This window comes from Microbacterium sp. P5_E9 (genome assembly GCF_054049175.1).
Window position 1 is genome coordinate 55163 of the sequence record NZ_JBFUMV010000007.1, and the last position, 102620, is coordinate 157782.

The 102620-nt window shown below is 70.0% G+C and carries 81 protein-coding genes and 1 pseudogene (1 of these 82 cut by a window edge); 35 read left to right on the forward strand and 47 right to left on the reverse strand.

Going from position 1 to position 102620, the window contains the following annotated elements; translation table 11 throughout:
* Window positions 1-545 carry the 3' portion of a TetR/AcrR family transcriptional regulator gene (locus tag ACXJ3V_RS11200; protein ID WP_457100385.1) on the forward strand. Its footprint begins 25 nt before the window's first position, so 545 of the gene's 570 nt are visible here — the last part of the coding sequence; the start codon falls outside the window, past its left edge; the stop codon is at window positions 543-545.
* A gap of 21 nt (window positions 546-566) precedes the next feature.
* Window positions 567-917: a DUF7882 family protein gene (locus ACXJ3V_RS11205; RefSeq protein ID WP_457100386.1), complete on the forward strand. Its 351-nt coding sequence runs from the start codon at window positions 567-569 to the stop codon at window positions 915-917.
* Window positions 918-1121: 204 nt separating this feature from the next.
* Here ACXJ3V_RS11205 and ACXJ3V_RS11210 read toward each other — a convergent pair.
* The 7 genes and pseudogenes from ACXJ3V_RS11210 to ACXJ3V_RS11240 all read right to left on the reverse strand — a co-directional run.
* Window positions 1122-1442: pseudogene (locus ACXJ3V_RS11210) on the reverse strand (DUF7882 family protein); the annotation flags it as partial.
* A gap of 89 nt (window positions 1443-1531) precedes the next feature.
* On the reverse strand, window positions 1532-2167 hold the full coding sequence (locus tag ACXJ3V_RS11215) for an NADPH-dependent F420 reductase (protein WP_457100387.1): 636 nt from the start codon (window positions 2165-2167) through the stop codon (window positions 1532-1534).
* 55 nt (window positions 2168-2222) lie between these two features.
* On the reverse strand, window positions 2223-3635 hold the full coding sequence (locus ACXJ3V_RS11220; RefSeq protein WP_457100388.1) for an aspartate aminotransferase family protein: 1413 nt from the start codon (window positions 3633-3635) through the stop codon (window positions 2223-2225).
* A gap of 63 nt (window positions 3636-3698) precedes the next feature.
* Entirely contained in the window at window positions 3699-5996 is a 2298-nt protein-coding gene (locus tag ACXJ3V_RS11225) for a beta-xylosidase/alpha-l-arabinosidase (protein WP_457100389.1), read from the reverse strand.
* Entirely contained in the window at window positions 5993-6859 is an 867-nt protein-coding gene (locus ACXJ3V_RS11230; RefSeq protein WP_457100390.1) for a carbohydrate ABC transporter permease, read from the reverse strand. Before ACXJ3V_RS11230 ends, ACXJ3V_RS11225 begins: the two co-directional genes overlap by 4 nt.
* Window positions 6856-7881, reverse strand: coding sequence for a carbohydrate ABC transporter permease (locus ACXJ3V_RS11235; protein WP_457100391.1), 1026 nt, complete (start codon window positions 7879-7881; stop codon window positions 6856-6858). The genes ACXJ3V_RS11230 and ACXJ3V_RS11235 overlap by 4 nt, the downstream gene beginning before the upstream one ends.
* Before the next feature lie 12 nt (window positions 7882-7893).
* On the reverse strand, window positions 7894-9183 hold the full coding sequence (locus ACXJ3V_RS11240) for an ABC transporter substrate-binding protein (protein ID WP_457100392.1): 1290 nt from the start codon (window positions 9181-9183) through the stop codon (window positions 7894-7896).
* 175 nt (window positions 9184-9358) lie between these two features.
* Between ACXJ3V_RS11240 and ACXJ3V_RS11245 the strand changes: the two genes are divergently transcribed.
* Window positions 9359-10354, forward strand: coding sequence for a LacI family DNA-binding transcriptional regulator (locus ACXJ3V_RS11245; RefSeq protein WP_457100393.1), 996 nt, complete (start codon window positions 9359-9361; stop codon window positions 10352-10354).
* An 18-nt stretch (window positions 10355-10372) separates the two neighbouring features.
* Here the strand turns inward: ACXJ3V_RS11245 and ACXJ3V_RS11250 are convergent, their stop codons facing one another.
* Window positions 10373-11536 (reverse strand): ROK family protein, encoded by a 1164-nt coding sequence (locus ACXJ3V_RS11250; RefSeq protein ID WP_457100394.1) that lies wholly within the window; start codon window positions 11534-11536, stop codon window positions 10373-10375.
* Between the two features lie 192 nt (window positions 11537-11728).
* Between ACXJ3V_RS11250 and xylA the strand changes: the two genes are divergently transcribed.
* The 7 genes from xylA (at window position 11729) to ACXJ3V_RS11285 (ending at window position 18832) form a co-directional block, all read left to right on the forward strand.
* Entirely contained in the window at window positions 11729-12916 is a 1188-nt protein-coding gene (gene xylA / locus ACXJ3V_RS11255; RefSeq protein ID WP_457100395.1) for a xylose isomerase, read from the forward strand.
* Between the two features lie 214 nt (window positions 12917-13130).
* Window positions 13131-14459, forward strand: coding sequence for a xylulokinase (gene xylB, locus ACXJ3V_RS11260; protein WP_457100396.1), 1329 nt, complete (start codon window positions 13131-13133; stop codon window positions 14457-14459).
* Window positions 14460-14517: 58 nt separating this feature from the next.
* Window positions 14518-15198, forward strand: a complete 681-nt coding sequence (locus tag ACXJ3V_RS11265; protein ID WP_457100397.1) for a GTP pyrophosphokinase — start codon at window positions 14518-14520, stop codon at window positions 15196-15198.
* A 168-nt stretch (window positions 15199-15366) separates the two neighbouring features.
* A complete protein-coding gene (locus ACXJ3V_RS11270) occupies window positions 15367-16218 on the forward strand; it encodes a transposase (RefSeq protein ID WP_457100398.1) in 852 nt (283 codons plus the stop codon).
* 43 nt (window positions 16219-16261) lie between these two features.
* Entirely contained in the window at window positions 16262-17464 is a 1203-nt protein-coding gene (locus ACXJ3V_RS11275; RefSeq protein WP_457100399.1) for a cation:proton antiporter, read from the forward strand.
* A complete protein-coding gene (locus ACXJ3V_RS11280; protein WP_457100400.1) occupies window positions 17461-17970 on the forward strand; it encodes a glutaminase in 510 nt (169 codons plus the stop codon). Before ACXJ3V_RS11275 ends, ACXJ3V_RS11280 begins: the two co-directional genes overlap by 4 nt.
* Window positions 17971-18025: 55 nt before the next feature.
* A complete protein-coding gene (locus ACXJ3V_RS11285) occupies window positions 18026-18832 on the forward strand; it encodes a TspO/MBR family protein (protein ID WP_457100401.1) in 807 nt (268 codons plus the stop codon).
* A 3-nt stretch (window positions 18833-18835) separates the two neighbouring features.
* Here ACXJ3V_RS11285 and ACXJ3V_RS11290 read toward each other — a convergent pair whose 3' ends face one another.
* Window positions 18836-19579, reverse strand: coding sequence for a glutamine amidotransferase-related protein (locus tag ACXJ3V_RS11290; protein WP_457100402.1), 744 nt, complete (start codon window positions 19577-19579; stop codon window positions 18836-18838).
* A 159-nt stretch (window positions 19580-19738) separates the two neighbouring features.
* Here ACXJ3V_RS11290 and ACXJ3V_RS11295 point away from each other — a divergent pair, with 159 nt between their 5' ends.
* The 4 genes from ACXJ3V_RS11295 (at window position 19739) to ACXJ3V_RS11310 (ending at window position 25298) form a co-directional block, all read left to right on the forward strand.
* Window positions 19739-20356, forward strand: coding sequence for an RNA polymerase sigma factor (locus ACXJ3V_RS11295; RefSeq protein ID WP_457100403.1), 618 nt, complete (start codon window positions 19739-19741; stop codon window positions 20354-20356).
* A complete protein-coding gene (locus ACXJ3V_RS11300) occupies window positions 20346-20816 on the forward strand; it encodes a hypothetical protein (RefSeq protein ID WP_457100404.1) in 471 nt (156 codons plus the stop codon). The genes ACXJ3V_RS11295 and ACXJ3V_RS11300 overlap by 11 nt, the downstream gene beginning before the upstream one ends.
* 63 nt (window positions 20817-20879) lie before the next feature.
* Window positions 20880-22724: a S8 family peptidase gene (locus ACXJ3V_RS11305; protein ID WP_457100405.1), complete on the forward strand. Its 1845-nt coding sequence runs from the start codon at window positions 20880-20882 to the stop codon at window positions 22722-22724.
* Window positions 22725-22805: 81 nt separating this feature from the next.
* On the forward strand, window positions 22806-25298 hold the full coding sequence (locus tag ACXJ3V_RS11310) for a CHAT domain-containing protein (protein ID WP_457100406.1): 2493 nt from the start codon (window positions 22806-22808) through the stop codon (window positions 25296-25298).
* A gap of 201 nt (window positions 25299-25499) precedes the next feature.
* Here the strand turns inward: ACXJ3V_RS11310 and ACXJ3V_RS11315 are convergent, their stop codons facing one another.
* On the reverse strand, window positions 25500-26273 hold the full coding sequence (locus ACXJ3V_RS11315; RefSeq protein WP_457100407.1) for a LysR family substrate-binding domain-containing protein: 774 nt from the start codon (window positions 26271-26273) through the stop codon (window positions 25500-25502).
* Between the two features lie 36 nt (window positions 26274-26309).
* Between ACXJ3V_RS11315 and ACXJ3V_RS11320 the strand changes: the two genes are divergently transcribed.
* Both ACXJ3V_RS11320 and ACXJ3V_RS11325 read left to right on the forward strand, forming a co-directional pair.
* On the forward strand, window positions 26310-26708 hold the full coding sequence (locus tag ACXJ3V_RS11320; protein WP_457100408.1) for a DUF1304 domain-containing protein: 399 nt from the start codon (window positions 26310-26312) through the stop codon (window positions 26706-26708).
* Between the two features lie 87 nt (window positions 26709-26795).
* A complete protein-coding gene (locus ACXJ3V_RS11325; protein WP_457100409.1) occupies window positions 26796-27224 on the forward strand; it encodes an SRPBCC domain-containing protein in 429 nt (142 codons plus the stop codon).
* A gap of 8 nt (window positions 27225-27232) precedes the next feature.
* On the opposite strand, the gene ACXJ3V_RS11330 is transcribed toward ACXJ3V_RS11325, so the two are convergent.
* From ACXJ3V_RS11330 to ACXJ3V_RS11340, 3 genes are all read right to left on the reverse strand, one after another.
* Window positions 27233-27640 (reverse strand): transferase, encoded by a 408-nt coding sequence (locus ACXJ3V_RS11330; protein WP_457100410.1) that lies wholly within the window; start codon window positions 27638-27640, stop codon window positions 27233-27235.
* A 152-nt stretch (window positions 27641-27792) separates the two neighbouring features.
* On the reverse strand, window positions 27793-29169 hold the full coding sequence (locus tag ACXJ3V_RS11335; RefSeq protein ID WP_457100411.1) for an aminotransferase class III-fold pyridoxal phosphate-dependent enzyme: 1377 nt from the start codon (window positions 29167-29169) through the stop codon (window positions 27793-27795).
* Between the two features lie 12 nt (window positions 29170-29181).
* Window positions 29182-30669, reverse strand: coding sequence for a CoA-acylating methylmalonate-semialdehyde dehydrogenase (locus ACXJ3V_RS11340; protein ID WP_457100412.1), 1488 nt, complete (start codon window positions 30667-30669; stop codon window positions 29182-29184).
* A gap of 90 nt (window positions 30670-30759) precedes the next feature.
* On the opposite strand from ACXJ3V_RS11340, the gene ACXJ3V_RS11345 reads away from it, so the two are divergent.
* Window positions 30760-32424 carry a PucR family transcriptional regulator ligand-binding domain-containing protein gene (locus ACXJ3V_RS11345; protein ID WP_457100413.1) on the forward strand — a complete coding sequence of 555 codons (1665 nt, stop codon included), beginning with the start codon at window positions 30760-30762 and terminating at the stop codon, window positions 32422-32424.
* Window positions 32425-32481: 57 nt separating this feature from the next.
* Here ACXJ3V_RS11345 and ACXJ3V_RS11350 read toward each other — a convergent pair whose 3' ends face one another.
* From ACXJ3V_RS11350 to ACXJ3V_RS11400, 11 genes are all read right to left on the reverse strand, one after another.
* Window positions 32482-32832 carry a cupin domain-containing protein gene (locus ACXJ3V_RS11350; protein ID WP_457100414.1) on the reverse strand — a complete coding sequence of 117 codons (351 nt, stop codon included), beginning with the start codon at window positions 32830-32832 and terminating at the stop codon, window positions 32482-32484.
* Window positions 32829-34256, reverse strand: coding sequence for an NAD(P)/FAD-dependent oxidoreductase (locus tag ACXJ3V_RS11355; protein WP_457100415.1), 1428 nt, complete (start codon window positions 34254-34256; stop codon window positions 32829-32831). Before ACXJ3V_RS11355 ends, ACXJ3V_RS11350 begins: the two co-directional genes overlap by 4 nt.
* 24 nt (window positions 34257-34280) lie before the next feature.
* Window positions 34281-35936 carry an amidohydrolase gene (locus ACXJ3V_RS11360; protein WP_457100416.1) on the reverse strand — a complete coding sequence of 552 codons (1656 nt, stop codon included), beginning with the start codon at window positions 35934-35936 and terminating at the stop codon, window positions 34281-34283.
* Between the two features lie 70 nt (window positions 35937-36006).
* Window positions 36007-36933, reverse strand: coding sequence for an ABC transporter permease (locus ACXJ3V_RS11365; RefSeq protein WP_457100417.1), 927 nt, complete (start codon window positions 36931-36933; stop codon window positions 36007-36009).
* Window positions 36930-37820 carry an ABC transporter permease gene (locus ACXJ3V_RS11370; RefSeq protein ID WP_457100418.1) on the reverse strand — a complete coding sequence of 297 codons (891 nt, stop codon included), beginning with the start codon at window positions 37818-37820 and terminating at the stop codon, window positions 36930-36932. Before ACXJ3V_RS11370 ends, ACXJ3V_RS11365 begins: the two co-directional genes overlap by 4 nt.
* Window positions 37813-38991 (reverse strand): polyamine ABC transporter substrate-binding protein, encoded by a 1179-nt coding sequence (locus ACXJ3V_RS11375; protein ID WP_457100419.1) that lies wholly within the window; start codon window positions 38989-38991, stop codon window positions 37813-37815. Before ACXJ3V_RS11375 ends, ACXJ3V_RS11370 begins: the two co-directional genes overlap by 8 nt.
* A 57-nt stretch (window positions 38992-39048) precedes the next feature.
* The gene (locus ACXJ3V_RS11380; protein WP_457100420.1) at window positions 39049-40233 is read right to left on the reverse strand and encodes an ABC transporter ATP-binding protein; all 1185 of its coding nucleotides are present in this window, start codon (window positions 40231-40233) and stop codon (window positions 39049-39051) included.
* A gap of 232 nt (window positions 40234-40465) precedes the next feature.
* Window positions 40466-41269 carry a DNA-formamidopyrimidine glycosylase family protein gene (locus tag ACXJ3V_RS11385; protein ID WP_457100421.1) on the reverse strand — a complete coding sequence of 268 codons (804 nt, stop codon included), beginning with the start codon at window positions 41267-41269 and terminating at the stop codon, window positions 40466-40468.
* A complete protein-coding gene (locus tag ACXJ3V_RS11390) occupies window positions 41262-46082 on the reverse strand; it encodes an ATP-dependent helicase (RefSeq protein ID WP_457100422.1) in 4821 nt (1606 codons plus the stop codon). Before ACXJ3V_RS11390 ends, ACXJ3V_RS11385 begins: the two co-directional genes overlap by 8 nt.
* Before the next feature lie 52 nt (window positions 46083-46134).
* Entirely contained in the window at window positions 46135-46320 is a 186-nt protein-coding gene (locus ACXJ3V_RS11395; protein WP_457100423.1) for a PspC domain-containing protein, read from the reverse strand.
* A 44-nt stretch (window positions 46321-46364) separates the two neighbouring features.
* Window positions 46365-48038 (reverse strand): ABC-F family ATP-binding cassette domain-containing protein, encoded by a 1674-nt coding sequence (locus tag ACXJ3V_RS11400; protein WP_457100424.1) that lies wholly within the window; start codon window positions 48036-48038, stop codon window positions 46365-46367.
* Window positions 48039-48247: 209 nt separating this feature from the next.
* Between ACXJ3V_RS11400 and ACXJ3V_RS11405 the strand changes: the two genes are divergently transcribed.
* Complete coding sequence (locus ACXJ3V_RS11405) at window positions 48248-49351, forward strand: heparan-alpha-glucosaminide N-acetyltransferase domain-containing protein (RefSeq protein ID WP_457100425.1); 1104 nt, start codon at window positions 48248-48250, stop codon at window positions 49349-49351.
* Here the strand turns inward: ACXJ3V_RS11405 and ACXJ3V_RS11410 are convergent.
* On the reverse strand, window positions 49343-49996 hold the full coding sequence (locus ACXJ3V_RS11410) for an alpha/beta hydrolase (protein WP_457100426.1): 654 nt from the start codon (window positions 49994-49996) through the stop codon (window positions 49343-49345). The two genes, ACXJ3V_RS11405 and ACXJ3V_RS11410, sit on opposite strands and share 9 nt — an antisense overlap.
* Window positions 49997-50099: 103 nt before the next feature.
* On the opposite strand from ACXJ3V_RS11410, the gene ACXJ3V_RS11415 reads away from it, so the two are divergent.
* Together ACXJ3V_RS11415 and ACXJ3V_RS11420 are read left to right on the forward strand one after the other, a co-directional pair.
* A complete protein-coding gene (locus ACXJ3V_RS11415; protein ID WP_457100427.1) occupies window positions 50100-50759 on the forward strand; it encodes an NUDIX hydrolase family protein in 660 nt (219 codons plus the stop codon).
* Between the two features lie 61 nt (window positions 50760-50820).
* The gene (locus ACXJ3V_RS11420; RefSeq protein WP_457100428.1) at window positions 50821-52749 is read left to right on the forward strand and encodes a M3 family metallopeptidase; all 1929 of its coding nucleotides are present in this window, start codon (window positions 50821-50823) and stop codon (window positions 52747-52749) included.
* Between the two features lie 15 nt (window positions 52750-52764).
* Here the strand turns inward: ACXJ3V_RS11420 and ACXJ3V_RS11425 are convergent, their stop codons facing one another.
* The gene (locus tag ACXJ3V_RS11425) at window positions 52765-53832 is read right to left on the reverse strand and encodes a threonine aldolase family protein (protein ID WP_457100429.1); all 1068 of its coding nucleotides are present in this window, start codon (window positions 53830-53832) and stop codon (window positions 52765-52767) included.
* A gap of 97 nt (window positions 53833-53929) precedes the next feature.
* Here ACXJ3V_RS11425 and ACXJ3V_RS11430 point away from each other — a divergent pair, with 97 nt between their 5' ends.
* Window positions 53930-54433: an SRPBCC family protein gene (locus ACXJ3V_RS11430; RefSeq protein WP_457100430.1), complete on the forward strand. Its 504-nt coding sequence runs from the start codon at window positions 53930-53932 to the stop codon at window positions 54431-54433.
* A gap of 7 nt (window positions 54434-54440) precedes the next feature.
* On the opposite strand, the gene ACXJ3V_RS11435 is transcribed toward ACXJ3V_RS11430, so the two are convergent.
* Entirely contained in the window at window positions 54441-55115 is a 675-nt protein-coding gene (locus ACXJ3V_RS11435; protein WP_457100431.1) for an SDR family NAD(P)-dependent oxidoreductase, read from the reverse strand.
* Between the two features lie 119 nt (window positions 55116-55234).
* Between ACXJ3V_RS11435 and ACXJ3V_RS11440 the strand changes: the two genes are divergently transcribed.
* Window positions 55235-56602: an MFS transporter gene (locus ACXJ3V_RS11440; RefSeq protein WP_457100465.1), complete on the forward strand. Its 1368-nt coding sequence runs from the start codon at window positions 55235-55237 to the stop codon at window positions 56600-56602.
* Here ACXJ3V_RS11440 and ACXJ3V_RS11445 read toward each other — a convergent pair.
* Window positions 56592-58733 (reverse strand): S8 family serine peptidase, encoded by a 2142-nt coding sequence (locus ACXJ3V_RS11445; RefSeq protein WP_457100432.1) that lies wholly within the window; start codon window positions 58731-58733, stop codon window positions 56592-56594. The two genes, ACXJ3V_RS11440 and ACXJ3V_RS11445, sit on opposite strands and share 11 nt — an antisense overlap.
* Before the next feature lie 202 nt (window positions 58734-58935).
* Window positions 58936-60390, reverse strand: coding sequence for a DUF6421 family protein (locus ACXJ3V_RS11450; protein ID WP_457100433.1), 1455 nt, complete (start codon window positions 60388-60390; stop codon window positions 58936-58938).
* A 127-nt stretch (window positions 60391-60517) separates the two neighbouring features.
* On the opposite strand from ACXJ3V_RS11450, the gene ACXJ3V_RS11455 reads away from it, so the two are divergent.
* The gene (locus tag ACXJ3V_RS11455) at window positions 60518-61510 is read left to right on the forward strand and encodes a diacylglycerol/lipid kinase family protein (RefSeq protein WP_457100434.1); all 993 of its coding nucleotides are present in this window, start codon (window positions 60518-60520) and stop codon (window positions 61508-61510) included.
* A 77-nt stretch (window positions 61511-61587) separates the two neighbouring features.
* On the opposite strand, the gene ACXJ3V_RS11460 is transcribed toward ACXJ3V_RS11455, so the two are convergent.
* The 9 genes from ACXJ3V_RS11460 to ACXJ3V_RS11500 form a co-directional block, all read right to left on the reverse strand.
* Complete coding sequence (locus tag ACXJ3V_RS11460; RefSeq protein WP_457100435.1) at window positions 61588-63120, reverse strand: CoA-acylating methylmalonate-semialdehyde dehydrogenase; 1533 nt, start codon at window positions 63118-63120, stop codon at window positions 61588-61590.
* Window positions 63121-63218: 98 nt separating this feature from the next.
* Entirely contained in the window at window positions 63219-64526 is a 1308-nt protein-coding gene (locus ACXJ3V_RS11465) for an aminotransferase class III-fold pyridoxal phosphate-dependent enzyme (RefSeq protein WP_457100436.1), read from the reverse strand.
* A 95-nt stretch (window positions 64527-64621) separates the two neighbouring features.
* A complete protein-coding gene (locus ACXJ3V_RS11470) occupies window positions 64622-65776 on the reverse strand; it encodes an ABC transporter substrate-binding protein (protein ID WP_457100437.1) in 1155 nt (384 codons plus the stop codon).
* An 85-nt stretch (window positions 65777-65861) separates the two neighbouring features.
* The gene (locus ACXJ3V_RS11475) at window positions 65862-66623 is read right to left on the reverse strand and encodes an ABC transporter permease (RefSeq protein WP_457100438.1); all 762 of its coding nucleotides are present in this window, start codon (window positions 66621-66623) and stop codon (window positions 65862-65864) included.
* Window positions 66620-67459, reverse strand: a complete 840-nt coding sequence (locus tag ACXJ3V_RS11480; protein WP_457100439.1) for an ABC transporter ATP-binding protein — start codon at window positions 67457-67459, stop codon at window positions 66620-66622. The genes ACXJ3V_RS11475 and ACXJ3V_RS11480 overlap by 4 nt, the downstream gene beginning before the upstream one ends.
* Entirely contained in the window at window positions 67456-68328 is an 873-nt protein-coding gene (locus ACXJ3V_RS11485) for an ABC transporter permease (protein WP_457100440.1), read from the reverse strand. Before ACXJ3V_RS11485 ends, ACXJ3V_RS11480 begins: the two co-directional genes overlap by 4 nt.
* Complete coding sequence (locus ACXJ3V_RS11490) at window positions 68325-69359, reverse strand: TIGR03842 family LLM class F420-dependent oxidoreductase (protein ID WP_457100441.1); 1035 nt, start codon at window positions 69357-69359, stop codon at window positions 68325-68327. Before ACXJ3V_RS11490 ends, ACXJ3V_RS11485 begins: the two co-directional genes overlap by 4 nt.
* An 8-nt stretch (window positions 69360-69367) precedes the next feature.
* Window positions 69368-70804, reverse strand: coding sequence for a dihydropyrimidinase (hydA, locus tag ACXJ3V_RS11495; RefSeq protein ID WP_457100442.1), 1437 nt, complete (start codon window positions 70802-70804; stop codon window positions 69368-69370).
* Window positions 70805-70851: 47 nt separating this feature from the next.
* Window positions 70852-71700, reverse strand: a complete 849-nt coding sequence (locus tag ACXJ3V_RS11500; protein ID WP_457100466.1) for a nitrilase-related carbon-nitrogen hydrolase — start codon at window positions 71698-71700, stop codon at window positions 70852-70854.
* Between the two features lie 269 nt (window positions 71701-71969).
* Here ACXJ3V_RS11500 and ACXJ3V_RS11505 point away from each other — a divergent pair, with 269 nt between their 5' ends.
* Together ACXJ3V_RS11505 and ACXJ3V_RS11510 are read left to right on the forward strand one after the other, a co-directional pair.
* Window positions 71970-73166, forward strand: coding sequence for a sensor histidine kinase (locus tag ACXJ3V_RS11505; protein ID WP_457100443.1), 1197 nt, complete (start codon window positions 71970-71972; stop codon window positions 73164-73166).
* Complete coding sequence (locus ACXJ3V_RS11510) at window positions 73163-73816, forward strand: response regulator (protein ID WP_457100444.1); 654 nt, start codon at window positions 73163-73165, stop codon at window positions 73814-73816. Before ACXJ3V_RS11505 ends, ACXJ3V_RS11510 begins: the two co-directional genes overlap by 4 nt.
* Window positions 73817-73958: 142 nt before the next feature.
* Here the strand turns inward: ACXJ3V_RS11510 and ACXJ3V_RS11515 are convergent, their stop codons facing one another.
* Window positions 73959-74648 (reverse strand): hemerythrin domain-containing protein, encoded by a 690-nt coding sequence (locus tag ACXJ3V_RS11515; protein WP_457100445.1) that lies wholly within the window; start codon window positions 74646-74648, stop codon window positions 73959-73961.
* Window positions 74649-74796: 148 nt separating this feature from the next.
* Between ACXJ3V_RS11515 and ACXJ3V_RS11520 the strand changes: the two genes are divergently transcribed.
* Together ACXJ3V_RS11520 and ACXJ3V_RS11525 are read left to right on the forward strand one after the other, a co-directional pair.
* The gene (locus tag ACXJ3V_RS11520) at window positions 74797-75582 is read left to right on the forward strand and encodes an ABC transporter ATP-binding protein (RefSeq protein ID WP_457100446.1); all 786 of its coding nucleotides are present in this window, start codon (window positions 74797-74799) and stop codon (window positions 75580-75582) included.
* The gene (locus ACXJ3V_RS11525) at window positions 75579-77051 is read left to right on the forward strand and encodes an FtsX-like permease family protein (protein WP_457100447.1); all 1473 of its coding nucleotides are present in this window, start codon (window positions 75579-75581) and stop codon (window positions 77049-77051) included. The genes ACXJ3V_RS11520 and ACXJ3V_RS11525 overlap by 4 nt, the downstream gene beginning before the upstream one ends.
* A gap of 44 nt (window positions 77052-77095) precedes the next feature.
* On the opposite strand, the gene ACXJ3V_RS11530 is transcribed toward ACXJ3V_RS11525, so the two are convergent.
* Window positions 77096-77650: a hypothetical protein gene (locus tag ACXJ3V_RS11530; protein ID WP_457100448.1), complete on the reverse strand. Its 555-nt coding sequence runs from the start codon at window positions 77648-77650 to the stop codon at window positions 77096-77098.
* Window positions 77651-77704: 54 nt separating this feature from the next.
* On the opposite strand from ACXJ3V_RS11530, the gene ACXJ3V_RS11535 reads away from it, so the two are divergent.
* Both ACXJ3V_RS11535 and ACXJ3V_RS11540 read left to right on the forward strand, forming a co-directional pair.
* Window positions 77705-78340: a 2-phosphosulfolactate phosphatase gene (locus tag ACXJ3V_RS11535; RefSeq protein WP_457100449.1), complete on the forward strand. Its 636-nt coding sequence runs from the start codon at window positions 77705-77707 to the stop codon at window positions 78338-78340.
* Between the two features lie 123 nt (window positions 78341-78463).
* On the forward strand, window positions 78464-80215 hold the full coding sequence (locus tag ACXJ3V_RS11540; RefSeq protein ID WP_457100450.1) for a DUF6345 domain-containing protein: 1752 nt from the start codon (window positions 78464-78466) through the stop codon (window positions 80213-80215).
* A 51-nt stretch (window positions 80216-80266) separates the two neighbouring features.
* On the opposite strand, the gene ACXJ3V_RS11545 is transcribed toward ACXJ3V_RS11540, so the two are convergent.
* From ACXJ3V_RS11545 to ACXJ3V_RS11555, 3 genes are all read right to left on the reverse strand, one after another.
* A complete protein-coding gene (locus ACXJ3V_RS11545; RefSeq protein ID WP_457100451.1) occupies window positions 80267-80755 on the reverse strand; it encodes a SprT-like domain-containing protein in 489 nt (162 codons plus the stop codon).
* A 30-nt stretch (window positions 80756-80785) separates the two neighbouring features.
* Window positions 80786-81313: a hypothetical protein gene (locus ACXJ3V_RS11550; protein WP_457100452.1), complete on the reverse strand. Its 528-nt coding sequence runs from the start codon at window positions 81311-81313 to the stop codon at window positions 80786-80788.
* 129 nt (window positions 81314-81442) lie between these two features.
* Window positions 81443-82309: a spermidine synthase gene (locus ACXJ3V_RS11555; protein ID WP_457100453.1), complete on the reverse strand. Its 867-nt coding sequence runs from the start codon at window positions 82307-82309 to the stop codon at window positions 81443-81445.
* 54 nt (window positions 82310-82363) lie between these two features.
* Here ACXJ3V_RS11555 and ACXJ3V_RS11560 point away from each other — a divergent pair, with 54 nt between their 5' ends.
* The gene (locus ACXJ3V_RS11560; protein WP_457100454.1) at window positions 82364-83119 is read left to right on the forward strand and encodes a 5-oxoprolinase subunit PxpA; all 756 of its coding nucleotides are present in this window, start codon (window positions 82364-82366) and stop codon (window positions 83117-83119) included.
* A complete protein-coding gene (locus tag ACXJ3V_RS11565; protein WP_457100455.1) occupies window positions 83113-84840 on the forward strand; it encodes a 5-oxoprolinase subunit B/C family protein in 1728 nt (575 codons plus the stop codon). The genes ACXJ3V_RS11560 and ACXJ3V_RS11565 overlap by 7 nt, the downstream gene beginning before the upstream one ends.
* Window positions 84841-84848: 8 nt before the next feature.
* Here the strand turns inward: ACXJ3V_RS11565 and ACXJ3V_RS11570 are convergent, their stop codons facing one another.
* Genes ACXJ3V_RS11570 through ACXJ3V_RS11580 form a run of 3 tightly spaced genes read right to left on the reverse strand, consistent with a single transcriptional unit; the run spans window position 84849 to window position 92742 of the window.
* Window positions 84849-87431 carry an ATP-binding protein gene (locus tag ACXJ3V_RS11570; RefSeq protein ID WP_457100456.1) on the reverse strand — a complete coding sequence of 861 codons (2583 nt, stop codon included), beginning with the start codon at window positions 87429-87431 and terminating at the stop codon, window positions 84849-84851.
* A 7-nt stretch (window positions 87432-87438) separates the two neighbouring features.
* On the reverse strand, window positions 87439-90063 hold the full coding sequence (locus ACXJ3V_RS11575) for a DUF4062 domain-containing protein (protein WP_457100457.1): 2625 nt from the start codon (window positions 90061-90063) through the stop codon (window positions 87439-87441).
* Window positions 90064-90120: 57 nt separating this feature from the next.
* Window positions 90121-92742 carry a DUF4062 domain-containing protein gene (locus tag ACXJ3V_RS11580; protein ID WP_457100458.1) on the reverse strand — a complete coding sequence of 874 codons (2622 nt, stop codon included), beginning with the start codon at window positions 92740-92742 and terminating at the stop codon, window positions 90121-90123.
* Between the two features lie 180 nt (window positions 92743-92922).
* On the opposite strand from ACXJ3V_RS11580, the gene ACXJ3V_RS11585 reads away from it, so the two are divergent.
* The 4 genes from ACXJ3V_RS11585 to ACXJ3V_RS11600 all read left to right on the forward strand — a co-directional run bounded on the left by ACXJ3V_RS11585 (window position 92923) and on the right by ACXJ3V_RS11600 (window position 101732).
* Entirely contained in the window at window positions 92923-93255 is a 333-nt protein-coding gene (locus ACXJ3V_RS11585) for a hypothetical protein (RefSeq protein WP_457100459.1), read from the forward strand.
* A gap of 331 nt (window positions 93256-93586) precedes the next feature.
* Entirely contained in the window at window positions 93587-97081 is a 3495-nt protein-coding gene (gene rpoB, locus ACXJ3V_RS11590; RefSeq protein ID WP_457100460.1) for a DNA-directed RNA polymerase subunit beta, read from the forward strand.
* 47 nt (window positions 97082-97128) lie between these two features.
* Window positions 97129-101001, forward strand: a complete 3873-nt coding sequence (gene rpoC / locus ACXJ3V_RS11595) for a DNA-directed RNA polymerase subunit beta' (protein ID WP_457100461.1) — start codon at window positions 97129-97131, stop codon at window positions 100999-101001.
* A 116-nt stretch (window positions 101002-101117) separates the two neighbouring features.
* Window positions 101118-101732, forward strand: a complete 615-nt coding sequence (locus ACXJ3V_RS11600; RefSeq protein ID WP_457100462.1) for a hypothetical protein — start codon at window positions 101118-101120, stop codon at window positions 101730-101732.
* 16 nt (window positions 101733-101748) lie between these two features.
* Here ACXJ3V_RS11600 and ACXJ3V_RS11605 read toward each other — a convergent pair whose 3' ends face one another.
* Entirely contained in the window at window positions 101749-102345 is a 597-nt protein-coding gene (locus ACXJ3V_RS11605; RefSeq protein ID WP_457100463.1) for a hypothetical protein, read from the reverse strand.
* Window positions 102346-102620 lie beyond the last annotated feature (275 nt).

The window sequence follows — 102620 nt, forward strand, 5'->3', positions numbered from 1 at the left end:
CGAAGACCAACCGCGGCCCGGCCGCCGGCCCCGGAAACCGTCGGGCGCTCATCGCCGCCGCGCGTGCCGTCTACGCCGAATCGGGGCTGGGCGCGCCGTTCAGCGCGATCGCCAAGCGCGCCGGCGTCGGACAGGGCAGCCTCTACCGGCACTTCCCCGACCGCACCGCACTCGCGGTCGCCGTGTTCGAAGACAACGTGATCGACCTCGAGGAGTTCACTGCTCCCGAGGGCCGCACGGTCGACGACCTGCTCGGCCGCGTCGTCGAGCAGGCGGTCGCCTCCACCGCCCTCATCGAGCTGGTCACCGCCGACTTGCAGGACCCGCGGGTCGTGCCGCTCGGCGAGCGATTCAACGGCCTCGTGTCGCGGCTCGTCGTCCGCGAACGCGCGGCAGGACGCATCGGAAGCCACGTCGAACCGGAAGACGTGGCGATGGCGACGGGGATGCTGRCGACCGAGCTCGCCCGGACCCCTCCTGCCCTTCGCGCCGAGGCCGCCGTCCGCGCCCGAGCGCTTTTCCACAACGCCTTCGCACCACGCTGACGGCGGACGTATGCTCCTCATATGGGGAGATTCATCTACGACACGGCAGCGAACTCGGTGGACATCGACGACCGCACGCTCGCCCATCTGCGCATCGTCGTCATGAACAAGCTCCGCCGCTCGGAGTCGTTCATGTTCGATGTCGAGATCGGCGACGGCAGCGGGCGCCGGAGCTTCTGGATGAACCCCTCCGTGCCCATCCAGTTCCACTTCTTCGGCAGCCGTCAGCCGCGCATCAACCGCCTATGGGTGGAAGAGCTCATGCAGGCCGCGAGCGGGCCGAACGGCCTCAGCATCGTTCCTGAGCCCGCCGAGGAATCGCCCCTGTCCGAAGAGCCTGCGGCGGCCGGAGAAGCGATCTCCGCCGCCTGACCGACGCGGGTCGAGCCGTCAGTCGTCCTGGACCGGCGGGGCGTCGAGCGCTGCTCCGGCGACGCTCTCCATGTCGGCCGCGTCGGTTCCGGCGGTGAGGTCGGTGCCGCTCACGGTCAGCCGGTCGATCTCGAGGTGGGCGACCTCGACGTTGGCGAGGGACACGGAATCTCCCAGCGAGACGCCGTCGGCGTCGGAACCCTCGATCGTGGGAACCGGACCGGTGTCGAAGTGCTCGGCGACGAGCATGATCCCGCCGGAGGAGTTGGCCGAGTTCGCGAGATCTTCGAGCCAGGACCGGCTCAGCTCCGGCGGTTCCGGTTCGTCGAAGACGAACCGGAGCGCGATCGAGGGGTGCATCCAGACGGTGCTCCGCCCGCGTGGCTGATCGTCGGGGTGGCGCCACGACACGGTGAAGCTCTCGTCCCGCCGCAGCTTGGTCGCGATCACGACTTTCAGGTGCGCGAGAGCGCGGTCTTCGATATGGATCGGCGTGCCCGAATCCCCGTAATACATGGTGCCCACGCGCCCACCCTAACCCTCGATCGAACGGATCCGATCACCGCGCTCCGCACCGGACACCCGAGTGGCCCGGCGCGGAGCGCGATCGTTCGTCAGCGGGTGGCGCGAGCCAGGTTCGCGACGAGCTCTTCCTTGTTCTGGCGGACGACGTACGCGGGCTGATCGCGCTCCACGCGCCAGCTCTCCGCCAGCGGTCCGACGTCGACGGTGTCGAAGCCGAAGGCGTTGTAGAGGTCGGTGACCCAGGCAGAGGCATCCGCGTGATCGCTCGAGGTGGCGAGCGCGCGACGGTCCTTGGAGCCCGCCGGCGCTCCGTCGGTCAGGATCTGGCTGGACTGGATGTGGTTGAACGCCTTGGCGACCCGCGACGTCGGCAGGTGCTCCTGAAGCAGCCCGGCGGTCGTCGCCCGCTTCTCGTCGAGGGCGGCGATGTGCCCATCGCGCTCCCAGTAGTAGTTGTTGGTGTCGAGCACGATCTTGCCGGCGAGCGGCTCGACCGGCACCTCCTGGTACGCCTTGAGCGGCACCGTCACGATGACGATGTCACCGGATGCCGCGGCATCCGTCGTCGTCCCCGCCGTTGCCTTCGGCCCGAGCTCGGCGACGAACTCGGCCAGGGTCTCCGGCCCGCGTGAATTGCTGATCACGACCTCGTACCCGTGGTCGACGAGACCCCGCGCGAGGGTCGATCCGATGTGTCCTGCTCCGATGATTCCGACTCGTGTCATGCCGAAGGTAAAGCCCACCCGGCACCCGGGCATTCCCCCTGTTACGGCAGATTGCTCAGAGGCGGGCCCAGGCCTCGGTCAGCACGCCGCGGAGGATCTGCTCGATCTCGGTGAACTCGGCCGGCCCGATCGTGAGGGGCGGGGCGAGCTGGATGACGGGATCCCCGCGGTCGTCGGCGCGGCAGTAGAGCCCCGCTTCGAACAGGGCCTTGGAGAGGAACCCGCGCAGGAGCCGCTCGGCCTCGTCGTCGTCGAAGGTGGCCTTCGTGGCCTTGTCCTTGACCAGCTCGATGCCGAAGAAGTACCCGTCGCCTCGTACGTCACCGACGATCGGGAGGTCGGTGAGCTGCTCGAGCGTCGAGCGGAACACGGGTGAGTTCTCGCGGACCCGCTCGTTCAGGCCCTCCTCCTCGAAGATGTCGAGATTGGCGAGCGCGACGGCCGCGGAGACCGGATGCCCCGCGAACGTGTAGCCGTGCGGGAAGCTCGCCTGCCCGCGTGAGAAGGGCTCGTGGATGCGGTCGCTGATGATGGTCGCGCCGATGGGGGAGTAGCCGCTCGTCATCGCCTTGGCGCACGTGATCATGTCGGGCACGTACCCGTAGGCATCGCACGCGAACCACTCGCCGATCCGCCCGAAGGCGCAGATCACCTCGTCGCTGACCAGCAGCACGTCGTAGCGATCGCAGATCTCGCGCACGCGGGCGAAGTATCCGGGCGGCGGAGGGAAGCACCCGCCCGCGTTCTGGACGGGCTCGAGGAACACCGCGGCGATGGTGTCCGGGCCCTCGAACTGGATGGCCTGCTCGATGCGGTCGGCCGCCCACACGCCGAACTCCTCGAGCTCGTCGCCCTTGCCGCTCCACACGAAGCCCGATTCGGCGGCGCGGTAGTGGTTGGTGTTGGGCACCCGGAATCCACCGGGGGTGACCGGCTCGAACATCTCCTTCATCGCGGGGATGCCGGTGATCGCGAGCGCGCCCTGCGGGGTGCCGTGGTAGGCGACCGCGCGCGAGATCACCTTGTGCTTGCCCGGCTTGCCGACGAGCTTCCAGTACTGCTTGGCGAGCTTGAACGCGGTCTCGACGGCCTCACCGCCACCCGTGGAGAAGAACACCCGGTTGAGGTCGCCCGGGGCGTAGTGCGCCAGCCGCTCGGCGAGCTCGATCGCGGCCGGATGCGCGTACGACCAGATCGGGAAGAAGGCGAGCTCCTCCGCCTGCCGGGCCGCGACCTCGGCGAGGCGCCGGCGCCCGTGACCCGCGTTCACCACGAACAGCCCGGAGAGACCGTCGAAGTACCGCTTGCCCGAGGCATCCCAGATGTGATGCCCCTCGCCCCGCACGATGATCGGCACGCCGTCACCCTCGGTCATCACCGACTGGCGGGCGAAGTGCATCCACAGGTGATCGCGGGCCTTCGCCTGCAGGGCGACCTGATCGTAGGCGGTTCCGGTGGCGATGGACATGGCAGACCTCCCGTGACGGATGCCTCGACCATATCGGCGTCGTCGACCGGCGCACCATCCTCGCTAGGCGCGCACCGCCGCGACGTCGACCGAGACGGTGCGGCTGTCGGCCGTGGTCACCTCGTGGATCGGCCCGCTGAGCAGCATTGTTGCGCGGGTCTCCTGCGAGTCGCACGAGGCGCCGACCCAGAGTTCGACGTCACCGGGCTCGACGATGCGCACCCCTCGGCGATCGGTGAACGCGAGACGCGCCGACGGCACCTCGAAGCGGACGACGGTTCGCTCGCCGGCCTCGAGGGTGACCCGCGCGTAGCCCACCAGCTGAGCGACGGGACGGGTGACGCTCGCATACACGTCCTTCGCATACAGCTGCACGACGTCGACCCCTGCGCGCCCGCCGGTGTTGGCGACGTCGACAGTGACGCTGAAGGCCGCGCTGGTCGCGGACTCGGGCGGTGCGGTCAGCCGGGTGTGCTCGAAGCTCGTGTACGTCAGACCGTGCCCGAACGGCAGGGCCGGAGTGCTGTCGGCGCTCGTGATCTCTGAGGGGCCCCCCAGAATCGGGTGCAGGTAGGTATATGGCTGGGCTCCCGCCGAGCGGGGCAGCGAGACGGGAAGCCGACCGGACGGGGCCGCGCGGCCGGTGAGGATCTCGGCGATCGCCGTGCCGCCCTCTTCGCCGGGGAAGAAGGCCTGCACCACAGCGGCCGGAGCGGCGGGACCGTCGATCGCCCACCCGATCGCGTAGGGGCGCCCGGACAGCACGACCATGACCGTCGGCACGCCGGTGCCCACGACCTCTTCCACGAGCCGGCGCTGCAGACCCGGCAGCTCCAGATCCTCGACGTCGTTGCCTTCGCCCACGGTGCCGCGTCCGAAAAGTCCCGCGCGATCCCCTACGACGACCACGGCGACTTCGGCGGCGCGTGCCGCGGCGACGGCCGCCGCGATGCCGGTCGCGTCGTCGCCGGTCACGTCGCAGCCGGTTGCGACCTCGATCAGGGCATCCGACAGCTCCGAGCGCAGTGCCGTCGCAAGGCTCGGGATCTCCAGGCCCAGGGGGACCTCGGGGTGATGCGCCAGCACATGGTTGACGAAGGAGTAGCAGCCCATCAGGGCCTCTGGCGCGTCGGCGTTCGGACCGATCACCGCGACGCGTGCCCGCGCACCGAGTTCGAGCGGAAGGGTCCCGTCGTTCGAGAGCAGCACGACCGACTCGGCCGCGAGGCGACGTGCGACCTCGCGATGAGCGGGCGTGTCCAGGTCGATCTCGGCGGGCGCCTCTTCGAACGTCTCGTCGAGCAGGCCCAGCTCCTCCTTCTCGGCGAGCACGCGCAGCACCGCACGATCGACGAGAGCTTCGTGCACCCGGCCGTCGCGCACGGCGGCCGCCAGCGGCGCGGTGAAGGCGTCGCCCGTCGGCAGCTCCACATCGATGCCGGCCTCGAGCGCGAGGGCGGCCGCGTGGCCGAGATCCTCGGCGACAGCGTGCATCGAATGCAGGAACGCCACGGAGAAGTAGTCGGAGACGACGACGCCGTCGAAGCCCCAGCGCTCCCGCAGAAGGCCGGTCAGCAGTTCCGCCGATGCAGCGACCGGCACACCGTCGATCGCCGCGTACGAGTTCATGACCGAGCGTGCACCCCCGTCGCGGATGGCCATCTCGAACGGCGGGAGCAGCACGTCCGCGAGCTCGCGTCGGCCGACGTGCACCGGCGCATGATTGCGTCCGGCTTGCGAAGCCGAGTAGCCGACGAAGTGCTTGAGAGTGGCATGGACCCCGGCATCCTGCAGCCCCCGCACATAAGCGGTGCCGATCGTGCCGACGACGTAGGGGTCCTCGGCGATGCACTCGTCGACTCGCCCCCAGCGTGGGTCGCGGATGACGTCGAGCACGGGCGCGAGCCCCTGATGGATGCCGAGCTGTCGCATCGAGTCCCCGATGAGCCGGCCCATCTCCTCCACGAGAGCGGGGTCGAAGGAAGCCCCCCACGCGAGCGGAGTCGGGAAGGTCGCGGCCTTCCACGCGGCGAGGCCGGTGAGGCACTCCTCGTGGACGATCGCCGGGATGCCGAGCCGAGTCTGCTCCCGCAGGCGCCGCTGCTCGTTCCACAGCCACGTGGCGCGCTCCACCGGATCGACGGGTCGGGTGCCGTACACCCGGGTCAGATGCCCGATGCCATGCGTCGTGGCATCCTCGTACTTCGTCGAGGTCACCATCTCGCCCGCCATCGGGGCGACGAGCTCATCGCCCTGGTCGACCCAGTAGCCGACGAGCTGGCCCAGCTTCTCCTCCAGGGTCATCTGGGCATGCAGGCCCTGAACCCGCTCCGATACCGCCGGGAGCCGAAGTTCACTCATCCCTTCACCGCTCCCGTGAGACCGCCGACGATGYGCCGCTCGAAGAGGCTGAAGAAGGCGAGCGCGGGGATCATCGACAGTGACGTGAAGGCGAGCACCTTCGCGGTGTCCACGGAATACTGCGACGAGAAGGCCTGTACGCCGAGCGGCAGCGTGAAGTTCGCGTTGTCGTTGAGGAGGAACAGCGGCAGCAGATAGCTGTTCCAGCTGCCTATGAAGGCGAGGATGCCGACCGTGATGACTCCGGGGACCGCGAGCGGAAGCACCATGCGCCAGAAGAAGCCGAGGCGGCTGCATCCGTCGATGAACGCGGCCTCCTGGATCTCGTCGGGGATGGCCCGCAGGAACGGCACCAGGATGATGATCGTCGTCGGCAGCCCGAAGGCGATCTGGGGCAGGATGACGCCGGCGAGCGAATTGATGAGCCCGAGGTCGCGCACGACGATGTACAGCGGTGTGATGGCGACCGTGATCGGGAACATGAGCCCGGCGGCGAACAGCGCGTACAGCACCCCTCGGCCCCGGAACCGGTATCGCGCCAGCACGTAGCTGGCCATGAGACCCAGCAGGATCACCCCCACGGTGGTCGCGACCGCGACGATGGTGGAGTTCATCACCAGAATCCAGAACGTCGGCTCGGTGAGCACATCGATGTAGTTGGAGAACACCCACGGATCGGGCATCCCCGCAGGGTTGGTCGTGATCTGCGAATTCGTGCGGAATCCACCGATGATGATGTAGAGGACGGGGCCGAGCATGAGCGCGACCACGATGAACGCGACGAAGTAGACGACGGGTGTCGCCGCCCGCATCCGGTGAGGTCGGGGTGGGGGCAGCTCAATGGTCGCCAGGGCGGCGGTCATCGGGTGGTCCTTTCGGTGAGCGCGCCCGCGGTGTCGCGGCGCAGGACGAAGCGCTGATAGATCAAGGCGACGACGAGCGAGATGAGGAAGATCACGACGGCGACGGCGTTGCCGTAGCCGAAGTTGCCGGCGTTGCGACCGTTGGAGACCATGTAGGTCGCCATCGTCGACGTGCCGGCGACGGGGGCGATGTACTGCCCCCAGATGATGTACACCAGGTCGAACAGCTGCAGGGCGCCGATGATCGACAGGAACGCCCAGATGCGCAGAGTCGGGCCGAGAAGCGGGATCGTGATGCGCCATTGGATCTGCCAGTAGCTGGCGCCGTCGATGGCGGCCGCCTCATGCAGCTCCTCGGGGATGCCTTGGAGGCCCGCGAGGAAGAGGATGACGGCGAAGCCCACGTACTTCCACGTGAGGATCGCGATGAGCGTCCAGATCGCGATGCTCGGATCCGAGAGCCACTCTCGCGTGAGACCTGACAGCCCCAGATTCTCGAGCAGCCCGTTGAGTGCGCCGTTGGTCGCCAGCATGAGGCTGAAGCCGGTGCCGACCACCACCTCCGCGATCACGTACGGCACGAAGATGAGCACTCGGATCAGCGACTGCCCGCGCATCTTGCGGTTGAGCAGCAGGGCGAGCAGGAGGGCGACTGGTCCCTGGATCAGCAGCGACATTAGGACGATGAACGCGTTGTGACCGAGCGCTTCCTGGAAGTCGGGGTCGGTGAGGATCGTGACGTAGTTCTTCAGTCCGATGAAGTCCGTCGCCGGTCCATAGCCGTGCCAGTTGAAGAAGCCGTAGTACGCCGCCAAGATCACGGGGATGATGACGAAGCCGACGAAGAAGATCACCGCGGGCCCGGCCAGCAGTGCGATCTCCCAACGGCCCGACCGTCCGATTCCTCGGCGCCGGCGGCGCGGCGGCGCCGAGGGCGGCGGTGTGTCGCCGCCGCCCCCGGTCCGCTGCGCGAGATCCGTTTCCGGGCGATCGTCCGTCTTCGGTGTCTCGCTGATATTCATTGCGGAGTGTTCCTAGCCCTTCGCGCCGGCCTGGTTGGCGGCGTCGATCATCTGCTGCGGTGAACTCTGTCCGGCGAGCATCTCGACGACCGCCACGTTGAGCGCGTTTCCGACGTTCTGGCCGAGCACGGTGTCGAGCCACTGCGAGACGAACGGAGCCTTGTTGTAGGCCTCGAGGATCTGCACCAGGTAGGGCTCGGTGACACCCGCCTGCGCCACGGTGTTGACGGGCGGCGAGTTGTAGGCCTCGTAGTAGGCCGTCTGCTGGGCGTCCGAACCGATGAAGCTCAGGAAGTCGGCGCACTCCTTCGGCGCCTGCGCCGAGCAGGAGTAGCCGTCGACGCCACCCATGATGGAGCCGGGCTCACCCTTGCCGCCCGAGACCTCCGGGAACGGGTACCAGGCGAGATCCGCAAGCGGCTTCTCGTCCGGCGTGAGCGAAGCGATCACACCCGGATCCCACGCGCCCATCAGCTCGCCACCCGCCTGGTGGTTCGCGACCAGGCCCGCGGAGCTGCCCGCGCCCTGCTGGGCCGCGGTCGTCAGGAAGCCGTCGTTGAACGGGTCGGTCTTGGCGAAGTCGTCGAGGTCTTCGGCGGCCTTCAGCCAGCACGGGTCGCTGAAGTCCTTCGAGTCACCCGTCTCCTCCATCGTCGCGGGCGCGCACTCGCGCAGTGCGAACCAGTAGAACCAGTGCGCCGCCGGCCAGGCGTCCTTCGCGCCGAGCGCGAGCGGCGCGACGCCGGTCGCCTTCAGCTTGTCGTTCGCCGCGACCAGCTCGTCGATCGTCGTCGGGTTCTCAGTGACCCCGGCGGCGTCGTAGAGGTCCTGGCTGTAGAAGATGCCGCCGGGAAGCACCGACAGGGGCATCGCCCACACCTTGTCCTGGTAGGTCTCCGCCTTGAAGGAGCCCGCCGAGATGTTCTCCTTCGCCTCGCCGGTGATCTTGCCGGTGAGATCCATCAGCTGGCCGGCCTGCACCATGGCGGCCATCTTGCCCCCGCCGCGCTGGAGGAAGATGTCCGGCGGGTCGCCCGCATTGAGCGAGGTCTGCAGCTTGCCGTCCATGTCCTCGTTCTGGATCGACTGCATTTTGATCGTGACGTTCGGGTTGTCCTTCTCGAACGCGGCGATCGCGTCCTTCCAGTACTGCTGGCCGGGCCCCGTGGTGGAGTTCTGCCACAGCGTCATCTCGACGTTCCCGTCGCCGCTGTCTCCGGAGCCGCCGGCACTGCAGCCAGCGAGCGCCAGCGCGCCCACGACGAGTGCGGCGGACCCGGCGAGGATCCTGTTGCGCTTCATGTGATTCCCGTTCTCTTCTTTGAGGTGCACCCCCATCCTCCGGGGTGCCGTGGTCGGCGCGGTTCGGGACCGCGCATGCTCGGCGTGCGAACCGAGCGGGGAAAGTCTGTGCGCGCAACAAATATCTGTCAAACGTTTTCGAAAACGTTTTTCAACCCGTTATGCTTTCGAGATCATGGACCGACGTCCCACCATCACCGATGTCGCCGCCGCGGCCGGCGTCTCCGTGGCGACCGTCTCGAAGGCTGTGAACGGGCGGTACGGGGTCGCCCCTGAGACGATCGACCGGGTGCTGGCGGTCGTGGCAGAGCTCGGCTACGAGTCCAGCCTCATCGCGAGCAGCATGCGCTCACGCACCACGGGGGTGATCGGCGTGCTCGTGGCGGACTTCGAGCCGTTCAGCGCCGAGATCCTGAAGGGCGTGGGGCAGGCGCTGAGCGACTCACGCTATGACCTGCTCGCGTACTCGGGCTCTCATGGAGCGGCCGAGGGCTGGGAGCGACGCTCGCTGTCGCGGCTGAGCGGAACCCTCATCGACGGTGCGATCATCGTGACTCCGACGGTGGTCAACGTCGGCACCGAGGTCCCGGTCGTCGCGATCGACCCGCACACGGGCCCTGCCGATGTGCCGACCGTCGAGTGCGACAGCTTCGGCGGGGCGCTCCAGGCGACGCGCCACCTCATCGAACTCGGCCACTCCCGCATCGGCTTCATCGCAGGGCGAACCGACCTGCGCTCCTCGATCGCTCGCGACGCCGGTTACCGAAGGGCGTTGGCGGATGCCGGACTCTCCGTCGACCCGGCACTCGTCGGGTCCGGCAGCTACCGCCAGGACGCGGTGCGGATCGCCGCCCTCGAGATGCTCCGTCGCGCGGATCGCCCGACGGCAGTGTTCGCCGCGAACGACATCTCCGCACTCGAGATCGTGAAGGTCGCTGCCGAGCTCGGGCTCGCTGTCCCGCAGGATCTGTCGATCATCGGATTCGACGACGTGCCCGAAGCCTCCGCCGCCAACCCGCCGCTGTCGACGGTCCGTCAGCCCATGCAGCGGCTCGGCGCCGAGGCCGCTCGGATGCTGCTCGCGCTCATGCGGGGTGAGGCGCCGGCGGCAACGCACCTCAAACTGCCGACTCGACTCGTGCCGCGCGCCACGACAGCGCCGCCCGCGTGATCTCGGGGGCTCCGGCGCTCAGTGCAGCGTGACGCCGGCCGGGTCCCGCAGGAGTTCCGCGAGGGCGGCCTCCGCGGCGCCGATCAGCAGGCGATCTTCCCCGAGTGCCGCGGGGACGATCTCGACGTCTTCGCCGTTGGCCGGCATCGTCTGCGCCACGACGGCCTGCTTGAGGTCGTCGAGATCGTGGGCGGCCAGCATCCCGAGGAATCCGCCGAGGATCACGACGGACGGGTTGAGCACATTGACGGCATTGGCGAGTGCGGTCGCGAGGATGCGGCGCTGTCGCGCTATCTCGTCGAGGACTTCGGTCGCACTCGTGGTGCGCAGCAGCTCCGCCAGGGTGGGCTCGTCGGCATTCGGGCGGCCCAGCGCTGCCAGCAGGCGCGCGCGACTGACTTCGTCCTCCAGTACGCCATCGGACGCTCGCCGATCCGCGGCCGACGCGATGCGCGGCCGGTTCTGGCCGAACTCGCCCGAGTAGCCAGACGCGCCCGCGATCGGCATCCCCTGCACGACGAGGCCGCCGCCGATGCCGCTCGCGCCGCCGTTCAGGTACACGACGTCGTCCACACCGCGCGCGGCGCCGAAGAGGTGCTCAGCGACAACGCCCATCGTCGCGTCATTGCCCACCACCGTGGGCAGTCCTGTTGCCTCTTCGATGAGCTCGCGCAGCGCGACGTCGGTCCACCTCAGGTGCGGGGCATCGCGGACGAGCCCGTCCGACGCGCGCACCAGCCCCGGCACGGCGACGCCGATTCCGGCGATGGCCGCATCGGCGAGGTCTTCGGCACGCCACGCGCGGATTCGCTCGGCGATGAGGTGCGCGGTCTGCTCGGGACCGATGAGGCCGGCCATCTCGATGCGCTCCCGGCGGCGCACCGTGCGGTCGAGCCCGACGGCGCCCAGCGTAAGGGCGTCGACCTCGGGGTTGACCGCGATGGCCATGACCCGAGGGTGCCCACTCACAAGCGGGGAAGGGCGGCCGACGCGCCGGCTGGGGTCCGGTGCGCGCTCCTCGACGACGCCGAGCGCGACGAGATCGCCGACGAGGTCAGCGATCGTGGAGCGATTCAGACCCGTTTCTGCGGTGAGGGTCGCACGGGAGACCGGTCCCTCGAGGTGCGCAAGGCGCAGCAGTCGCGCGAGATTCGCTTGGCGGCTGCCGACCGTCTCGTTCATGAGATGACGGCAGAGCTGACTTCTGTGGGCGGCCGGGAGACGGAGCGGGACACGCAAGCAGTATACGTTGCGATCGACAACAATCCGGGAGGCGGCGCGGCTCTGACGCGACCCGAGCCAGTGGACGAGGCATCCGGAATGGTATAGGTTGTGTCCAACAACAATTATCTCGACCATCCGCAAAGGAGCGTCATGCCCACCCCCACGCCCGCCGACAAGTTCTCATTCGGCCTCTGGACCGTCGGCTACAACGGCACCGACCCGTTCGGCGGCCCGACCCGCAAGCCCCTCGACGTGGTGCACGCCGTCGAGAAGCTCGCCGAGGTGGGCGCCTACGGCCTCACCTTCCACGACGACGATCTGTTCGCCTTCGGCTCGACCGAGGCAGAGCGCCAGTCGCAGATCGACCGCCTCAAGGGCGCGCTCGCCGCGACCGGCCTCATCATCCCGATGGTGACCACCAACCTCTTCTCGGCTCCGGTCTTCAAGGACGGCGGCTTCACCTCGAACGACCGCGACGTCCGCCGCTTCGCCCTCCGCAAGGTCATCCGCCAGCTCGACCTCGGCGCTGAGCTCGGCGCCAAGACCTTCGTCATGTGGGGCGGCCGCGAAGGCGCAGAGTACGACTCGGCCAAGGACATCCGCCAGGCGCTCGAGCGCTACCGCGAGGCCGTCAACCTCCTCGGCGACTACGTCACCGACAAGGGCTACGACATCCGCTTCGCCATCGAGCCCAAGCCGAACGAGCCCCGCGGCGACATCCTGCTGCCGACGCTCGGCCACGCGCTCGCCTTCATCGACTCGCTCGAGCGTCCCGAGCTCGTCGGCCTCAACCCCGAGGTCGGACACGAGCAGATGGCGGGCCTCAACTTCGCGGCCGGCATCGCCCAGGCGCTGTACCACGGCAAGCTCTTCCACATCGACCTCAACGGTCAGCGCGGCATCAAGTACGACCAGGACCTCGTGTTCGGTCACGGCGACCTGCACAACGCGTTCGCGCTCGTCGACCTGCTCGAGAACGGCGGCCCCGGCGGCGTTCCGGCCTACGAGGGTCCCCGTCACTTCGACTACAAGCCGAGTCGCACCGAGGACGAGAAGGGCGTCTGGGACTCCGCTGCCGCGAACATCCAGACCTACCTGCTGCTCAAGGAGCGCGCCGCGGCCTTCCGCGCCGACCCCGAGGTGCAGGAGGCGCTCGCCGCCTCGAAGGTCCCCGAGCTGTCGGTTCCGACCCTCAACCCGGGCGAGTCCTACGACGACCTGATCGCCGACCGCGCCTCGTACGAGGACTTCGACACCGACGCGTACCTCGGCGGCAAGGGCTTCGGCTTCGTCCGCCTGCAGCAGCTGGCCACCGAGCACCTGCTCGGCGCTCGCTGAGCATCCCGCTCCCACCCAGCCCGTCACGTGCCGGCGCCGCCCACCCGAAGGGCGGCGCCGCACGCTGATGGGCTCCTCTGACCGGTGACCCGGTCCCACAACCCGCGAATCCACCGATTCCACCCGAGACCACGCAGTTCGCGCGCTCGGACTGAGTGGATTCGCACCAAATCGGTGGATTCGCGAGAGTGCGAACCTCAAGGAAGGCAGCGACATGCCACTCGTGATCGGTGTCGACTCGTCGACGCAGTCGTGCAAGGTCGTCGTGACGGATGCCGCGACCGGCGCGGTCGTGCGCTCCGGCCGTGCGTCGCACCCGGACGGCACCGAGGTCGATCCGGCCGCCTGGTGGAGCGCCCTGCAGGTCGCGCTGCGCGACTCGGCGCAGGGACTCGCCATCGATGCGGGCGCACTCGACGACGTCGAGGCCTGGGCGATCGGCGGGCAGCAGCACGGCATGGTCGTGCTCGACGCGGAGGGTCGCGTCATCCGTCCCGCGCTGCTGTGGAACGACACCCGCTCGGCCGGAGCGGCCGCCGACCTGATCGCCGAGTTCGGCGCCGACGAGCTGGCTCGCCGCACCGGCCTCGTGCCGGTGGCGTCGTTCACGATCACGAAGCTGCGCTGGCTGCGCGACCACGAGCCCGAGAACGCCGCCCGCGTGGCGGCGGTCGCCCTCCCGCACGACTGGCTCACCTGGCGCCTTCGGGGCTTCGGCCCGTCGGACGAGTCGCCGCTCGGGCCGGTGCTCGACGAGCTCGTGACGGATCGATCGGATGCCTCGGGCACCGGCTACTGGAACCCCGAGACCAACGGCTACGACCGCGACCTCCTGGTCACGGCGCTCGGCCATGACGCGCTCCTCCCGCGCGTGCTCGGCGCCGACGAGTGGGTCGCCGACCCCGACGGACGCCGGGTCGGACCTGGTGCAGGCGACAACGCGGGCGCCGCCCTGGGGCTGGACGCGCAGCCAGGCGACGTCGTCGTGTCGATCGGCACGTCCGGCACGGTGTTCGCCGTGTCCGAGCAGCGCACCATCGACCCGACCGGCACGGTCGCGGGCTTCGCMGATGCGAGCGGGCACTTCCTGCCGCTMGTGGCGACCATGAACGCGGCGCGCGTCCTCGACGCGATCGCCCGGCTGCTGGGCGTCGACTTCGACGAGCTCAGCCGCCTGGCCCTCACCGCCGAGCCGGGCGCCGGCGGACTCACCCTCGTGCCCTACTTCGAGGGCGAGCGCACCCCGAACCTCCCCGACGCGACGGCCGAGCTCACCGGCATGACGCTCACCTCGACGACCCGCGAGAACCTCGCGCGCGCCGCGGTGGAGGGCATGCTCGGCGGCCTCGCCGCCGGGCTTCAGGCCGTGCGCGACCTCGGTGTTCCGCTCGAGCGGGCCCTGCTGATCGGCGGCAGCGCCCAGTCCGAGGCGGTCCGCGTGATCGCGCCGCTCGTGCTCGGGGTCCCCGTGGTCGTGCCCGAGCCCGGCGAGTACGTCGCGCTCGGCGCCGCGCGCCAGGCCGCCCGCATCCTGCAGGCCTGACCCCGGCACAGGCCGGGCTCACAGGTGCCGCAGAGGCGGCATCCGTAGCGTGGAATCCATGGCGAGCACCGTGGACGACACGCCCATCAGCATCTCCCCCTCCCAGTTGCGCGCGCTCAGCGATCAGATGCAGCGGTTCCTGCTCGAGTACCGCTTCGGCATGCAGGAGGTCGAGACCAAGGTCGGGATCCTGCGCGACGAGCTGCAGCACATGCACGACTACAACCCGATCGAGCACGTCTCGAGCCGGGTGAAGTCGCCGGACAGCATCGTCGGCAAAGTCGCGCGCAAGGGCATCGACCCGGACTTCGACACCATCCGCGAGCGCATCACCGACATTGCGGGCGTGCGGGTGACCTGCAGCTTCGTGACCGACGTCTACCGGCTCTTCGACCTGCTCACCGCCCAGGACGACGTGACGGTCCGCCGGGTCAAGGACTACATCGCCCAGCCCAAGCCCAACGGCTACCAGAGCCTGCATGCCGTGGTCGAGGTGCCGGTCTTCCTCTCGACCGGCCGCGTCATCGTGCCGGTCGAAGTGCAGTTCCGCACCATCGCGATGGACTTCTGGGCGAGCCTCGAGCACAAGATCTACTACAAGTACGACAACCAGGTGCCCGACCGTCTTGTGGCGGAGCTGAAGGATGCCGCGGACTCCGCCGCCGCCCTCGACCACCGCATGGAGCGGCTCCACCGCGAGCTGCACGGCCCTCGCACGTCCCGCGCGCAGCGGGCCTGAGGCCCCCGCCGAATAGAGTGTCGAGCCGATACGTTCCGCGCGAGCCGACACGTAATCGCCGTATCGGCTCGCGGTCAACGTATCGGCTCGTGGACTCGACAGCCCCCGCCGCACACACCGAACCCGCCGGACACGCCGGATCGCGACATCCGGGGCGAGAATGGGCCCGTGCCCTCTGCCGACGCCGCGACCGAGAAGTTCGATGCGATCGCGGTCGAGCTCTATGCGCTCCCGCCCGAGCAGTTCACCGCGCAGCGCAATGCCCGGGCCGCCGCTGAGCGTGACCTCACCGCGCGGCTGAAGGCGCTCCGCAAGCCGACGGTCGCCGCGTGGGCGGTGAACCTCCTCGCCCGCGAGGGCCAGCTCGGCGATGCGCTGGAGCTCGCCGCCGCCCTTCGCGAAGCGCAGGACGACCTCGACGCCGCCGAGCTCTCTCGGCTCAGCCGCCAGCGGCGCGCACTCGTCTCGGCCCTCGCGAGTCAGGCGGTCGACCTCGCGAAGGACCGCGGTGTGGCGGTGAGCGCGGCCGCGCGCGACGACGTGCAGAAGACCGTCAATGYGGCTGTGATGGATGCCGCGGCCGCCGCCGCCGTCATGACCGCGCGACTCACCCGGCCCCTCGAGGCATCCGGGTTCGATCCCGTCGACGTGTCGGACGCCGTCGGCGGGAGCCTGCCGGGCGTTCCCGACGCGGCGCCGCCGAACCGCGACGAGCTGGCCGAGCGGCGCGCCCGCAAGGCCGCCGAGCGGGCGGCGCGCGAGGCCGAGCGCGCCGCCGGGGAGGCGACGCGCGAGCTCGGTGCGATCGAGGCGAAGCTCGCCAAGGCGCGCGAACGCTCCGACCTGCTGACCGAGCGCATCGATGGGCTGCGCGCCGACCTGCAGCGGCTCGAGGCGGAGGCCAAGAAGTCGGGGCACGAGACCGACCGGCTCGCCGAGGAGCGCGCGGAGGCGGCATCCCGTGCCCGTGCGGCTGTGAAGCAGGCAGAGGCGGCACGTTCCGCGCTCGAACCCGGCTGAACCGGCGCGGACGGGAGGTCGGGCGCGTCGCTAGGGTGAGTGCGTGGATGCGCTCGAGCCGACGCTGCTGATCGTTCCGCTGCTGGCTCTGCTCGCCCCGCTGCTCGCGCGGGGCCTCGGGCGCTGGGTGCGGGTTCCCATCGTCGTTTTCGAACTCCTGCTCGGCATCGTCTTCGGGCCGAGCGTCCTCGGGTGGGCAGTCCCACACGCGTTCATCGTGACCCTGTCGCAGCTTGGCCTCGCGATGCTGTTCTTCGTCGCGGGCTCGGAGGTCGAGTTCACCGTGTTCCGCGGCCGGATGGGCCGCAACGCCGTGATCGGCTGGCTGCTCAGCCTCCTGATCGGCATCGGGGTCGGCTGGCTGATCGCCCCCGGCGAGGCGGCGGTCATCATCGGCATCGCGCTCAGTTCCACGGCGCTCGGGACGATCCTCCCGATCCTGCGCGATGCCGGCGAGCTGCGCACCCCGTTCGGCCGCGCGATGGGCGCAGTCGGCGCCGTGGGCGAGTTCGGCCCGCTCATCGCGATCTCGATCTTCCTCGGCAGCCGGGCCCCCGACATCTCCGCGCTCGTGCTCGCGGTGTTCGCGCTGGTCGCGGGACTCGCCATCTGGCTCGCCTTCAAACTGCCGCGCGGCGCGATGCACCGCTTCGTCAACTCGAGCCTGCACACCTCGGGGCAGTTCGCGATCCGCGTAGTGCTGTTCATCCTCGCCGGCCTGCTCACCCTCAGCATCGTGCTCGACCTCGACATCCTGCTCGGCGCCTTCACCGCCGGCATCGTCTGGCGCCTCATCATGCGCGACGCAGCAGAGTCGGATCGCGCGGCGGTCGAGAGCAAGGTCGAGGCTGTCGCCTTCGGGTTCCTCGTGCCGATCTTCTTCATCTACACCGGGCTGACGTTCGACCTCGATGCCCTCCTCGCCCAGCCGACCCTGTTCCTTGTGCTTCCCGTGGCACTTGTCGCACTGCTGCTCGTGCGCGGCCTTCCGTCCATGCTGGCGGCCCCAACGGGATCGACCGGGCGGGATCGGGTATCCATCGTTCTGCTGGGCGCCACCGCGCTGCCCATCATCGTCGCCGTGACGGCCATCGGGGTCGACGAGAAGATCATCTCGTCGGCGAATGCGGCGCTGCTCGTCGGCGCGGGCATGCTCTCGGTGCTCCTCTTCCCGCTTGTCGCCATGGCGGTTCGCGGTGAGCGCAGCACGTCGGCGGCCCTCCCGCTCGAGGACGATCTGGCGTGACGAGCCCGAGTTCATCCGAAGCGCCGTTCCAGACCTTGTTCGCCGATGCCCGCGCCGCGCTGGCCGCTGCGCCGCAGGAGCCGCTGGGGGAGCTGCGCACCCCGCGCCGCGTGCTCGGCATGTCGCGGGCGCCCCGGATCGTCCGCGTCGGCGGTGCGTGGCACCTGGGCGTCCTGCTCATCGGCGTCGATGCCGTGTACGCGACCGGCGACATCGTGCGCGCCCGCGCCGAGGCCCCACGGGGTTTCACCGCCGAGTCGCAGCGCACGCGAGCCGAGCTCGCCGCCGCAGCGCGGCGCGGCGGATTCGCCGAGGGCGAGGCGGTGCACGTCGGATGGCGGATGCTGCACCCCGACGCCAACGCCGAGGGCGAGGCATCCGGTCCCCTGGCGTTGCGCGACGGCATCCCGAGCGTGCGGTGGAGCGCCGCCGGCGGCTGGATGCCGCTCCGACGCTACCTCGACGAGCGCATCGCGCTGCTGCTCGAGCCGCCATCGGGGGCGTGACGGGCGGGATGTCAACCCCTGGCTGATCGGGGCCAGGCTTCCATAGCGTGAAGTGATGGAACCCACCGCGAAGGATCTCGTCCGTCAGATCGTCGTGATCTCGGCCACCGTCTACATGCTGATCGCCGCGGCCGTCGGAACCGGAGCGCTGGGTGGAACCTCCGTGCAGGACCTGCAGGGCGGCGCACTCGCGGCCGATGGCTCGTACCTCGCGCCGGCCTCACCCGCATTCTCGATCTGGAGCCTGATCTACCTCCTGCTGGTCGCCTATGCGGTCTGGCAGGCGCTGCCGTCGCAGCGCAGCCGTCCCCGCCAGCGCGCGGTCGGGTGGTGGATCGCCGCCACGGCAGTGCTCAACGGGACCTGGCTCGTCCTGGCCCAATTCGCGAACCTCATCCTGACCGTCGTCGGCATCGTGGTGCTCCTCATCGCGCTGTGTGCGACCTTTGTGCAGACTTTCCGCTTTCCCGCCGAGGGCTTCGCCGACAGCATCCTCATCGACGGCGCGACGGGGCTCCACCTCGGCTGGGTGTCGCTGGCGACCGTCGCCAACATCTCTGCCTGGCTGACGACGCTGGGTCCATCGTGGTGGGCGGAGACCGCCGACGTCTGGGGCATCACGACGCTCGTGCTGGTCGGAGTGATCGGTGTGACGATCGCGTCGGCGAGCGAATGGCGGGTCACGCCCGGCCTGGCGATGGGATGGGGCCTTGCCTGGATCGCGGTCGGGCGCCTGCACGGTGAGCCGCCGAGCCAGCCGATCGGGATCACCGCTGCCGTGGTGGCGATCGTCGTGATCGCGGTGCCGGTGATCGGGACCCTGGCGGCTCGCGCAATCGACATGCGCAACGCCGAGGCGTGAGCCTCAGGCGGTCGACCCGAACGCCCGCGCGAACGCCCGCAGCAGTCGCACCGGTTCGGTGACGGATGCCGCGAGCACGTGGCCGGCGATCAGGTCGTACTCGCTCGCCGCGAAGTAGCCGTCGTCGCGATAGACGGCCATGCGCCGGGTGAAGGCGTGGGTCGTCGGCTCCGGGTGGAACTGGGTGGCGTAGAGCCGGTCGCCGACGCGGTAGGCCTGGACGGGGCATCCGTCGTTCGTCGCGAGCAGCACGCCGTCGGGGGGGACGACAGCCGACCCCTCCTTGTGTGCGGTGAGGGCGGTGAACCGGCTGGCGAGGCCGCCGAGGAGGGGGTCTGCCCGGCCCTGCGGCGTGAGTTCGACCGGAGCGGGGCCGGTGTCTTCGGGGAAGGCGCGGCTCACCTGGCCGCCCAGGAAACGGGTGACCACGCCGATGCCGTAGCAGGTGAACAGGGCCGCGGTCTGGCGCGCGACCGCACGCTCGGCGATGCGCTCGAGGTCGCGCTCCAAACGGCGCTGCACGACGGTCTTGGTGGACTCGGGGTCGGTGACGTTGAACGGACTCCCGCCGACGAAGAAGCCGCTGTAGCGGTCGAACACGTCGTCGGGGAGCGGCTCGCGCACGAGGTCGTGCTGCGCCAGTCGCGACTCGTCGAGGTGGGCGGCCGCGCGGAATGACTCGTACTCCGCCGCCGCGGCCCCCTGCTGTGGTCGCACGCACACGTACAGCAGCGGCGGGCTCGTCATGGCGCGATTCTAAAGCGGCGCGGCGGGCCGGCGCGAGGCGGCCGTCATCCGCCGTGACCCGAATCAGGGCCGCCGCCGAATCCCCCGGAAGAAAAGTTCGTGCGGCATGTATCAGAAGCGCTCTACCGCTCTCTGCTCAGTGTGGACACAATGGGCGTTATGACGCATGGGGGCGCCGAGACATCCGTCGACGCGGCGGAGCCGACGCGATGGCAGCACGCCGCTGACCTCTTCCTGCGCTGGCGCGACGGTGACAGCCGGGCGATGGACGAATTGGTCCGCCTCATGTCCCCCCTCCTCTGGCACGTGGTGCGGGCCTATGGGCTCGATCACGCGCTGACGCAGGACGTGGTGCAGACCACCTGGCTGACCCTCGTGCGCCGGCACGAGACCATCCTCGACCCCCAGGCTGTGTCGGGGTGGCTCACGATGTGCGCCCGCCGCGAGGCGTGGCGCGTCGGAAAGCAGCACCGCCTCGACGAGGCGAAAGAGGCCGAGTCGCTCGAGCCCCATCTCCCCCTTCACGAATCCGCCGAGCAGACCGCGGCGACCGACGACGACTCCCGTCGCCTGTGGGTCGCCGTCGGAGTGCTCAACGAGCGATGCCAGCGCCTGCTGCGGATCGTCGCGTTCGAGGATCGGCCCGATTACGCGCGGATCGCTGAGGATCTCGCGATGCCGGTCGGGTCCATCGGACCGACGCGCCAGCGCTGTCTCGCCAAGCTCCGCGCCTTGCTCGAGGGCGACGGATGGGAAGGTGACGACGATGGACACTGAGGACTTCGCCGCGGATGCGGCGCTCTTCGCGCGACTTCGGGAGGTATGGGACGAGATGGATCCCGTGCCGGCCGACTTCGTCGATCGTATGGTCGCCGCGGTCGCCGTCGAGGATCTGTCCCGCGAGTACGCGCTCCTGACGCTCGTCGAGGAGTCCGCCCTCGCCGCCGTGCGCGGGGAGAGCGACACCGCCACGATCCAGTTCAGCCACGGCGAGACGAACGTGCTCGTGCACGTCACCGTCACCGAAGACGGCGCACGCCGCGTCGACGGCTGGGTGGATGCCGTGACCCTCGCCATCCGCCTCGTCCAGGGCGACCGCGATTGGTCAGCAGAGGCGGGGGAGCACGGACGCTTCGCGTTCGACTCGGTGCCCGCCGGGCTCACGCAGCTGCGCCTCGTCGTGCGCGGCGCCGATGGCGAGCTGCACGACTTCCAGACCCCGCAATTCGAACTCTGATTGTGATCGGATGCCGCGACCCTCAGGCCGCGTCATTCCTCCTGTGAACGAAAGGCACGACAGATGGCAGGCAAGACGTGGCGCGACCGGGAAGCAGCGGATGAGCCTCGGGGCGTTTTCCTCGATCCGAGGCGTGAGCCCGTCCCAGGGTTGCGCGCGTTCGACACGGTCTATGCACCGGGACACCTGCTCATCTCCGGACAGACGCTCGACGCCGAAAGCCTGCTGAGGTCTGCCGGCGACGAGCTCGGGTGGGACGTCGAGATCGACACCATCCGCGACGGCTCGGACTCCGGCGATCTGCTGAGCTGGGCACGCATCATCCAGGCGCCCAAGCCGGATCGCGACGACGAGCCCGTACCACCGGTCGACGCCTGGCGCCTGCTGCAGCACGCACGACGCAAGGCGCTGCTGACGGCAGAGGTCGGTCCGGTCGCGGACATCCCGCTCCCCGCGCCGGGCACCGCGGAGGCGAGGGGCTTCAACAAGGACGACGAGGAGAAGAAGCGCGGCTCGGAGGTCTCTCAAGCGCGGCGGAGGATCGCACGCGGCGCCGCCCGCTCCGTCGATCGCAGCTGGCTGAAGGCGGCCGCCGACGCCGATTCCGACAGCGAGGACGATCCCTATGCCTCCCTTGATGGAGATGTCCCAGAACTCCGGGGCGTCGGGCTCGATCACGTCCTCCTGGTCGATCCCATCGGGCTCAACCCGCACACTCAGACGAACCCCCACACTCAGACGAACCCGCACACTCAGACGAATCCCTCGGGCGTTGTCGGCTACGCGTATCCCGGCGGCGGCGGACTGGAGCTTGTGTCGTATATCGGTGCCGAACCCGCCCGGAAGCCCGACCCGCTCCCAGTCGGAGCCCGGCGGCCGGTCGTGGCCATCGTCGACACCGGCTGCGGAGTTCTCGAAGGCTGGCTGCCCGCAGGCACGGAAGCAGCGGGCGACGTCGTGCGTCGTCGGCCACCGTCGCCTACTCGTGCAGGCACGGTCATCGGCATCGAGGACGAGAGCACGAATCCCGAGGTGTACGGCGACCAGGCAGGTCCGCTGGACGGCTATCTGGACAACGCCTCGGGTCACGGCACTTTCGTGGCCGGCATCGTCCGTCAGCTGTGCCCCGACGCCAACCTCATCTCGATCCGCATTGCCGACAGCAATGGCACCGTGCTCGAGAGCGAACTGATCGATTCCGTTGAAGAGCTCGCCGCGTGGGTGGAGAGCGGCACCGACGATGACCCCCACCACATCGACGTGCTGAATGTCTCGATGGGCTACTACCACGAGACTCCTGAGGACGGTCGATTCAGTCTCCGACTGTATGACGCGCTCCTCAGGCTCCGTAGACGGCAATGCGTGGTGGTGTGCTCGGCCGGAAACGACTCCACCGATCGTCCGACGTTCCCCGCGGCCCTCTGGGCGGGTGGGGAGCCGAGCCTGAATCTCACGGAGACGGAGACTCTGGCCCGGCACCTGGCGATCGGAGCACTCAACCCTCAGCGCACATCGGTCGCGCTCTACAGCAACATCGGTCCCTGGGTGTCGGCGTTCGCGCCGGGCACCTCCATTCTGAGCACGTTCCCCAAGCTCCAGGGGGGCGTTCAGGCGGGTTCCAAGGACGACATCTATCCCCACCGGCGGCAGGGCCTTGATCCTGACGACTACTCGAGTGGCTTCGCGATCTGGAGCGGCACCTCGTTCGCGGCACCTTACGTGGCCGGCGCGATCGCGGCTCAACTCGCACCCGTGCTGATGTCGGCACCGGCGCCTGTCGCGGCGCCACCCTCGCCCGAAGCCGCCCTCGCCGCGGCGGCCGTCGTCAAAGAGAACGCGGTGAAGGCGGCCATGGACGCGCTCGCGACTCTCGATCAGTCGAGGATGGACCAGCCGCCGCAGCCGTGATCGGTCTCCGCGCGGCTGGCGCGGCGACCGGGTCCGGTGGGAGAGATGGCGCACGCCGGCCGACGAGGCCATCATGACAGGGTGACGCTCGAGGCCGGGGACCTGTACGAGCGCGGTCGTGTGCAGGCCAATCGAGGCCGGTACCCCGACGCGCGCCGGACGCTGTCCGCCGCGGCCGAGAAGGCCGCTGCTGCAGGGGACGGCGAGCTCGAAGCGCGCATCGCGGGAACGACAGCGTATGTGCTCGCGCGGCTCGGCGACGTCGATGGCGGTGAGCGGCTTTGCCTCGATGCTCTCGCACGCGGCGGGCTGTCGCGTGACGCCGTCGCCCAGCTGCAGGGTCAGCTGGGCTCGCTGGCGCTCGAGCGAGGCATGCTCGACGACGCCGCGACCTGGCTCACGCGCAGTATCAGAGGGCTGAGCCACGATCCCGTGCGGCAGGCGAACATGCGGTTGAACCGCAGTGTGGTCGACATGCAACGTGGCCGGCTGGACGAAGTCATGGACGACCTCGCAGCGGCGGAAGCCGCCTACCGGGAGGCGGGCCTTACCTCGCAGGCGAATCTCGCGGTGCACAATCGCGGGTACGCCCTCATGCTCGAGGGTGACCTCGTCGCAGCGCTGCAGACGATGCAGTCGGTGCGCGAGCCGTTGGACGGCGAGTCCGAGCTGTGGGCGGCGATCAATGAGCTCGACCGCGCCGAAGTGCTGCGCGAGGCGGGGCTCGTCACCGAGGCCGAGCGCAGCCTCGCGAGCGTCTCGGTCGCACTGGGCCGGCATCGCGCCCCGCGCGAGCGTGCCACGGCCGACTACCACCTGGCGAGGTCGCTGCTCAACCACGACCCGGAACACGCGGCGCTTGTCGCGGCCGCCTCCCGGCGAAGGTTCCAGCGCATCGGAAGCCAGGGGTGGGCCGTCCGCGCGGAAGCGATCCGGCTGCGCGCACGGCTGGCCGTCGGACGAATCGACCGCGCAGGGGAGCCCGTCCGGGTGCCCCGCACACTTCCTTCCGCACGTCAGGTCGAGGACGTCGTCGAAGAGCTTCGCGCGGGAGGGTTCCTTCTCGAAGCTGACGCGCTCCGGGTGACCGACATGCTTGCGCGCATCCGACGGAACTCGATCAGGACGGTTCCGCGGCTGCAGGTGGGAGCACGGACCCCGCTCGAGGTGGCGCTGCTGATCTACGAGGTGCGCGCGGCCGACGCAGCCAGGCATGCCCGAGAAGCCGAGGTGCGGGCACAGGCGGCACGAGGTCTGGATCTGCTGGTGCGCACGCAGCTCGCCACCGGCAGCCTCGACCTGCAGGCCTCGGGGGCGATGCGCGGTGTGAGCCTCACCGTGTCCGGCCTCTCGTCCGCCGTGCGGTCGCGGCGCCACGACGTGGTGTTCGACTGGTCGGAGCGAGCACGACTCGTGAACCAGCAGATCCTGCCCGTCCGGCCGCCGCCGGATCCGGCACTTGCCGCCGACCTCTCCGAGCTGCGTGTGCTGCGCTCCGCCGAGCCGGACGGCGACTGGCTCGCCAGTCCTCGGGCGCTGCTGCTTCGCGATCGCGCGCGGGACCGGCAATGGTCGGGAACGGGTGCGGGGGAATTGCGCCGTCGCGCGAGTCTCGAAGAGGTGCGAGGCGAGCTCACCCACGGCGAAGCGTTCGTCTCCTACGTGTTCGACGGGCGCGGTCTGGCGGCGCTCGCCGTCTCACCGGATCGAGTGCAGTTGGCGGACCTCGATTGGCCGGCGGTCCGCGCCGCTCTCAACGGCATTCGCGCGGACCTCGAGGTGTCGGCCACCCTGACCTCCGGCCCGATGGCGAAGGCCGTGCGGGCGAGTCGAGACGACCGCCTCGCCGTGCTGTCCACCCTTCTCGTTGCTCCCCTGGCCGCGTCGCTCGACGATGCCGCGCGGATCGTCCTCACGGCCCCCGGCGTGCTCTCCGGGCTCCCGTGGACGATGCTGCCCGCCCTGCGTGCGCGCCCGCTGACGGTGGCGTCGTCGGCGTCGGGGTGGATGCACGAGCGTCGGCGCGGCGCCCGGGCGCCGAAGACGGCGGGCTTCGCGGTCGGTCCCCGTGTGGCGCGAGGCGAAGAGGAGGTGAGCGCAGCGGCATCCGGCTGGACCGACGCGAGAGCTTTCCACGGCGAGGCCGCATCGGTGGATGCCGTCACCCGCATGGCATCGCAGGTCGACGTGCTGCATATCGCCGCCCACGGACGCCACGCCGCCGACAATCCCCTGTTCTCGGGTCTCGAGCTCGCCGACGGCGCGCTCTTCGGCTACGACATCGATCTCATGGAGTCGGTGCCCGAGACCGTGGTGCTCTCATCGTGCGAGGTCGGGCGATCGTCAGTGCGCTGGGGAGAGGAGGCGGTGGGCATGGCGCGAGTCTGGCTCCACGGCGGTGCGCGCTGCGTGATCGCCGCGTCCGTCGTCGTGGCGGATGACGCCGCCTGCGAACTGCTCGGCGCCATGCACGGTGGCCTGGCTGCCGGCGAGGCGCCCGCGATCGCGCTCGCTCATGCCGCCGCGCAGACCGGAGTGGTCTCGCCGTTCCAGGCCCACGGCATCGGATTCTGAAGATCGATGTATCAGAACGGCCCGGGCGTGCTCCTGTTGTTCGGTGAAGACTCGCATCCGCCCGGATCGGGGGACTGACGGGCACTTTTGGGGGCCGGAGGCAACGCAAGGGCGTGTTCGGGACACGCAGCCTCCTGAGTCGGACCCACGGGGGGTGTCGCAGGGCCTCAGGCCGGCGGCATCCCCCGCTCTCGATCCTGCTCAGCGCGAGGAGTTCGGGGTGCGTCCGCGCACGATGCCGACGAAGGCCTGCACCGCCGGCGTCGTCCGATCGGCAGGCCAGGCCAGCGCCACGGTCGACACCGGCCCGTCGCACAGCGGCCGGAAGTCGACATCTTTGCGATGATGCAGGCGCGCCAGCGACATCGGCACGATCACGACGCCGATTCCCGCAGCGACCGTCGCGATGGCCAATTCGGTGTCTTCCGGCGGGGCGAAGGACGGTGCGATCGCGTCGGGCACCGCCAAATGCAGCACATCGTCACGCGGCACGACGACGATCTCGCCCGCCAGGTCTGCGTAGTCGAGCTCGTCCGCGGCCATCAGATGGGAGTCGGCGGCAGCCACGACGACGGGCCGCTCGTCGTAGAGCGGGATGACGTGCAGCCCCTCCGCGTCGATCGGCAGGCGCACGAGTGCGGCGTCGAGCCCACCGTCTCGCAGGGCCGCGTCCTGCTCGGCGACCGAGATCGGGTGCAGGCTCAGCTCGACCCCCGGCATCCGCTCCTGCCACGCATCGATCCACTTGCCGGGCGTCGCACCGGGGATCACGCCGAGCGCCAACGGGCCCACGACGACGGGCGTGTCGGATGCCGGTGCTTCGGCGGGCTTGCGGGCGGCGGGTTTGGCGGGCTTGCCCCCGGAACCCGGCTTGCCCGGCTTGCCGGGTCGCTTGGCTGATCCCTTGGACGCGGCCGGGCGTCCCGGGCGGAGGGGTCGCCCGCGCGCGCCGCGGGAACCGCCCGATTTCGCCATTCCGCCAGCGTAGCCGCGGAGCGATATCGTTCGGACATGATCACGATCCTCGCAACCGTCTTCGGAGGCCTCGCGGCCGTGCTGCACGTCTACATCTTCGTGATGGAGAGCGTGCAGTGGAGCCAGCCTCGAGTCTGGAAGCGGTTCGGTGTGCCCGACCAGGCGGCGGCCGACACGATCAAGCCGATGGCCTACAACCAGGGCTTCTACAACCTGTTCCTCGCCATCGGGGCGATCATCGGCGTCGTGCTGTTCCTGGTGGGCGACCCGGGAACGGTCGCGGCTGTCGCGGGACGGACGCTCGCGCTGTTCACCCTGGGGTCGATGGTCGCCGCGGCGCTCGTGCTGCTCACGACCGGCCGCAGCTATCTGCGGGCCGCGCTCATCCAGGGAACGCTGCCGCTGATCGGTTTCGCGCTGTTCCTCTTCGCCTGACGCGAGGGCCCTCCGTTCGCCCGGAACAGCGTCAGGGCGCGTGTCAAGCGGGTGGGCCATGGCGCGGACCCGACCTATCGTGCTGGCATGACAGATCACATCTCGCGCGCGCGAACCGACATCGACGCCCCGCCCGACCGCGTGTGGCAGCTTCTGACGCAGCGCGGACCTGACCCCGACATCATGTTCGGAGCCGAGGTGATCAGCGATTTCACGGTGGGATCGCCGATCGTCTGGAAGGGCGAGTGGGAGGGCAAGACGTTCGAGGACAAGGGCGAGATCATCGCGATCGACGCGCCCTCACGACTCGCGGTGACGCACTACAGTCCACTCTTGGGCGAGCCGGACAGCCCGGAGAACTACCATCGCCTGGTGTTCGATCTCGAGCCGATAACCTCCGGCACGCGCGTCACGCTCGTTCAGGACGGCAACGCGAGCGAAGAGGCCGCGGAGCACTCCACCGCGAACTGGCAGACGATGCTCGACGGGCTGAAGAGGGCCGCCGAACGCGCCTGAAGACCGGGTCAGGCGGCGAGCCGCAGACCTCGCCGGTCGGTGGCTACGAGTTCTCCGTCGCCGACGATCTCGTCGTCGCGGATCAGCGAACCCACCGCGACGCGGGCACCTCGGCCGACCGAGGCGCGGACGCCGATCTTGGCGCTCGCGCCGATCGCGGCACCAGGTCCGATGTGGGCGTGCGGAGCGATCTCGACTTCCGGGCCGATCACGGCATCCGACTCGACCCACACTCCGCGGCCGACGTGGGCACCCGCCGCGATCTGAACCCCGGGCTCGACGTATGCACCCGCTTCGACGACGGCACTCGGGTGAACCCGGGCTCCATTCGCGATGAGACCCCGCCCGTTGACGTGCTTGCGGTAGCGCAGCGTCTCGCCACGTTCGTTCTCGATGTCGACGTAGTTCTTACCCACGGTCCCCTCCTGCGGCACCATACCGGGCCGAGTACATGAATAACGCCGCTCCCAGGTGATTCATTCCCTGCGGTCAGGCCTCGCCCTGTACTGGTTGTTCGGAGGTGACACGAATTCGGATTCCCCGAGGTTCACTTCGGGGATCCGGGTCCTCAGCGGGTGTACCCGTCGGCAAGGGTGAGCGCGCGGTCGATTACTTCCAGGCCGCGCACGAGCTCGTCTTCCCCGATCACGAGCGGGGGCGCGACGTGCAGGCGGTTGAAGTGCGTGAACGGCCAGACGCCTTCGCGCTTGCACGCGGCGGCGACCGCGGCGATGGGCGCGGCATCCGCTCCACTCGCGTTGAACGGCACGAGCGGCTCGCGCGTCTCGCGGTCGCGCACCAGCTCGATCGCCCAGAACAGTCCCATGCCGCGCACATCGCCGACGGACGGATGCCGCGTCGCCATGTCGCGCAGGCGAGGCCCGACCACCCGGGCGCCGAGGTCGCGCACACGCTCGAGGATGCCGTCGCGCTCGAAGACCTCGAAGGTCGCGACGCCCGCGGCGCAGGCCAGCGGGTGGCCCGAGTAGGTGAGGCCGCCCGGGAAGGGCACGGTGTCGAAGTGCGCCGCGATTCGGTCTGAGATGACGACGCCGCCGAGCGGCACGTAGCCCGAGTTCACGCCCTTCGCGAAGGTGATGAGATCCGGCACCACGTCGAAGGCCTGGAACGCGAACCACTCGCCGACCCGACCGAAGCCGACCATGACCTCGTCGGCGATGTAGACGATGCCGAACCGATCGCACAGCTCCCGCACCCCGGCGAGGTACCCAGGCGGCGGAATGAGCACGCCGTTCGTCCCGACGATCGTCTCGATCACGATGGCGGCGATCGTCGTCGCGCCCTCGAGGATGATCGTCTGCTCGAGGTGCTCGAGCGCACGCTGGGACTCCTCCTCCGCCGAGATGGAGTGGAAGGACGAGCGGTACGGATACGGGCCGAAGAACTTCGCGACCGAGCCGTCCGCAGGCTCGTTCGGCCAGCGGCGCGGGTCGCCGGTGAGGGCGATCGCGGTGGAGGTGTTGCCGTGATAGCTCCGGTACATCGACAGCACCTTGCGGCGGCCTGTCACTATGCGGGCCATGCGCACGGCGTTCTCGTTCGCGTCAGCGCCGCCGTTCGTGAAGAAGACCTTCTCCATCCCCGCAGGCGACACCTCGGCGATCCGGCGGGCCAGCTCGCCTCGGACGTCGTTCGCCATCGACGGCTGGATCGTCGCGAGGCGCCCTGCCTGACGCTGGATGGCTTCGACGAGATCCGGATGCTGGTGCCCCAGGTTGAGGTTGACCAGCTGCGAGCTGAAGTCGAGGTAGGCGTTGCCCGCGTAGTCCCAGAACGTCGAGCTCTGCCCCGCGGCGATCGGGAGGGGGTCGATGACCGCCTGCGCGCTCCACGAGTGGAAGACGTGCCCGCGGTCGTCGGCGCGCACGCGCGCGTCGGCCTCGAGGTCGAGGGCGTCGTACGGGGCGATAAGGGTGTCAGACATGGATTCTCCGGATCAGTGGTTGCTCGGGAAGCCGAGGTCGACGTGCGAGGGCGACTGGTCGGGCCAGCGGGTCGTGACGACCTTCGAGCGCGTGTAGAAGTGCACCGACTCGGGGCCGTAGATGTGCGAGTCGCCGAACAGCGAGTTCTTCCAACCACCGAACGAATACGCCCCGATCGGCACGGGAATCGGCACGTTCACACCGACCATTCCGACCTCGATGTCGAATTCGAAGCGGCGGGCGGTGCCTCCGTCGCGCGTGAAGATCGCGGTGCCGTTCGCATACTCGTTGGCGTTGATGAGGGCGACCGCATCGGCGTAGGAGCCGACCCGGACGACCGAGAGCACCGGACCGAAGATCTCGTCGTCGTAGACCTTCATGCCCGGCTGGACGTGATCGATGAGCGAGACGCCGATGAAGAAGCCGTCGGAGTCGAAGTCCACGGCCGTGCCGTCGACGACGACGGTCGCGCCCTCCGCCGCGGCGCCGCTGACGTACGAAGCGACCTTGTCCCGGTGCTCCCGCGTGATGAGTGGTCCCATCTCGGACGCCGGATCCGTCCCCGGTCCGATCCGCAGTGCCGCCACCCGCGCGGACACCTTCTCGATGAGCGCATCCGCGACCTGGTCGCCGACCGCGACGAGCACCGAGATCGCCATGCAGCGCTCGCCTGCCGAGCCGTAGGCGGCGGACACGGCGGCGTCCGCGGCGGCCTCGAGATCGGCATCCGCCATCACGACCATGTGGTTCTTCGCACCGCCCAGCGCCTGCACCCGCTTGCCGCGTGCGGTGGCGCGCTCGTAGATCGACCGGGCGACCGGGGTCGAGCCGACGAAGCTCACCGCACGCACGTCGGGGGAGTCGATCAGGGCGTCCACGGCCTCCTTGTCGCCGTGCACGACGTTGAGCACGCCTGCGGGGAGCCCGGCCTCTTCGAACAGCTTCGCGAGGAAGACCGAGGCGCTCGGGTCCTTCTCGCTGGGCTTGAGCACGACGGTGTTGCCGCAGGCGATGGCGGATGCCGTCATCCACAGCGGCACCATGATCGGGAAGTTGAAGGGGGTGATCGCGGCCACGACGCCGACCGGCTGCTTCACGGAGTGCACGTCCACGCCGCGCGAGACCTGCTCGGATCGCTCGCCCTTGAGCAGGTGTACGAGTCCGGCGGCGAACTCGACGTTCTCGATGCCTCGGCTGATCTCGCCCTTGGCGTCGGAGAGCACCTTGCCGTGCTCGCTCGTGATGATGGCCGCGAGCTCGTCCTGCCGTTCGACGAGCAGCTGCCGCAGGTGGAAGAACACGTCGGCGCGCTTGACGAGCCCCGTTTCGCGCCACGCAGGAAGGGCAGCGGATGCCGCGGCGATCGCCGCATCGACCTCACGGGTGGAGGCGAACGCGACAGTGCGCTGGACGGAGCCCGTGGCGGGGTCGAAGACGGATCCGGTGCGCGTGGCACCACCCGATTCGCGACCGTCGACGAGATGGCGGATGAGGGTCATGGGGGCTCCTGTGGGGCTTCCGGACAGATCGACCGGGCATCGAATAGGCTGGCGAAGTCCCAGCATGTCAGAGCGGAGGAGGCATACACGGTGGTCAATCGTCGCGAAGATCGAGGGAACCATACGGATCGTCCGGAGCGCGGATCGGCCGCCGAGACGCTCCCCACGGTGCGAGAGGTGATCGCGCTGGATGCCGTGGCGCAGGGCGTTCCGGAGGTGCTGGTCGGAGGCGATGCGCTCGAAGCGCGCGTGCGGTGGCTGCACGTGTCCGACAGCGCCGGCGTCGCTCGACTGCTGGACGGCGGCGAACTGCTGCTGTCCACCGGATCATCGTGGCCGGCGGAACCGGCCGACCTGCGCCGCTTCATCGGCGAGCTCGCGGACTCCGGGCTCTCCGGCCTGGTCCTGGAGCTGGGCGCCCACTACCGCTACGTGCCGGCGGTCGTCGCCGAGGCGGCGGCCGAGCGAAGGCTCGCGCTGGTCGTGCTGCATCGCGAGGTCAAGTTCGTCGCCCTCACCGAGGCCGTCCACAGCCGGATCATCGCCGGGCAGACGGACGCGCTGCGCGCACGCGACGAGGTGCGGGAACGGTTCACCGCGCTCGTGCTCCGCGGATCGCCCGCCGACTTCATCGTCCACCAGCTCGCGCAGACGCTGGGTGCGCCGGTCCTCCTCGAGAACCTGGCGCACGAGGTGGTCGCGGCCGAGGTTCCACTGGCGCTCGAGGAGGAGCTGTTCCTCGATTGGGAGCTCCGCTCGAGATCCGCGCACCGCCGCGCCGAGCAGCGTCGCGCGCGCTCTGGAGCGCCAGGCGCCGATGAATGGCTCGTCGTGCCGGTCGAGGCGCGCGGCATCCGCTGGGGAAACCTCATCGCGCTGCCTGGCCCCGACCATGCCGCGGGACGGACCGCGGTGCTGGAGCAGGGGGCGATCGCGCTGGCGGTGGGGCGGCTCGCCGACGGCGACGCGGACGAGTGGGGCCGGATCGGACGACTGAGGCTGCTCGATGGGCTGCTCGCGGGACGCTTCGCCGGGGTCGGTGGTGCGGCCGCTCGACTGGAGGCCGCAGGTCTGCCGCTGTCCGGCGCGCAGCTGTACGGGGTCGTGGTGGGGGGCGCGCCGGTGTCGGCCGATGCCATTGCGGCCGCCGCCCGGGCGCTGCGGGGACGAGCGCTCACCGGGTCGGCGCCTGACGGCGTCACCGCACCCGCGACCGCGACCCTGCTGTCACTCCCGGCCGATGTGCGGTTCGACGACGCCGCCGCGCTCGGCTTCGCCAACGGGCTGATCGGGCGGGGTGGCGATGCCGACGGACTGGTGATGTCGGTGGGTCGCGCGGCCGAAGGCCTCGACGCGGCACTGCTGTCACTGCACGAAGCCGTCGACCTCGCCCGTGGGCGTGGGCGCCGAAGCGGTCGCGGTCCGCAGCTGCGGCGAGCCGAGAACCGCCCCCTCGTGCAGCTCGTGACCGCACTGCGGGATGATCACCGTGTGCTCGAGCATGGCGAGCGGATGCTCGCGCCGCTCATCGTCCATGACCTCGCCCGCGGCGGCGACCTGCTCGATGTGCTCGGGGCGATGCTCGCGCATCCCGCCAACCGGACGGCCGCGGCATCCGCTTCCCACCTCTCGCGCTCGGTGTTCTACCAGCGCATCGCACAGCTCGAGGAGCTGCTCGGTCTCGATCTCGACGACGGCGAGACGCAGACCGCCCTGCACCTCGCCCTCCTGGTGCGGAGGGCGGCGGGGCGCTGAGGCCGGGGCGTTTCGTCTCGCTTCGCGAGGGATAGCAGCGACCGAGACGAAACGCGCTCAGCCGGCGAGGTAGACCTTGCGCAGGGTCTCCCGCACCGTCCAGACAGTGCGCATGCCGGCGGCAAGACGCACCATCGATCCCGGCCCAAGCTCGATCGCCGGCAGTGCCGGCTGCTCGAACGCCACGGTCGCGGACCCCGCAAGCACCACGAACACCTCGTCGGCCTCGACATCGCGCATCGCGCCTGGGGCCATCTCCCACACGCCGACCTCCGCGCCGCCGATCTCATCGAGCCCGATGAAGCCTGTGCTCGGGGCGCCGGCCACCACCTGGTCGGCCGGCACCGGCTCGTGCGGCAGGGCGAGGGTGGCGGCATCCGTCACCGCTCCAGGAGTGAGCCGGCTCACGAGTCGAACCCCAAGCCGAGCGCGTCGAGCGTCTTCAGCAGGAGGTTGCGGCGACCCTCGCTGTGATCGGCGCGGTCGAGTGACCAGCGCGTCGCGTTGATGCCGATCGCGGCGGCGGGCTCGGGCGGGAAGGGCAGTGGGCGCCTGCGCACCATCTCGAGGTTCGTGCGCTCGTTCGAGACCCCGTCCAGCAGGTCGAGCATCACCTCGCCCGCGAAGCGCGTCGACCCGACGCCGAGCCCGGTGAATCCGGCGGCGAAGGCGACGCGCCCTTCCCGGGCGGTGCCGAAGAACGCGGTGAACTGCGTCGACGTGTCGATCGCGCCCGACCACTTGTGCGTGAAGCGCAGTCCGTCGAGCTGCGGGAACGTCGTGAAGAAGTGGCTCGCGAGCAGCTGCCAGGCCTCCGGACGGTTCTCGTACTCGGGCCGCACCTTGCGGCCATAGTGGTACACCGCGTCGTAGCCGCCGAACAGAATCCGGTTGTCCTTCGTGATCCGGTAGTAGTGGAACTGGTTCGCCAGGTCGCCGATGCCCTGGCGGCCCTGCCATCCGATCGACGCGAGCTGGTCGTCTGACAGCGGTTCGGTCATCAGCACGTAGTCGTAGACCGGCACGGTCATGAGGCGGTTGCGCTTCAGCAGCGACGGGAAGACGTTCGTCCCGAGGACAGCGCGGGCGGCGTCGACGTGTCCGTCCGCGGTCCGCACGACGACGCGTTGCCCGTTCGTATCGAGAGCGCGCACCCGCGACCGCTCCAGGATCTCCACCCCTCGCTCCTCGCACGCGCGCGCGAGCTCGGCAGCGAGTCGCGCAGGGTGGATCATCCCGCAGTTGCGCTTCTCCCACACCCCGGCGAGATAGGTGGGCGAGTGGACGGATGCCTGCACCTCCGCTTCGTCGAGGTACACGGCATCCGGATCACCGGCTGCTGCCTCGCGCAGCCAATCGATCTGGTGCGGCTCCGTCGCGGGGGCGAGTTGCCCGGTGCGCTCGAAGTGGAAGTCCATGCCGTAGCGGGCTTCGGATGCCTCGATCTCATCGAGGTTGGCCATTCCCAGTCTGTGCAGCAGCGGCATCTCGTCGGGCCAGCGCGACATCCCGTTCTCGTGGCCGTGGGTCAGGCTCGACTCGCAGAACCCGCCGTTGCGACCCGAGGCCGCCCACCCGACGCGATTCGCCTCGAGCAGCACGATCTTCGCGCCCGGCATCCGCTCACTCGCGAGCAATGCGGTCCACAGCCCCGTGTACCCGCCGCCGACGATGATCAGGTCTGCGGTGCGTGCACCGCGCAGTGCAGGACGGTTCGGGCGCAGCGCGCTTGGCAGGTCGTCGACCCAGAAGACGCTGTGCCGCGTCTCGGCGAGGCTGTGCGCGACGACGGATGCTGCCGGCGGCTGTCTTTCGAAGACGGTCGTTCCCACGGGGATCACTTCCTATCGGTGAGGTCAGGCGTCCGCGGCGGCGTACACGCGGTCGCCCTCGACGAAGGTCTGGAGCACCCGGGTGGCGCCGATCTCGTCCGGCTGCCCGGCGAAGGGATCGCGGTCGAGCACGACGAGGTCGGCGTACTTGCCGACCTCGATGGTCCCGGTGCCGCCGTCGAGGTGGTTCACCCACGCCGACCCCGCGGTGTACGCGGTGAGCGAGGTCGCCAGGTCGATCGCCTGCTCGGGGAGGAAGGCGTCGTATTCGCCCTCCTCATAGCCGGGAGGGGCCTTCCGGTTGACGGCGACGTGGATCGCCGCGAGCGGGTTCGGCGTGGAGACCGACCAGTCGCTGCCGGCCGCGAGCACCGCGCCGGAGCGGAGGAGATCCCCGAACGGATACTGCCAGGCGCTGCGCGGGTCGCCCAGGAACGGGAGTGTGAGCTCCACCATCTGCGGCTCGAGTGCGGCCCACAGCGACTGCATGTTCGCGGCCACGCCGAGGTCGCGGAACCGCGCGATGTCTTCGGGGTGCACGACCTGGATGTGCGCGATGTGGTGCCGGTTGTCGCCGCGGCCGTTGCGGCTGATCGCCTGCTCGACGGCGTCGAGGCACTCTCGCACGGCACGATCGCCGATCGCGTGGAAGTGCACCTGGAACCCTTCGGCATCCAGCAGCGGCACGGCCTGGTTGAGGATCTCGGGTGGCACGAACGAGATGCCGGAGTTGTCGGTGACGTGCCCGTGCCCGTCGCAGTACGGCTCGAGCATGGCAGCCGTGAAGTTCTCCGCCACACCGTCCTGCATGACCTTCACGCTCGTCGCGGCGAACCGGCCGCCGCGGTAGCGTTCCCGCCGCTCCAGGATGGACGGGATCTGCTCGAGCCCGCGCGTGCGGTCCCACCAGATCGCGCCGACGACCCGACCGGTCAGGGTGCCGTCCGCGGCGGCGCGGAGGTACGCCGGACCCGGGTCGGCGAGGTCGGCGTACGCGCCGACGATCGCGTCCTGCCAGGCGGTGATGCCGTAGGAGTGGAGGTAGTCCTGTCCGCGCAGCAGCGCCTGAGTGAGGGTGTCGAGCGTCACCTGGGGAAGCAGCCGGTTCACGAGCGACATGGCGCCCTCGTGCAGCGTGCCGGTCGGGTCGCCCGAAGCGGCCCGCTCGATTCGGCCGTCGGCGGGGTCGGGGGTTCGGCGGTCGATCCCGGCAAGGCGCAGCGCGGTCGAGTTCACCCAGGCCCCGTGACCGTCCCGGTTGGGGAGGAACGCGGGGCGGTCGGGCAGCACGCGATCGAGCGCGGCCGCCGTGGGCGTGCCCCCGGGAAAGGCGGACATGCTCCACCCGCCGCCCGAGATCCACTCCACGTCGGGGTTCGCCGCCGCGTAGGCCGCGATGATGTCGAGGTATTCGGCTTCGGTCGTGCCCTCGTTCAGGTCGCACCGCAGCAGATCGAGGCCGCCCGAGACCGGATGCACGTGCGCATCCTGGAAGCCTGGCACGAGCATCCGGCCGCCCAGGTCGACGACCTCGGTGCTCGGCCCGACGAGGTCGCGGACGTCATCGTCGCCGACCGCGACGATCCGGCCACTGCCGACCGCCACGGCGGTCGTGCGAGAGCGGACCGTGTTCGCGGTGAAGACCGGTCCTCCGGTGAAGACGAGGTCGGCGTAGGGCATTCGTGTACTCCTGATCCGGTCGTTGAGCGAGCGAAGCGAGACGAAACGTCTCGCGGGTGCGGAGGCGGCCTCAGCCACCGGCCATCGTGCGCGCGATATCGGTCGCCGAATCGCCTGCGCGCTTGAGCACCCAGGCGACCACCGCGAGGGCGACGAGGGTGAGGACGAGCATGATCGTCGAGACCGCGGCGATCTCCGGGCGAAGACCGGTGCGCAGCGAGCTCAGCACATAGACGGGCCACGGTGTGGAGCCCGACACCTGCACGAACGACGACACGATCGTGTTGTCGAGGCTGAACGTGAACGCGAGAAGTGCGCCGGCGAGGACGGCGGGCATCGCGAGCGGCAGCGTCACGCGGCGGAACGTCTGGAGCGGGGTCGCGTAGAGATCGGCCGAGGCCTCTTCGAGGTTCGCGGGCAGACCGACGAGCCGGGCACGCACGATGTAGGTGACCACTGCGACCGAGAACAGCGAGTGGCCGATCACGAGGCGCACGGTGCCGTCATTGAACACCGACATGCCGAGGTCCTGCCCCAGGAACACGAGCCAGGGAAGCAGCGAGACCGCGTCGACGATCTCGGGGGTGACCGACACCAGCAGCAGCAGCCCGATGAACCAGTAGGTCCACTTTCCGGGCTTGCGCGCGAGGGCGATGCCGGCGAGCGTCCCGAGCAGGGTCGCGAGCACCGCGGCGATCGCGCCGGTGCGGATCGAGACGAGCACGGCGTCGCTCAGCACGCTCTTGCGCACGAGGGCGGTGTAGCCGTCGAACCCGAACTCGGTGAACGCCGCGAGCAGGCGCCCGTTGTTGAACGAGTACAGGACGATGACGACGATCGGTGCGAACAGGAACGCGAAGATCAGGATGCTCCACACCACGAGCAGCCGATCCGTCAGGGGCCGCCGGTGCCGGTGCGTCGGCACGGGTGCGGATGCCGCAGCCGGCCGGGCCCCGGCATCCGGAGTCAGGAGCTCATCGGACTGCACGGCGGTCATCGCGTCGCCTCCCCGAGGACAAGGCGGCTGTGCGCGCGGAACGGCAGCGAGATGAGCCACAGCGCCCCGCCGATCACCGCGACCGACAGCAGGATGATGACGATGAGCAGGATCGCCATCGCCGAGCCCAGCGCCCAGTTCTGGGCGGTCTGGAACTGGCTGGCGACGAGTTGCCCGATCATGTTGCCCTTCGCGCCGCCGAGCACCGTCGCGGTGATGTAGTCGCCCATCAGAGGGATGTAGACCAGCAGCACACCTACGATCACCCCGGGCCGGGCGAGCGGAAAGGTCACCTGCGCGAACGTGCGCCAGCGGTCGGCGCCCAGGTCCTTCGATGCCTCGCGGAGCGCAGGGCCGACCCGATCGAAGGCGACGAACAGAGGCAGGATCATCAGCGGCAGGTAGTTGTACACCACACCCAGCAGCACGGCGGGGCGGGTGTAGAGGATGTCGAGAGGCCCGAGTCCGATCGACTCGAACAGCTGCGACAGCCAGCCCTGCGGCGACAGGATCACCTGCCAGCCGATCGTGCGCACCAGGAAGTTCGTCCAGAACGGAACGAGCACGACGGCGATGAGGATCCCCTTCAGGTTGGGGGGCGCCTTGACCGCCATCCAGTAGGCGACCGGCGCGCCGATCAGGAAGCAGATCGTGGTGCCGGCGATCCCGATCCACAGCGTGTTGAGGAACGTGGCGAAGAAGGTCGGGGAGAGCGCTTCGAGATAGCGATCGAACGAGAGGATGTCGTTCGCGTGCGAGCCGAACAGTCCTGGTTTGTAGCCGAAGCTGTACCAGAACACCACGGCGACCGGCAGCACGAAGAACACCAGCAGCCACGCCCATGCGGGGACCGCGAGGGCGAAGGCGGGGAGGCGGACCCTACGCACCCGCGGCGGCCTTGGCCTTGTTCCAGATGTCGATGGTGCGCTCCTGGGCCTCGTTGACCTCGCCGTCCTTCATGGTTGCCAGCTGCTCGGGAGTGAAGAAGACGAAGTCGAGCATCTCGACCCCCTCGGCCTCGGCCGCGGCCTGGATGTCCTTGGCCCCGGTGTGGTAGCCGATGTAGTCGAGCTCGGCGAGCGCGTTCTCGGGCGTCAGCACGTAGTTGATGAACGCGTGCGCCGCTTCGGGGTGGGGGGCGGATGCCGAGATCGCCCAGTTGTCCATCCACAGCTCGGTGGTCGGCGAGCCGAGCACCCACTGCCACTTGTCGGGATCCGGGGAGTTCAGGATGCCCTGGCGCGCATCGCCGTTCCACACCTGGATGAGGGCCTGCGTGCCCTGCACGATCGCGCTCTGGCCGGGGTACGAGTCGAAGGCGGCGATGTGCGGCGCAAGGGTGTTCACGATGAAGTCCTCGCACGCGTCGATGTCGGCGGTGTCGGTCGTGTTCCAGTCGATGCCGTTGGCCCAGTAATACATGCCGGTGATCTCTGCCGGGTCGTCCAGCACACTCACCTTGCCGCTCGCCTCGTTCTGCGCGGCATCGAGGAAGTCGTTCCAGGTATTGAGCTCGCGCGTGATGACGGTCTTGTCGTAGACGAAGCCGGTCGTGCCCCAGGCCTTGCAGATCGAGTAGTCGTTCGCGGGGTCCCACCCGCGGCTGAGGAAAGCGGGATCCACGTGCTCGAGGTTCGGGATCAGGTCTTTGTTCAGCTTCAGCAGGAGCTTGTTCTGCACCATCTGCGGGATGAAGGCCCCCGTCGGAACAAGGATGTCGTAGCCGGAGGTGCCCTTCGCCGCGACGAGCTTCGCGATCATCTCTTCGTTCGACCCGAAGGAGTCGACGGTGAACTTCGGGCCGAACTCCTCGGTGAAGGCCTCGAGAACCTCCGGTGCGTCGTAGTCGCCCCACGAGTACATCGACAGCTGGCTCTCCAGCTCTCCTCCGGTGGCGGCGGGCGCGGGCTTCGCGCCGGGCGAAGCGCAGGCCGCGAGGAAGGCCGCGCCGCCGGCGGCCGCCGCGAACGAGAGGAACCGCCGGCGCGACATCTCCCGCACCAGGATGGGTGCGGCGGCGCGGCTTGCAAGGATGCGGACGGGATTCTGCTCTGCCATGGAGGGTCCTCTCGGGTGGTGCGAGGGTCAGGTGCGGGGGGTGCGGTGGTGCGTGGGTCAGGCGTGCGGGAGGGGCTCAGCGGTGGGGGGCTCGACGAAGCCGGCCGCGGAGGCCGCGCCGTCGGCGGCGAACACCTGCACCGCGTCGGGACGCCACGAGCACCACGCGGTGTCACCCAGCGCCAGCCGCGGCGCGTCGGGCGTCGGTCGTCGTGCGATCACCGAAAGATCGCCACCGAGCTGCACCAGGAACTGCATGGTCTCGCCCAGATGCGAGACGCCGATCACCCGGCCCTCCGCGACGTTGGCGTCGCCATCGGGGCGGGCGGCGGACAGCTGAATGAACTCGGGGCGCACGGCGGCGCGCGCCGCGCCACCCGCGACGACGCCGCTCACCGGCCGGGCGGGACGAACCAGGGCATGCGGTGTGTCGACGGCCGCGGCATCCTGCGTCACCCGCCCGTCGAAGAAGTTCTGCTGGCCCACGAACGCTGCGACATACGCCGAAGCCGGGGCGCCGTAGATCGTGTCGGAGTCGGCGAGCTGCTCGATGCGCCCCGCGCGCATGACGGCGATGCGGTCGCTCATTGAGAGCGCCTCGCCTTGGTCGTGCGTGACGAAGACGAACGTGGTGCCGAGCCTCGCCTGGATGAGCTTGAGTTCGAGCTGCATCTCTTCGCGCAGCTGGCGGTCGAGGGCGCCGAGCGGCTCGTCCAGGAGCAGGACGGACGGGCGGTTGACGAGGGCCCGAGCGAGCGCGACCCGCTGCTGCTGGCCGCCGGAGAGCTGGGTGGGCTTGCGGTCCGCGAACCGGCGCATCTGCACCATGTCGAGCGCGGCGGACACGCGTTGACGCACCTCGGCTTTGGGTGTTCGGCGTTGCTGCAGGCCGTAGGCCACGTTCTCGGCCACGCTCATGTGGGGGAACAGCGCATACGCCTGGAAGACCGTGTTGACGTTGCGGCGGTAGGGCGGGGTGCCCAGCACACTTCGTCCGGAGACGCGGATGTCGCCGGCATCCGGTTCTTCGAAGCCGGCGATCATGCGCAGTGTCGTCGTCTTCCCGCAGCCGGAGGGACCGAGCAGTGAGATGAACTCGCCGGGCTCGATCGTGAGGGAGAGGTCATCGACCGCGAGCTGATCGCCGTAGCGCTTGGTGACGCGGTCCAGCGCGACCGCGCCGCTCGCGTCGGGGGCGCTGGCGACCTGGGAATGGCCGATGGCCTCGACTGCCGATGTCACGTGTGCAACCCCGCGTTCTCCTGCGCCGCCGTGGCGCGTCCGGTCATTCAATATCGGGAGCGGCGGGGATGCAATGCAACGCTCGCCGAACCGGACGATCCGGGGGACCTAGGTGACCGGTGCGACAGATTGTCCGGACCGATGTAACAAGCAGGAAACCGGGCTGTTTCCGGGCCGCATCGCGGGTGTGCCACTTGACAGGAAGGTCGTGGCGACAGATTGTCCGCCGGGGTCAGCCGACGCTCGAACCTCCGGTCGGCGGTGCCACCTGGCACGAGGGACACCAGAAGACGATGCGCTCGCGCGTCGGGTCGGCTCCGAGCGCTCCGCCGCGGATCAGGGTGCCGCACCGCCGGCAGGGCCTGCCTTCGCGCCGATACACCCAGGTCGTGCGGCCGGGTCGGGTGTCGCCCGTGAACGTGCGGTCGACGCGATCACGGTTGGCGCGGATCATGCGGGCTCCGAGATCGACGATGGCGGCGGCATCCGTCTCGCTCGCCGGAGTGGTCGGAAGGATGCCGCGCACGAAGAGGATCTCGTTGGCGTATTCGTTGCCGAACCCGGCGATGCTGCGCTGGTCCTGCACTGCGACGTGGACGGGTCTCGGGTCGGCGGCGAGACGCCGCGCCGCCTCCGCGGGGTCCCAGTCGTCGGCGAGCGGATCCGGTCCGAGGTAGCCGACGAGCCGCTCCTCGTCGCGGGTCGGGACGAGCTCGATCTCGGCGATGTCGAAGCCGACCGTCTCGATGTCCTCCGTGCCGACGATTGCGCGGGCTTTGAACCCCGGCGCGCGCCAGCGCTCGCCGGGGCGATGGATGTCCCACGACCCTTCCATCTTGAGGTGGGAGTGCAGCGTCCACGGCCCGATCCGGTGCAGCAGATGCTTGCCGCGCGCGGCGACGCTGTGGATGGGCTCGCCGCGCAGGTCGGCGGTCGCGGCCTGCGGCACGCGCAGCTCGAACCTGGTGACCTCGTGCCCCGCGAGCACCGCGTCCAGCCGGCGGGCGAGGCGATGGACGGTGTCGCCCTCAGGCACGGGCGGCTCGCAGTTCGTCGCCGGCGGTCACCCGCCGCAGGGTGAGTCCGCGCGTCGACTCGACGAACCCGGCATCGCGCAGCGCGCGGCCGACCTCCGTCCCGTAGACGAACGCACCGTTGACCTGCTCGATCGTGAGCGTGTCGAGCCGCCTCGCCCGCGCGGTCGCGGCGAGGTCACGGGCGGCCGCGGCGACGCGCTGCGCGTCGTCGTCGAATGCGAGCGCCGACTTGCCGCCGCGCTCGAGGTACAGCACGAGCGCGCCGTCGACGAGCACGACGAGTCCGCCGGCCTTGCGGCCCGGCCGATGGCCGACCCCCTCGAGCGCGGGCCAGGCGAGCGCGGCGCCGTACGGGTTCGCGGGATCCGTGGCGGCCAGGGTGACGGCTGTGAGCGGCGCCGGATCGGGCACGCCCGCGAAGCCTCGCAGTCGGTCGACCGTGGTGGATGCCGCGAACTGGGCCGCGCCGAGCTTCTCGATCACGTAGCCGCGGCGGCAGTGGCCGGCCTCCTCGAACCCGGCGAGCACTCGGTAGGCCTGCGCGAAGCCGCCCGGGAGGCCCTCGGACTGCACCGAGCCGCGGGTCACCACGCCGTACCGGTCGAGCAGCAGGCTCGCGGCCGCGGTCGCGTGCAGAGTCGGATCCGGCTCGGGGGTCGGCAGCAGCGACCAGCGTCCGCCGACCGCGGTCGGCCGAGGCGGGACGGATGCCGCGACCGTGCGCACCGCGGCGCCCCGGTAGAGACGGGCCCGAGGTGCGCGACGGGTGGTGCGATGCGCCTGGGAACCGCCGCCGATGAGCGTGCGCACCGGGGCGAAGGTGTCGTTCGTGACGCGCCCGCTCCAGGTGAGAGCCCACAGGGCGTCGATCACCGATTGCTCGTTCTCCGCCCCGGTGAGCTGCCGGAGCTGCCCGGCGAAGTACGCGCCGCCGAGGGCGAGCGACGCCAGCAGCTGCGCCTCGAGGCTTCCGGCAGCCGGCGCCAGGGCATCGTCGAGCTCGGCGAGGGTCAAGGACGCCGACTCGGCGGGGTGCAGGGCGATCCAGCCGTCGCGGCCGGGAAGGGAGCCATGGCCCGACCAGAGCACCTCGCCCGAGGACGTGAGCTCGTCGAGCAGCGCCGGGGTGTAGTCCGCGACCCGGCTCGGGAGGACCAGCGACTCCCAGGCGCTCGCTGGGATCGGAACGCCAGCGAGCTGCTCGATGACGGCCGCGACCCCATCCAGGCCCTCCAACGGCCGGGTCACGTGCTGCCAGGTGGGGAGGAACCGCGCGAAGGCATCCTGCGAGACCGGCTCGACGGTGCCGCGGATGGCGGCGAGCGAGCGCATGCGCAGCCGCCGGAGCACCTCGGTGTCGCACCACTCGGTCTCGTCGCGCGCGGTGGCGTACCCGTCGCCGTCAACGCTCGTTCGTGCCGCGTCGGAGAGGAAGAAGCCGCTCGTCACCCGCCCCTGCGATTCGAGGCGCTGCAGCGTGAGCCGGGCGACGGCGATCCCCACACCGAGCCGGTCTGCGACCGCAGCCGCGGTGAAGGGGCCGTGCGTGCGGGCGTGCCGGGCGACGAGGTCGCCGAGGGGATCGGCGATCGGGTCGAGGAACGCTGTCGGAATTCCGACAGGCAGCGCGACCCCGAGCGCATCGAGCAGCCGCCCCGCATCCTCGATCGCGGCGAACCGCGGCGCCCCGGCGATCGTGACGCGGATGACCCGGCGCGCCGCGACGAGGTCCTCGAGGAACGCGGATGCCTCGGCCTCGGTCGCGAAGTGCTCGGACTCGTCCACGGACTGCAGGCGCACCGCGATCTCGCCGGCGTCCAGGGGCCCCAGCATCCGGAGCAGGTCGGCGACGCCCTCGAGGCCCCGGGCGCGGCGTTCGGGGTCGAGTCGCTGCACCTCGCGTTCGAACTGCGCGATGACGGCGGGGTCGAGCAGCTCGCGCATCTCGACCTTGCCGAGGAGTTCGGAAAGCAGCGCCGGGTCGACCGAGAGCGCGGCGGCGCGCCGCTCGGCGAGCGGCGAATCGCCCTCGTACATGAAGGCGCCGACGTAGCCGAACAGGAGGTCCCGCGCGAACGGCGATGGCTGGGCAGGCTCGGTCTCGATGAGCCGGATGCGCCGTTCGCCGATCGCACCGGCGATCCGCAGCAGGGCCGGGACGTCGTAGACGTCCTGCAGCACTTCGCGGAGGGTCTCGAGGATGATCGGGAACGTCGGGTAGCGGCGAGCGACCTCCAGCAGCTGCGCGGACCGCTGGCGCTGCTGCCACAGCGGCGTCCGTCGCCCGGGGTTGCGGCGCGGCATCAGCAGCGCCCGGGCCGCGCACTCGCGGAAGCGGGAGGCGAACAGCGCCGAGCCGCCGACTTCGTCGGTGACGATCTGCTCGAGCTCGGCCGGGTCGAAGACGAACAGCTCGGCACCGGGTGGCTCGGCCGTGGCATCCGGGATCCGCGCGATGATGCCGTCGTCGCTCGCGACCGCCGACCCGTCGACGCCGAGTCGTTCGCGAATGCGCGCGTTCACGGCCAGCGCCCACGGCGCATGCACCTTCATGCCGTACGGGGAATGCAAGATCACCCGCCAGTCGCCGACCTCGTCCCGGCCGCGCTCGACCGTGAGCGCGCGGTCGGTGGGGAGAGTGCCGGTGGCCTCGCGCTGCTCGGCGAGGTAGGCGAGCAGGTTGCCTGACGCGTTGGCGTCGAGCCCCGCGTCGCGCAGCCGCGCTTCGGCCTTCTCGGGGGTAGCGGCCGAGACCTCCCGCGAGAACGCGCCGAGCGCCTCGCCCAGCTCGGCGGGCCTGCCGAGGCCGTCGCCGTGCCAGAACGGCACCTTTCCGGGCTGTCCGAATGCCGGCACGACATTGACCCGGTCGTGGGTGATCTCCACGATCCGCCAGCTCGTCGTGCCGAGGGTGAAGACGTCGTTCACCCGCGACTCGTAGACCATCTCCTCGTCGAGCTCGCCCACGCGGGCGTTCGCGGTCTCGCCGGCGACGAAGACGCCGAACAGGCCGCGGTCGGGGATCGTCCCGCCGCTGGTCACCGCGATCCGCTGCGCCCCGGGCCGCCCGGTGAGCGTGCCGAGATCGCGATCCCAGATCACCCTGGGTCGCAGCTCGGCGAACTCGTCGGAGGGGAACCGCCCCGCGAGCAGGTCGAGGGTCGCCTCGTAGGCCGACCGGGGCAGCGCGCGGAACGGGGCACTCCGCTTGAGCGTCTCGTACCAGCCTTCAACGTCGATCGGCCCGACCGCGCACGCGGCGACCGTCTGCTGCGCCAGGATGTCGAGCGGGTTCTGCGGCACCGTGATGGATTCGATCCGACCGGCCAGCATCTGCTCGGTGACGATCGCGGTGTGCAGCACATCGCTGCGGTGCTTCGGGAACAGCGCCGCGCGGCTCACTTCGCCGACCTGGTGGCCTGCCCGCCCGATCCGCTGCAGTCCCGACGCGGCGCTCGGCGGCGCCTCCACCTGGATGACGAGGTCGACGGCGCCCATGTCGATGCCGAGTTCGAGGCTGCTCGTCGCGACGACGCAGCGCAGGATGCCGGACTTCAGCTCCTCCTCGACCTGCGCGCGCTGCTCCTTCGAGACCGACCCGTGGTGCGCCTTCGCGAGCACCGGGGCAGCGCCCTCCGCAGAACCCGGTGGTCGAGTAGCTTGCGTATCGAGACCGGCCATCATCGCCGCGGGCATTCCACCGGTCGCTGAGCCTGTCGAAGCGTCGGGAAGGTCCAACCCCATCCGCTCGGAGTAGATCTCGTTCAGCCGGGCGGTCAGCCGCTCGGCCAGGCGCCGCGAGTTGCAGAACACGATCGTGGACCGGTGCTTGACGATCCGGTCGACGATCGCCTCCTCGACGTGCGGCCACACCGAGCCGGTCATCTCGGTCGCCTCCGGTCGGCGTCGAGCGCCACTCCCGGTCCCTGAGCCTGTCGAAGGGTCGGCGAACCAGTCCTCGTCTGCGGGCACTTCTTCAGCCGACGGCTCCACGCCGTACGAACCCGGCGGCGGAGGCGGGTTCATCATGTCGTCGACGGGGACGATCACCCGCATGTCGAACGCCTTGCTCGAGCGGGGTGCCACGATCTCGACCGGCGCGGATCCGCCCAGGAAGCGAGCGACCTCGTCGATCGGTCGGACGGTCGCGGACAGGCCGATCCGCTGCGCCGGGGCGCCGCCGGGGTTCAGTGACTCGCGCAGCGCGTCGAGGCGCTCCAGGCTGACCGCGAGATGCGCGCCGCGCTTGGTCGCCGCGACCGCGTGCACCTCGTCGACGATCACAGTGTGCACGCCCGCGAGCGTCTGCCCAGCCTGGCTGGTCAGCATCAGATAGAGCGACTCCGGGGTCGTGATGAGGATGTCGGGGGGCGCGGTGACGAGCTTGCGCCGGTCGCTCGAGGTCGTGTCGCCGGACCGCACGCCGACGGTCACCTCGGGCACCGAGATGCCGAGGCGCCGCGCGGACTGCCCGATCCCGACCAGCGGCGACCGCAGGTTGCGCTCCACGTCGACGCCGAGCGCCTTGAGCGGCGAGATGTAGAGGATGCGGGTGGGGGAGGCCGCGGCATCCGTCCGCCGTCGTCTGCCCGCGGCCTGCGCGGGCGCCGCGTCCTTCTCGTGGAACACCCGGTCGATCGCCCAGAGGAACGCTGACAGCGTCTTGCCTGAGCCGGTCGGTGCGACCACGAGCGCGTGCCTGCCGTGCGAGATCGCGTTCCACGCGCCGATCTGCGCGTCGGTGGGGCTGGGGAACGCGCCGCGGAACCAGTCCTGCGTCGCAGGTCCGAACCGCGCGAGCACGTCGCTCATCCGTCCATCCTGCCCGCTGTCGCCGACATCCGGGTCGGACCGACCACCCTGCTTACGGGCGGTCGAGCGGGATCAGCACCCAGAGGATCAGGTAGAGCCCGATCGACAGGCCGAAGAAGACGACGCCGAGCACCATCACGGCCCGCACGATGGTGGCGCTCATCTCGAAGCGGTTCGCGATCGCGGCGCACACTCCGCCGATCATGCGGTCGGTGCGAGGACGGACGAGGGCGGCCATGCGCCCATCCTGCCGCTGATCCTGCCCCGGCGGAAGAGCGGGCCTCACGGCTCGGCCAGCCCTTCCGCCGTGAGCTCCAAGACGAGGTCTATTCCGAGTCTCGCCAGGAACGCCTCGTCGTGGCTCACCACGAGCACCGCCCCGCGGTAGGCGGCGAGGGCGTCGACGAGCTGGTCGACCGTCTCGAGGTCGAGGTTGTTCGTCGGCTCGTCGAGCACCAGCAGCTGCGGCGGCGGGTCGGCCAGCAGCACGCGGGCGAGCGCGACCCGGAACCGCTCTCCGCCCGACAGCGACGCGACCGGCCGCGTCACGGCGTCGCCCCGAATGAGGAACCGCGCGAGCCGATTGCGCAGCTCGGGGATGGGAACAGCGGATGCCGCGGCCGCGACGTTCTCGAGCACCGAGGCCGCGTCATCCAGCCCGTCCACCCGCTGCGGCAGGTACCCGACGCGGTCGGTGTGCAGGACTGCCGTCCCGTAACTCCTGCAATCCTCAGCGACGCCCACGGAGGTCTGCGCGATTCCGCCGACCACAAGGTCCGCCTCCCCCGGATTGCAGGAGTTATGTTCCACCCCGCCCACGAGAACTTCGAGCAGGGTGGTCTTGCCCGACCCGTTTGGACCGACCAGGGCCACCCGCTCCGGGCCCTGGATGGTCCAGGAGCGATGGCCGTCGCTCAACGTCGCGATGCGGCGCCCGGCCGGCACGTTCGGATCGGGCAGGTCGATGCGCACGCGGTCGTCGTCGCGCACCCGCCGCTCGGCGGCTTCCAGGGCCGTGCGGGCGGCCGACTCCTTGCCGCGCGCTTCGGTGCGCAGCCTGCCCGCCGAGACCTCGGCCGCGCGCTTGAGGTTGCCCGCGACGATGGGCGGCACCCGCTTCTCGTACTGCGCCTTCCTCCCCATCGCCTGGCGCACCGCGATCTTCACCTCGGCCTCGATGCGGTCCCGCTTCTCGCGCTTCACGGCCTGCACGGCCGTGCGCTCGGCCTGCCGGGCGGCGTCCTGCTCGGCGTCGAGCCAAGCGCGCCACTGCGAGTAGGGGCCGCCGTACACGGTGAACTCGTCCTCGTAGAGCTCGGCGGTATCGTCCATGAGCTCCAGCAGGGCGGTGTCGTGGCTCACCACGATGAGGGTGCCGCGCCAGGCGCGGACCATCCCGTACAGCCTCGCCCGCGCGTCGCGGTCGAGGTTGTTGGTGGGCTCGTCGAGCAGCGCGATCGCTGGGCCGCGCAGCCGGATCCCGGCGATCGCGGCGAGCACCGCCTCGCCGCCGGACAGCTCGCCCACGCGGCGATCGAGCATGCCCGGCGACAGGCCGGCATCGGCGAGCGCGCCGTGCGCCCTCGCCTCGATGTCCCAGTCCGAGCCGACGACGTCGAAGTGACGGGTGTCGACGTCGCCGGACTCGATCGCGCGCAGCGCGCCGAGTGTCTCGGCGACGCCGAGCAGCTCGGCAACGGGGCGGTCGACGTCGAGCGTGAGCTGCTGCGGGAGATACGCGGCATCCGTCGATGTGGTGATGTGCCCGGCCGCGGGGGACAGGGCGCCCGCGATCAGGCGCAGCAGGGTCGACTTGCCGGCGCCGTTGCGACCGACGAGCCCGGTGCGGCCGGCGCCGAACGCGCCGGAGACATCGGCCAGCGCGCTGCTGCCGTCCGGCCACGTGAACGACACGCGATCGAGGACGACGGAGGGGGTGAGGGAGTGAGCGGGCATGAAGCCTCCTGGTGGTCAGAGATGCACTGACACCGGATGCCTCGACCCTTTCTCAGGGCCGGGCGCAGCTCACGGAAGAGGAGCGTCGACGGGTCAGCGCGCGGATGCKGGCGCGGATGCGTCGAGCTTTGTCACGGGAGGACCCTCACGTCGGGAACAGGAGAGACCAGAATACCGGATGCCGCGGCCCGACCATAAGGTGGGGGATCATGACTGCCGAGCTGGTGGTGCCGACGAGGCGCGTGGCGTCCGCACCGAGGGTGCAGCTCGGGCGGATCGTCGTCATCGACGTGCTGCGGGGCATCGCGCTGCTCGGGATGCTGGTGGCGCACGCCCATCCGCTGCTCCCGGGCGGCGAGGAGGGCCCGATCTCGTTCGCGATGGGTCAGCTCAACGACATCGCCTCACCCCTGTTCGCCCTCACGATGGGGATCTCGGCCCAGCTCGTCGCCTCCCGCACCCCTCGTCGATCCTGGGGGGTGCTGCTCGTCCAGCAGATCGCCCGCGGGTTCATCCTGATCGCCCTCGGACTGTGGCTGGCGTCGTGGGGGACGTGGGTCGATGTCGTGCTGGCTTACCTCGGCGTGCTGCTGATCGTCGGGGCGCCGCTGCTGTTCCTGCCCACGATCCCGCTCGCCATCGTGGCGGCGGCGGTCGCGCTCGTGAGTGCGCCGCTGAACAGCTGGGCCGCCGATGCCGTCTTGCGCGCCGGGTTCGATCAGCCGGACGCTGTGCGGTATCTCGAAGCGTGGGTGTTCGTGGGCTACAACTACCGCCTGACGAACCTGCTGCCCTTCTTCCTTTTGGGGGCTCTGCTGATGCGCGGCGGCCTGGCTCGCAGCCGGCTGCTGATCTGGATGGCGGGCATCGGCGTCGCGGCCTACGCCGTGCGTCCACTCCTGGCGAAGTTCACGGATACCGCCCTCTACGCGTCGGGCTCGTACCCCGACACCCTTCACGACGTGGGCCTCGTCTTCCTCGTGTATGCCCTGGTGATCTGGCTCGCCGGGATCCGAAGATCCGGCCCTGCCCGCGTCGTCGCGGCGGTGTTCCAGCCGCTGCGCGCGCTCGGGTCCCTCGCCCTCAGCCTCTACGTCCTGCACGTCGCGGTGCTCGCGCTGTGGATGAACAGCGGGATCGGGTACGGCGCCGGCTACCGCTGGTTCTTCATCCTGGTGGGGGGCACGACGGCGGTCGCCTGGGTCTGGTGGCGGTTCGTCGGCACCGGCCCGATCGAGCTGCTCATGGGGCTGGTCACCGGGCGCTACCGCTGGCCGTGGCGCAGGCGCGTTGCCGCGAGCGACTCAGCCTGAGCTCTCGAGGCGCTTCTGGAGGAAGACCCGCACGTCGGCCAGTTCCTCGTCGGAGACGCTGTGGGTGAGCCCCTGGTAGACGCGCCCGCTGAGGTCGACGTGCCCGGGCAGCCACTGGATGGTGTGCTCGATGAGCGCCTCGGGGAGCACGTCGTCGTGCGTGCCGCGGCCCCAGAAGGCCGGCGGACGGCGCTCGGCCAGGAGCGGGTCGCCGGGGAGTTCCCCCGGCGCGGCATATCCGCTGAGGTTCACCAGGAATGCGAAACGGCCTGGGTCCAGCCGCATGGCCTGGATCGCGATGGACGCACCCTGCGAGAAGCCCACCAGCCCGATCGGGCCGTGCGCGGGGATGGTTTCGAGCCACTCGATGAAGCGTGCTGCCGCCTCAGTGACGCGCGCCGCATCGCGGGTTTCGAGGCCTTCGATGGGATACCACGAGTACCCGGGAGCGGGCCATGGCGGCGGCAGGGGCGCCCGGACGGCGGCGACCACGAACTCCGGCGGCAGGTACGGAACGAGTCCGAACAGGTCGTTCTCGTCGGCGCCATAGCCGTGGAGCAGCACGAGCAAGGGTCGTTCGGCGCGCTCCTCAACGGGAGCCGACCAGAGCACGACGTCGTCATCGAGAGGTGGAGTGGCGGGCACGCCTCCATCATGCCCCGGCACTCCGACGTTCTGGGAGGGGATTCGCGGTCCAGGAGTGCGGCGCGAGGATGCTCCGACGCCGAGGGAAGGGTATACAGGAGACATGCCGGTGCGAACCCCCGATCCCGATCCGAACGATGAAGACGGCCAGGGCAACCCCCGTGATCGACTCGGAGCGTCCTTCGGGCGGCCGGGGCACCCGCTCGGCGACGGCACCTTCGGCTCGCCGACGCCGGCAAGCGCCTCCAACCCCGGCTGGCTCAGCGACATCGAACTCGCCGAGGCCAGGCGCCGGATGCCCATCCTCTACGTCGAGGCGGTTCCGGTGCGCACCGACGGTGTAGGTGCGGTGATCGACGTCGGCATCCTGCTGCGCGCGACGCCCCTCGGCGAGATCACCCGGAGCATCGTGAGCGGGCGCGTCCGCTACGGCGAGACCGTGCGCGATGCGCTGTTCCGCCACCTCGAGAACGACCTCGGCCCGATGGCCTTCCCCCTGCTGCCTCCGCAGCCGGTGCCGTTCACCGTCGCGGAGTACTTCCCGCTCCCGGGCATGAGCGCCTACCACGACGACCGGCAGCACGCCGTGTCGCTGGCGTTCGTCGTCCCGGTGAGCGGCACGTGCGAGCCGCGCCAGGATGCGCTCGAGGTGACCTGGATGCCACCGGCGGAAGCTGCATCCGATTCCCTCGCCGCCGAGATGGAAGGCGGCCGAGGCACGCTCATCCGCCTCGCGCTCGCGAGCGTCGGCGCGCTGCGCTGACTCTCGACCGCATCGGGACGATTCCGGATGCCGCGGCCGCGCCGCGTCGTAGGCTCTCAGCGTGACGACCGAATCCGCTCCCGCGCCCCTTTCGTTCCCCACCGATCCCGACGGCTGGCTGGCCTTCGCCGGCGACCGACCCGACCGCGCCGCGGCGTTCGTCCAGGGCGTCGACGAGCAGCTCAAGTCGGATGCCGCACGCCCGACGCTCGCGAGGCTCGAGCTGTGGAACGACGCCGATCTCGCCCTGCGGCAGGCGACCAGCGAGGCCTATCTCCTCAGTGAGGCCCATCCCGACGCCGCCGTGCGCACCCGCGCCGAGGAGCAGGTGCAGGCGCTCGAGTCGCTCTCGTCTGCCCGCCTGCTGGATCGCGACCTGTGGACGGTGTTCGCCGATGCCGATGTCTCCGGGCTGGACGCGGACGCGCGGCGCCTCCTCGTGCATCTGCTGCGCGATTTCCGCCGAGGTGGCGTCGACCTCGACGATGAGACGCGGGAACGCGTCGGCGTGCTCACCGACCGCGACACGGAGCTCAGCCTCACGTTCGCGCGCAACGTCCGCGAGGGCCGTCGCGAGATCCGCGTCGCCCCCGACGCGCTCGCCGGCCTCCCGCAGGACTTCATCGACGAGCACCCGCCGGGCGACGACGGGCTCGTCGTGCTCACCACCGAGTACACCGACCTGATGCCGGTGCGCGAGTACGCGTCCGACCGCGCGACGCGGGAGGCGATCGTCGCCGCGTTCAACGACCTCGCCTGGCCGGAGAACGAGCCCATCCTCGCGGAGCTCCTCGAAGTGCGCGAGGAGCGGGCGCGGCTCCTCGGCTATGCCGATTGGGCGGCCTACGAGACCGAGCCGCGGATGATCGGCGAGGGCCCTGCGATCCCGGCATTCCTCGCCCGGCTGGACGAGGCATCCGCCGCCGCGGCCGCAGCCGAATACCCGCAGCTTCTGGACCGGCTGCGGCAGGACGCACCGGATGCCGCGGCCGTGACGATCGCGGACTTCTGGTACGTGCTCGGCGCGATCAAGCGCGAGCAGTACGACGTGGACGCCCAGGAGGTGCGGGCGTACTTCTCCTTCGACCGCGTGCTGCCCGGCGTGCTCGAGACGACGGGGCGGCTGCTGGACGTCCGGTACGTGCCGGCGGATGTCGCGACCTGGCATGACGACGTGCAGTCGTACGACGTGCTGCGCGGCGACGAGGTGCTCGGCCGCATCCATCTCGACCTGCATCCGCGCGAGGGCAAGTTCAACCACGCGGCATGCTTCGGGCTCGCTCCCGGAGTGATCGGGCGGGTCCTGCCGGAGGCCGTGCTGCTGTGCAACTTCGCGCGGGGACTGCTGACCCACGACGAGGTCGTGACCTTCTTCCACGAGTTCGGCCACCTCGTGCACGACATCCTCGGCGGCGCCCAGCACTGGGCGCGGTTCACCGGCGTGGCGACGGAGTGGGACTTCGTCGAGGCGCCGAGCCAGCTGCTGGAGGAGTGGGCGTGGGATCCCGCCGTGCTCGCGACCTTCACCGCGAACGCGGACGGCGACCCCATCCCTGCCGAGCTGGTCGAGCGGATGCGCACGGCCGACGCCTTCGGCCGAGCGCTCGAGGTGCGTCGGCAGCTGGGGCACGCACGGGTCTCGTACCACCTCCATGTCGACCGTCCCGACGACCTTCAGGCGGAGACGGAGCGGATCTACGCCACGTCCTCACCCGTCCAGCCTCTGCGCGGGCTGCACCCCTACGCGGGATTCGGGCACCTCACCGGCTACGGCTCCTGCTACTACACGTACCAGTGGAGCCTCGTGATCGCCCGTGACCTCCTGTCGGCGTTCGGCGGCGACCTGATGGATCCGGCCGTCGCGGCGCGCTACCGCGAGCAGATCCTCGAGCCCGGCGGCAGCCGGGACGCGAGCGACCTGGTCGAGTCGTTCCTGGGCCGCCCGTACTCCTTCGACGCCTACCGGGAGTGGCTCACGCCGGGCGCCTGATCGGCCTGCGTCGGGTCAGGGGTTGGTGAGGCGCGCGAGCTCGGCGACGAACGCGTCCACGTCGCCCGGTGCGGTGTCGAAGCTGCACATCCAGCGCACCTCGTTCTTCGCGGCATCCCAGTCGTAGAAGCGGAAGGATTCGCGCAGCTGGTCGGCGATGCCGTCGGGCAGCGTCGCGAAGACGCCGTTCGACTGCGTGGGCTGCGTGAAGCCGACCCCCCGGATCAGCCCCTCCGCGATCCCCGCCTCGACGCCGGCGCGCAGCCGCGCGGCCATCGCATTGGAGTGCTGCGCGTTGCGCAGCCACAGGTCGCCCTCGAGCAGGGCGATCAGCTGAGCCGACACGAACCGCATCTTCGATGACAGCTGCATGTTGAGCTTGCGCAGGTATTTGAGGCCGGTCGCCGCCTCGGGATTGAGCACGACGACGGCCTCGCCGACCATCGCGCCGTTCTTGGTGCCGCCGAAGCTCAGCACGTCGACGCCCGCATCGCGGGTGAACGCCCGCAGCGGAAGATCCAGGGATGCCGCGGCATTGGCGATGCGCGCCCCGTCGAGGTGCAGGCGCATGCCGAGCGGGTGGATGTGGTCCGCGATCTCGCGGATCTCGTCCGGCGTGTACAGCGTGCCGAGCTCGGTCGACTGGGTGATCGACACCGCGAGGGGCTGCGCGCGGTGCTCATCGCCCCAGCCCCACGCCTCGCGGTCGATGAGCTCGGGGGTGAGCTTGCCGTCGTCCGTCGGGATGTTCAGGATCTTGATGCCCGCGACCCGCTCCGGCGCACCGCCTTCGTCGACGTTGATGTGCGCGGTGGATGCCGCGACCACCGCGCCCCAGCGCGGCAGCATCGACTGGATCCCTGTGACGTTCGCCCCGGTGCCGTTGAACACCGGGAACGCCTCGACGCCCTCGCCGAAGTGCCGGACCATCACTTCCTGCAGGCGGGCGGTGTATGCGTCCTCGCCGTACGCGACCTGATGCCCGTCATTGGCCGCTGCGATCGCGGCGAGGATCTCAGGGTGGATGCCGGAGTAGTTGTCGGACGCGAAGCCGCGCACGCTCGGGTCGTGGATGGTGGTCACGGGGATCAAGCCTACGGCCGCGGCATCCGCTCCCTCCATCCATCGACAGTGTCCCCCGCCGGCGCTACCTTCGAGGCGGGATGACGGAGGAGACGACATGACGAGCGAGACGTTCGATGTCCAGGTCCAGCGCGAATTCGATGCGCCGATCGCGCGGGTGTGGGCTGCGTGGACCACCCCGGCGGATCTGCGCTCGTGGTGGGGACCGACCGGGTTCACCTGCCCGCATGCGGAGGCGGACGTCCGCCCGGGCGGGCGTATCTTCGTGACGATGCGCGCACCGGCCGAGTGGGGTGGCTTCGAGCAGCACAGCGCGTGGGACATCACCGAGATCGATCCGCCGAGCGTGCTGCGTTACGTGCACCGGTTCGCCGATGCGAGTGGCACGCCGATCACGCCCGCCGAGGCGGGTATCCCGATCGAGGGCGTTCCGGCCGAGGGTCACCACGAAGTGCTGCTGACCGACCTCGGCGACGGGCGCACCCGGCTCGAGATGACCGAGCACGGCTACACCACTGAAGCGGCCCGCGATCTGTCGCGCGGCGGGCTCGATCAGTGCCTCGACAAGATGGCGGAGCTGGTGTCGCCTCCCACCCGCTGAAGGCCGGCTATCGCGTGAGGTCGATCACCGTGTCGTTGAGGGACCCCGCATCCTCGGCGAACAGCCCGACGAACGCGTCGGCGAGGGTGTGCTCGAGCCCGTCCAGCTCCTTCACCCGGAAGATGACGGATGCCGCGCGCAGCGGTTCGCCGGCCTCCCGAGCTGCTTTGGCGAAGCCCTGGGCGACCGCGCGCGTCCAGGCCTCGCTCGCGGCCTTGACCGCGGCGTAGTTCGCCCCGCCGGCGAGGGGCCGCGCGACGGCCGTCGATGAGACGATCGCCAGACGCCCGGCATCCGAATCCCGCAGGTCGGCGTCGAAGGCCCGTGTGACGTTCCGGAGGGCGGTGAAGGACACTTCGAGGAATCGGTAGTCGGCCTCGGTCTGCCCGGCGAGACCCCCGCCGCCGCGCCATCCGCCGACGAGGTGCAGAAGGCCGTCGACCCGGCCGACCTCGCCGAGGAGTCGTTCGGCGAGGGCGAACACCGCGGGTTCGTCGGTGAGGTCGCAGGCGACCGCGACGATCCCCGGCAGGTCCCGCTCGAGGGAGGCGAGTCTTGTCTCGTCGCGCCCAACGATGACGACACGGTCGCCGCGGTCGAGCGCGGCGCGGGCGACGACGGCGCCGACGGCGCTCGTTCCGCCGGCGAGCAGGAGGGTGCGCGGGAGCGCGACTGTCGTCATTCGCTCATCTTCCCATCGGGTTCCCAATGTCGCAGGGGGACGTTACCCTCGGGGCCATGGCAGCTGACGCCGCCCCGCCAGATCCTGGAGATGAGACCGTGCTCGCCCCGCCGGGCGGCATGCGCATCTTCCTGGAGGTGCTGATCAACACCGGCGCCGCGAACATCACGACGAGCTTCCTCTGGTTCGCGCTCACGTTCTGGGCCTACCTCGAAACGAAGTCGGTGCTCGCGACCGGCATCATCGGCGGCGTCTACATGCTGCTGATTGCGCTGTTCGGGATGCTCTTCGGCACCCTCGTCGATCGACACCGCAAGCATCGCGTCATGGTGGCCTCCGCCGTCGTGACGCTGGTCGCGTTCCTTGCGGCCGGCGCGCTGTATCTCGCCTTCCCGGAGTCGACCCTCATCGATCTCGGCGGACCCTGGTTCTGGCTCTTCGCCGGCATCATCCTGCTCGGGGCCGTGGTCGAGAACCTCCGCAGCATCGCACTGTCGACCACGGTCACCCTGCTCGTGCCGGTGGAGCGCCACGCCAACGCCAACGGTCTGGTCGGCACCGTCCAGGGCATGGCCTTCATGGTGACGAGCATCTTCAGCGGTCTCGCCATCGGGCTTCTCGGCATGGGCTGGGCGCTCCTGATCGCGCTCGTGCTCACGGCCGCGGCGCTCGTGCATCTGCTGTTCATCCGGATCCCCGAGGGTGCGCCGCCTGCGGCGACCGAGAAGCGCCCGTTCATCGACCTGCGCGGCAGCGTGCGCGCTGTCGCCGCGGTGTCGGGGCTGTTCGCCCTCATCCTCTTCTCGACGCTGAACAACCTCATCGGCGGGGTCTACATGGCCCTGATGGACCCGTATGGTCTGACGCTCTTCCCGGTCGAGTGGTGGGGGGTCATCCTCGGCATCACCGCGACCGGGTTCATCATCGGCGGCGCGGTGATCGCCAAGTTCGGTCTCGGCCGCAATCCGATCCGAACGATGCTGCTGTTCGTCATCGTCATGGGCCTGCTCGGCAGCCTCTTCACGATCCGCGAGTTCTGGTGGCTGTACGCCCTGGGGATCTGGCTGTACATGTGCATCATCCCGGTGATCGAGGCATCCGAGCAGACCGTCGTCCAGAAGGTGGTGCCGTACGAGACGCAGGGGCGCGTTTTCGGCTTCGCCCAGGCCTTCGAGGCGTCGGCCGCGCCGATCACCGCGTTCCTGATCGCGCCGATCGCCCAGTTCTGGATCATCCCGTACATGGAGTCGGATGCCGGGCAGCAGACGTGGGGCTGGCTGCTCGGCGAGGGCGAAGCCCGGGGGATCGCCCTGGTGTTCTTCGTGGCGGGGCTGGTCATGGTGGTGCTCGCGCTCCTCGCGTTCACGACGCGCGCCTATCGCACCCTGTCCGCGGAATACGAAGGGAGCCCCCGGCCTGGTGAGGCCGGGAGCTCCCGTTCGCTTGATCGACCGGTCGAAGATCGGTCGGCGCCGACTACGCGATGACCAGGTACACCCTCAGGTGCGCCACCGCCTTGCCCCCGGCATCCCGCAGCTCCACGGTCGCCCACGCCGGTCCGGCGGCGGCGCCCTTGGCGGTCGTTCCGGTGACCGTGAACGAGCCGGAGCCGGCGGCCACGGGGCCCGAGACCGTGAACGTGGCAGCTCCGGTCGCAGCGACGACCACGGGCGTCAGCGTTCCACCCGTGAGGTTCTGGACGTTGACCGTGGTCGACGACGCCTTGCCCGCACCGCTCGGCACCTTGCCGAAGCTGACGCTCACCGGCGACAGCAGCGCCTTCGCGTCGACCGCGGCCTTGACATCGAGCAGGCCGGCGCCGATGAGGTTCGGGTCGTCCTGCTTGTTGTCATAGAACGGCGTCAGGGCGCCCTGATTGGCGGTGTTGGTGAGCGCCGAGCGCACCTGCCACGGCGCCCAGTCCTTGTGCTGGCTCATCACCACCGCGGCAGCGCCCGCGAGGTGCGGCGTTGCCATCGACGTGCCGTTGAAGAAGGCGAACTTGCCGCCCACCACCGAGGAGAGCACGTTGACACCCGGAGCCACGAGGTCGGGCTTGATGCGGAAGTCGACGTCGGTCGGGCCCTCGCTCGAGAAGTCCGCGAGCTGGTTCTTCGCGCCGAGCGGATTGAAGTAGGCGGGCGCGTTGAGCGTCGCCGGCTCCCCGACGGCTCCCAGCACGACAGCGCGATCCGAGAGCGAGATCAGGATGCTCGGGAGAATCGGCTGGTCGGGCTCGCCGTTGCTGCCCATGGCGAGGAGGCCATCGACCCGGTTGATCACGATCACCGCGCTGTAGCCGGCCGCCTGCACATTGCGCACCTTCACCGTGAAGTCGCAGGTTCCGCGAGAGATCACCGCGACACCGGTCCCCTTGGGGAGCGTCTCGCACGCCTGGCTGACGTTGGCGAGTTCGGGGACCGGACCTGTTCCCTCGACGACGTCGATGATGCCGAGGGGGCCGGGGGCGGGGGTGCCGAAGTCGCCCGCCACACCGGGGGCCTTGCCCTTGGAAGTGCTGACGGAGTAGGCGACCTGGTGGGGGACCGACGAAGCGCCGGCGGTGAGGGCATTCGCCGAGGAACCGGGTGATTCGACCGTCCCGAATCCGGGGCCGGAGTTGCCCGCCGCGACGGCGATGAGCATGCCGGCCTTGTCGAGGTTGTCGATGGCGTTGGTGAGCAGATCGTGCCGGCCCTGCGCATCGCCGCCGAGACTCATGTTCGCCACGTCCATGCCGTCCGCATAGGCGGCGTCGAGGGCGTTCAGGATGTCTTCGCTGCGGGCATCCTCGATCGTTCCGGGGAAGATGTTGTAGTTGCCGAGAAGAGCCGCGGGGGCGACACCGGAGATGGTGTGGGGGATCGTGACACCGTCGACGATCGCGGTGGTCCCGATGTTGCATGCCACGGTGCCGGCGACGTGCGTCCCATGATCCTGGACTGCGGTCTCGTCGAAGCCGAGCTTGGCCGCCTTGTTGGCGAACACCTTCGCCACGATGACCTTGTTGTTCGTGTGGTTGTTCGCGCCGTCCTTGTCGCCCCAGCCGGAGAAGCACGGGTGCGACTCCTCGATGCCGGTGTCGATGATGGCGACCTTGATGCCCGCGCCGGCGCCGGCCGCGCCGCCGCCTCCCCAGGCCTGCACCGCGTTGATGAGGGCGAGGTCGGGGTCGTCGTCGGTGGKGTGGTAGAGCCCGCTGTACTKGGCGTCCGTGACCTGCGGTGCGGTCTTCAACAGGTCGAGAGAGGTGCCGTTGAGTGTGACCGACACCGCATTCAGCGAGACGTCGACCGACCCGGTGATTTTCGCCTTCGGTGCGTTGGTCTGCAGCCACTTCTTGAAGTCGTTGCGCTGGGCGGCGAGGACGGCGCGATACGACTTGGTCTTCGCGCTATCGAGGTCCGCGCGCTTGCCCTTGCGATCGACCGAGGTGGATGTCGCGACCGGGTCGCCCTTCAGCACGACCAGGGCGGTCGACGCGTCGACCGCCGAGGATTCGGTCGAGTCGCTGTTCGACGGTGGTGCCGCCGACGCAGCCGAGATCGGAGCGAGAATCGTGACCAATGTGGTCGCGATTGCCAAGGCGACGGTGTGCCGCCGAGCGATGAATGCCATTCTGTGGACCCTTCTGGGGTGGGACATGACGGACCCACGACTCACAGCAGGGGGAGGGCGGGTTCGTGAAGTCTTCCGGGTGCGCTCGGGAGAATGCAAGATCTTGCTTGTCGCGCACCGGCGTGATAACACCGCACCGCGGGTGCCGGATCCGTCGACCAGGCGCCCGCGGCGTGGCGTTGTCAGTTCGCGGCGTCAGGCGTCAGACGTCCGTGGCCCGGATCCCCGACGTCGACTCGATCACCGGACGCATCTTCTTCTCGAGGGCTTCGAAGAACATCGAGAGCGGGAACTCATCGTCCAGCACGGCGTCGGTGTAGCCCTTCGGAAGTCCCGACAGCACCTCGTCCGGCAGTCCGCGCGCCCACGCCGACGCCGGATGGGGCGTCAGCGTCGAGCGCACCAGCTCGTACGCGGCGAGCCAGTGCGCCACCTTCGGCCGGTCGATCGAGCGCCAGTACAGCAGGTCGATCGCGTCGCCGAGGGCGACCACCGCCGCCGGGACGCCGTCCCAGTCGAAGGCGAGCGACGTGTCGGTCCAGTGCAGCACCCCACGCTGGTGCAGCCACGCGAACAGCAGCTGACCGCCGAGCCCGTCGTAGTTGCGCACGCGTGTGCCCGTGATCGCGAACCGGAAGATCCGGTCGAAGATCACGGCGTACTGCACGAGCACCGCCTGCTCGAGGGTCTCGGCCTCGACTGGGTCCAGCGCATCGCCGGCATCCACCCGTGCCCGCAGGCGAGCCGTGATCGCGACGCACTCGCGGAACGCCGTGAGGTCGCACCGCAGCTCCTCCAGCGAATACAGGAAGTACGGCATCCGCTGCTTGATCATGAACGGGTCGAACGGCAGATCGCCGCGCATGTGCGTGCGGTCGTGGATGATGTCCCACATCACGAACGTCCGCTCGGCGAGCGCCTGGTCGTCGAGCATCCGGGCCGCCTCGGCGGGCATGTCGAGCTTGGTGATCTCGGCTGCCGCGCGCCCCACTCGCCGGTAGCGCGCTGCCTCGCGGTCCTGGAAGATCGCCCCCCACGTGAACGTCGGGATCTCCCGCATCGCCACGGTCTCGGGGAACAGCACCGCGGAGTTCGTGTCGTAGCCCGGCGTGAAATCGACGAGTCGCAGCGACACGAACAGCTTGTTGCCGTAGTCGCCGGCCTCCAGCTGCGCGATGAACTCCGGCCAGATCACTTCGACGATCAGCGCTTCGACGAATCGATTGCGCGACCCGTTCTGCGTGTACATCGGGAACACGACGAGATGACGGATGCCGTCGACCCGGTGCCGCTGCGGCTGGAAGGCGATGAGCGAGTCGAGGAAATCGGGCACGCCGAAGTCCCCCTCGGCCCAGCGCTGGAAGTCCCGAATCGACGACTCGAGGTACTCGTCGTCATGTCGGAACCGGGGTCTCAGCTCCTCGATCGCCGCGGTGATCGCGGTGACCTGATCGCGCGCGGCGGCGTGGGCCGCGGCATCCGGAACTGAGCCGTCCTGAGCCTGCAGCGACTGCAACGCGGTCGCAGCTGCCTTCAAAGACAGCCAGGCATCGGATGCCTCGACCGGGCCGGTCGCGTTCGCGTCGTCCTCGACGACCTCGGGCTCGCCGATGATCGCCTTCTGTGCACCGGGGGTGGTGTGCATCGTGCTGGACATGTGGGGAACCTCCGATCTGCTGAGGATCAGGCCGCGCGCGGGCGGCGGTGGTGGATGGGTTGGGAACAGCGTACCGGGGCGCTCTGCCGGACCGATCGGCGATCTGGATGCGCGTACGCTCTGCCTCATGGACCTCTCCACCGCCGCGTGCCCGCCCGTCGCACGCGGCGACGGCGTGCTGATCATCCGGAATGCCCAGTCCGGGACCGCAGTGCTCCGGGCCGACCCTGGTCCGACCTTCGCGGCGCGTCTTCCGGCCGCGGTCGTGCACGTGCTCGCCGAGGGCGAGGACCTCGCCGACGTCGTCGCGCAGCGTATGGCCGGCGACGCCGCCCCTGCGGTGCTCGGCGTCTACGGGGGCGACGGCTCGGTGTCGCGCATGGCGGGACTCGCCCGGAAATACGACGTGCCGCTGCTGGTCATGCCGGGTGGCACCTTCAACCACTTCGCGCGGGCGATCGGGCTCGACGACGTCGACGTGGCGATCGATGCGCTCGAGGCGGGGTCGGGTCGCACGGTGACCGTGCTCGAGGTGACCGCCGACGAGGACGACCCGATCACAGTGCTCAATGCCGTCTCGGTCGGCACGTACCCCGCCTTCCTCGAGAAGCGCGAGAGCCACCAGCCGCTCGGCAAGTGGGCCGGCGGTCTGGTCGCCGCCACCAAAGAGCTGCGTGGGGCGACACCCGTCACGATCGTGCGCGCAGGGCGCCGGGCATCGGTGTGGTCCGTGTTCATCGGCGTCGGCCGGAACGATCCCGACCTCGTCGCGACGATGCAGCGCGAGACTCCCGACGACGGCGTGCTCGACATCCGCATCCACCACGCCCGCGGCTCCCGGTCGCAGGCCATCACGGCTCTCGCCTTCGGCCCGCGCACCGTCACGGTGCTGCGCTCCCTCCGGCTGATGCCGCGGGATGCCGACCTCGAACGACTGGTGCTGCCCTCGTTCGACGTGGCGGTGCGCCCGTCTGCCGGCGGCCCGTGCGTCTTCGTGCACGACGGCGAGCTCGAGGAGCGCGACCCGTCCGGCTTCACCCTGCGCTGCGTCGCCGTGCCTTCGGCGCTGCGCGTCTACGCCCCGACCTCCACAGCCGCCGAGAAACCACATTCCGAATGAGACACACCGCGATGCGTGGTGTCTCGGCGTGGATGTGGTTTCTCGACGGCGATGTGGTTTCTCGGCCGAGCCCCGAATCAGGTGTGCTGCGGGAAGCCCAGGTTCAGGCCGCCGTGCGACGGGTCGAGCCAGCGTGACGTGATCGCCTTCTCGGCGGTGAAGAAGTCGAAGCCGTGCGGCCCGTACGCCTTCGCGTCCCCGAACAGCGAGGCCTTCCAGCCGCCGAACGAGTGGTACGCCACCGGCACCGGGATCGGCACGTTGATGCCGATCATGCCGACCTGCGCCTCGCGCTGGAAGCGCCGCGCGGCGCCGCCGTCGTTCGTGAAGATCGCGGTCCCGTTGCCGTAGAGGCTCGCGTTGATGATGCCGAGGCCGTCCTCGTACCCGTCGACGCGCACCACCGACAGCACCGGGCCGAAGATCTCGTCGCGGTAGACCGCCGACGACGTCGACACCTTGTCGATGAGGGTCGGACCGAGCCAGAAGCCGTCCGGGTCGCCGTCGGGCTCGACGCCGCGGCCGTCCACGACGACCGTCGCGCCGTCCGCGGTGGCGACGTCGATGTACGACGCCACCTTGTCGCGGTGCACCTTGGTGATGAGCGGGCCCATGTCGCAGCCGCGGGTGCCGTCGCCGGTGCGCAGGGTTCCCATGCGCTGGGAGATCTTCTCGATGAGCTGATCCGCGACGGCGTCCACCGCGAGCACGACCGAGATGGCCATGCAGCGCTCGCCGGCTGAACCGAAGCCCGCGTTGACCGCGGCGTCCGCGGCGAGGTCGAGATCGGCATCCGGAAGCACGAGCATGTGGTTCTTCGCCCCGCCGAGGGCCTGCACGCGCTTGCCGTGGCCGGTCGCGGTCTCATACACGTAGCGGGCGATCGGCGTCGAGCCGACGAAGGAGATCGCGCGCACGTCGGGGTGCTCCAGCAGGGCGTCGACGGCCTCCTTGTCGCCGTGCACCACGTTGAGGACCCCATCGGGCAGGCCCGCCTCGGTGAGCAGCGCGGCCATCCAGTTCGCGGCGGAAGGATCCTTCTCCGAGGGCTTGAGGATCACGGCATTGCCGGCGGCCAGCGCGATCGAGAAGAACCAGAGCGGCACCATCGCGGGGAAGTTGAACGGGCTGATGATCCCGACGACGCCGAGCGGCTGACGCAGCGTGTAGACATCGATGCCCGTCGAGACGTTCTCGGAGTAGGCGCCCTTCGTCAGGTGGCCGAGGCCGCACGCGAATTCGACGACCTCCATGCCGCGCGCGATCTCGCCGAGCGCGTCCGAGAGCACCTTGCCGTGCTCGGAGGTGAGGATCTCGGCGAGCTCCTGCTTGCGCGCGTTCAGCAGCTCGCGGAAGGCGAACAGCACGCCCTGGCGCTTCGCGATCGACGCGTCGCGCCACTGCGCCCAGGCTGCGGATGCCGACGCGACAGCGTCGTCGACGTCGGCGGTGGAGGCGAGCCGCACCTCCCGCTGCACCGTGCCCCAGGCCGGGTTGTAGACGGGGGACGTGCGGGTGGATGCCCCCGCCCATGTGCCGCCGTCGACCCAGTGGTCGAGGATCGTGGTAGCAGACTCCTTCGTCTGCTCGAGTGTGGTGGTGTCAGTCATGGTCTTCCTTCGTCTGGCCTCGTGGGCACGTGTGAATCCAGGGTAAGTCGCGGTTTCGGTGAGGGATAGGGCACACCGGGACGCGGGCGTGGGCGCGGCTACGCCTCGACGGCGGTCAGTGCTTCGTCGTAGATCGCCAGCGCCTGGCCGACCTCGTCGTCGGTGACCACGCACGGCGGCACGACGTGGATCCGGTTGTCCGCGGTGAAGGGCAGGAGGCCCCGCGCAGTCAGCTCCTTCTTGAGCCGGCCGATCACGTCCGCACCGACGGGTTCGCGCGTGGCGGGGTCGGCGACGAGCTCGAGCGCCCAGAAGACGCCCTCGCCGCGCACTTCGCCGATGAGGGCGTGCCGCTCGGCGAGGTCGGCGAGCCCAGGGCCGATCATGTCTGCGCCCACGCGGCGGGCGTTCTCGACGATGCCCTCGGCATCCATCGCGTCGATCGAGGCGATGATTGATGCCGCGGCCAGGGGATGGCCGCTGTAGGTGAGTCCGCCGGGGAAGACCCGGTCGTCGAAGGTCGCCGAGATCGCATCCGAGATGATCACGCCACCGACCGGCACATAGCCGGAGTTGACGCCCTTGGCGAAGGTGATGAGGTCGGGCACCACGTCGTAGCCCTCGAACGCGAACCAGCGGCCGGTGCGCGCGAAGCCGCACATCACCTCGTCGAGGATGAGGATGATCCCGTATCGGTCGCACAGCGCGCGGACCCCGGCGAGGTAGCCCGGCGGTGGGACGAGGATCCCGGCCGTGCCAGGCACCGTCTCGAGCAGGATCGCGGCGATCGTGGCGGGACCCTCGGACTGGATCACGCGCTCGAGGTGGTGCAGCGCCCGGGCCGACTCCTCCTCGGGCGTCGTCGCCCAGAACTCGCTGCGGTACAGGTAGGGGCCGAAGAAGTGCACGTGTCCGCGGGCGTACTGGTTCGGCATCCGTCTCCAGTCGCCCGTCGCGACGATCGCCGCGCCGGTGTTGCCGTGGTACGAGCGGTACGTCGAGAGCACGGTGTCGCGGCCGGTGTGCAGCCGCGCCATGCGGATCGCGTTCTCGTTCGCGTCGGCGCCGCCGTTGGTGAAGAAGACCTTGCGGAACCCGGCGGGCGCCTTGGAGAGGATGCGCTGCGCCGCCTCGCCGCGGGCGAGGTTCGCCGTGGCCGGCCCGATGGTCGCGAGCAGCGCGGCCTGATCCTGGATCGCCTTGACGACGGCCGGATGCTGGTGCCCGATGTTGACGTTGACGAGCTGACTGGAGAAGTCGAGCAGGCGATTGCCCGCGTGATCCCATACCGTGGTGCCCGCTCCGCCGGCGATCACGGGCAGGTCGAGCCCCGCCTGCGCCAGCCAGGAGTGGAAGACGTACTCGCGGTCGAGCTCCTTCGCCTTCGCGTCGAGATCCTCGGTCATTGGTGGTTCCTTCCGTTGCTGCTGCATTGCCCGCCCGGTCGCCCCGCGAGCGGAGCGAGACGAAACGCCCCACTCCGCTCGCTCGGTGAGAACGGCTAGTTGCCGCCCTCCTGCAGTTCGACGGTCAGCGGTGCGAAGTCGGTGCCGTCGACATCCACACCCTCATCCTTCAGCTCTTTGAGCGCCTTTTCCACGTACTCGTTCGAGTAGGCGGTCTCCGGCGGGTCCTGCGTGATGATCGTCGACCCGGTGTCGTTCTTCGTGTCCAGGGCGATTCCGACCGTCTGGTCCCACGCCGCCTTGTCGATCATGCCGATGCCGTTCGTGGAGGGCCAGATCAGCTTGTTGATCTCATTGGTCATCCACAGCTGGTGGCTGGTGCCGAGAGTGGACCCGGCATCCGTCACGATCTGGGCAGCCTCCTCAGGGTTGTCCCGAGCGAAGATCCAGCCCTTGATCGAGGCCTTGATGAACTTCACCGTGGTGTCGGCATAGTCCGCGTCGTCCGCCAGACGCGACGCGTCCGCCCAGATCGCATCCTGGAGCATGGCGGTGCCCTCGTCGTTCCAGTTGATGACGTTCAGGTCATCGGGCTGGTAGAGCTCACCGGTCGCGGGGTTCACCGTCTCCAGCACCTGCGCGTACTCGTTGTAGGTCATCGCCTGCGCTGCATCGATGTCGCCCGCGAGGAATCCGTTCATGTCGAACGCCTGCTGCACGAGCGTGATGTCCGACGTGGTGTCGATGCCGGCCTTCTGCATGCCGGCGAACAGCTCCCACTCGTTGCCGTAGCCCCAGCTGCCCACCTTCTTGCCGTTCAGATCGGCCGCCGTGGTGATGTCCTTGTCCTTGAACGAGATCTGGGTCGTGGCCGAACGCTCGAAGATCTGCGCCACGTCGGTGACGTTCGTGCCCTGCTCGATCGAACCGAGCACCTTCGGCACCCACGAGATCGCGTAGTCGACATCGCCGGCCGCGAGGGCGTCGATCGGCACCGTGTCGGTGCCCGCCTCCTGGATCGTGACGTCGAGGCCCTCGTCCTCGTAGTAGCCCTCGGCGACAGCGGCGTAGTAGCCGGCGAACTGCGCCTGCGCGACCCACTGCAGCTGCAGCGTGACCGGCGTCAGCGCGTCGTCGCCCGATGCGCTCTCCTCGGACGATGAGTCCGACGAGGAGCAGCCGCTGAGCATGAGCGCGGCGGCTGTGACCGTCGCACCGATGCCGAGCGACAGTCGTGTGCTGTGCTTCATGTGCTTCCTCCTGTGTGTGTGGTGCTTGTGCTGTGTTGCTTCCTGCATCCGGCCGATCGCAGCCGGTGGTCTGGGGGCGTCGCCGTCAGGGGCGGGTCCGAGCGAGGGCTGCAGCCTCGAGCGCGTAGGTCGCGGTGTAGAAGACGAGCCCGGTCAGGATCGCGCCGAGCACGAATGCCCACGCGAGGGGATAGTTGCTCGACGAGACCGCCGAGGTGATCGCCTTTCCCAGGCCCGACACCGGACCGCCGAAGTACTCCGCCACGAGGGCGGAGATGACGGCGAGGGATGACGCGATCCGCAGTCCCGTGAAGAAGTACGGCAGTGCGCCGGGCAGTGTGACGGTGCGGGAGATCTGCCACGACGAGGCCGCGTAGGCGCGCATGAGGTCGCGGTGGATGGGCTGCACCTGCCGGAGCCCGCGCAGGACATTGAAGAAGATCGGAATGGACACCGCGATCGCCGCGACGATCTGCCGCCCGGTCTCGACGCTGGCGCCGAACATCGCGTAGAAGACGGGGGCGAGCGCCACGATCGGGATCACGGCGAGGGCGGTGATCGTCGGTGCGCTCAGCTCGTCGATCGCGCGCCAGGCGGCCGCCAGCAGCGCCCAGACCACGCCGATGACCGTGCCGACGATCAGCCCGGCCAGCGCGTTGCGGGCCGTGCCGAGGCTTGCGACCAGGATCACCTCGAGCTTCTCGGCGAACTGCCCGCCGATCGCGATCGGTCCAGGCACCACGAACGGCTTGAGCTGGAAGACGGTCACCGCGAGCTGCCAGAGCACGATCGCCACGACTCCCAGCACGATCGGTGCGATGAGATCCCGCCACCGCGCGGCGGTCATCGCGTCTCCACTCCGCGCGCCCCGGTCTGCGGTGCGCCGTGCAGGGCCTCGCGCACCGCGCTCACGCGCTCGAAGAAGGCGGCGTCTTCGCGCAGCTCGGCGGTGCGGTCGCTGCGCAGCCCCATGTCGAGGATCTCGCGGATGCGGCCGGGCCGTGGTGACATCACCACCACCCGGTCGGAGAGGAAGACAGCCTCGGGGATCGAGTGGGTGACGAACACGACGGCGGCGCCCGTCTCGGCGCAGATGCGCGCCAGTTCGGTCTGCATGGTCTCACGGGTCATCTCATCGAGCGCGCCGAACGGCTCGTCCATCAGGAGCAGCCGGGGCCGCTCCGCGAAGGCTCGCGCGATCGCGACGCGCTGCTGCATCCCGCCGGAGAGCTGGTCGGGGTGCCGATCGGCGAAGTCGGCGAGCCCCACGAGGGCGATGAGCTCGTCGGCGCGCGCACGGCGGGCCGGCCGGTCTACGCCGTGCAGCTCGAGCGGCAGCTCGATGTTCGCCCGGACCGTCCGCCAGGGCAGCAGTCCCGACTGCTGGAACGCGATCCCGTAGTCCTGGTCGAGCCGCGCCTGCCGCGGCGTCTTGCCGAAGACCGTCATCGTGCCGCCGGTCGGCTCGTCGAGGTCGGCGATGAGGCGCATCAGCGTGGACTTGCCGCAGCCGCTCGGCCCGATCAGCGAGACGAACTCGCCGGGCGCGACATCGAGGTCGATGCCCTCGAGGGCCTGCACGGTGGTGTTCCTGCCGGTGCGGAAGATCTTGTCGACGCCCCGTACGGTCACTGCCCGTTCCGCGATGGATGCCTCGGCGCTGGGCGTCGCTGGGGTGCTCATGCGTTCACCTCCGTGCGGCGGTAGCGGCGCAGCAGCACGCCGATCAGCGCGACCGCCCCCGCCGCGACGAGCCCCATCAGGATCGCGCCGAAGATCGGGGACCACTGTTTGGCGGGGTCGGAGCTGCCGCTTGCCGCGTACTCGACGATCGACCTGCCGATTCCGCCGCGCAGGCCGATCGACACCTCGGCGACCACCGTGCCGACTACCGCGTTGATGGCGGCGAGCCGCAGTGCGGGCAGCAGGTAGGGGACGCTCGCCGGCAGCCGCAGGGTGATGAAGGTGCGCCACCAGCCGACGCCGTAGGACCGCATCAGGTCGAGGTGCGCGGCATCCGGTGACGAGAACCCGCGCAGCGCCCCGATCGACACGGGGAAGAAGGCGAGATAGCTCGCGATCACCGCGACCGACATCCAGTCCTCCCAGCGGAACGCTCCGACCTCGAGCTGCGCGCCCCAGCGCCGCACGAGCGGCGCGAGGGCGATGAGCGGCACGGTCTGGCTGAGGACGACCCACGGGAGCATGGCCGACTGTGCGGTGCGGAATCGCTGCATGAGCACCGCCATGCCGAAGCCGACGGTCACGCCGATCGCCCACCCCACGGCGGCGATGCCGAGGCTGAACGCCGCGGCTGCCAGCGCCGCGAGCCAAAGCGGCGGTGAACCCGGTGCGCGGGTGACGGGCTCGAGGGCGCGCGCGATCATGTCCGCGATGTGGGGCATCGCGATGTCGGTCGTGCGGGGGAGGACGGTGACCCCGGCAAGGATGACGCCGGTGTCGGGGGCCAGCGACTTGTAGAGCTCCCACGCCACGGCGATCAGGAACACCCCCGCGACGCCGAGGATGATGGGGCGGACTCGGCGCCTCATGCCTTCGCCGTCACATGCGCCGAGAACGCGGGGATGATGCTCTCCCCGTAGACGCGCATGGTCTCCTCCTTGTTGTCGTGCTGGAGGTAGCCCGCGAACTGGGTGACGCCGAGGTCCCGCAGCTGCTCGAGCTTGGCGGTGTGCTCCGCCGCCGTGCCCAGGATGCAGAAGCGGTCGACGATCTCGTCCGGCACGAAGTCGACGTGGTCGTTCTCCGCCCGACCATGCGAGTTGTAGTCGTAGCCGTGGCGCCCGGCGATGTAGTCGGTCAGCGCCTTGGGTACCGCGTCGCCGGTGGATGAGCCCGTCGAGGGGCCGTACTTCGCGACGATGTCGGCGACGTGGTTGCCCACCATGCCACCGAACCAGCGGCACTGGTCGCGCATGTGCGCCCAGTCGTCGCCGATGTACATGGGCGCGGCCACGCAGAAGGCGAGCGCGTCGGGGTCTCGGCCGGCGGCGGCCGCGGCATCCCGCACCGTCTTGATCATCCAGGCGGCGATGTCGATGTCGGCGAGCTGGAGGATGAACCCGTCGCCGACCTCGCCGGCGAGCTTGAGGGCGAGCGGCCCGTACGCGGCCACCCACACGTCGAGCGATGAGCCGCGGCTCCAGGGGAACTGCAGGGTCGCGCCCTTGTACTCGACGGGCCGGGAGTTCGCGAGCTCGCGGATCACGTGGATCGACTCGCGCAGCTCCGACATCGTGACGGGCGACCCGTTGGTGACCCGCACCGCCGAGTCGCCTCGGCCGATGCCGCACACGGTCCGGTTGCCGTACATCTCGTTGAGGGTGGCGAAGACGGATGCCGTGACCGTCCAGTCCCGCGTCGCAGGGTTCGTCACGAACGGGCCGACCATGATCCGCTTCGTCTCGGCGAGGATCGCGGAGTGGATGACGTACGGCTCCTGCCAGAGCAGGTGCGAGTCGAACGTCCACACGTGGCTGAAGCCGTGCGCCTCGGCGAGCTTCGCGAGCTGGACCGTCCGCGACGCGGGCGGGTTGGTCTGGAGGACGACTCCGAAGTCCATGGTGCTCCTCACGTCAGGTACTGGCTGAGTCCGCGCTTGACGAATCGCCCGTCCCCCTTGGTCCCGAGGTACTCCCCGCCGTCGACGATGACCTTGCCGCGGGACAGGACGGTGTCGACGTGCCCGTCGATCTCGAACCCCTCCCATGCGGAGTGGTCCATGTTCATGTGGTGGGTCTTGCCGAGCCCGATGCTCGTGTGCCCGTTCGGGTCGTACACGACGACGTCACCGTCGGCGCCGGGCTGAATCACGCCCTTGCGTCCATACAGCCCGAACATGCGGGCCGGAGTCGTCGAGGTGAGCTCCACCCAGCGCTCCAGCGTGATCTTCCCGGTCACGACGCCCTGGTACATGAGGTCCATGCGGTGCTCGATCGACCCGATCCCGTTCGGGATGGCGCGGAAGTCGCCGAGCCCGAGCTCCTTCTGATCCTTCATGCAGAACGGGCAGTGGTCGGTCGAGACCATCTGCAGATCGTTCGTGCGCAGCGCCTGCCACATGTGGTCCTGGTGGCCTTCCGCGCGGGAGCGCAGGGGCGTCGAGCACACCCACTTCGCGCCCTCGAACCGGCCCCACTCCTCGCTGGACGCGCCGAGCTGCTCCTCGAGCGACAGGTACAGGTACTGCGGGCACGTTTCGCCGAACACGTTCTGCCCCTTGTCGCGCGCCGCGGCGAGCTGCTCCACGGCCTGCTTCGCGCTGACATGCACGACGTACAGCGGCGCGCCGGTGAGGTTCGCGATCATGATCGCGCGGTGCGTCGCCTCCTCCTCCATCTGCCAGGCGCGCGCGATGCCATGGAAGTACGGGTCGGTCTTGCCCTCTTCGATCAGCTGCGCGGCCAGCACGTCGATGACTGGCCCGTTCTCGGCGTGCATCATCGTGAGCAGCCCGGTCTCGCGCGAGACCTGCATCGCCTTGAGCACCTGGGCGTCGTCCGAGTAGAAGACGCGTGGATACGCCATGAAGAGCTTGAAGCTCGTGATGCCCTCGTCGATCAGTCCGGGCATCGCCGCCAGGGCGTCGCTGTCGACGCCGCCGATGATCTGGTGGAACCCGTAGTCGATCGCGCAGTTGCCCGCGGCCTTCGCGTGCCAGGCGGCCAGGCCGTCCTGCACGCGCTCGCCGTATCGCTGCACGGCGAAGTCGATGATGCTCGTCGTGCCGCCCCAGGCCGCCGCCCGGGTGCCGGTCTCGAAGGTGTCGATCGCCGCGGTGCCGCCGAACGGCAGCTCCATGTGGGTGTGCGCGTCGATCCCGCCCGGGATCACGTACTTGCCGGTTGCGTCGATGACCCGATCGACGGATGCCGCGACATCCGTCCCGAGAAGCTCCGAGCCGGGCTGCAGCACCGCGACGATCGTCTCGCCGTCGATGAGGACGTCGGCTGCGCTGCGGCCGGTCGCCGAGACGACCGTGCCGCCCTTGATGAGTGTGGTTGCCATGATCTCGATACGCTCCTTCGTCGCTACTCGATCACCGGGGGGTCGGGTCACGGCTTCGCGATCATCGTGTACGAGTCCGGCCGACGGTCGCGATAGAACTGCCAGTCGTCGCGCATCTGCTGCACCATGTCCATGTCGAGGTCGCGGATGAGCACCTCTTCGTGGGTGCCCGAGCCGCGCTCGCCGACGAAGTTGCCGCGCGGATCGATCACCTGGCTGGTGCCGTAGAAGTCGACGGCGAGGTCGCCGTACTCGTTGTCCTCCAGCCCGACGCGGTTCGGCTGCAAGACGAAGTAGCCGTTCGCGACGGCCGCGCACGGTCCCTCGACCTCCCACAGGCGGTTGGACAGGCCCGGCTTGGTCGCGTTCGGGTTGAACACGATGTGCGCGCCGTTCAGGCCCAGCTCGCGCCAGCCTTCCGGGAAGTGCCGGTCGTAGCAGATGTAGACGCCGATTTTGCCGACCGCGGTGTCGAACACCGGGTAGCCGAGGTTGCCTGGACGGAAGTAGAACTTCTCCCAGAACCGGTCCAGATGCGGGAGGTGGTGTTTGCGGTACTTGCCCAGGATCGTGCCGTCCGCATCGACGACGACTGCCGTGTTGTAGTACACGCCGGTGATGTCCTCTTCGTAGATCGGGAGGATCATCACCAGATTCAGCTCCGCGGCGAGGGCGGCGAAGCGCTGCACGATCGGACCGTCGGCCGGTTCCGCGTAGCGGTAGTACTTCTTGTCCTCGGTGATGCCGAAATAGGGCCCGTAGAAGAGCTCCTGGAAGCAGATCACCTGCGCGCCGTCGGCGGCGGCGTCGCGGGCGAACTGCTCGTGCTTGTCGAGCATCGACTCCTTGTCGCCGGTCCAGGTGGTCTGGGTGATCGCCGCACGTACAGTCGCCATCATGTCTCCATCCGTGGCCCGGTGAACCACTTCGTGCTGTCGCCGATCGAACCGGTCGGGTCCGGTCGGATGTCATGCCGACCCCTGCGTCTGCCCTGATCCTTCTGCATCCGCATTTCCCAATGGTTTCGGCCTGTGTCGTGACAGTAAAGCCTCCCGGCGCTCGGGGCAATGGTGGGATGGGCCGACCTTAGGAATCGTGGGCGCCGCCGACTTGGATACATCGCGAGACGGATGCCGCGGCATCCGGTCTCGCGTACCGTGAAACGGTGTTCCGCCCCCTGCGCACCCCACAGCTCGTCGTCGACGTGGCGCTGGCGGGGCTGTTCGCGCTCGTCATCGCCCCCCTGGAGCTGCAGCTCGGACGCGCGGTCGATTTCAACGCGCTCTCGACCGTGCTCGTGACGCTGCTGATGGCCGGCGCGCTCGCCGTCCGGCGACTGTCGCCGGGGATCGCGCTCGCCGCGGCCTGGGCGGGGGCCATCGTGCAGATGGGGTTCGGGCGGGGTCCGAGCATTGTCGACCTCGCGATCTTCGCCGTGCTCTACGCGACCGCCGCCTACGGCAGTCGCCTCGTGTTCTGGCTCGGCTTCGCCTCGGCGATCGTCGGGGCGGGAGTCATCACGGTCTACGTGTTCGGCGGTTCGATGGCCCTGGGCGGCATGAGCCTTTCGTCGATCACGACGGCGCTCGCGGTGCTCGTGGCGGCGCTGTTCGCGCTGCTGCTGTCGTGGACGGTCGGCGCGCTCATGCGCACCGCGCTGCGCGCCCGCGAGAACAGGGCGGCGAAGGAGCTGGCCGAGGCGGATGCGGTCGCCGAGCAGGAGCGCGTCCGGATCGCGCGGGACATGCACGACGTCGTCGCCCATTCGCTCGCGGTCGTGATCGCGCAGGCCGACGGGGCGCGATATGCCCTCGCAGCCGCCGACTCAGCCGGGTCATCGCGAGAGTCCGATCCCGCGGCATCCGCGGCGCTCGAGACGATCTCGTCCACCGCGCGTGCGGCGCTCGCGGACGTGCGGCTGCTGCTCACCCAGCTGCGGCACAGCCAGGGCGATGGGCCCCAGCCGACGATCGCCGACCTCGAGGCGCTCTATGCCCACGTGCGCGCGGCCGGGGTGCAGCTGCGGGTGGATGTCGATCCGGCGCCGCCCGGGACGCCACCGGCGTCGGTGCAGCTCGCGGTCTACCGGATCCTCCAGGAGGCGCTCACAAATGCCCTCCGGCACGGCGGTGGCGCCCCGGTGTCGGTGCGGCTGCGCTGGCTGGCCGACCGGGTCGAGCTCGAGGTGCGCAACCCGCTGCCCGTTGTCTCCGGCGGGGCCGCGCCCGGAGCCGGTGGCGGCCACGGACTCATCGGCATGCGCGAACGGGCGCAGCTGACCGGCGGTCGCCTCGACGCCGGCGCCGAGGCCGGCGAGTTCATCGTGCGCGCCACCCTCCCGATCGAAGGGGCCGGCAGTTGAGCGGGCGCCCGCCGATCCGGGTCGTGCTCGTCGACGACCAGGCCCTGTTCCGGGCCGGGATCCGCATGCTCGTGGACTCCCAGCCCGACCTCGAGGTCGTAGGCGAAGCAGCCGACGGGCGAGAGGCGATCGAGGTCGTGCGCGGGACCGCGCCGGATGTCGTGCTGATGGACATCCGGATGCCGGTGCTCGACGGCCTCGCGGCGACCGCCGAGCTGCTGCTCGACCCGCAGCCCCCGCGCATCGTGATGCTCACGACCTTCGACCTCGACGAGGCCGCCGCGCGGGCGATCCGCCAGGGCGCGAGCGGGTTCCTCCTCAAGGACGCCGACCCGGAGTTCCTCCTCGCCGCGATCCGCACCGTGCACTCGGGGTCGGCCGTGATCGCGGCATCCGCCACTCGAGAGCTGTTCGCGAGATTCACGGATGCCGCACCCCGGCCCGTGCCGCCCGCCTACGGCGCGCTCACCCAGCGAGAGCGGGAGATCTTCGCGCTCGCCGCCCGGGGCCTGTCCAACGCGGAGATCGCGGCGCGTGAGTTCCTCTCCGAGGCGACGGTGAAGACCCACATCAGCCGGGTCCTGACGAAGCTCGGCCTGCGCGACCGCGTGCAGCTGGTCGTGTTCGCCTTCGAGCACGGCCTCGCCTGAGCGCTGAGCGGACCCGCACGCTGGCGCGGTCGAAACCGCCTCACGCGCCCGAACTCAACGACCGCGGATGGCGGTTTCGGCAGCGCGACCGATCGCGCCGACCGGTCGTTGAGCGAGCGAAGCGAGACGAAACGACCCGAACTCAGCGCCCCTCGAGGGCGGCCCGGTGCTTCGCGTACTTGGGCTTGCCGAGCCACCGCCAGGCCAGCCGCGCCGGAGCAGGCATGTGCTTGTGCAGCCACTCGTCGCCGCCGTCGGGCTGCGACGCGAGGATCTCGCCGAGCTGCTGCCAGGTCTGCCCCTTCGGGATCGAGTTCCGCCCGTGCTTGGCGAACCACTCGGCCTCGGGCTCGGTGATCGTGTACTCCATGACGGGCACGATGTTGGTCTCCTCGTCCGGCAGGTGCACGGCGATGGCCGCGTTCACGCCGCCGAGCGCCGTGAGCACGGGCTCGGCATCCGTCGCCTTCGCCGAAGCCCGCCATGCCGGCAGCGCGCGATCGAGCGCGGTGAGGTGCACCAGGAGCTCGGCGTGCTGGGCCTTCATGCGCTCGACATGGACCGTGCACGACGGCGCGCGCTCTTCGAGCGGTCCCCACAGGCGCTGGTCCTCGCCCTCGTGATGCGCGTGCAGGCCGGTCGATATGGTCTCGAGCTGAGTCGCCACCGCCGCCGCATGTGCGGTGTCGCCCTCGCTGACGCGGCCGACGAGGTCTGGTCCCTCGCCGAAACTCCGACGGAACATCCGGTGGATCTCGATCATCCCGCTCGCGTCGCACGTCTTGGCCTTCGCCGGGACATCGCCGCTCGGCGGCAGAGGTGTTGCGGGCATGCTGGATCCTCCCCATCCGGCCCCCCACGGGCCTGTCGCGACGATAGCCCCGCGCGCACCTTCGCGGGAAGAGGATCATCCCTGCGATGTAGCCGGATGCCTCTCCCGGCCGACGCGCCCAGGACCTGCCGGTTCGTACCGTCGGAGCATGGAACTCACAACGACCGACCTGGGCCTCGCCGCGCGGGTGCAGCAGCTCACAAAGACCTACGGCGCGGGCGGCAGTGCCGTGACCGCCCTCGACGCGCTCACCGTCGGCATCCGCCGCGGCGAGTTCACCGCGATCATGGGGCCGTCCGGATCGGGCAAGTCGACGCTCATGCACATCATGGCGGGATTGGATGCCCCGACCCAGGGTCGCGCCTGGATCGGCGACACCGAGATCACGGGGCTCAGCGACCTCGAGCTGACCATCCTGCGGCGCCGCCGGGTGGGGTTCGTCTTCCAGGCGTTCAACCTCGTGCCGACCCTCGACGCGATTGCCAACATCACCCTCCCGTTCGACCTCGACGGCCGCCGCCCATCGGCGCTGGAGCGCGCGCGGATCGACGGCCTTGTCGAGACCCTCGGCCTCGCCGACCGGCTCCGGCATCGCCCGCACCAGCTGTCCGGCGGGCAGCAGCAGCGCGTCGCGATCGCCCGCGCGCTCGCCACGGCACCCGACCTCGTGTTCGCCGACGAGCCCACCGGCAATCTCGATTCGCGGAGCGGCCGCGAGGTGCTCGGGCTGCTGGCGGCGGCGAGCCGCGACCATGGCCAGTCGATCGCGATGGTCACGCACGACCCGGTCGCGGCGAGCCACGCCGACCGCGTCATCTTCCTCGGCGACGGGCGGATCGTGGCTGACAAATCGCGCCAGACCGCGGAGGAGATCTCGGCGTACATGCTCGCCTCCGAGCTCGGCGTCGATGCGGCCGACGAGGTGCGGGCATGACCGCCGCTGCCCTCGACGCCCCGCGGATCCGAGCCGGCGCGGCCGAGGCATCCGTCCGCTTCTCGTGGCTGCGTGAACGCGGGATGGGCGCGAGCGTGCTCGTCGCGGCGATCTCCACGGCGTTCGGCGTCGTGCTGCTTTCGGCGACGGCGTACATCGGCGCGATGCTGCGCGCCGACCCGTTCATCGGCGGCAGCGGCACGCTCGCGTTCGTCCTGAGCTTCATGACCTTCCTGCTCGTCGGCGTCGCGGTCTACGTCGCGTCGATCGTGACCGCGAACACCTTCGCGACCGTCGTCGCCGGCCGCACCCGCCGCATCGCGCTGCTGCGGCTGATCGGCGCCTCGGCGCGGTCGCAGCGCACCGAGATCGCGCGCCAGGGTCTCGTCGTCGGTGTCATCGGTGCGGTCCTCGGCCTCGCCGGGGGCCTCGCGATCGCGGCGGCCGGGTCGTGGCTGGCGGGACGGATGCTGGGGCTCGGCGACATCCCGTACGCCCTCGTGCGTGCGGAGCTGCTGCTGCCCGCGCTCGTCGTCGCACTCACGACGTGGGCGGCCGCCTGGGCCGGATCGCGCCGGGTGCTGACCGTGACGCCGCTGCAGGCGCTCGGCGGGTCGGTGGAGGCCTCCCACGACGCCGTCGTGCACCGTACCGGGCGGAACGTCGCGGCGCTGGTGCTCTTCATCGTCGGCGGAGCGCTGCTCGCGCTGGGGATCCTCGCTGGGCTCGTCACCCCACTGGGGGTCGCGGTGGCGTTCGTCGGCGGCATCCTCTCGTTCACCGGATTGGCGCTCGGCGCCACGCTCGTGATGCCCCCTGCGCTGCGGCTCGTCGGACGCCTCTTCGGTGGGTCGGCGACCGCGCGCCTGGCCGCCGAGAACGCGCTGCGGTATCCCGAGCGGTCGAGCCGGATGGCGATCGGCGTCGTGATGGGCGTGACGCTCGTGACAATGTTCGCCGTCGCGATCGAGTCGACCAAGGCCGTCATCACCGCCGCCAACGGGGGTGCGCTGCCCGAGCAGATGGGAACGCTCCTCGACTCGTTCGCGGCGATCATGATGGGCCTCGTCGGCGTGTCCGCGGTGATCGCCGGAGTCGGCCTGGTCAACCTGCTGACTCTCGGGGTGGTGCAGCGTCGCCGCGAGCTCGGCCTGCTGCGGGCGCTGGGCGTCTCGAACGGGCAGGTGCGCAGGATGGTGCTGCTCGAAGCCGCGCACATCACGATCACGGCGACCGTGACCGGGCTGCTCCTCGGGGTGCTCTACGGCTGGGCGGGCGCGCAGTCGCTGCTCGGCTCGGTGCCGACGAACCCCGACGCGCCGGTCGTGGCGACCTTCGTCTGGCCCGCGGTGCCGTTCTGGCCGATCCTCGTGATCGTCGTCGCGACCGCGGTGCTCACCCTCGTCGCGGCGGTCGTGCCGACCCGGCTGGCCACCCGCGTCGCCCCGGTCGAGGCGCTCGCCGAGTAGATCCGGCGGCCGGCTCGGGACCGGTCGCCGACGGGATGCCGCGGTCAGGCTTCGGCCGCGGCATCCTTCTTCCCGAGTTCGGGATCCGCTTCCGCCAGCTCAGGGTCGTGCGCCCAGCCCGGCGCGAGCGCACGCACCCGCGCGCCGCGCCACTGCCAGACCGACCACAGCACGGGCCACAGGATCGGGGCCATCGCGCCGCCGATCACCAGGCGATCGCGCCACAGCGTGCGGCTCGGGTCGCCCGGCACGGGGGAGACCGCGATCTGGTGGTCCCAGACGTCGAGCTCGGCGAGCGGTCCCGACAGCGGGATGCCGCTGTCCCGGAAGATCCGCACCTGCCCCGCCGAGGGACCTGGATCGGTGACCGTCCGGTCGCTCACGTGGATGAGCTGCCGGCCCATCGGGATGAGACCGCCGAGCAGCAGCTGCACCGCAACCTCACCGCCTGGCTCCCAGCTGGTCGGCAGACCCGACGGGTCGAGCGGGTCGAGGTCGATGAGCGGGCCGTACAGCTCGGCGACAGCCCGAGGGGAGTGCAGCGCCCGCCACGCGGCATCCGCATCGCAGTCGATGATCAGCTTCTGCAGCACACGCATGACCTCAGTGTCGCACTCGAGGTGGCTCAGCCGGTCGCCGCTTACGCTGGACGGATGCCTGCCACGCCCGACGCCTTCGACCAGTCGACCTACCAGGTGCGCCTGGAGTGGGGCACCGAGGGGCTTGCCCGTCTCGCGCCCGCCGACGTGATCGTCGTGGTCGACGTGCTGCGGTTCTCGACGACGGTGATCCGCGCGCTCGAGGACGGCGTCGAATCCCGTCTCATCGAAGGCCGCTCCTCGTCGATCAACGGCGCGGTCGTGGCCGAGGCCGCGGCGGGCACCGGTGTCGTGCTGCTCGGCGCCCTGCGCAACGCCTCCGCGGTGGCGGCGGCGGTCGTGGACGAGCAGGCGCGCCGAGGCGGCCGCACGAGCGTCGCGGTGATCGCCGCAGGCGAGCGGACGTCGACGGATGCCGCGTCCCCGCTCCGCTTCGCCGTCGAGGACTTCCTCGGCGCCGGCGCCGTCATCGCCGCGCTCGCCGACCGGGGCATCGACCACTCCTCACCCGAGGCGGCCGCGGCGGCCGAATCGTTCCGCGCGCTGCGCGGCGCGGCCAGGCACCTGCTCACGGCGAGCGGCTCCGGGCGCGAGCTCGCCGATCGCCGCGATGAGGTGCACGCGGCGGCGGCGGTGGACGCGGCATCCGTCGTCCCCGTCCTGCGCGACGGGCTTTTCGTCGCGCTCTGACGGCCAGGCACACCGGCGTTCCCGCCGAATCCACGTCGCTGATCTTGTATCAGACAGGCCACGGGCGCACTCCTCAATTGATGCGTGGATCAGCCGATCCGCGCGTCCAGAGAGGAGAAGTTCATGGCTTCATTACCTGTCTTCCACACCAGTTCTGCGCGGCAGGACGACATCCAGATCGAGAAGCTCGCGCGAGATGTGCTGGGCGGTCACGATCTGAGGATCGAGTCCCGCGGCGCGACGACGACGGTGCGGGGGCTCGACGTCACGGTCGACGCCGATCGTGCCCGCGGCGGCGTCTGGGCGGGCGATCTCAGTCGCCTCTGGGGCAACCCGCGCATCGACGTGCCCACAGACGACGCGGTCGCCGACATCGGGCGCGCCGCGCTCGACGAACTGCGGCTCACGCCGGAGCTCAAGGGGCCGTTCCGCTACTCCGAGCCCGCCGTTCGCCGGTCCAAGACCGTCACCGACGGCGACGCCGGACGCAGCGTGGAGGAGGGTGAGGCGACCTACGGTCGCGACGTCGTCGTCGACGTGTCGAACCGGGCCGACATCAAGGGCGAGACCCTTCCGGTCTTCGGTGGTGGCGGACGCTTCCGGGCGACGATCGGCGACGGCGGGCAGATCGTCGGGGTGCACGGCGTCTGGCGCGAGGCGACGGAGGCCGACGAGCTGCCGCTGCGCAGCGTCGAGGAGGCCGTCGAGGCGGCGGGCCTCACCCTTGATGGCAAGAACGTTCGGCTCACCGGCTCCCAGCTCGGCTACTACAGCGCGCCGTCGTTCTCGGCCCAGGACGTCCTGTTCCCCGTGTATGCGGTCACCGCCGAGGTGCGCAACGGCGACGAGTGGATCCCCTCGCGGGTGACGCTTGTTCCCGCGACCGAGTTCGGTGAGACCGCATCCCGCGAGGCGCCGGTGCAGCCCCGCCGGAGCGACGCCTTCTCGCTGCGGGTTCCCGACGACGGCGCCGTCAGCCTGACGACCGTGATCAAGCCGGGTGAGGCGATCCCGAGCGACCTGACGGTCAGCTCGGCGGTGCTGCGCCGACGGGGGATCCAGCCGGAATCCCTGCTGACGCGCGGGCCGTCCGGCTCGATCTTCCTCAAGCCGGGCCTCTCCGGGATCGACCTGTCGGCGATCCTCGAGGCGATCCGGCCGCGCTCGTTCGGCGCGTCGTGGATCGGCTCGTTCGGCGGTCTCGGGGGCAGCCAGGCCAACGCGCAGGGGTTCGTCGACGAGATGACCGCCGAGGGCTGGCAGCGCAAGTTCAACTGGGGCAACGCGGCCGCCTGGAAGTCGGACTGGGTGAGCAACGACGACCAGTACGTCGACGACGTCGATTTCGTGTTCTACACGGGGCACGCGGGTCCGGACGGCTGGATGCTCGCAACCGGCGGTGTCGCCGACTGGCTGAACTTCGGAGACGTCGGCGCCCAGCCGAACAACCCGTCGGACCATTGGGGGCGTAACAACCTCGAGTGGGCGGTGATCGCGGCCTGCGGACCTCTGCAGGACGACATCATCAACGGCGGCGGCAATGTGCACGACCGCTGGCGCGGCGTCTTCGACGGCCTGCACCTGCTGCTCGGGTACGCGGCGGTCACGTACGACAACACCGAAGAGGGCAAGCGCCTCGCGAGTTACGCACGATCGGGCATGACGCTGCGTCAGGCCTGGTTCCGTGCCGCTCAAGAGATCCAGCCATCGACGAACGGCTACGGCGATCCTTATGGCCCCGATGTCTACGCTGCCGCGTACTACATCGGAAACTCGACGGCCAATACGGCGGACGACCACCTGTGGGGGCGCGGCACGGTCGGTCCCGACATCCGCAATTCGACCTATCGGGCGTGCACCTACTCGCCTTGCTAGAGCGGACGGATGTCGCGGCGCGGCGCTCCTGGGGGGCGCCGCGCTCGTCCGTCAGCGCGGACTGATCGCCGCGAGCCGGACAGCCGGGGTGATCTCGCGGCGCGTCCAGGTGAACAGGAAGCGCTCGTCGAATCGCCGCGCGCACTTCGAGCACGAGGTGGGGCGCGTCGGTCGCCGGTGGCGGTACACGACGTGCCCCGCCGCGCACGCCCCCACCCACGGCGCCAGTTCGACGGCCGTCTCGCCGTCGTGCGTCACGCCGCCGACGTAGCCCAGGTCGCGCGCCACGGCCTTCCAGCGCGGACCGTGCCGGGCATCGGGTCCGGCCAGGGCGTGGGCGACCTCGTGCAGCAGCGTCTGGTGGTTGGTGTCGTCGTCGTAGCGGGCCGCGAGGTAGCGCGAGACGCTGATGCGCTTGCTCGTGTAGTCGCACAGGCCGGCGCGGCGTTTCGCGTTGTCGAACGCGAACGACCACGAGGAATCAAGATGAAGCGCGATGAGGGCATCGGCCCATCCGCGCACGCGTTGCAGTTCCGACATGACCGCGAGACTAGAACGCAGGTACGACAGTCAGCTGGCGACGGATGCGGCCGCGCGTCGCCGGTCCGCCGCGTCGATCGCGATGAGGGTCGGCTCGAGCTGGTCGTCCGGTGCGCCGGACTCCTGGCGGAGGAAGAGCGCGCGCTTGAAGTCGACGCGTGCCGCAGCAAAGTCCTCGGCGTCGAAGTGCACCTTGCCGCGGTGCTGATAGGCGAATGCGGCGATCGCCGTCCACCCCTGCCCCTCGGCCTCGTCGGCGCACATCGTGAGCTCCTGCTCGGCGGCGGCGAATGCGCGACGGTGGGCTTGCACCGACGCGTGCAGGATGCGGGCGCGCAGCAGGTCCTTGCGCGTGCCGGCCATCCGCGCGACGCGCACCGACAGCTCGGACAGCACCAGGGCGTCTTCGAGGCGGTCGAGCACCTTCAGCAGCCACACGCGCTCGAGCAGAGCGGGAAGGCTGCGCTGCTCGCCGATCTCGGCGAGGCGGTCCTTGCACTGTCGGGCGTCGATCTGCTCACGCAGCGTCTGCGGGTCGTACCCGTGGATATAGCTCACCGTGACTCCTCTCCACGCGACCGGCTCGCCGTTCCAGTGTGCCCCGGCCGTGGTGCCCCGCCAGCCGCGGCACGCCGCTCCCCGTCATCCCGCCGCCCGAAAAACTGCCGCGGACGGGGAGGCGTCGGGTCAGCGCTCGAAGACGGATGCCGCGGGCTTCGGCGACGGCGTCGCATCGGCGTCGGTCGCGGGACGCGCGCCGCGCGCGAACTCGTCGAGCTCGGCGCCCTGCGCGACCTTCGCCGGGTGGGGCCCTGCCGCCATGAGTCGCGGCAGCCATTCTGTCGGCAGTGGTGCGGGGGAGGCCGCGATGACGAGGTTGCCGAACCGCCGGCCCTTGAGGGTCTGCACTTCGGCGAGCACGATGACATGCTTCAGCACCGACCGCACGGTCGCCACCTGACGGCGGGCGAAAGCGAGCCCGGCACCATCGGCGACGTTGGCGAGGAGCACGCCATCGGGTGCGAGCAGGCGTGCGGCGGCCGTGTAGAACTCGACGGTGGTCAGGTGCGCCGGGGTCTGCGCGCCCGAGTAGACGTCCGACACGAGCAGATCGACCATGCCGAGGAGCCCGGCGGGCAGCCGGTCGAGCCCTTCCCGGGCGTCGCCGATCCGGACGCGGATCGACGCTCCGCGCGGAAGCGGCAGCTCGGCGCGAACCAGCTCGACCAGGGCCGGCTCGAGCTCGATCACCTGCTGGCGCGACCCGGGCCGGGTGTGCTCGACGTACCGCGGAATCGTCAGTGCACCGGCGCCGAGGTGCACGGCGGTCAGCGGCTGCCGAGGCATCCGGAGCTGGTCGATGACGGCGCCCATGCGTGCGACGTACTCGAAGTGCAGGTGCGAGGGATCGTCGAGGTCGACGTGGGACTGCGGCGTGCCGTCGACCTCGAGCTCGAAGCCCGAGGTGAAGCCCGACTTGGTGATCCGGGCGATGGTGCCGTCGCTCAGCCGCGCCTGCGGTGCCTCGTCGGGTTCGTACCGCGCTCTGGCCATATCTCAACGGTAGTCGCGGCCAAGACCCTGCACTGACCCGGCTAGCGTGAACACATGGCGAGCATCGACCTCAACGCCGACCTGGGCGAGACGGTCGACGGTGTGCCGACGGCCGATGACGAGGCGATGTTCGCGGTCATCTCGAGCGCCAGCATCGCCTGCGGCGGGCATGCCGGGGATGCCGCGTCCATGCGTGCCGCGGTCGCCCGCGCGACCCGGTTCGGGGTGGCGGTGGGCGCGCATCCGGCCTATCCGGATCCCGCGAACTTCGGCCGCGTCCGGCAGCACCCGAACCCCGCCGAACTCCAGACGGCGATCGCCGCCCAGCTCGCCGCCCTCCTCGAGGCGGGTGCCGACCTCCGCTACGTCAAGCCGCACGGGGCGCTCTACCACGCCGTGATCGAGGACCGCGGGCAGGCCGACGCCGTCGCCCAAGCGGTCGCGGCCGTTTCGGCAAGCCTCGGCCGGACCCTGCCCATCCTCGGACTCGCCGGCGAGATCGCCCGCGCCGCAGCGGCCGAAGGCCTGCCGTTCGTGCGTGAGGCGTTCCTCGACCGGGGCTACCTGGCGGACGGCTCGCTCGTCCCTCGCGGCGAACCCGGCGCCCTGCTCGACGACCCCGCAGCCGTGGCGGAACGGGCGGTGCGGCTCGCCCGCGATGGCGTGGTCGACGCCGTCGACGGCTCCGCGATCGCGGCGGACGCGGCATCCCTCTGCCTCCACGGCGACTCCCCGGCGGCGGTCGTGATGGCGCGCGCTGTGCGCGCAGCCCTCGATGGAGCAGGCGTGGCGGTGCGCGCCCCGTGGTGACCGCGCGCGTGCTGCCGATGGGGGACCGCGCACTGCTGCTGGAGGTGCCGGCGCTCGAGGACGTGCTCGCGCTGCACCTGGCGCTCGAGCGGTCGAGGCCCACCGGCGTCGTCGACATCGTCCCCGCCGCGCGGACGGTGCTGGTCCGCGTCGACCCCCGCATCCTCTCCCTCGCGGCCGCCCGCGCGTGGGTGCAGTCCGTCTCGGCCGGCCCAGGACAGCAGGCGCCGAAGGTCGCCGACGAGGTGGTGCTCGACATCGTCTACGAAGGTCCTGACCTCGCCGATGCGGCCGCGCTCCTCGGGGTGTCGCCGGAGGCGCTCGTCGCGCAGCATGCGGCGGCCCGCTGGTCGGTGGCCTTCACGGGGTTCGCGCCCGGGTTCGGCTATCTCACCAGCGCCGACTGGCCGTACGACGTGCCCCGCCTCGAGGTTCCGCGCACCCGGGTGCCTGCGGGGTCGGTCGGCCTCGCGGCGGGCTTCACCGGCGCCTATCCGCGCGAGACCCCGGGCGGATGGCAGCTGATCGGCACGACGCGGGCGCAGCTGTTCGATCCGGATGCCGCGTCCCCCGCGCTGCTCGCACCCGGGGCGCTCGTCCGCTTCMGCCCGGTCGGCCCCGAGGCCGCCGATGCCCCCGGGGCCGCCAATGCCCCCGAGGCGGCGCCGAAACCACCGACTTCGCGCGAGTCCACTCAGTCTGTCGCGCCGAAACGTGTGGATTCGCGCGAAGTGGGTGGACTCGGGGTCGGTGGGCTCAAGGCGGTCGGCGAGGGCGACGAGGGCGGCGGGGTCGGTGGGCTTGAGGCCCCCGGCGCGGCCGGCGGCGGCACGGCGACAGGCGGGGCCGCCGGCGGCGGCATCAGGATCGTCGAACCCGGGCTGCTCGCCACGCTGCAGGATCTGGGGCGTCCGGGTGCGGCATCCGTCGGCGTATCGACCTCCGGAGCGCTCGACCGTGGCGCCCTGCGCACCGCCAACCGGCTGGTGGGCAACACCGAAGACGCAGCCGTCATCGAGGTGACGATGGGCGGCTTCCGGGCGACGGCCGACGCCGACCTGTGGTTCGCGGTGACCGGCGCGTGGGGGAGCATCCGCCTCGGCGGCGCGGCGATCGACCCGTACGACGCCCATCGCTGGCCGGCCGGCGCCGAGCTGCATCTCGACTGGTTCGGTCACGGTGCCCGCGCCTACCTCGCTGTCCGCGGCGGGCTCGACGGACCCGTGACGCTCGGATCCCGCGCCACCGACATCCTCGCCGGCCTCGGCCCTCGTCCCCTCCGCGCCGGAGACGCCGTGCCGGTCCGCGGCGACGCGGTCGTGCCGATCCCGGCTGCCGTCCTCGCGCCGTGGGGCAGCCCCCGCGACGACGAACTCGTGGTGGAGCTCGCCCCAGGTCCGCGCGGCGACTGGTTCACGGCATCCGCCCACCGCACGCTGTTCGAGACCGTGTGGACCGTCTCGAACAGCGCGGACCGCATCGGCCTGCGCCTGGACGGCCCCGCCCTCGACCGTGCGCGCGACGGCGAGCTGCCGAGCGAGGGCATGGTCCCAGGGGCCATGCAGGTCTCGCCGAGCGGTCAGCCGACCATCCTGCTCGCCGACGGTCCGGTGACCGGGGGCTACCCGGTCATCGCGGTGGTGACGGATGCCGGACTCGACCTGCTCGCGCAGGCTCGGCCGGGCACCCGCGTCCGGTTCCGCCACGCACGGCCGACCTGAATCCGGCTTCAGGCGTCGTCGATGTTCGCGAGCGCGAACTCCGCGGCCTCGAGCGCGGACATCTCGCGCCCGCGGCGCATGGCCTCGCGCACCGCGGCCTCCTCGGCCGGTGCGGTCGCGGCGTCGAGATAGCGCAGATGGTAGACGAACTGCGCGGTGTCGTACATCGTGATCCGCTGTCTGATGGTCTCGGCGGCGCCGGCGAGGGTCGCGGCGACCACCACGTCTCCCTGCGACGCGGCGACCGCGCACAGACCCTCGACGGCGTAGGCGATCCCCTCCTCGTGATCCAGACTCATCGACCGGCGCATGGTCTCGATGAATCCGCGGGTGGCGACCTTCGTGTCGCCCCCGAGCAGCCGCATGCGGGCGAGGTGGTGCCGCGCCACCGTCTGGGTGAACGGATCGTCCGCCGACGCGAGTGCCGCCTCGAACCGTCTGGTCGCCTCGACGGAGTCGCCGATGGCCCACGCGACGCGGCCCAGCGCGATGAGAGCCAGGGTCTCTCCCCAGCGCAGACCCTGCCGGCGAAGGCTCGCGGCGCTGCTTTCGAGCAGCGGGATCACCTCGCTGAGGGGCTGGCCGAGAGTCGCCCGGGCAAGGCCCTCCGTCGCGTGCGCCATCGCCGCCCCGGCGTCGTCGCCGGTCGCGGCGAAGAGATCCGCGGCTTCCTGAAGACCCGCGAAGACCTCCGCACCTCTGTCGGTCGTCCACATCTCCGACCACAGGTAGTAGAAGCGCGCGACCGCCCTGGCATGATCCGAGGGCTCCGGCACGCGCGCGAGCAGCTCTTCCATCCACAGTCGGACCTCGTAGAACAGCCCGCGCAGCCACCAGTACAGGTAGAGGCGCCACGCGATGTCAGTCGCGATGTCCGCGTCGCCGACATCGGTGAGATGCCGCACTGCGGTGCGCAGGTTGCCCCGCTCCAGGTCGAGTCGTGCCGCAGCCACGCGCTGCCCGGGCCCGGTGAGCTCGGGGGCGACGCGACGTGTGAGGGCATCGATGTAGCGAGCGTGCGCATCCCGCATCGCGCGCTCCTCGCCGCGCTCCACGAGCTGCTGGACGGAGTATTCGCGCACCGTGGCGAGCATCGCGAACACCGCCTCCCCGCCCACATCGGACTGCGACACGAGCGAACCGTCGATCAGGGCTTCGAGTGCGCCCACCGCGCGGGCCGCCCACACTCGCCCCACCCCGATCGCATCGACCGCGTCCAGAGTGAACCCGGCGGAGAAGACCCCGAGATCCCACAGCAGGAGCCGCTCATCCTCCTCGAGAAGTCCCGTCGACCACTCGATCGTCGCGGCGAGGGTGCGCTGGCGCCCCGGGATGTCCCGACTCGAATCGACGAGCAGACGCAGTTTCGAGTCGAGGCGCTGCAGCACCGCCGCGGGGGTCAGGAGCCTCATCCGGGCTGCCGCGAGCTCGATCGCCAGCGGCAGGCCGTCGAGCGCCTGGCAGACGGCCACCACGGCCGGCGTGTTCCCTGCCGTGAGCGCGAAGTCCGGCTTCATGGCCCGGGCGCGTTCGACGAAGAGCTCCACTGCGGGTGATCCGGCGGCGCGAGAGACGGACCCGGGCGCGGCGGCATCCGTCGCCGCCAGCGGCGGCACCTCGTAGACCCGCTCCCCGCGGATGCGCAGCACGATCCGGCTGGTCACCAGGAATACGGAGTCGGGTGCGAGCGTGTACAGTCGCACGACCTGGGCGGCGGCATCGACGATCTGCTCGAAGTTGTCGAGCACGATGAGCATGCGCCGCCCGTGCAGCGCGAGCGCGAGTCGATCGTCGAGCGGTCGCTCGCTCGCATCGCGGATGCCGAGTCCGTACGCGATCGTTGGGAGTAGCAGGTCCGGCTCGAGCACGTTCTCGAGCGCGATGAACACCGTTCCGTCCGGGAAGGCGGGCTCGGCGGCAGAGGCTGCTTCGATCGCCAGGCGGCTCTTGCCGATCCCACCGGGGCCGAGGAGCGTCACGACGCGATGACGGCCGCTCGTGACCAACTCGAGGACGTCGGCCACTTCGCGGTCGCGTCCGATGATCCGCGAATACGCCGGCGGCATGCGGACGGCGGCACTCGCGGGCGGCGCTGACGATGCCTGGGCGGCTGCGGCGTCGAAGCGCTCGGCCAGCAGCGTCGCGAGGTCGCCGACGAGCTGCTCCTCGAGCTGCTCGGGTGTCTCGAAGGGGAGGTAGGCCGCCGTGTCGTCTGCTCGGATGCGGTCGATCAACTCGTTCAGGCGGTCGTCGCGGTGTGCCGACGCCTTGATGTAGATGAGCTTCGGCATCGCCGGCGGCGCCAGGTTGTACTCGTCCTCCAGCCCCGAGACGTCCTCGTCGGGCGCCACCCACCCATAGCTGTCCGCATAGATGCCGACGAAGACATCCGACTGAGCCAGGTACGACCGGTACAGCTCGCGCGGGGGATGCGGACGAGCGCCGAGCTCGAACATCACCGGGGCGAGGCGGAGCCGCTCGATCGCGCCACGCGCTGCCCGCCGCTCATCGGCGAGCTCCTTCAGGGTCGAGCTCACGAAGACACGGATGCGCTGATCCGGGGTGCGGATGACAGCCGGGGCCTCGGTCACGGCGAGATCACCACTCGGCGAGGGACTTGTGGATCGCACCGACGTCCGCCTCGGGCATCGCCAGGGCGATCGCCTCGGCGACGGAGAGCTCCGCGCCCCGCCGCTCCCCGGCGGCGACCGCCTTCGCATCGGTGGCGCGCATCGCGTCGAGCTGCGGCGTGTGCACGCGGAACGCCTCCGCGTCGAAGACGCCGATGCGATGGCGGATCGCGGCGGCAGCCGCGGACAGCGCGCCCGCTCGCTCCCCGTCGCCGCGGGCCGCGGCCACCGTGCAGAGCCCCTCCAGCCCGTACGCGATGCCCTCTTCATGGTGCAGGCGGATCGAGACGAGGAGGGTGCGGATGCACGCCTCTTCGGCGGCCTCGACCTCGCCGCGCACGAGCAGGAGGCGCGCCTGATGATTGCCGGCGACCGAGAGCGTGAACAGGTCGCCGCTGGCCTCGGCGATCTCGATCGCGCGGCTGAAGTGGGCGAGCGCCTCGTCGCGCTGGTCGAGCAGCCAGGCCAGCCGCCCCTGCGAGACCTCGGTGATCCCCTCGGCCCAGGTGTTGCCGAGCGCGTGCAGGCGCTCCACCGCCTGGCCGAGTTCCCGCCGCGCCTTCTTCACGTCCGGCATCGGCAGGGAGAGCCGCGCGGTGGCCCGCGCCGCGATCGCCATCGCCGAGGCGTCCTCGTCGCCGCTCTCGGCGAAGAGCCGCACACACTCGCCGAGCCCGGCGACGACACCTTCCGACGGGCGCTGCCACATCTCGCCCCACAAGGCGAGGAACCAGGCCACCGCACGGGTGTGCTGGGTGATCGGCAGCTCCTTGGCGAGCAGTTCGAGCATCCACACCCGCACCTCTGCGAAGAAGCCCGCGATCCACCAGTAGATGAGCAGGCTCCACGCGTAGTCGCCGGCGTCGTCGAGGCGATCGGTGTAGACCAGGTGCCGCACGGCCGCCCGCAGGTTCGGCAGCTCCAATCCGAGCTGCGCCACCGCCTCGGCCTGGCCGGTGCCACGCAGCTCGGGCGCGAGCCGGGCGACGAGACCGCGGTAGTAGTCCGCGTGCGCGGCGCGGAGCACATCGGCGTCGCCGCGCGCCTTGAGCCTGCCCAGCGCGTACTCGCGCACGATCGCGAGCAGCGAGAAGACCGCGCGTCCGTCGATCTCGAGCTGCTTGACGAGGGAGCCGTCCACCAGGGCGGCGAGACTCTCGAGTCCCCGCCCTTCCCATGGGCGCCCGACGCCGAGCGCCTCCACGGCCTCGAGGCTGAAGCGCGTCGCGAACACGCCGAGGTCTTCGAGCAGCTCCCGGTGCACGTCGGGGAGCAGGCTCATGCTCCAGTCGATCGTCGCCCGCATGGTGCGATGCCGCTCGGGCAGGTCGCGCACGGCGGCCGTCAGCAGCGGCAGGCTCTGCTCGAGGCGCTGGGCGATCCCGTGCGGATTGAGCAGCCGGACCTTCGCCGCCGCGAGCTCGATCGCAAGCGGCAGGCCCTCGAGCCGCTGGCAGATCGCGGCGATGTCCGCCGCGTTGTCCTCGGTGATCGTGAAGCCCGGCTTGACGGCTTCGGCGCGGTCGACGAAGAGCATGCAGGCCGGGGAGCGCAGCACGCGGTCGAGGGTTGCGAGGGCTCCGGCATCCGGAATCGCCAGCGCGGCGACGTCGTACAGCTGCTCGCCCCTGATCCGCAGCACGATCCGGCTGGTGACGAGGAATTTCGCCGTCGGCGCAGCAGCGGAGAGCCGGGCCAGCACCGGGGCCGCATCGACGATCTGCTCGAAGTTGTCGAGCGCGACCAGCACGCGGCGGCCCGCCAGGGCGTGCGCGATCCGTTCTTCGAGCGGGGCTTCGCCGTTGTCCCGGATGCCGAGCGCGTACGCGATCGCCGGCACGAGCAGACCCGGCTCGAGGACGCCTTCGAGCAGCACGAAGTAGACGCCGTCGGGGAAGAGGTCCTCGCTCGCGTGGGCGATCTCGATGGCGAGACGGCTCTTCCCGATGCCGCCGGGGCCGAGCAGGGTGACGATGCGGCTGTCGCCGGCGAGGAGCGCGCGCACCCGGGCGAGGTCGTCCGCGCGGCCGATCGTCGCCGTGTAGGGCACCGGGATCCGGGCGATGGGGGTGGCGCCCGCGGCCGGGCCGTCCGCCTGGGGCGACGTCCGGGATTCGTCGAAGCGCTCGGCGAGCAGAGTGGCCAGGTCGCCGGCGACCTGGTCCTCGAGATCGGCGGCGGTGACGAACGGGAGGTAGGCCGCGGTGTCGTCCGAGCGGATCCGGTCGATCAGCTCGTCCAGGCGCGCGTCGCGGTGTTCCGACGCCTTGATGTAGATGAGCTTCGGCATCGATGAGGGGGCGAGGTTGTACTCGTCCTCCAGGCCCGAGACCGACTCGCCGGGTGCGACCCATCCGTAGCTGTCGCCGTAGATGCCGACGAAGACGTCGGACTGCGCGAGGTAGGCGCGGTACAGCTCGCGGGGGGGATGCGGACGGGCGCCGAGCTCGAACATGACCGGGGCAAGACGCAGTCGCTCGATCGCCGAGCGCACCGCCTGTCGTTCGTCGGCGAGTTCGCGCAGCGTCGAGCTCACGAACACCCGCAGATGCTGGTCGGGCGTGCGGATGGTGTCACGCGTTCGGTCGATCATCGTTCCCCCACGTTCGGGCCCTCCCCAGAGCCATCGAAACCTGCATCGCCTTTGACGTCATCGGTGCGCGAGCTGGTCCGGCGCCGGAGTGTCGTCGCCGTCCGGCAGCGCCAGCGCCACCGCTTCGGCGAGGCTCAGCTCCGCGCCGGCGCTCTCGCCGGCCGCCAGACCCCCCGGGTCGTGTTCGCGCAGCGCGGCGAGGTGCTGCGTCTGCATGAGCAGTGTCTGCACCTCGAGGATGCCGGTGCGCTGGCGCACCGTCGCGGCCGCCGTGGCCAACGCGCCGGTGCGCCAGGCATCGCCCCGCGCGGCGGCGACCGCGCAGATGCCCTCCAGGCCGTACGCCATGCCCTCCTCCCAGTGGAGTCGGGCCGACAGCCGCAGCACCTCGATGAACCCCGTCTCGGCGACCGCCTCGTCACCGCGGATGAAGTTCAGGCGCGACTGCAGATTCCCCGCCATGACATTCGTGAAGAGGTCGTCTCCGGCGCGGGCGATGCCCAATGCCCGATCCAGATGCTCCTGCGCCTCGTCGAGCTGCCCCCTGATCCAGCAGAGTCGTCCGAGCACGACCTCGGTGCTCGCTTCGCCCCAGGTGTTGCCGAGGTCGTGCAGGGTCGCCGCCGCCGTGCGCAGCTCGTCGGCCGCGGCATCCGCGTCCAGTCCAGGAAACTGCATGCGCGCCGTGGCTTTGGCGGTCGTCGCCATCGCGGCGGCCTCTTCGTCGCCGCTCTCGCGGAACAGGCGCACGCAGTCATCGAGACCCGCGACCACCTGATCGGAGGGGTGCTGCCACATCTCGCCCCAGCGCACGAAGAAGCAGGCGATGCCCTTCGTGCGCGCGCTGAGCGTCTGCTGCTTTCCCTGCAGCTCCTGCATCCAGCGGCGCACCTCGGCGAACGACCCGGCGATCCACCAGTAGATCAGCAGGCTCCAGGCGAACTCCGCGGCCTCGTCGAGCCGGTCGGTCCAGATGAGGTGCCGCACCGCCGCGCGCAGGTTCGGCAGCTCGAGCTCGAGCTCGATGACGGCATCCGCCTGCCCGGTGCCGCGGAGCCGGGGGCCGAGGCGTCCGACGTACGCCGCGTAGTAGTCGGCGTGGAGGGCCCGCACCCGGTCCGCATCGCCGCGGGCGCGAAGGCGCCCGAGCGCGTATTCCCGCACGATCGCGAGCATCGAGAACACGACGCGGCCGTGCACGTCGGTCTGCTTGACRAGGGACCCGTCCACGAGCGCGGCGAGGGCGTCGATGACCTGTCCGTCCCACGAGCGCCCTGCGCCGATCGCCTCCACGGCGTCGAGCGTGAACCTCGTCGCGAACACGCCGAGATCCTCGAGCAGATCGCGTTCGGCATCCGTGAGCAGGCCGACGCTCCACTCGATCGTCGCGCGCATGGTCCGGTGCCGCTCGGGCAGGTCGCGTGAAGCGGCAGACAGCAGCGGCACGCTCTGCTCGAGCCGGGCGGCGATGCCGGCCGGAGTCAGAAGACGGATCCGCGCCGCGGCGAGCTCGATCGCGAGCGGAAGGCCCTCGAGGCGCCGGCAGATGTCCGCGATGTCGGCGGCATTGTCGGGGGTGACGTCGAACCCGGGCTTGACGGCCTGCGCGCGGTTCACGAACAGCGCGACCGCCGACGAGCGCGTGGCGCGGTTGAGGCTCGCCGGGAGCGACCCGGGCGGCGTCGTCAGCCGCTCCACCTCGTACACATGCTCGCCGCGGATGCGCAGCACGATGCGGCTCGTGACCAGGAAGTGGGCCAGCGGCGCGGCGCTGTAGAGGCCGACGAGCGTCGGCGCCGCCTCGATGATCTGCTCGAAATTGTCCAGCACGATGAGCACCCGCCGATCGCGGAGCGCATGCGCGAGCCGTTCGACGATGGCGGCTTCGCCGTTGTCCCGGATGCCGAGAGCCGCTGCGATCGTCGGCAGCAGCAGCCCCGGCTCGAGCACGCCCTCCAGCGTCACGAAGTAGATGCCTGCGGGAAAGAGGTCGGCCGCCGCCAATGCGGTTTCGGTGGCGAGCCGGCTCTTGCCGATCCCACCGGGGCCGACCAGGCTCACGACCCGGTGCGCGCCGCTCGCGAGGAGGTCCCGGATGGCGGAGATGTCCTCCTCCCGGCCGATCGTCGGGGTGGCCGGAGCGACCACTCGTGCCGGCGGCGCGAGGTCGGGCTCCTCGTCGAAGGCCACGCCCCTGGTCTGATCGAACCGCTCGGCGAACAGGGTCGCGAGGTCTTCGGCCACGCGCTCGCGCAGTTCGTCAGCCGTCTGGAACGGCAGGTAGGCGGCCGTGTCGTCGGTGCGGATGCGCGCGATCAGCTCCGCGAGCCGATCGTCGCGCTTGTCGGATGCCTTGATGTAGATGAGCTTCGGCATCCCGCGGGGAGCCAGGTTGTATTCGTCCTCGAGTCCGGAGATCTCCTCGTCAGGCGCGACCCAGCCGTAGCTCTCCCAGTAGATCCCGACGAACACGTCGCTCTGGTGGAGGTAGGAGCGGTACAGCTCGCGGGGCGGGTGCGGGTGGGCCCCGAGCTCGAACATGACCGGGGCGAGCTGCATCCGCTCGATCGCCGCGCGCGCGGCGGCACGCTCCTCGGCGAGTTCGCGCAGGGTCGAACTCACGAACACCCGGATCCGCTGGTCGGGCGTGCGGATCGCGGGGTGATGATCCCCAGTCATGTGCATATATTGCCCCCGCTCCGCGGTGGATGCCACGGGTTTCCGCGGATTCTGATCGCGGGAATTCAGCGGGAGGCACTTTCGGGGAGCCGCATCACGGGAGTAGCGTGCGGCTCGGCGGTGTGGGAACCGCCCGTCCGGGGGGACACACGTTTGCCGCCTTCGGGGAGGGATTCGATCATGAAACGCGTATCGATTGCGTGCGTCATCGCTCTGGGGATCGTCCTCGGCAGTGGGGGAGCCGCGATGGCGGGAGAGGTGAACGGGAACGGCGACGACATCCCCGGTGCGGGCAACGCCGCGTCGGAGTGTGCGTTCTCCGGCCTGGACACGGCCGACGACATCGAGGGGACCGGCCCTGAGGGCCAAGGCGACGACGTGTTCGCGAAGCGCGGCAACCAGAAGCACGGCTATCACGGTGTCCAGAACTTCGGCATGTTCCGCAGCGACCCCGTCGCGAAGCAGTTCGTCGTCGGGTTCAACCCCGGCATGGCCTGCCGCGGCAATATGTGACCACTCGGACAGCTGAGAGCATCTGACGGCAGCGCCTGCGCGCCCGGCCCCGCGGCCGGGTCCGCAGGCGCTGCACGTTTTCGGGGTTATACCGCAGCCTGGAGAACTTTTCAAGATTCGACTGGACACGGCGCGTCATCCGCCGTATAGTAGGTAGTTGCGCTCTTGGATTCCCCCTGCCCTCATATGGTGGTCGGCTGTGCCTGCGTGCCCCCCGCTTCTACGCCTGCGTGCGAGCGGAGTGTGGCGCCTGGCTCTCGGGGACGACGGAGCACTCCACCCTGACGACAAGGAAACGAGCCCCTGCCCGGGCCTCACGGAGGTAATCCCCTTGGCTGCTGCGCGCAACGCATCCACCACCACCATCAAGAACGGCCGCGGAGCTTCCCGCCTCTCGTTCGCCAAGATCTCCGACACGCTGGAGGTCCCCGACCTTCTCGCGTTGCAGACCGAGTCATTCGATTGGCTCGTCGGCAACGACGCGTGGAAGACGCGGGTCACCGAGGCTCAGGCCATCGGACGCACCGACGTTCCCGAGATCAGCGGCCTCGAGGAGATCTTCGAGGAGATCTCGCCGATCGAGGACCTGAGCGAGACGATGCAGCTCTCGTTCACGAACCCTTATCTCGAGCCCGAGAAGTACTCCATCGAGGAGTGCAAGGAGCGCGGCAAGACGTACGCCGCTCCGCTCTACGTCGAGGCCGAGTTCATGAACCACCAGACCGGTGAGATCAAGACTCAGACCGTCTTCATGGGTGACTTCCCCCTGCAGACCGGCAAGGGCACCTTCATCATCAACGGCACCGAGCGCGTCGTCGTCTCGCAGCTCGTGCGTTCCCCCGGTGTGTACTTCGACCGCACGCCCGACAAGACCAGCGACAAGGACATCGTCTCGGCGCGCATCATCCCCAGCCGTGGCGCCTGGCTCGAGTTCGAGATCGACAAGCGCGACCAGGTCGGCGTGCGCATCGACCGCAAGCGCAAGCAGTCCGTCACCGTCTTCCTCAAGGCGCTCGGCCTGACCACGGAGGACATCCTCAACGAGTTCGCCKGCTTCGACTCGATCGAAGAGACGCTGTCGAAGGACACGATCCTCTCGAAGGAAGACGCGCTCCGCGACATCTACCGCAAGCTCCGTCCGGGCGAGCAGGTCGCCGCTGAGGCCGCCCGCGCGCTGCTGGACAACTTCTACTTCAACTCCAAGCGGTACGACCTGGCGAAGGTCGGTCGCTACAAGATCAACCAGAAGCTCGGCCTCGAGGCCCCGCTGTCGGACTCGGTCCTGACCGTCGCCGACATCGTCGCGACGATCAAGTACCTCGCCCGCATCCACCGCGGCGACTCCGTCTTCGACGGCGTCCGCAACGGAGCGCCGGCCGAGATCCGTCTCGACATCGACGACATCGACAACTTCGGCAACCGCCGTATCCGCGCTGTCGGCGAGCTCATCCAGAACCAGGTCCGCACCGGCCTGTCGCGCATGGAGCGCGTCGTCCGCGAGCGCATGACGACCCAGGACATCGAGGCGATCACGCCGCAGACCCTGATCAACGTGCGCCCCGTCGTCGCCGCGATCAAGGAGTTCTTCGGAACGTCCCAGCTGTCGCAGTTCATGGACCAGAACAACCCGCTCGCGGGTCTGACCCACAAGCGCCGCCTTTCGGCGCTCGGCCCCGGTGGTCTGTCCCGTGAGCGCGCCGGCGTCGAGGTCCGTGACGTCCACCCGTCGCACTACGGCCGCATGTGCCCGATCGAGACGCCGGAAGGCCCGAACATCGGCCTGATCGGCTCGCTGGCCTCGTTCGCCCGCATCAACGCGTTCGGGTTCATCGAGACCCCGTACCGCAAGGTCGTCAAGGGCAAGGTCACCGAGCAGATCGACTACCTCACCGCGAGCGAGGAGAGCGACTACATCGTCGCTCAGGCCGGTGCTCCGCTGAAGGCCGACGGGCACTTCGCCGAAGAGCGCGTGCTGGCCCGTCGTGGTCAGGGTGGCGAGGTCGACCTCTTCCACTCCGACGAGATCGGCTACATGGACGTCTCGCCGCGCCAGATGGTGTCGGTCGCGACCTCGCTCATCCCGTTCCTCGAGCACGACGACGCGAACCGCGCGCTCATGGGCGCGAACATGCAGCGTCAGGCCGTCCCGCTGCTCCGCTCCGAGTCGCCGCTCGTCGGCACCGGCATGGAGGGCTACGCCGCGATCGACGCCGGCGATGTCGTCACCGCCGAGAAGGCCGGTGTCGTCGTCGAGGTGTCTGCGGACGTCGTCACGGTGCAGCTGGACGAGGGCGGAACGCAGGACTACTTCCTGCGCAAGTTCGACCGCTCCAACCAGGGCACGTCGTACAACCAGCGCGTCATCGTCGCAGAAGGCGACCGCGTCGAGGTCGGCGAGGTTCTCGCCGACGGTCCTGCGACGGAGAACGGCGAGCTCGCGCTCGGCAAGAACCTCCTCGTCGCGTTCATGACGTGGGAGGGCCACAACTTCGAGGACGCGATCATCCTGAGCCAGGACCTGGTGAAGGACGACACCCTCTCTTCGATTCACATCGAGGAGTACGAGGTCGACGCGCGCGACACGAAGCTCGGCAAGGAGGAGATCACCCGTGACCTCCCCAATGTCAGCCCCGACCTGCTGAAGGACCTCGACGAGCGCGGCATCATCCGCATCGGCGCCGAGGTTCGCCCCGGCGACATCCTCGTCGGCAAGGTCACGCCGAAGGGCGAGACCGAGCTGTCGGCCGAGGAGCGTCTGCTGCGCGCGATCTTCAACGAGAAGAGCCGCGAAGTCCGCGACACGTCGCTGAAGGTGCCCCACGGTGAGCAGGGCACGATCATCGCGGTCAAGGAGTTCAACGCCGAGGACGGCGACGACGAGCTCGGCTCGGGCGTCAACCGCCGCGTCGTGGTCTACATCGCCCAGAAGCGCAAGATCACCGAGGGCGACAAGCTCGCCGGCCGCCACGGCAACAAGGGTGTCATCGCCAAGATCCTCCCGATCGAGGACATGCCCTTCCTCGCCGACGGCACGCCGGTCGACGTCATCCTGAACCMGCTCGGCATCCCCGGCCGCATGAACTTCGGCCAGGTGCTGGAGCTTCACCTCGGCTGGATCGCCAAGCAGGGCTGGAAGGTCGAAGGCTCGCCGAAGTGGGCCGCGAAGCTGCCCGAGCAGGCGCACCAGGCAGCCCCTGGCACCAAGGTCGCGACCCCGGTGTTCGACGGCGCCTTCGAGGAGGAGATCGCCGGTCTGCTCGACTCGACGACGCTCACCCGCGACGGTGACCGGCTGATCGACTCGACCGGCAAGACCCTGCTGTTCGACGGCCGCTCCGGCGACCCGTTCCCGGCACCGGTCTCGGTGGGCTACATGTACATCCTGAAGCTGCACCACCTCGTGGACGACAAGATCCACGCGCGGTCGACGGGCCCCTACTCGATGATCACGCAGCAGCCCCTGGGTGGTAAGGCCCAGTTCGGCGGCCAGCGGTTCGGCGAGATGGAGGTGTGGGCCCTCGAGGCCTACGGCGCCGCCTACGCGCTCCAGGAGCTCCTCACGATCAAGTCCGACGACATCCTCGGCCGCGTCAAGGTGTACGAGGCGATCGTCAAGGGCGAGAACATCCAGGAGCCCGGCATCCCCGAGTCCTTCAAGGTGCTCATGAAGGAGATGCAGTCGCTCTGCCTGAACGTCGAGGTCCTCTCGGCCGATGGCACCGTGGTGAACCTCCGCGACACCGATGACGATGCCTTCCGCGCTGCGGAAGAGCTCGGCATCAACATCTCCAGCCGCTTCGAGTCCTCGTCGATCGACGAGATCTAAGCCGCCAGGCAACGACAGAATTCCGACACAGGAGAACTGAGAAACTAGTGCTCGAATCAACAACTTTCGATCAGCTTCGCATCGGCCTGGCCACCGCTGACGACATCCGTCGTTGGTCGTACGGCGAGGTCAAGAAGCCTGAGACCATCAACTACCGCACGCTCAAGCCCGAGAAGGACGGCCTGTTCGGCGAGCAGATCTTCGGACCTTCCCGCGACTGGGAGTGCGCCTGCGGCAAGTACAAGCGGGTCCGCTTCAAGGGCATCGTCTGCGAGCGCTGCGGCGTCGAGGTCACCAAGTCCTCGGTCCGCCGCGAGCGCATGGGCCACATCGAGCTCGCTGCGCCGGTCACCCACATCTGGTACTTCAAGGGCGTTCCGTCGCGTCTCGGGTACCTGCTGGACATGGCGCCGAAGGACCTCGAGAAGGTCATCTACTTCGCCGCCTACATGGTGATCTCGGTCGACCAGGAGGCGCGTCAGCGCGACCTGCCGACGCAGGAGAACAACATCCGCCTCGAGCTGAAGACGCTCGGCGATCGCCGCGACTCGCGCATCGCCACGCGCCTGCAGAAGCTGGAAGAGGAGCTCGGCGCGCTGGAGGAAGAGGGCGCCAAGGCCGACCAGAAGAAGAAGGTCAAGGATGCCGCGGAGAAGGACATGGCGGGCATCCGCAAGTCCTTCGACGATCAGATCATCCGTCTCGAGAAGGTGTGGGAGGACTTCCGCACCCTCGACGTCGGCGCCCTGAAGGGCGAGGACGAGATCTTCCACGAGCTCCAGGACCGCTTCGGTCAGTACTTCGAGGCCTACATGGGCGCGGAGTCGATCAAGCGTCGCCTGCTGGCGTTCGACCTGGCCGCTGAGGCCGAGAACCTGCACCTGCAGATCTCCGAGGGCAAGGGCCAGCGCAAGATCCGTGCGATCAAGCGCCTGAAGGTCGTCAACTCGTTCCTGCAGACCGGCATGTCCCCGGCATCCATGGTCCTCGACGTCGTTCCGGTGATCCCGCCGGAGCTGCGCCCGATGGTGCAGCTGGACGGTGGCCGCTTCGCGACCTCCGACCTCAACGACCTGTACCGCCGCGTGATCAACCGCAACAACCGCCTCCGTCGCCTGATCGACCTCGGTGCCCCCGAGATCATCGTCAACAACGAGAAGCGCATGCTGCAGGAGGCCGTCGACGCACTGTTCGACAACGGCCGCCGCGGTCGTCCGGTGACGGGCACGGGAAACCGCGCGCTCAAGTCGCTGTCCGACATGCTCAAGGGCAAGCAGGGCCGGTTCCGCCAGAACCTGCTCGGCAAGCGCGTCGACTACTCGGGCCGTTCGGTCATCGTCGTCGGTCCGCAGCTCAAGCTCCACCAGTGCGGTCTGCCCAAGCAGATGGCCCTCGAGCTGTTCAAGCCGTTCGTGATCAAGCGCCTGATCGACCTCGGTCACTCGCAGAACATCAAGGCGGCCAAGCGCGCCGTCGAGCGCACGCGTCCCGAGGTCTGGGACGTGCTCGAGGAGATCATCCGCGAGCGTCCCGTGCTGCTCAACCGTGCGCCTACGCTGCACCGTCTCGGCATCCAGGCCTTCGAGCCTCAGCTCGTCGAGGGCAAGGCCATCCAGCTGCACCCGCTCGTCTGCGCCGCGTTCAACGCGGACTTCGACGGCGACCAGATGGCTGTCCACCTGCCGCTGTCGGTCGAGGCCCAGGCCGAGGCGCGCATCCTGATGCTCGCGTCGAACAACATCCTGAAGCCGTCTGACGGCCGTCCGGTCACCCTGCCTTCGCAGGACATGATCATCGGCCTGCACCACCTGACCACGGTCAAGGTCGGCGCGAAGGGCGAAGGCCGCGCGTTCGGTGACGTCGGCGAGGCGATCATGGCCAAGGACGAGGGAACCCTCGACCTGCAGGCCAAGGTCCGCATCCGGATCCCCGACCTCGCGTTCCTCGAGGGCGAAGCCCCCGAGGGCTACGAGAACCACGGTCTCGTGGACGCCTCGCTCGGCCAGGCGATCTTCAACGGCACGCTCCCCAAGGGCTACCCGTTCGTGCGTGAGCAGGCCGACAAGGGCAAGCTCTCGCAGATCGTCAACAAGCTCGCCGAGGAGTACCCGAAGGTGGAGGTCGCTGCGACCCTCGACCGGATCAAGGACGCCGGCTTCTACTGGGCCACCCGTTCGGGTGTCACGGTGGCGCTCAGCGACATCCTGACCCCGCCGGACAAGCCCCAGATCGTGGCCCGCCACGAGAAGCGGGCCGCGAAGGCGCAGGACCAGTTCGAGAAGGGCCTCACGACCGACGCCGAGCGTCGCCAGGAGCTCATCAAGATCTGGACCGAGGCGACCGACGAGGTCCAGACCGCGATGCGCGCGAACTTCCCTGAGGACAACACCATCAACCGCATGGTGTCGTCGGGTGCTCGTGGTAACTGGCTGCAGATCCGGAACATCGCCGGTATGCGAGGCCTGGTGAACAACCCCAAGGGTGAGATCATCCCCCGTCCGATCATCTCCTCGTACCGCGAGGGTCTGTCGGTGGCGGAGTACTTCATCGCGACGCACGGTGCCCGCAAGGGTCTGGCCGACACGGCCCTCCGTACCGCCGACTCGGGTTACCTCACGCGTCGTCTCGTGGACGTCTCGCAGGATGTCATCATCCGCGAAGAGGACTGCGGCACGACCAAGGGCCTCGAACTCCCGATCGCGACCGCAGGTCCGGACGGCGAGCTCGTCAAGGACCCGAACGTCGAGAACTCGGTGTTCGCCCGTTCGCTCGCATCCGAGGTCGTCGGCCCCGACGGTGAAGTGCTCGCCGCCGCCGGTGACGACGTCGGAGACGTGCTCATCGACAAGCTGATCGAGGCCGGCGTCGGCACCATCAAGGTGCGCTCGGTGCTGACCTGCGACTCGGCTGTCGGCGTCTGCCAGGCCTGCTACGGCCGTTCGCTCGCGACCGGCAAGCTCGTCGACATCGGCGAGGCGGTCGGCATCATCGCCGCCCAGTCGATCGGTGAGCCCGGCACGCAGCTGACCATGCGCACCTTCCACACCGGTGGTTCGGCTTCGGCCGACGACATCACGCAGGGTCTGCCCCGCGTGCAGGAGCTCTTCGAGGCCCGTACCCCCAAGGGTGCGTCGCCGATCGCGGAGTCCGACGGTCGCATCACCATCGAGGAGACGGACCGCGCCAAGAAGGTCATCCTGACGCCCGACAACGGCGATGAGCCGCACGTCTACCCGGTGCTGCGCCGCGCGACGCTCCTGGTCGAGGACGGCCAGCACGTCACGGTCGGTCAGCCGATCCTGGTGGGCACGCTCGACCCCAAGGAGGTCATGCGTGTCATGGGTGCCCGCGAGGTGCAGCGTTACCTCGTGAACGGCGTCCAGGGCGTGTACCGCTCGCAGGGTGTGCCGATCCACGACAAGCACATCGAGGTCATCGTGCGCCAGATGCTGCGCAAGATCACCGTGGTCGACCACGGTGAGACGACGCTGCTTCCGGGTGAGCTGGTCGACTTCAAGAAGTACCAGAACATGAACCGCGAGGTCGTGGCACAGGGCAAGCGCCCCGCGTCCGGTCGCCCGGAGCTCATGGGTATCACGAAGGCGTCGCTCGCGACCGAGTCGTGGCTGTCCGCCGCTTCCTTCCAGGAGACGACCCGCGTGCTCACGCAGGCCGCCATGGAGGGTCGCAGCGACCCGCTGCTCGGCCTCAAGGAGAACGTCATCATCGGAAAGCTCATCCCCGCTGGAACGGGACTTGCGAAGTACCGCAACGTCATCGTCGAGGCGACGGAAGAGGCCAAGAGCGAGCGGTACCCCAACCGCATCTTCGCTTCGGACGGCGCGTACAGCGACGCCGACCTCGGCTATGTCGACTTCGACAGCTTCTCGACCGACGACTTCTCGGGCAACTACAACTGACCCACTGAGATCGTGACGCGAAGGGCCCCGGTTTTCCGGGGCCCTTCGTGCGTCGCACCCGCGCGCCGAGGCGGGGCCGCGGCATCCGGTGCCTACCCTCGATAGCGGAGGCGATAATGGCGCGGATCGGCGGTCGCAGCCTGTGGCTGGCGTGGCCGGTCGGCGTGCTGTGCGCCGGCATCGTCGGGGCCCTGCTCTGGGTCGCGGCGCCCGCCGTGCCCGGCACGGTCAACTGGATCGGCGACACCCTGCGCGCGGCGACGTCGGCGCCCGTGGCGGCCGCGCCGTCGCCCGTGGAGACCGCCGCGCTGGATCCCGCCACCGACCTGGACTGCCGCACGCTGTATCCCGACCGGCTCTGGGCGGAGCTGGTCTGGGGGAGGGACGTGCTGCTCTCGCAGAACTTCGCGGCGCCGCCGACCGGGATCACCGGCCTCGTCGATGCGCTCCAGCCCGTGGTGCGGGTCACCTGCTCCTGGCGGTCGGCTGCCGGTCAGATCGTGACGACGCTCTCTCAGGTGGGGGCGGATGCCTCGACCATCGCCGATGCCGCGCTGCGCGGGCAGGGCTTCGACTGCGAGACCATCGGCGCCGGGGTGGCATGCCGGCGCCAGCAGGGGGATGTCATCGAGGAGCAGGCGGTGCGGGACGGGCTGTGGCTCGCCAGCGTCGAGACCTCGTGGCTGCCCGAGGACTACGGAACCCAGCTCGCCGCGCGCGTGTGGGGCTGACCGGTGCAGCTACCGGTCACTCCGGCCAGATGTGGTCGACGATGCTCGACGTGTAGCCGCTCGGCGAGAGGTTCGAGTACATCGTGTCGATGAGGATGCCGTCGCGCCAGAACAGCGTGCGCCCATCGGTGACCGGGTAGTTGGGGTTCTGCCACGAGCCTTCGCAGCGGGTGCCGCCGTCCGGGGTGTAGCAGGTGTAGCCGTCGCTGGCCGCGTAGCCGTTGAGCAGGTCGAGGGCGGGCCCGCGGGACATGAGCAGGATGGTCGTGGTCAGTGCCGTCGTATCGGCGGCCGGGTCGCCCCAGATGCACAGCAGGCTGCCGTCCGGCAGCACCCCGGACGGGCCGAAGGCTGGGTGGTTCAGCGGGATGCCCTCGAGCTGGGCGAGCACGTTCGCGGAGAGGATGGCCTTGCAGTCGGTCGGGATCGCCGCGGACGGGGTCGCAGTCGGGCTGGGCGTGCCGCTGGGGGACGACGAGACATTCGGGGTGTCGGTCGCTGAGGGCGCCGAGGGCTGTCCTGCCGGGTCCACCTCGGGCGCGCAGGCGGTCAGTGCGGCGGCGAGAAGGAAGGCGGCAGCCACCCCCGCGAACGGTCGACGGTGAGAGGCCATGGCGCTCACCCTAGTCAGGGGTGGCCCCCGGACCAGGAGCGAAACGCCCCGGCATGCCTCCGAGGCCGAACCCGTCCCCCGGGATAACCTCACCCTGCAGGGACGTGCCCTGCGTGAGGAGTGCATCCGATGAGTGACCCGAAGTCGTCGTACGGCGAGCCAGTCGAGGATCCCACGGCGGTCGACGATGTCGTCGGCAGCGTCAACGAGGGTCTCGCCCATGCCGAGGCCGCTGGTCGCGACGCGGTCCCGGACTCGGAGCAGCCGAGCACGGA

What these genes read in the sequence shown, in the direction of transcription:
- ACXJ3V_RS11515 (WP_457100445.1), bottom strand. Translation starts at nt 74,648, where the DNA reads ATGCCCGCAACACCTCTGCCGCCGAGCGGCGATGTCCCGGCGAAGGCC.
- ACXJ3V_RS11340 (WP_457100412.1), bottom strand. Translation starts at nt 30,669, where the DNA reads ATGACCCTCATCCGCCATCTCGTCGACGGTCGCGAATCGGGTGGTGCC.
- ACXJ3V_RS11535 (WP_457100449.1), top strand. Translation starts at nt 77,705, where the DNA reads ATGCCTGCCACGCCCGACGCCTTCGACCAGTCGACCTACCAGGTGCGC.
- ACXJ3V_RS11295 (WP_457100403.1), top strand. Translation starts at nt 19,739, where the DNA reads ATGACGCATGGGGGCGCCGAGACATCCGTCGACGCGGCGGAGCCGACG.
- ACXJ3V_RS11220 (WP_457100388.1), bottom strand. Translation starts at nt 3,635, where the DNA reads ATGTCCATCGCCACCGGAACCGCCTACGATCAGGTCGCCCTGCAGGCG.
- ACXJ3V_RS11575 (WP_457100457.1), bottom strand. Translation starts at nt 90,063, where the DNA reads ATGATCGACCGAACGCGTGACACCATCCGCACGCCCGACCAGCATCTG.
- ACXJ3V_RS11605 (WP_457100463.1), bottom strand. Translation starts at nt 102,345, where the DNA reads ATGGCCTCTCACCGTCGACCGTTCGCGGGGGTGGCTGCCGCCTTCCTT.
- ACXJ3V_RS11490 (WP_457100441.1), bottom strand. Translation starts at nt 69,359, where the DNA reads ATGGACTTCGGAGTCGTCCTCCAGACCAACCCGCCCGCGTCGCGGACG.
- ACXJ3V_RS11545 (WP_457100451.1), bottom strand. Translation starts at nt 80,755, where the DNA reads ATGTCGGAACTGCAACGCGTGCGCGGATGGGCCGATGCCCTCATCGCG.
- ACXJ3V_RS11540 (WP_457100450.1), top strand. Translation starts at nt 78,464, where the DNA reads ATGGCTTCATTACCTGTCTTCCACACCAGTTCTGCGCGGCAGGACGAC.
- ACXJ3V_RS11360 (WP_457100416.1), bottom strand. Translation starts at nt 35,936, where the DNA reads ATGCCCTACGCCGACCTCGTCTTCACCGGAGGACCGGTCTTCACCGCG.
- ACXJ3V_RS11530 (WP_457100448.1), bottom strand. Translation starts at nt 77,650, where the DNA reads ATGCGTGTGCTGCAGAAGCTGATCATCGACTGCGATGCGGATGCCGCG.
- ACXJ3V_RS11300 (WP_457100404.1), top strand. Translation starts at nt 20,346, where the DNA reads ATGGACACTGAGGACTTCGCCGCGGATGCGGCGCTCTTCGCGCGACTT.
- ACXJ3V_RS11465 (WP_457100436.1), bottom strand. Translation starts at nt 64,526, where the DNA reads ATGACCGAGGATCTCGACGCGAAGGCGAAGGAGCTCGACCGCGAGTAC.
- ACXJ3V_RS11455 (WP_457100434.1), top strand. Translation starts at nt 60,518, where the DNA reads ATGGACCTCTCCACCGCCGCGTGCCCGCCCGTCGCACGCGGCGACGGC.
- ACXJ3V_RS11390 (WP_457100422.1), bottom strand. Translation starts at nt 46,082, where the DNA reads ATGAGCGACGTGCTCGCGCGGTTCGGACCTGCGACGCAGGACTGGTTC.
- ACXJ3V_RS11485 (WP_457100440.1), bottom strand. Translation starts at nt 68,328, where the DNA reads ATGAGGCGCCGAGTCCGCCCCATCATCCTCGGCGTCGCGGGGGTGTTC.
- ACXJ3V_RS11325 (WP_457100409.1), top strand. Translation starts at nt 26,796, where the DNA reads ATGACAGATCACATCTCGCGCGCGCGAACCGACATCGACGCCCCGCCC.
- ACXJ3V_RS11480 (WP_457100439.1), bottom strand. Translation starts at nt 67,459, where the DNA reads ATGAGCACCCCAGCGACGCCCAGCGCCGAGGCATCCATCGCGGAACGG.
- ACXJ3V_RS11415 (WP_457100427.1), top strand. Translation starts at nt 50,100, where the DNA reads ATGCCGGTGCGAACCCCCGATCCCGATCCGAACGATGAAGACGGCCAG.
- ACXJ3V_RS11400 (WP_457100424.1), bottom strand. Translation starts at nt 48,038, where the DNA reads ATGCCCGCTCACTCCCTCACCCCCTCCGTCGTCCTCGATCGCGTGTCG.
- ACXJ3V_RS11305 (WP_457100405.1), top strand. Translation starts at nt 20,880, where the DNA reads ATGGCAGGCAAGACGTGGCGCGACCGGGAAGCAGCGGATGAGCCTCGG.
- ACXJ3V_RS11375 (WP_457100419.1), bottom strand. Translation starts at nt 38,991, where the DNA reads ATGGCAGAGCAGAATCCCGTCCGCATCCTTGCAAGCCGCGCCGCCGCA.
- ACXJ3V_RS11205 (WP_457100386.1), top strand. Translation starts at nt 567, where the DNA reads ATGGGGAGATTCATCTACGACACGGCAGCGAACTCGGTGGACATCGAC.
- ACXJ3V_RS11365 (WP_457100417.1), bottom strand. Translation starts at nt 36,933, where the DNA reads ATGACCGCCGTGCAGTCCGATGAGCTCCTGACTCCGGATGCCGGGGCC.
- ACXJ3V_RS11290 (WP_457100402.1), bottom strand. Translation starts at nt 19,579, where the DNA reads ATGACGAGCCCGCCGCTGCTGTACGTGTGCGTGCGACCACAGCAGGGG.
- ACXJ3V_RS11235 (WP_457100391.1), bottom strand. Translation starts at nt 7,881, where the DNA reads ATGAATATCAGCGAGACACCGAAGACGGACGATCGCCCGGAAACGGAT.
- ACXJ3V_RS11520 (WP_457100446.1), top strand. Translation starts at nt 74,797, where the DNA reads ATGGAACTCACAACGACCGACCTGGGCCTCGCCGCGCGGGTGCAGCAG.
- ACXJ3V_RS11335 (WP_457100411.1), bottom strand. Translation starts at nt 29,169, where the DNA reads ATGTCTGACACCCTTATCGCCCCGTACGACGCCCTCGACCTCGAGGCC.
- ACXJ3V_RS11320 (WP_457100408.1), top strand. Translation starts at nt 26,310, where the DNA reads ATGATCACGATCCTCGCAACCGTCTTCGGAGGCCTCGCGGCCGTGCTG.
- ACXJ3V_RS11500 (WP_457100466.1), bottom strand. Translation starts at nt 71,700, where the DNA reads ATGGCGACTGTACGTGCGGCGATCACCCAGACCACCTGGACCGGCGAC.
- hydA (WP_457100442.1), bottom strand. Translation starts at nt 70,804, where the DNA reads ATGGCAACCACACTCATCAAGGGCGGCACGGTCGTCTCGGCGACCGGC.
- ACXJ3V_RS11440 (WP_457100465.1), top strand. Translation starts at nt 55,235, where the DNA reads ATGCGCATCTTCCTGGAGGTGCTGATCAACACCGGCGCCGCGAACATC.
- ACXJ3V_RS11560 (WP_457100454.1), top strand. Translation starts at nt 82,364, where the DNA reads ATGGCGAGCATCGACCTCAACGCCGACCTGGGCGAGACGGTCGACGGT.
- ACXJ3V_RS11245 (WP_457100393.1), top strand. Translation starts at nt 9,359, where the DNA reads ATGGACCGACGTCCCACCATCACCGATGTCGCCGCCGCGGCCGGCGTC.
- ACXJ3V_RS11250 (WP_457100394.1), bottom strand. Translation starts at nt 11,536, where the DNA reads ATGAACGAGACGGTCGGCAGCCGCCAAGCGAATCTCGCGCGACTGCTG.
- ACXJ3V_RS11240 (WP_457100392.1), bottom strand. Translation starts at nt 9,183, where the DNA reads ATGAAGCGCAACAGGATCCTCGCCGGGTCCGCCGCACTCGTCGTGGGC.
- ACXJ3V_RS11555 (WP_457100453.1), bottom strand. Translation starts at nt 82,309, where the DNA reads ATGGCCAGAGCGCGGTACGAACCCGACGAGGCACCGCAGGCGCGGCTG.
- ACXJ3V_RS11475 (WP_457100438.1), bottom strand. Translation starts at nt 66,623, where the DNA reads ATGACCGCCGCGCGGTGGCGGGATCTCATCGCACCGATCGTGCTGGGA.
- ACXJ3V_RS11315 (WP_457100407.1), bottom strand. Translation starts at nt 26,273, where the DNA reads ATGGCGAAATCGGGCGGTTCCCGCGGCGCGCGCGGGCGACCCCTCCGC.
- ACXJ3V_RS11285 (WP_457100401.1), top strand. Translation starts at nt 18,026, where the DNA reads ATGGAACCCACCGCGAAGGATCTCGTCCGTCAGATCGTCGTGATCTCG.
- ACXJ3V_RS11430 (WP_457100430.1), top strand. Translation starts at nt 53,930, where the DNA reads ATGACGAGCGAGACGTTCGATGTCCAGGTCCAGCGCGAATTCGATGCG.
- ACXJ3V_RS11460 (WP_457100435.1), bottom strand. Translation starts at nt 63,120, where the DNA reads ATGACTGACACCACCACACTCGAGCAGACGAAGGAGTCTGCTACCACG.
- ACXJ3V_RS11265 (WP_457100397.1), top strand. Translation starts at nt 14,518, where the DNA reads ATGGCGAGCACCGTGGACGACACGCCCATCAGCATCTCCCCCTCCCAG.
- ACXJ3V_RS11215 (WP_457100387.1), bottom strand. Translation starts at nt 2,167, where the DNA reads ATGACACGAGTCGGAATCATCGGAGCAGGACACATCGGATCGACCCTC.
- ACXJ3V_RS11435 (WP_457100431.1), bottom strand. Translation starts at nt 55,115, where the DNA reads ATGACGACAGTCGCGCTCCCGCGCACCCTCCTGCTCGCCGGCGGAACG.
- ACXJ3V_RS11600 (WP_457100462.1), top strand. Translation starts at nt 101,118, where the DNA reads ATGGCGCGGATCGGCGGTCGCAGCCTGTGGCTGGCGTGGCCGGTCGGC.
- ACXJ3V_RS11585 (WP_457100459.1), top strand. Translation starts at nt 92,923, where the DNA reads ATGAAACGCGTATCGATTGCGTGCGTCATCGCTCTGGGGATCGTCCTC.
- xylA (WP_457100395.1), top strand. Translation starts at nt 11,729, where the DNA reads ATGCCCACCCCCACGCCCGCCGACAAGTTCTCATTCGGCCTCTGGACC.
- ACXJ3V_RS11225 (WP_457100389.1), bottom strand. Translation starts at nt 5,996, where the DNA reads ATGAGTGAACTTCGGCTCCCGGCGGTATCGGAGCGGGTTCAGGGCCTG.
- ACXJ3V_RS11470 (WP_457100437.1), bottom strand. Translation starts at nt 65,776, where the DNA reads ATGAAGCACAGCACACGACTGTCGCTCGGCATCGGTGCGACGGTCACA.
- ACXJ3V_RS11405 (WP_457100425.1), top strand. Translation starts at nt 48,248, where the DNA reads ATGACTGCCGAGCTGGTGGTGCCGACGAGGCGCGTGGCGTCCGCACCG.
- ACXJ3V_RS11525 (WP_457100447.1), top strand. Translation starts at nt 75,579, where the DNA reads ATGACCGCCGCTGCCCTCGACGCCCCGCGGATCCGAGCCGGCGCGGCC.
- ACXJ3V_RS11395 (WP_457100423.1), bottom strand. Translation starts at nt 46,320, where the DNA reads ATGGCCGCCCTCGTCCGTCCTCGCACCGACCGCATGATCGGCGGAGTG.
- ACXJ3V_RS11450 (WP_457100433.1), bottom strand. Translation starts at nt 60,390, where the DNA reads ATGTCCAGCACGATGCACACCACCCCCGGTGCACAGAAGGCGATCATC.